This window comes from Pollutimonas nitritireducens (genome assembly GCF_002849615.1).
GTDB lineage: Bacteria > Pseudomonadota > Gammaproteobacteria > Burkholderiales > Burkholderiaceae_B > Pollutimonas > Pollutimonas nitritireducens.
The window spans coordinates 229,668-345,010 of record NZ_PDNV01000001.1; the positions used below are offsets into that span (position 1 = coordinate 229,668).

Here is a 115,343-nt window from a genome sequence, read left to right on the forward strand (position 1 = left end):
ACCGGTCCCAAACGCAGCTTCAACTGATAGGCATCGCGGGCGTGCCTGGAAGGACACACTGGCATGAGCAATAGCAACGTGCCCGCGACGCTGCGATTCTTGCTGGCCGCGCGTCGCTGTGAACTGCACGCCCTGGAATCCCTGGCCGGCACATGTGAGCTCGTCGTTCTGGCGGGCCAACTGGTGCATGCCCTGCAAAAAGAACGGGGATGGTCCAACCTTTATCTGTGCAGCGACAACGATGATGGTTTGCAGAAGCTGGCAGAACTCGCTAGCGAAACCACCCATGCCGAACAGGTGATGCGTAACTATCTGGATGCCCTGGTTTCGGGGCCCAGCCCGGTCTGCGACAAAGCCCATTTTTTCAACCGCGCGGCCTCGGCATTCCAGAGACTGGACGCTCTTCCCGGTTTGCGACGACGCATACGGGGCCGTCACACGCCGGCACAGGATGCAGAGTCGACCTTCACCGACCTGATCGCCAGCTTGCTGGCCATGGTGTTTGAGGCGGCCGACTCCGCGCTCGATCCGGATGTCACACGCATTCTCGTTGCGCTGCTCAACTTCATCCAGGGCAAAGAGCTCAGCGGCCAGGAGCGTGCCTATGGGGTGGTGGGCTTCAGGGCGGGCTACTTCACCGACGGACAGAAGGCCCGGATGGCGTCGCTGGTGGCACGCCAGCAGCGCAGTTTCGATGTGTTCGCGCAGTTTTCTCCCCAAACAGCGTTGCAGACATGGCGACAGCTGGATCGCCCAGCGCAAGATGTACAGCGCATGCGGGCCATGCTCGAGAACACATCGGAACCGCAACGGGTGGGGGTCGACCTGGCTGGAATTTGGCTGGACCTGTGTACACAGCGCATCGATGGCATGCGCGAAGTAGAAAATACGCTGGCCCAGGCCCTGGCACAGCTTTGCCAGCAACGCACGGCCGAAACGCGTAAAGAGTTGGACGACCGGCGCCTGTTGCTACGTCGTTTCACGGATCGTGCAAACGGCAAAGAGCCGAGCATGGTGTACCGCGTGCAAGGGCGTATTGCCGACATCCCGCCCCCGGATGGCATTGGCGACGACATGGACCGCTCCATCGTGGACATGCTTTGCGAACAGACCATGCGCATGCAAGAAGACGCCAAGGCACTGGCCAGCGTCAGGCGCTCGCTCGATGAGCGCACGCGCATGGAAAAGGCCAAGTGGATGCTGATCAACCGGTATCGACTGAGCGAGCAGGAGGCCCATGAGCACATGCTGCGCGCAGCCATGGACAGCGGAGTGTCGCTGGGTGAGATCGCGGATCGACTGCTGGAGCAATCCCGGGAAAACTAAGCAGGGCCCGATGACAGCTCAAGAACGCCGCTGCCGTCTTTCAAGGCTATCCCGGTCAATTGCAGCCGGCGTGCTTCAGCGCATAACCACCATAAGCGGCGCGCGGCTTCATCGTACGCAAGCCCTTGCGGCCTGACGTTGGATATGCAATTTCGCTGGGCATCGGTGCATCCGCGGTGTGGCTCCCAGGTCACATACATGCCAAGACTGTCAGGCGAACTCAGGCCGGGACGCTCGCCGATGAGCATGACGCTTATGCGGGCACCCAGGATCTGGCCAATTTCGTCACCTAACGCCACCCTGGCCTGCGTCGCGATCACCACAGGACCAAGCACCCAATCCGCCGGCGCGCGCCCCACGATTTCAGAAATCAACGGACGGACATGCCGTGAAATAGCAGTCGAAGACAAGCCGTCCGCCACGATAAGCAGAAGGTCACAGGCGGCATGGCAAGTACGCTGTCTGCCTGTATAGTCGCGCAGAACGTCCGCACTCTCCGGTGTCAATTGCCGACCCAGGTCCGGTCGGGCGAGATACGTGGCCCGGTCAGGTGCCGCGCTGCGGACATTCAAGGCCTTCAAGCCGTCCCGCTCCAGTGCTGTGCGCATTGCGTCCGCATCGAGCGCGGCGTGTACTGCGACGCGTGCCTGCGCATGGGCGTAGTCGAAGCGCAGCACCTCCGCCGTGGGGATGCTGTTTCCGGCACGTCCCAGGGCAAGGCGCGCCCTTGTGTACCGTCGCAGGTCCATCCAGGGATCTTCGTCAACCGGTGTCTTGGACATGATGTACCTTGTCAGAATCGAAAACCAAGCCGGCGCAATGCGCCCAGCGCCGGATGCGAAGGTGCAAGCGGCAAGGCGGATCCCGCCGCATCGATCAACTGCATGCGCTGCAGCCATTCCTCGAATTCCGGCGCACGTTTCAGGCCCAGCACAGAACGCAGATAAAGGCCGTCGTGAAAAGACGTGCTCTGGTAATTGAGCATAATGTCGTCAGCGCCGGGCACACCCATGATGAAGGTCACGCCAGCCACGCCCAGCAAGGTCAGCAATGTGTCCATGTCATCCTGATCCGCCTCGGCGTGGTTGGTATAGCAAATGTCGCAGCCCAGCGGAAGACCCATCAATTTGCCGCAGAAATGATCTTCCAGCGCGGCCCGGGTTATTTGCTTGCCATCGTAAAGGTATTCCGGCCCTATGAAGCCGACAACGGTATTAGACAATAACGGATTGAACGCTCTTGCCACCGCATATGCCCGAGCTTCACAGGTTTGCTGATCCACGCCGTGATGGGCACCCGCAGAGAGAGCACTGCCCTGTCCCGTTTCGAAATACATGACGTTCTCACCCACCGAGCCACGACGCAGGGACAACGCGGCATCGCGGGCCTCGCCCAATATGCCCAGGTTGATGCCGAAGCCCGCATTGGCGGCCTCGGTGCCGGCAACGGACTGAAACACGATATCCACAGGAGCCCCCTGCTCGATCATGCGCAGCGTATTGGTGACATGGGTCAACACACAAGATTGGGTCGGAATGCCAAGCCGCGAAATCACTTCGTCCAGCATATGCACCAGCCTGCTGAGGGCCGGAATATTGTCGGTAGCGGGGTTGATGCCTATTACCGCATCGCCGGCGCCATAAAGCAGACCATCTACGATGGAGGCAGCAATTCCTTGCATATCGTCGGTCGGATGGTTCGGCTGCAGGCGCACGGCAACGCGGCCCGCAAGTCCCAATGTGTTGCGGAAGCGCGTAATAACCCGACACTTGCGTGCCGCCAGGATCAAGTCCTGGTTACGCATCAGCTTGCTGACCGCAGCCGCCATTTCAGGGGTTATCCCAGGCCTCAGCTGTTCCAGCGCCGTTTCGCTGGCGAAGCCGGACAGCAACCAGTCCCGAAAGCTGCCGACTGTAAGGTGAGCGACCACCGCAAAGGCCATGGGATCATGGCTGTCGACGATCAGACGGGTCACTTCGTCGCACTCATACGGGATCAGTGCCTCATCAAGAAAGCGCGCAAGTGGCACATCGGCCAGGCACATGCGCGCCGCCATGCGTTCAACGGCGTCACTCGCGGCAATGCCGGCCAGCTCGTCGCCCGAACGGGCAGGACTTGCCTTGGCCATGAGTTCCCGCAAGTCCGCAAAGGCCCATGTATGGCTATTAACGGTGTGCTGGTATGGCATGTGCCCTGAACCTCGTCGTTAACCGTAGTTGCGTCGTTACGGCGTGAGTTGCATCGTAAGCGCAACGGCCATACCTGGTACATCATGCTCGGCCATGATTGGGCGTATGGCGGTATCGACGACATCGCGAAAGCAGGCCGTATCGTCGCCAGCCCAGCTTGCGGTGCAGAGAGCCATGCCGATCAATGCGGCCTGGAGAAGTTTTGGCAAGATAGTCAAATTGACTTATCCTTTTTCAATATTGCGCCGGAACGCCGGATCGCCGGAACGCCGGATCGCCGGAACGCCGGATCGCCGGAACGCCGGATCGCCGGAACGCCGGATCGCCGGAACGCAGGTCGCCGATGTGGGCCACCATCACCGACCCACAGGCCTGCCCCAAGCAGCGAGAACACCTCTTCGTTAACTGGAGATCACCATGGAAATTCACGAATTGCATCGCGGCCGCTTGATTGACCACATTCAGCTTATCGTACGCGATTTGGCGGCGAGCGAGAAATTTTACAGCGCTGTCCTTGATGTCCTGGACATTCCGATCGGCGGATCGGGGGATGGCTATTTCTGGGCAGACGAACTGGTCGTTTCAACCGCGAATAGTGAGGCAGCGGCTGGCGAGCTGACCGGGCGCAACCACCTGGCGTTCCAGGCGCAAGACCGCGCAATGGTCGATGCATTTCACAAAATCGCTCTCAAAAACGGGGGCAAGGATAATGGGGCGCCGGGGCTGCGTGAATACCATCCTGATTATTACGCGGCGTTTGTACTGGACCCCGACGGTAACAACATCGAAGCGGTATATCACGGTCCGGCCAATCGCAGCGCCCCCTCCGTAAAGGTGACCTTCTGAAGCCCCAACTTTCTAAAGTGCCATTCGGTTGATGGCCATAAAAAGTAAAGCGCCTGGCCCATAGCGCTAAAACGTAAAACTATCCTACTGTGAGCACAGCTTGGCACTTGCGTGCACAGCTCTGTAATCCAGCGGCCCTTACAGGGAGCATTCCACCGGAATGGCCTTCCTGCCGGAGGCCCGTAGCTGTTGCCATTCCGTAGGTTTTTTACATTTGGTAAGTCGGATATGGGAGTGTCGATGATATGGTCCCTAACACAAAACGCGGCCACGACGGGCGCGCAACATTAATAATTCAGACCGTTACACAGCCGTTGATCGAACTCCTCACTCTTCGGGGAGCCGATCGCCGCCAGCGCCAGGACATCCTCACTACCGCGAGCTTCAAGCGCGGGAGACCAATTCTGCGTGCTTGTGCGGGCTGTGCCGGCTCAGGACCCATGAACCTTAAGCAACCTAAAGACATTTTCTCCGCAGCGCAAGCCTTCACCATTCGTGACGCCCGCCAACTTGTTGTCACACTGATTTTGTTGGCGGCCGCCCTTCTCCCGCCGACTCTCCTGGCCGGGGAGCTTTATCTGCAAGAGTGGCAACCCTTGACTCAACGGGTCACATTGCAGGTCGAACCACTGGAACCTGGCGGCTATTCCGCCCCAACTCCGCGCTTCCAGCCACTTGAACCGGATAGTCTGCTGGAAATCGACAATGAAGCAAAGATTCAGGCGCAAACCGAATATCTGGCCGCCAAGTATCGTCGAAGCGAATCGACGATACGCGAATATGTGGAACTGGCCTGGAAAGAAGCAAGCAAGCGCGACGGAATGTCGCCAGAGCTCCTTATCGCCATGATGCAGAAAGAGAGCTCTCTACGTCCGAAAGTTCAAAGCCGATATGGCGCCCAAGGCCTGATGCAGGTGGTTCGCCGTTGGCATCCCGAAAAGCTGCACCCGTCCGAATCGCTATTCGATCCAGAGGTGAACATCCGCGTCGGAGCCGATGTGCTGGAAGAGTACCTGGAAAAGGCCGGCGGCAGTCTCAATAAAGCATTAGGAAAATACTCGGGCAATGCACGAGGCTACGCCACAAGGGTATTGGATGAATCCTATAAGCTCGCTCGCGTCGCTGCCGAAGCGGCGGGCCAGGTGCTGGCATCGAAAGGCTAGCTCTAGCCGTGCGTAAACATCCTGGTGCTGCGCACGCTTTCGGCCAAATCCCACGGCATGGCGTCGCCGAGATCCGCGCAGGCTGTCAGTGCCGCCAGTGCAGGCGCGATATCCAGCTGTCGTGACGTCAACCAGGCGTCATCATAATACGTCTGCATATAGCGCTCTCCGCTATCGCACAGGATCGTGACGATCGAACCGCTCTGCCCGGCCTCGTGCATTTGCCGAGCCAGGTGCAGCGAAGCGATAAAGTTGGTGCCGGTGGAGCCGCCGCTACGCCGTCCCAGGCTGCCATGTAAGTAACGAAGGGCCGCCAGCGAGGCAACATCAGGCACTTTCACCATGCAGTCGATGACGCTGGGTATGAATGATTTTTCAACGCGGGGCCGTCCGATGCCTTCGATGCGAGAGCCGTGCTCGTGGGACAAGGTACTGTCGCCCGTAGTATAGGCGTCGAAGAATACTGAATTCTCGGGATCGGCCACGCAAACCCGGGTTTCAAATCCGCGGTAGCGAATATAGCGTCCTATGGTGGCTGTCGTGCCGCCCGTGCCACAGCTGCAGACCACCCATGTGGGTATGGGGTGTGCCTCTTGTCGCATCTGATTGAAAATCGACTCGGCAATGTTGTTGTTGCTGCGCCAATCCGTCGCCCGCTCGGCGAAGGTGAACTGATCCATATAATGGCCCCCCAACTCGCGTGCAAGTCGTTCGGATTCGCCGTAGATTTCGTGCGATTTGTCGACCAAATGGCAGTGTCCGCCGTAGAACTCAATGGCAGCGATTTTCTCGACCGAGGTGCTCCTGGGTATGACGGCCACGAAAGGCAAGCCGATAAGACGAGCAAAGTAAGCTTCTGACACCGCCGTCGAACCGGATGACGCTTCAATCACTGTACTTTGCTCGTTCAGCCATCCATTGCACAGCGCATAGAGAAATAATGATCGAGCCAGCCTGTGTTTCAGGCTGCCCGTGGGATGACTGGACTCATCCTTCAGATACAGCTCTACCCCTGGATACGCCGGTAGCGCCACGGGAATGAGGTGGGTGTCTGCCGATCGATTGAAATCGGCCTCGATCCTGGCTACGGCCTGTTGCACCCACTTCTGCTGTGTCATTTTCATTAATCCAAAATTACGTCTGCTGGACGCCACCGGACGAATCAGCGGCGAACGATATAGTAGCGCCAGACACAGCCGCGCTTGCGGTTTACCCGCCTATCCCATCCACTGACTGACCGGAACGGCCGTATCCTGGAGTTCCTGGGCGATCACGTCAACAAGCGCCGGGCCGTCATGAGCCAGCGCCGCCTTGATGGCGGAGTCCACATCGGCCGGGTCGGAAACCGTCCATGCCTTGACGCCAAATGCTTCAGCCACTTTGGCATGGTTGGTACGAGTGAAATCGACGGAGAAATAGCGCTGCTCGTAGCCTTCCTGCTGGCTCGCCTTGATCCATCCGAAAACGCTGTTCGAGAACACTATCATCTTCAAGGGAATGTTGCGGCGTACCAGTGTCTCGAGTTCCCCGCAAGTGAAGCCAAAACTTCCATCGCCCATTACCGAGACAACCACCGAATCGGGTCGTCCAAATGAGGCACCTATGCCAGCAGCCAACGAAAAGCCCAGTGCACCGTGGGCGCGATTGGTAATGAAGTGGCGGCCGGGGTGATTCGAATTGAAGTACGCGGAAAGATAAGGACAAGGTGTTCCAGGGTCAGCCACCACCACCGCATGGTCGGGCAGCAGGCGGTTCAAGGCATCGAGCACCCGCTCCGGCTTGATCGGGGTAGACAGTTCGGATGCGAGGGTCCATAAAGCTTTTTGCTTGGCGCTGCGGGCTGCCTGTGTAATTGCCCGTCCATCCGAAACGGCTGAAGGACGTTGCCCGATACGGTCCGTCACGGCCTGGTTCAGGAGCATGAGGGCCAGCAAGGCATCGCCAACCAGTGCAACGTCGGTTCGATAATTGGTTCCGATCACCATGGGGTCCGCATCGATATGCAGGATGGGAATACTGCGCGCCGGGAACCGCCAGTGTTCCGTCGTCGTCGAGCCTGCACGGCATCCGATGAACAGCACCAGATCCGCCCCCGCGACGACTTCGCGCGTGGCATCCGTACCGCCATTGGCGCCAATCACCCCCGCGTTCAATGGATGCGTATCGGCAAGGCTGCCCTTGCCGCTGATGGTCGTGCAGACCGGCGCATTCAAGATGGTGGCCAACGCATCCAGCGCCTCGCATGCCCCTGACAACACCACACCGCCGCCGCAAATAATGACTGGCGAGCGGGACGCGACCAGTTTTTCGGCCGCTGTCTCGACATCAGCGGCATTCGGGGCGCTGCGCATCGCGGGAAAGGTATCGTGGCCTTCCTGCGCCCATACCGACGCCGGGTCGATCGTTTGCTTCTGGACATCGTAAGGCAGGCATATATGGGCCGCGCCTGGCTTGCCCGTGGTCATTGCACGGAATGCGCCACGAACGGCATCGGGAATTTCCTCGACGCGATTCACGGTGGTATTCCATTTGGTCAGCGGACGATACAAGGATTGCTGATCCAGTTCCGTCAACGGGAACTTGCCCCGCGAGGTCACTGATACGTCCGTCGTAATTCCTAGAACCGCAATCGACGATTCATTGGCCTCGACAAGCCCGGGCAGCAGATATGTCGCGCCACCGCCGCTCGGGCCCTCGCATACACCGACTTTATTGGTAACGCGTGCGTACGCGTCTGCCATATAGCCCGCACTGCGCTCGTCACGGGCAAGTATGTGGTCTATGTCATGATCCAGGCGCGCCAATGCGTCGTAAAAGGGCAAACTGGTGTCGCCGCATAAACCGAAGATATGTTTCACACCATTCAATTGCAGCATGCGGACCAAAGAGTCCGCGCCGTTCATCTTGCTCATTAACTCTCCTTGAGTGCCATCGGCATCAGTATGCGACCCCAGACAATATACATTTAAGTATACCTAAATATATACTAAAATTGCGTGGATTTTTCGATATACCGACGGATAAACATGGTCGTCCCCAAACCTATCAAAACCAATGTGAAACCCAGTTCACAGCCTGGCGCCAAACCAAGCCAGCGTGGCCGGGCTGCGGGCGTATTTGCCGCCCTGCGCAACATGGCAATCTCGTATGAAATGAAGCCGGGCGAGCGCCTGAACGAACTGGAGCTTGCCACGCGTTTCGGCGTCAGCCGTACACCCATACGCGAGGCGCTGACCCGCCTGGCCAGTGAAGGCCTGTTGGTCGAGTCCACCAGGGGCTACGTACGCAAACCACTGGACGTCCAGGAAATGGCTGACCTGTATGAAGCGCGAATGGCAATAGAACGGGAATGCCTGCGGCTGGCATTCGAACGCGCGACCGAACGGCAACTTCAGGACATTTCCGAATTCCTGGCTGACAGCATGGCGACGCCAGCTACGGCTTCCAGCGAAACACTGGTTGAACTCGATGAAGGCTTTCATCTGCGTATTGCAGACATGGCGCGCAATGCGGAGCTCAAGCGTATTCTTGTCAGCCTGAACGAAAGACTGCGCTTCATCCGCTGGATCGACATGGAAAACGTAGGGCGGGAGTCCACCCAGCAAGAGCATTCCGACATCGTCGAGGCGCTGGTAAAACGGGATCCCGCCCGCGCGCAAGCCATACTCGCGCAACATATAAGCAGCCGCCGCGAGCGTATCGTTGCGTCGATCACACAAGGGCTTGCCCGGATCTATCTGTAATCGCCCCGGGCAGTGAGGGGAATTGACCTCAATCGTGTTCGACCTTATCGTCATGTAGTCCAGGCTCCCGTCTTCCAACGACCCGCGCCCGGACTGTCCAGGCCTAAACCCAGGAGAACAATGATGAGCTACGTAGAAGGATTTGTTGTCGCCGTACCCGCCGCAAACAAAGAGGCCTACCGCAAGCACGCTGAGCAAGCGTCCCAATTGTTCAAGGAGCTCGGCGCCACCCGTTTCGTTGAATGTTGGGGAGACGATGTGCCAGAGGGCAAGATAACGGATTTCCGCGGGGCCGTGAACGCCAAGGACGATGAAGTCGTGGTATTTAGCTGGCTCGAATATCCTTCCAAAGAGATACGCGACGCCGCCAACCAGAAGATGATGTCCGACCCCCGCATGAAAGCCATGGCAGAAGAAATGCCCTTCGACGGCAAGCGAATGATATTTGGCGGCTTCGTGCCCATCGTCGACGTGTGAGCGTATCGGCCTTCGTTTCGGCGTTCATAGCGGCGGCGCCCCGCTTACCTTATCTCGCTCGAATAGCCGAAATCGCGCAAGGCACATTCCAACGACACCTTGCCATTGCGCACATCCTGTTCCACCAGTCCGCGGGGCCGACTTTGGGGCGCGCCAAAGCCACCTCCACCGGACGTCTCAATACGTACGCTTGCGTTTTTTTCAAGTGGCATATTGGCTGTTTTGGAAAACAGTTCCTGTTCCTGTCGCGTGCCAAAGTTCTGGATGAGCCTGGCCTGGCGGCCAACACCGCCCGATTTGACCCCCAACGCGCGGCCAATGACATGATTGTCCGAACGGGCTGAAAATGTGATGCCGTCGGCCCTTGCCCGAATCTGCTTGGCAATCCCCAAGCCGCCGCGCCGGAGCCCGGCCCCGCCTGAGTCGGGAATGAGTGCGTACTCGTCCACCAACAAGGGGTATTCGTTTTCCAGAGCTTCAATGGGTAGATTCGACGTATTCGTCATGTGCACGTGTACCGCGTCCATGCCGTCCTTGTCGAACCGCGCGCCGCTTCCGCCGCCCAATGTTTCAAGGTAAACGAAATCTCCCTCGCGCGTCCCCCAGTTGCCGGAGAAGACGATGGCAGGACAACAGTCGTTGCTGGCCGCCATGATCTTTTCCGGAGGCAACAAGCCCTGGAACGCGCCGAATATCGCTCCGGCCACTTTCTGCGCCGTGATACTGCGCGCGCCGACAGCCGCGGGCGGCCGGGGATTCGTGATGGTGCCCACGGGTGCATGGATGCTGATGGGTGCAAACAGCCCGGCATTAGGGGCTATATCGGGATCAAGAATGGCCTTGACTGCATAGTAAACAGAGGCCTTCATCGCACTCATTGGTAAATTCATGGCGCCGCGCGCCTGTCCGCTGGATCCCGTGAAATCGAAATGCAGGCTGCCGCCTTCGACAGTAAGGGCCACGCAGATGACAACGGGATCGCCGCCGCCCAGGCCGTCGTCGTCCATGTAGGATGTGTAGCGATAAGTCCCGGGCTTCAGTTCCTCGATCCGATTCATCACCCGGCGCTGCGTGTAGTTGATGAAGTCGTCAATCGACTGCTTGACCGCTTGCATGCCCATTTGCCCGATCAGCGCTCTCAGGGCTTCCGCGCCGCGCGTGTTCGTTCCTATTTGCACGTTCAGGTCCAGCCGCCGCTCTTCAGGATCGCGGGTGTTGTTGCAGATGATGCGCAGAAGGTCTTCATTCAATATGTGTCCCGCGACGATGCGGCACGCAGGAATTCGGATGCCTTCCTCGAAAATGGACTTTGATCCGCCTGCGATCGAACCGGGCACTGTTCCACCAACGTCGGAATGGTGGGCGATATTGGCTGTGAAAAAACTCAGCTCGCCGTCCCAGAAGACCGGGGTAACGATATTGATGTCTGGCAAATGACTGCCATTGGACAAATAAGGATCATTGCAGATGAATACGTCGCCGTCCCTGATGTCTGCAACGGGGAAGTCGTTCAACACCGACTCTATCGCCCCGTTCAGCGAACCCAGATGCAAGGGGATTTGCGTGCCCTGCGCCACAAGTCTGCCTAGCACGTCGAACAAAGCAACGGAACAATCCTTGCGCTCCTTGATATTGGTCGAGAACGACGAACGGATCAGCGTGTTGTTCATGTCTTCCGTAATCGTCAGGAGGCGGTTGCAGAATACTTCCATGCCGATCGGATCGGCGATCTTCAGCTCGGTACTCTTACTCATCGTCGTTTGCCCCTAGTCGTATGATCAAATTTCCATAAGCATCAATTTGGGCTTTGTGACCAATGCCTATCAGTGTCGTCGAACTCATCTCCTCGAGGATTGCCGGGCCAACGACAGTGACATTAGAAGGGACCAAGGCCCGATCGTAGACCCTGGCTTCCACCCAGCCGTGGTTCCGGTTGATATACACCTGCCGGCTGTGGAGATACGCGTCGGCCAGGGTGGTATCCACCTCGCGCTTGGATAAAGACACCTTGACCACCCGGCCAACTGCCTGCAGGCGCAGGTTGATGATATGTACCTTGCGTGTCGGGAGTTTATAACCGTATTCCCGAAGGTGGATGCTCTGGAATTCCTTCAGAAAATACTCATAGGCTGGATGAGTGCCTTCAGGAAAGGGAATCTGGATCTCGAAATTCTGGCCTTCGTACCGCGCATCAATGGAAAGGCGAAGAACCCGTTGCTCGACATCGATATTTTCAGAATCCAGCCAGTCATTCGCCTGGGTCTCGAGACCGGAAAACGACGCCATGACCCTATCCCACAATTCTGCTGAAGCGACGCTGATGTCGCTCTTCACAAAGTCGAAGGAAATATCCGCCAGCAATACACCCCGGGCGCACATGGTGCCGGGCTCCTGCGGCACAATGACGACCGGAATACCGCATTCCTCGGCTACCTCTACGGCATGCAGAGGGCCCGCACCACCGTAGGCGAACAAGGCAAACTTATCGAGGTTGTAGCCTTTCTCAGTCGACACGGACCGGATGGCGCGACTCATATTGGCCGTCGCAATGCGCAAGATCCCTTCGGCCGCCTCTTCTATCGACAGCGACAGGGGCTCGGCCACGTGTGTGCGGATGACTTCCTTCGCTTCTGCCGCGTACACCGGCATTTTGCCGCGCAAAAGGGTACGAGGGTTCAGGCGCTGCAGCGTAACCTCGGCGTCCGTGATGGTGGGCTCCCGCCCTCCGCGTCCATACGCCACCGGGCCCGGTACCGCACCTGCACTGTGGGGCCCTACTTTAAGCGCCCCCGCATCATCGCGCCACGCGATGCTCCCTCCGCCCGCGCCTATGACATGAATGTCCACCATCGGAATCTTCACCGGATAGCCAGCGACATTCCGGTGCGAAGTAAAGACCGCGCGACCCTGCTGAATCAACGAAACATCGGTGCTCGTACCCCCCACGTCGAAAGTCACCAGATCGGGGTGGCCAATCGCGGCGCCGATTATTGCCGCGCCCACGACGCCCGCGGCGGGCCCGGACAAGCAAGTACGCACGGGATAGTTTCGTACCGAGTCCATCGACATCAAGCCGCCATTCGAATGCACCGTTCTGGGTTCATTCGCAATACCAAGCTCGGTGGCACGCGTGAGAAAACGGTCGAGATAGCGGGACATCTTCGGACCTATCGTGGCGTTGAGCACTGTGGTGGACAAGCGCTCGTACTCGCGGAACTCCGGCAAAATGTCGCTGGACAGGCTAATGTACACCTCGGGCATGATCTCGAGTACGAGCTCCCTGGCCCGTCGCTCGTGGTCCGGGTTCTTGTAGGAATGAAGAAAACAAATAGTCACTGCGCCGACGTTTCTTTCCGCAAAGAACAGGGCGGCCTCCCGGACCTGATCTTCGTCCAGAGGGTGAAGCACCTTTCCATTCGAATCCACGCGTTCCAAGACCTCCCTGCGCAATTCACGTGGAACCAGCACGTCAGGCTTCTGGATGTTGTAGTCATACAAATGAGGACGAACCTGTCTTCCTATTTCCAGAATATCCCGGAAGCCGCGGGTGGTGATAAGGCCGACCGTGGCCCCCTTGCGTTCGATAATAAGATTCGTCGCCACCGTCGTGCCATGGCCAATATGTGAGACCTGGGATGGCGACACGCCCTGCTCTTCCAGCATCTCGGCCATGCCCGAAATAATGGCTTCGGATGGGTCATGAGGCGTGGACGGCGTCTTATAGAAAGATACCTCGCCGTCTTCGCTGATCATCGAGAGATCGGTGAAGGTCCCACCTACGTCAATACCTATGCGATACATGTGAGTTCCTGGCAATATGCTCCGCCGACCCGGCACCATAGTGCAGGACCGAAGGAACATAATCGTGTGGGTATGAGTTAATTAAGCTTGATGTTTGCTTGCTTGGTGACGCCGCACCATTTGGCAACCTCGCTGGTTACCATGGCTTTGAACGCTTCACCGACGATATCCGAAGGCTCAGCCCCCTGGTCGAGCAAATACTGCTTCAATGGACTGTGGTGGATCGTCGCCGCCAACGCCTTATTGAGCCGTTCAGTGATATTCGCAGGCAAGTTGGCCGGTCCAAAGACACCGAACCAGACCATGGCCTCGAAACCGGGGTAGCCCTGCTCCGCAACGGTCGGGACATCTGGCAGCAACGATGAGCGCGTCCTGGACGTCACGGCCAGAGCCTTTAACTTCTTGTCCTTGATATAGGGATACGAAGTCATCACCACATCCATCATTGCATCAACCTGTCCACCAACCAGATCAATCATGGCCGGTCCCGAGCCCCTGTAAGGAGCGTGGATCATCGTAATGCCTGCGGTTGACAGGAATAGTTCAGCGGCAAGGTGATTCGACGTCCCCACTCCGTTCGATGCGAAGGAGTACTTTTCCGGATGCTTTTTAACCAGATCGACGAATTCCTTCAGGGTGTCGGCCGGCACGGACTGATTCACGTCAAGCACGTTGGGAATCGTTGCCACGACCGCCAATGGCGTGAAATCTCTCACCGGGTCGTAGGCCAGCGATGGGTAGACACAGGACGCCGACGCGTTCGTACTGACGGTGCCCATCAGAATGGTATAACCGTCCGCAGGTTGCCGGGCGACATACGCGGACCCAACCGTCCCCCCCGCGCCGGCCTTGTTCTCGACGATCACATTGGCATTCAGCTCTTTGGCGACGCCTTCAGCCAGCTTACGGGCGACGAGGTCCGTCGACCCGCCCGCGGCAAATGGGACCACCATTCTTATGACCTGATCGTTTGGCCATGCTGCCAAGGCTGACGCGGCAATAACGGACGAGGCTGCACTGAATGCGACGGCCATAAAAGTCTTAGCTGGGATTTTCGTCATGGGGTTTGGTCTCAGGTGTGGGGGTTTCACGCTGCATGATGAAAATGATACGGATAAATGATGCGGTGGTCATAGATCAGATCTATTGTTAAATAAACCGCAACAATACTAGAATCGACCTTCAGAAGTGTGTGCGTGGAGCCCATGGCCGACGGGAGCGACCGCCGGTGCAGACAAGCCGAATTGAATCGCTTACAGGAAAATATGACACGTGGCGAAACCAGACCTCAATCTATTGGTTCAATTCGATGCATTGATGCAAACCAAAAGCGTGTCCAAGGCTGCCGACAGGCTCGGGCTTACCCAGCCTTCAATGAGCGCCGCGCTGGCACGTCTGCGGACCTTGTTCCATGATCCGCTGCTAAGTCGGGAGGGATCCGTATGGATACCCACGCAGAAAGCCATCGAGTTGCATCTCGACATGAAACCTTTGCTGGACAAATGGTCGGCCCATACAGCGGTTGAAGAGGAGTTCCATCCGCTTTACTCGCATCGAACGCTGGTCTTGTATGCGACGGATTACGTGCAGTTCAAGCTGGTACCCGAACTGGTAGCCGGGCTAACGAAAGACGCCCCTCATTTTCATCTGAAGGTCGTACCGGCCAAGCCCTTGCACGGCCTCACTATGCTGGACACCAATCATGCAGAGCTGATTGCCGGATACTTTCCGGCCGCCACTCCAGAATTACGGACGCGCTTTCTGTTCAACGAGCCCGCCAAGTGCATCGTCCGAATTGGACATCCCTGCCTTCAACAGAAGTGGACGCTTGACGAGTATCTGAAGCATGGTCACATCGACCTGTCTGCCCATACCGGATTTTTCAGCCGGGAAATCGCATCGCTACTCACCGACCAGCCCCGAAAACGCACGGTCGTTGCTACGCTTTCCAGCTATATGGTCTGCCCTCATGTGGTCGAACAGTCCAACTTGATCGCCACCGTGCCGAGCAGCGTGGCGGCGGAAGCGAAACGGACTCGGAAAATCCAGATTCTGGACGTACCATTCAATATTCCGACGCTGTCCATTTCCCTATATTGGCATGAACGTCATCAAACCGATCCGGCCCATGCGTGGCTGCGACAATACATTTCAAACCTGGATCTGACGTAAGCGGTTAGATGCAAAGCCGACCTTGGCGAAACGCAAGGAAAGACTCCTGGTGAATACCCTTATTTTCGCTGCATGGTGATATCGGTACTTACCCGGGTCCGGCGCGGAAGCCCACTAGGGAGTCGCCCTATATACCGTTACCCCATAACCTTTAGGAATACGACAGTTCAATAAAGGACTTTGACGTTACTTCATGACGTATCTAGGATTGCTTTCATTACAGCCACATTAATCCGGGAGACCACATGAAACTAAAAACGGCGTCTATCGTAACGTTCACCGTGCTGACCTTGAGCGCGGCCTTTTCCTCCTCCGTATACGCACAAGGCGCCGAAAGACCCACGCTGCGCATCAGCTCGGGCGCCTCAGATAACGCCACGCTCGATCCGCACCGCGCCACGTCCACGGCCGACAAAGGCGTCGCCAGCCAAATGTTCGATGCGCTTGTTCGGTTCCCGCCGGGCAGCGCGGATCCCACCAAGCTCGAGGCCGACCTCGCCGAAAGTTGGGAAACGTCGAAGGACAGCACCATCTGGACGTTCAAGCTGCGCCAGGGCGTCAAGTTTCATGGCGGCTATGGTGAGGTGAAGGCTGAAGATGTGGTCTATTCCCTCGAGCGTGCGGCAGATCCCAAGCGATCGAGCTTCGCCGCTACGTTTGGCGGCGTCGAGAAGGTGGAAGCCGTTGACGACTACACAGTCCGGGTAACGCTGAAGTATCCGGACTCGGGTTTCCTGGGACGAGTCTCTGATTACCACGGCGGGAATATCGTCAGCAAAGCGGCTGCCGAAAAGCTGGGCAACAAATTCGGCGCGTCGCCCATCGGAACGGGCCCATTTGCCTTTGGCGAGCATGTGACGCAGCAACATGTGCGACTGGTCGCCAATGACGACTATCATCGCGGCAAGCCGATGATCAGCGGTATCACTTACCGCATGATTCCTTCGGACAGTGCACGGGACATGGCGTTCTCGTCGAATGAAATCGACATTATCCAGGGCAAGCGCGAACAGCGGTGGGTGGAGCGGGCACGCAAGCGTGACGTGAATGTTGACATTTTCGAACCGGCGGAATTCCGCATCCTGCACCTCAACCGCAACATCAAGCCACTGGACAACGTGAAGGTACGCCAGGCGATCGCCGCGGCCGTCAACGTCGATGAAATAATCCGTTATGCGGGCAAGGACGTGGCGTCCAAGGGCTGCTCCGTCGTGCCCGAGGGCTATCTGGGCCATGACTGCAGCGCAGGTCCCTATAAATACGCTCCCGAGAATGCCAAAGCCTTATTGGCCGAGGCAGGTTTCCCCAATGGCATAGCGATCAAGTCCATTGTGTCGAATATCTCGGCACAGTTACCCATCATGGAAATTGTGCAGTCGCAATTGGCCAAGTCCGGCATCAAGCTGGAGCTCGAAGTGGTGGACCATGCAACGTATCAGGCGCGCAGCCGGCAGGATCAGAGCGCGATCGTGTTCTATGGCGCGGCCCGCTTCCCGAACGCCGATGCCTACTTATCGGAGTTCTTCGACTCAGCCGCGGCGATCGGCTCTCCCACTGCCATGTCGAACTTCTCGCACTGCTCTGTGGCCGATGAGAGCATACGGGCCGCGCGGATCGAACCGGAGGATGCCAAGCAACTGGCCTTGTGGAAAGATGCGCAAGCCAAGATACATGCGGACGTATGTGGCATCCCGCTGTTCGGTCTGAAACAGGTGTGGGCACACGGCAGCAATGTGGACTACGGATACAAGCTGGAGGGCTCGTTGAACCTGTCGCCGCCGATCACGGAAAAAACCACCGTGAAGGCTCAATAAGCCACGATGGCCGGTTCACTGTCCATGAAGCAATTCATTAGACACCTCTTGAGCCACCACGCGGGCCTCGTGCATGAACGCCTCGATGAGGTGCGCGTTGCGCGAGGTCCGCATGCGGCACAACTGGAACTTGAAGAAAGTTTCTGGATCGAAGCGGCGCAATGCAATACGACCCTGCGTGCCCTCGGCAAAAAGCGGATGAATCAACGACACGCCCATGCCGGCGGCCACGAATTCGCACACCGTCGGCGCGGTCACCGTATCGAGCACGTAATTCAATTTCGCGCCGACCGCATCGAATGCCTTTTGCACCAACTCGTCGGTTTGGCTGCCTGCAGCAAAGGACACGAAGGGAATCCCGTCCAGGTCGGAAGCGCGGATTACCCGCTTCTTGGTCAGCGCATGATTCATCGGCATCGCGCAGAACAGCGGCGAAGAAATCAGTGGCTCCCGATCGATGTAAGGATTCTCCACGCGACTCCCAACCAGCGCGACATCGATTTGTCGCGTAACAAGCCAGTCGGCCAGGAATTGCGAACCTCTCGTCTGAATAGACACATGCACCATGGGATGCGATTTGATGAAGTTCATAGTGACACGACGCACGAACGAGCCCGACAAGGCGGGCATGACGCCCACCGTCAATTGCCGCTGCTCGTCGCGGCGTATGGAATCGACAGCCTGTTCGAGCTGGCGCAAGCCGGTGAATACCCGATCGATCTCTTCATACAGGCGCATGCCATGACTCGTAGGCGCAAGCTTGCCCCGCACCCGGTCGAAAAGGCTCAGTCCTGTGTCTTCCTCCAGCTTGCTCAGCAGCTTGCTGACAGCAGGCTGGGACACAAACAGAGCATCGGCTGCGCGACTGACAGTGCCCAGCTCGACCACCGCTTTAAATGCCTCGACCTGCCGCAGATTGAGCGAATTCTTCATACTTCTCCATCGAATCAACATGCCAAGATCTGAATCTTATGACGTAATTGTCATCGGCGCTGGCATGGTGGGCGCCGCCGTCGCCTACGGCTTGGCGAGCGCCCATACCCGGGTGCTGGTCCTGGACGGTGGCGATACCGACTTTCGCGCCGCCAAGGCAAATTTCGGCCTTGTGTGGGTACAAGGAAAAGGTTGGGGGAATCCGGCATATCAACGGCTGTCGCACGAAGCCGCCCAACTGTGGCCGGCGTTCGCCGATCAGCTGATGGACGAGACCGGCATATGCCTGGACTACGAAAGCAAAGGCGGACTGAATTTCTGTGTGGGCGAATCTCAACTGGAGGCGCGCAGAATACGTTTATCGCAATGGCACGGGGAAACGCCCGAACGCGTTCCCTGTACGCAGATGCTGGATCGTACATCGTTGCGAAAGCTATTGCCCGGAGTGCGCCTCGGCAAGGAAGTCAGCGGGGCAAGCTTCGGCACGACCGATGGACATGTCAATCCGCTGCGCCTGTTGGCTGCGCTGCAGAAAGGCCTGGTCCATCGCGGAGGAACCCTGCTGGGCAACCATGCTGTAAAGGGCGTATCGGCGCTTAGTCAGGGTGGTTTTTCTGTGCAAGCGAATCTTCAACGGTTCGACGCGGCACAAATCGTTATTGCGGCCGGCCTGGGCTCGTCCGCCTTGGGGCCGATGATCGGACTGGATGTGCCATTGCGCCCACAACGAGGGCAACTGATGGTGACGGAACGCCTTGCGCCGCTATTGCCACTGCCAGCCAGCGGAATCCGCCAGACACGGGAAGGCACGGTAATGATAGGCCTGACCCAGGAAGACGTTGGCTTCGACCTGAGCACCACGTCGGCGGCAGCCGCCCAGATGAGCCGGCAGGCCTTGCAAATATTGCCCGACCTGGCCCGAGCGCGATTGATACGCCAATGGTCCTGCCTGCGCATCATGACACCAGATGGCTGTCCGGTGTACGCGGAGTCAGCCGCCTATCCTGGCGCGTGGATCGCGCTTTGTCACTCCGGCGTCACGTTGGCGTCATTCCATGCGGGACCATTGGCCGACTCCTTGCGCAACGCCAAGCTGGATTCCCGTCTGAATTTTTTTCATCATGAGCGATTCGATGTTTCATCAACTGAGTGATCCCGGCGCGCAAGCGCTTACCCTGACCATCGATGGCCAGCCCGTCACGGCTAGTCCGGGCGAAACCGTTGCCTCGGTCTTGCTGCGACAAGATTCGCCGGTTGCGCGCAGCACGCCCGTGCATGGCAACCCGCGCGCTCCTTATTGCATGATGGGCGTCTGTTTTGACTGCCTCGCTACGGTGGATGGCGTTGCATCGACACAGACCTGCCTGGTTGCCGTGCGTGACGGCATGACGGTCGAACGCCAGCATGGCAAGCGGAGCATCGCAACATGACGCGCAAATACGATTTGACCATCATCGGGGCAGGCCCCGCCGGCATGAGCGCCGCCATTCGCGCTACCGGACTGGGCCTTAAAGTGCTGGTGGTGGATGAGCAACCAGCACCGGGCGGGCAAATATGGCGCGCCGTCGAAGCGGTTGCAGACACCAGAACTGGCGCACTTCTAGGCGAAGAATACCGCGCCGGACAGGCCGTGGCGCACGCGTTCAAACATTGCGGCGCCGAGTACCAGTCCAACACCCAGGTGTGGCAACTCGAGCCAGGCTGGCATATTTACATGAGCCAGACCCAAAAGGCCGAGATCGTACAGGCGGACAACGTGTTGTTGGCGACGGGGGCGCAAGAACGTCCCGCCCCGTTTCCGGGCTGGACCTTGCCGGGTGTGATGACCGTCGGCGCGGCGCAGATCACCCTGAAGATATCGCATCAAATCCCTACCGATCCGGTGTGGATTGCAGGCAGCGGGCCGTTGGTTTTGCTGTACATGACGCAGCTACTTCAAGCCGGGGGAAAGATCGCAGGTTGGCTGGACACGGCGCCGATAGGCAGCTGGCGGCGCGGCATGCCGCATTTTCTTGCGGCCATGGGAAACTGGCGCGACATGCGTAAGGGGTATCAATGGATCAAGAGACTGGAAGCCGCCAGGGTGCCAATTTTTCGTGGCGTGCGCCAGTTCCGTGCGCAGGGCGAAGGGCGGCTGACGCATGTCGTGTATGAGAGCAGCGACGGCGTCACCCATCGCATACCCGCCCGTTTGTTACTGGTGCATGAGGGCATCGTGCCGTCCATACACATGACCCGTTCGCTGGAATGCACCCATACATGGTTGCCTGCCCAGGCATGTCTTGCGCCGAACGTGGATACCTGGGGCCAAACCAGCCAGGCTGGCGTGTTCGCAGCTGGCGACGCGACGGGCATTGGCGGCGCGCGTGCGGCACAAGTGCGGGGCGAGATCGCGGCGATCGGCGTGGCGTTGCGCCTGAACAAGATAACCGCACAGGAAGCCGACCACGTCGCCCTGCCATTGCGCAGAAAACTCGACAAGGAACTTGCCATCCGACCCATGCTGGACGCCATGTATCCACCCGATCAACGCGTATTCCAGCCCTCGGACGATACTATCGTCTGCCGATGCGAAGAACTGACTGCGGGCGATATCCGGGCGGCGGCCAAAGTCGGCAGACCCGGTCCCAATCAGATCAAATCCATCACACGGGCCGGGATGGGGCCTTGCCAGGGCCGCCAATGCGGCTACACCATCGCGCATATCCTGGCGGCAGAGCATAAGTGCCATGTCAGCGAGGTGGGTTTCTATCGCATTCGGCCGCCCCTGAAACCTTTGACCCTTGGCGAACTGGCTTCGCTGGATATCGGAGACGACCTGCCATGACGGGCAACACTTACGACGTCGCCGTCATCGGGGGCGGTCTGCACGGCTTATCAGCAGCCCTGCATCTGGCGCGTGCCGGCAAGCGCGTGGTCGTGATAGAACGGGCCTGGGTGGGCCGCCACGCGTCGGGCGCGACGGCCGCTGGCGTACGAACGCTGAACCGCGACCGCGGGGAACTCGACTTATCGCTCGAGTCCATGGAGATGTGGCATGGACTCCAGTCGCTGGTAGGCGACAACTGCGGCTTCAACCCCAGCGGCCAGATCTGCGTTGCAGAAAGCCAGGCCACGCTGGACAGCCTTGCGTCGCGCGTGACCTCCTTGCGTCAGGAGGGTTACACCCACGAAGAGCTGATCGGTCCCGACGAACTGCGTCGCTGGCTGCCCGCGCTAAGCCACCATTGCCTGGGCGCAACCCTTGCCCGGCGCGATGGCGCGGCCGATCCGCACCGGATGCTGCGCGCATTCCGTCAAAGCGCGGAAGCGGCAGGCGTCGTCATCAAGGAGCAATGCGGCGTCACCGCAATCGAGCGCCGTGGCAACGATTGGGCGATAAAGGCCACTCAACACGAATGGGTGGTGCCTGTGGTCGTGAATGCCGCCGGAGCCTGGTCCGCCAGGGTGGCGGCCATGGTGGGCGACGATATCCCACTGGCTACGAAGTCTTCCATGATGATGGTCAGCGAGCGGCTTTCACCTTTCATCAAGCCGGTGGTATCCATCATGGGTCGATCACTGTCATTCAAGCAATCGGACCAGGGCACGCTGGTCATTGGCGGTGGGCTGCAAGGCATACCGGATCTGGATAAGGAATCATCGACCGCAAGAATGCGCGTCCTGGCCAAGGGCGCGCGCGCAGCAACCGATCTGTTCCCCGGGGTACGCACGATCCGGATTATCCGCGTCTGGGCCGGACTCGAGGCCAAAACGGACGATATGCTGCCCGTTGTCGGTGCATCCCCCAATGCACCCGGGGTCTTCCACGCGTTCGGATTCTCCGGTCACGGATTCCAGCTCGTTCCAGTCGTCGGCGCGGCATTGGCTGATCTGATCGTGCGCGGTACCACCGCGCGCCGGATTGAGCACCTGAGCGCCCAGCGCCTCATGGCGCCCGATACGGCGAAAAAGACTTTGACGGAGCCATCCTCATGATGCGTTTTGCCATTAAACGGCTCCTGCTTGCCGTTCCAACCCTGCTGGCCATGCTGACCGTGGTCTTCATCCTGGTGCGGCTGGTGCCCGGCGATCCGGCAGCCGTCATGCTGGGCGACCAGGCCAGCGCCGAAGCACTTGATGCACTGCGCATACAACTGGGCTTGGACCAGCCTGTGTTGCAGCAGTACCTGTCGTTCCTGGGCGATATCCTGACCGGCGATTTCGGCGTGTCCATGTCCACGGGCAGGAGTGTATTGCACGAAGTCGCGCAGGTGCTTCCCTGGACCCTGCAATTAACTGCCGCCGCGATCCTGATCGGTTCGGTATTCGGCCTGCCTTTGGGCGTGTGGGCAGCACTGCGGCGCAACGCCTGGCCCGATTACCTGGGTCGGCTGCTGTCGTTGACCGGACTGTCATTCCCCGCTTTTGTGTCGGCCATCCTGATGCTGCTCGTTTTCGCCATTCAGCTGAACTGGTTTCCAGTCATCAGCTCGACACGCGCAGACGATTGGGCCTCGCAAATGCGCAACCTGGCGCTGCCGGCCTTCAACCTGGGCTTGATCATGATGGCCTATGTCATGCGGGTAACGCGCTCGTCCATGCTAAGCGTGATGGGCGAAGACTATATTCGCACTGCACGCGCCAAAGGTATCCGGCCCATGCGGCTTATCTTGCGCCATGGCCTGCGCAACGCATTGATTCCCATCGTGACCGTCGTAGGTCTGTACTTCGGCACACTGATCGGAAACTCAGTACTGACTGAGATCGTCTTCAACCGGCCAGGCCTGGGCAAGCTGATTCTCGGCGCACTCAATGTGCGCGACTACACCTTGCTGCAAGGACTGATGATCGTGTTCGCCTCCTGCGTCATTGTCGTGAATCTATTAACCGACCTGGTCTACGGGCTGGTCGACCCAAGGGTGAAATACCAATGAGTGCTATCGTTTCCGTTGCACCGCGCCCCAATGCGCTATGGCTGGCACTGCGCAAGAACCGCCTGTCCTGGGTCGGGCTGGGACTTCTGATGTTGATCGTCTTCACCGCCCTGTTCGCCCCCTGGATCGCGCCGCACGATCCCTTGCAACAGAACATCGCCTATCGGCTCGAACCGCCATCCGCTGAATTCTGGCTCGGTACCGACAGCTATGGACGAGATGTACTATCGCGCCTGATTTACGGGACTCGGGTGTCGCTATTGGTGGGCTTCGTAGCCATCCTCATCGCGATGGCGATAGGTTCATCGCTGGGTGTGCTGGCCGGCTATATCGGCGGATTATTCGACCGCCTGGTGATGGGGCTGGTTGACGTACTGCTGTCCTTCCCCACCCTGGTGCTGGGACTGATGATCGCGGCCATGCTGGGTGCCAGCCTCCAGAACCTGATCATTGCCATCGCCATCACTGAAATCGCTCCCTTCGTCCGGGTAGCACGGGCCCCCACGATCGCCTTGAAGCAGCGCGATTTCATCGAGGCCGGGCGGGCGCTGGGCTACGGTCCGCTACGCTTGATGGGTGTTCACATCGTGCCCAACATGATCTCCGATGTGGTGGTACTGGGTTCTTTATGGATGGCCTCCGCCATCCGGACCGAGGCATCGCTGAGCTTCATCGGCCTGGGCGTGCCACCCCCAACGGCCACATGGGGCAGCATGATCAGAGAAGGCTTTGAAAACATACTGGACGCCTGGTGGCTCACCGTCTTCCCCAGCCTTGCCATCCTCCTGACAGTACTCGCCTTGAATCTGCTCGGCGATGCGCTTCGGGATGCCATTGATCCCAAGCTTCGCTCGGAGTAAGCATGCAAACCACTACACCTACGCTCGAGCTTCGGAACCTGAGCACCGAATTCCGCATTGGCGGTGAGTGGCACGCCGCCATACGCAACGTGTCGTTGTCTGTCGACAAGAATGAGACCCTGGCAATCGTCGGGGAATCGGGTAGCGGCAAGAGCGTGACGGCCCTGTCGATCCTGCGTCTCATGCCTCAGACCGGCGCACGGCATGGAGGTGGCGAAGTGCTGCTGGAAGGAAATGACCTTTACAAGCTATCCGAAAAACAAATGTCCCGGTTGCGCGGCGATGCCATCGCAATGATTTTCCAGGAGCCGATGACATCACTGAATCCGACCATGACCGTGGGCGACCAGATCGCAGAAGCGGTGCGCCAGCATCGCAAGCTGGGCTGGAGCGAGGCTCGAAAGATAGCCTTGGAGGTACTCGAAGAGGTCAAGATCCCCGCTGCCGCGACACGTTTCAACGATTACCCGCATCAGTTCTCGGGCGGCATGCGACAACGCGTGATGATCGCCATGGCGCTGGCCTGCAAGCCCAAGGTTCTCCTGGCCGACGAACCGACGACCGCGCTGGACGTGACGATACAAGCACAGATCCTCACCCTGCTTGACGATTTAAAGAAGGCCTATGGCATGTCGGTCATCTTCATTACCCATAATCTGGGCGTCGTGGCCCAGATCGCTGACCGCGTGGCCGTCATGTATGGTGGTGAAGTGGTCGAACTGGCCGAGGTGAATGCGCTCTTTGCGCGTCCCGCGCACCCGTATACGGAGGCGCTGCTGCGCGTCATGCCCCGCGTTGACGCCAATGCGGCGACACTGGAGCCCATACCAGGCAGCGTACCGGCCATTACGGCCATCCCGGCGGGCTGCACCTTTGCGGCACGATGCGCGTTGCGCGAGCCGATCTGTGAAGCCCAACATCCCCCCTTGACCGAACTTCCGGGCAGCAAGCAACAAGTCCGCTGCTTTGTGCGGGCACGCCAAGCCGAAGGACACGCATGAATACCCTGCTGCAAGTACGCAACCTGGTCAAACGTTTCGAAAGTGGCGGCGGCTTGCTTGGCGCACCCAAGCAAATCGTAAGAGCCATCAATGACGTCTCATTCGACGTCGGCCGCGGCCAGTCGATCGGATTGGTGGGTGAGTCCGGCTGCGGCAAATCCACCGTGGCCCGGACCCTATTGCGCCTGATCGAACCTGATTCAGGATCGATCCACTTCAACGGTATCGACGTGCGAGGAGCCGATGCTGCAGAGCTTCGAAAGCTGCGCCAGCGTATCCAAATCGTGTTCCAAGACCCCTTTGCCTCGTTGAACCCGCGACGCACCGTCCGCCAGACGCTCGCCGAGCCGCTGCGGGTACACCGCATCGGCAAGCAATCCGACATCGAGTCGAAAATCACGAAAACGCTGGACGAAGTCGGCCTGCCACAATCCGCCATGGATCGCTATCCCCACGAATTCTCCGGAGGACAGCGACAGCGCATCGGCATCGCCCGCGCACTGGTGCTTGACCCAGAGCTAATCGTTGCCGACGAGCCGGTCTCCGCGTTGGATGTGTCGGTACAGGCTCAAATCCTGCAGTTGCTTGAACGCCTTAAAACCGAAAGGCAGTTGTCGTTCGTGTTCGTCTCGCATGACTTGGGCGTCGTTCGCCATTTCTGTGATGAGGTTTGTGTCATGTATCTGGGTCGCATCATCGAAAGCGGCCCTACCGCGCAGGTATTGGACTCACCGTTCCATCCGTACAGCCGCGTGCTTCGGGACTCGTCGCCGGTGCCGGATCCCGCTGCACGCATCAAGCTGTCCCGGATCGTAGGAGAAGTTCCAGCCCCCACGAACTTGCCCACCGGTTGCACCTACCACCCCCGCTGCGCACGGATGCAGCCGGAATGCAAGGTTACGGCGCCCGCCTTGCTGGGTATGCAGGCAGATAGGCAGGCGGCATGTTTCTTTCCGATGGAGTCTACAACGGACTAGTCGGCTCAAATTTGGTTGCCATCGTTTCGGGAATCCTTGGCCAATCTCTAGGGAGCGAGCCGATTGGCTGCTGCCTGTACCCCGTCCAATATGCTGTCGGCCAGGCCTTCAGGGAATCCCTCCGGCAGCTTGCCACGGACTATCCGCACGACATCCGGTGTGCGGGAGACCAAGTCATCAACAACAAACTGAGCCCCTCGGCCATCGGCGGTCACAACACCGTAGCGCTCGCCCACGGCCAGCCAGTGCCGGCGCCGGATGTCGCGCATGACCCAGTGTGGGTTCTTGATGCGGACTGCCATGGCCATCTTCGCTCGGAAGGGTGACAGCTTCCCTTGGCCTTCCCCGAGAATTGGATAGGCTGATAGCACATCGTACAGCGGCGTGAGCTCGTAGCTGCCACGCGGACGAAGGAATAGGCTGAAGTTCTTCGCGTGGCCATCCGGCGCGCACAACATCCAGAACAGGACCTGTGACTGGAAGAACGTCCGCCGGTCTTGCTCAGATTGCCGGGATGTCTTCAGCAGGCCCATGATGCGCTCTACCCCCGGGCCGCCGTCGGCCTCGTACTTCAGGTGTGGCTGCGTGCCGGTGGCCTGGCACATGTCTTCCTGCGGCAGTCGGATAAGCCAAGGCGTCCCATCTTCGTTGTTCCACCACATCCGGTCAAACCGCTCCACCGCGAGCACCTTCATGTCCTCGAACTGCAGGGGCTCGGTGCGTGCAACCGGCAAGCCGTAGGCGGCCAGAATCTCCGAGCACAGCCACTCGTTCTCGACCGACTCGCTTAAGCCGAATTTCATGTTGCCAACCAGGCCCATCGGCAGCTTGAAGATGTGGGAGGTTGGAGTCGCGCCCCGTGGCCGGCTCCATTGGCCATTGAACCGCAACAGCGCTGTCTTTTCCTGCGCGCCGGCGATAGAGATACGAAACTCATTATCGTCGAGTTCAGGGCCGCCCATTTGTACCGGCGACACTACACCACGTAGTAGCTGCGCTACCTCGGCGTCGCTCATAAGCGTTGCCTGTACCGACGTAACGCCAGTGGGCACTGCACCGTCGGGCAGTACTTGCAATGCGCCCACGCAATCCCTGCCAACCTCGGCCAGCAAGGTGAAGGCATCGGTAGAGCCGGCCCGAAACCGGCGCGCAACACGCTCGCGAATAGCCTTACTGTCTGGCAACAGATTTTCGAAGTAAGCACGAACAGCATCACCGCGATAGGGCCCGTTGCCTGGTGTGAAAGGAAGGGACAGCGACAATGGCCGCCCCTCTTCGGACGCGACCCAGTCGTTGTTGTATTGAAGGACTTCGCCGATATGGGGTTGAACGCTCCATGTACCAACAAAGGCGCCATTCATCCAAAGACCCAGGACCCGTGTGCGAGAACGTCGACCCATGGGCTCACCATAACGGGCCGGAGGAATTCTGGCTCGGCGGGTCGCCCGCTTGGCGCAAAATGAGCTCTACGCCGAAAATGTTGAGCACCTGCAGCAGGCGGTCAGCACTGATTTTGTCTGCGTTGCGCTCCATCGCGGAGAGAGTCTGCTGAGTAACACCCAGCCGCAGCGCGGTGGCGGCCTGGGTCAAACCGGCCTGCTTTCGAAAGCCTTGAAGCAATGCCGGCAGTTGCTCTGCAGTGCGGACGGGGAAGTTAGTCATACAAATCTCAGGCTGTAATTGCAGTTTACAAATGGTACTCTGTAATTCGGATATACACAGCTTGATTTGTAAAACCAAATACAGGCTGAAATCAGTAAAGCGGGGATTCATTCTCGCAGGTGTCGTAAGCGCCCACTCCTGTCGACGCCATGAAGGCGCACCGCCTGATTTCAATCACCGTCGCAAACAGCCTCCCAGAACATTTCAGCCGATTGGCTCAATATTGAGCGATCGCGATAAAGCCGAACCTGCAAGGGAATCTGCCACCGCTCCGGGCCCGCAAGTACCAGGCGCCCGGCGTGCAGGTCGGCGGCGACTAAAGATTGCGGCAACCATGCGATGCCGCGGCCGCCACCTTAGGGTCTCCAAATACATGTCAAAAAACGGCCCCGCCTACCGAATCCACCATGCGAAAGCGTCAGACGAACAAGCAGACTCCGACATCAGGATGCAGTTCTGCGAGAAAGTTCGCATTTCCAAAGACATGAGGTTCACGAAAAGCGACATATTCATCTCGCCCCCTCTGGTTATCAAACACCATCTCGAGGATGGTCAGCATCTTTCCGGGACAGCCCCGAATGCCGGTGGACAGCAGCAGTGACAAGGGTGTCCATTCCGAGGTGGCGAGGGTCGTGGGAATTGCAATTTGCCTGATGCGAGGAAGCGCGCTTGAGCCAGCAAGCATTTCGGTGCCGCCGGCCGACATCCGCATTTGCAGTCGCAACACATTGTCCCGGTCGAACGCCTGCTCAGATATACAAAGCTGAATCGCTTTACACATGTCCATAACTGAGCCGCCGCCAACAGTACGTTGGATAACGGCGAATGCTCCCCCACCTTGTCGGTTAGCCCCACAAAGCGTTCGCCCAGTCCTTTAACCACGGTGTCGATAACGCTGCTGCCAGTGTTCAGCGTGCGCGAACATACTACGAAAGCACGACGGTAGCCGACCCGCCGTCAGTGACGACAATCCGTATTCCGAGTCCTTGTTCCGTACCCTGAAGTACCGGCCCTCAGTACCCACGCAAGCACTTCGTCAGTCTGGCGAAGGCGCGGGCGTGGGTCGAATGATTCAGAGGGCGTTTTTCTGCCGAAAATTTTTTCGGCAGATTTTGGCCATCGGCTGTCTACGCCTCATAGCTCCCATCCGCATTCAAAAGGCGGAATTGAGCTGGGGACTCTTCCAGCGCATTGGTTGCCCGCAGGCACCGGATGAGCATGTCCAGATTCGAATAGTCGAACCGGCTTGCCCATCGCGCCATCTTCGCGAGACTCCGCACGAATCCCCTCGGGTCATTCCCGCGAGTGAGCGCGCGGGCGCAGTCGACATACTGAGGATGATAGAGCGTCGGAATGATGATGCGGCTCAAGCCCGTGCGCGTGAGCTCCGCGTTCATAACCAGTCGCGATAGGCGGCCGTTACCGTCATCGAACGGGTGTACCTCAGACACAAGAAACGCGTAGTACACGGCTCGGGCCAAGCCTTCGGGGACGGAAAGCGCAAGACGCGAGCCCTCATCAAGGGTACCTCGTACGTAGGCAGGTTCTACAAACTTAGTCGACCCCGCATAGTTCACTTCGAGCTTTGGTTTTCCCGGATTTGCTTCAGGTCGCAGCTTCAGCATCTCTGCATGCCAGTGCTCAAGACCCTCCAGAAACTCCGGTCCGGCAACGGGAGGGCTGTCTCTAAAGGGCGAGGTGAGGGCTAGACGGAATACACCGAGGATATCGTGCGAATCCTTGGGACGATTGGGCACGATGACGTTGCTCATTACAATGTCACGTGCTTGCTCGATGTCGAACTTCGTGCCTTCCACGTAATTGGAGAAGTACGACTCTATGAACCCAAAATGCTGCCGTGCAACTCCGGCCACGGTCGACTCGATGCGTGGTAGCGGCTCTACTCGAAGGTGGGCGGCAAGCGCCTCAAATCGAACGACCCGCTCTTGGTCCACGGGAGAGCCCCGCGCAACCGCTAGGCCTTCTCTGGTACGCAGCTCCCCTTTCGTGTGGGTTCCCAGCAGAGCCCCGATGATGCTGCGAAGCTCCTCTAGCGCCTTTTCAGCGCCGAGCGCAGGGGCCAACGCCGCAGCCTGGTCGCGAATGTCATTCAAGGCCTTCTCTCCCGAGGCGTTGAGCACCAAAACCAAGAGGCCTTCGACGTCCTCCCTCGGGGCTCGGAGGTTTCCTTTACGGCCGATGTTCTCGAGAAGCATTCTCGTGCGGCCGGCGTAGTGAATACCTGAGGTCCCCATCGCCAAGTCTCCGGGGAGGGGGCCAGGCCCCCGCACCACCCTAATAGATAACCCCGGAAGCACCACCTTCTTGTTGAAAACGGTGGGATGCGAGAGCGTTAGCTCGCCGCTGGGCAGGACGCCGCCTTTCATGGCGCTGAAGTGCGACACCACGCCCCCGGGAACCGCAACCCCGGCAACCCGCTGCCAGTTCCGCCGCACGACCGCCGCTAGCTCCTCGTCGGACGCAGGGGGCGCGTAAACACCTTTATACACGCGGATGAGTCCTCCCGCCGCAGCTTGCCGCTGCAAGTTTCGAGCGGCCGCAGCTGACAACGAGGACGCGAAGAACAGTTCTTCAGTCGGGGCGGAGAGGCGGTTGGATTTCATGAGAAGGTCGTCGTTTCACTAAGAAGGTTGTATTGCATGTCGCTGTAACGCTAAGAAATTGGCATTCTCGTCGTATAGTCACTTAGATTTAGTCCTTCCCGAGTCGCGCTAGGCCACCTGGATTTACTCAAATTCACTAAGAAACTAGCGCTGCGAGTACCGAATTGTCGCTCGCTCACTAAGAAAGTGCAATTTTTGTCGTTTATCCGCTAAGTAAGCCGGTGAATGTCTCTTCCTCCGGCAGTCAAAGCGGCGTACCCCTGCGGGTAGGCGCATCTACCCATCTGCGATCCGGAGGACCATCTCCCTAATGGCTGAAACCGACCCAAAGCGGATCTCGGTCATGTTGGAAAGCGGACATTCCTACGTGCTGCGGTGATCAGCGCTCCGCTCATGGGTTCGCGGCTTAGAACCCCTCCGGGCGCTAGGACCTCACCGCCTCGGCAAAGCCTTACGCCCAGATAACAATGTCCTTCGGCCGGTAGTCGGCAGCTCTCTGAAGCATGGGATCGTCCCAACTGACCGCACGCAGCCCCTGTCGGATGCGATCGGGCACAAGTCCTGCGTCGCTGATGGGGATGAAGACGTTCGGAAGCGCATACTCGTCGCCAAAATCAAGCGCATGTGCTCTCTCTCGGAGCGGCTGGTCACCAGCCGCCCTGTAGAGATAGGTCAGGTGCCGCACCACTACGACCGCGTCGACGTGCGCGAACTGGATCGCCGCTCCCGTTGAATCCTTCAGGTACGAGTTCGCAGTGAGGAGTCCGCACTGTTCGTGCTTCAACACTGTGATCGGCTCGTAAATGAAGTCGTCCCACACGATAACGAGCACGGACGTATCTGTCTGAACTGCCTTGAACTGGGCGAACTTCTTATCCGCATCAAGTAAGAAATCCTTGACCGGGTTGTCTCGCGGCAGTGTGAGCCCCCCATCGCCTTTCAGCTTCGCCACTTGGGCCATCGGTAGTGCGCGGCCGGCGACTTGGAACGAGTTGGTTCGCCGGGCGCGAATGTGCTCCAGCAGTGATGGAGTCTTCACCTCAAAGAGGAAGCCCCTGTCAGGCGTGACGATTCGAAGCTCCGGGCGCTTTCCGGCCGCCGATACCGCCGGCTCGTGCTGGAACGTAGTGCCTGCGGGCCAGTCCAGCGTCAGCAGTTTCCGCAGCACCAGCAGTTCCGCCAGCTTTTGCAGGATCTGGTCGTAATGAGGCTCGTGCTTCTCCTTGCCGCATATGGCAGCGATGTCCTTGATGAACTGGAAGCCAAGGCCTGGCAGCTTCTTCTCGCAGTCGGCACATGCGTCGACGATGCTGCGACCCAAAGGGTGAGGAGGCAGCATGGAGAAGTGATAAGAGAACCAATGCCATGCCATCGCTCCCCCAATGCTCAGCGTCGCTTCCTTGAGCAGGCTGACCCAGGTTTCTTGATCCAATTTCTCAGGCAACGGAGACCTCCCAACCTCATGGTTCATGTGGGCGACCAAGGTACTCTCGCCCCATGGTAATCGCGGCCTGAAGGCAGGCGCTTTGACTCGAACAGCGAATATTTACGGCGGGCTGACCGGTCCGAGGAGCAACATCGACCGTCAGCTCTAGGCCGATTGTAGTCAATGCTTGATGGGCTGAACTCGACCCATTTCGGTCGTTCGTTTTTTTTTCCAAGGTTCCTCCGCACCAGAGACAAGCCAAGTCACGGACACTGTGGTCTATTCGAAAAGAGGTAACCATCAAGGCAATGTATAGTTATGTTACGTAATGTATGTTGCATACGTGACTTGCTACCCCAGTTTGCCGACATTCCAAGCATGCATCTTATGAGAACCGATAACCAGCCCCAAGACTGAGGGATCTGGCAACAGCCAGCGAGCCGCAACGGCAGCTTTTAGACTACTTGAACGGGGCCTATAAGAGTGGCACGGGGTTGGAGCCTGGTCAGGAGCGATCCAATCAGCTTGTGATAGATGCGTTCATGGACCTTCTACCGGAAGATGCAATATCGCAACTTGAAGCCTTCCTGAAGGACAAGAGCTACGTATTCGACAACATCAAAGAGCAGAATAGGCAGCGGCACTTCTTCAACCAGCCGGCCGTACTGCTGGCTTACTTCCTAGCGGAGAGGATGCCTGCTCAAACCGAGGAAATCTGGCCAATCGACTCTGACGACTTAGCAAAAGTGTTCAGCGATCTAGGCAAGAGATACGGTGGCTGAGTAGGTCGGTGGTTCGATAACTCCAAGGAACCCAGTGATGGTCGAGCGGGATATCGGCTGGCAACAAACTCGCGCTGGCCGATTCCGTATCTCGACGCCGTCCCATTCAACAAGATCCCAAAGTCCCACAAAAAAGGCCACCTCACGGCAGCCTCCTCTGTTACATTTAAAAAACTTGGGAAAAATCTAAACTTCCACGGGATCCTACACCTGTAGAGACACCCATAAGGTGAGAATTCTCACTCTTTAAAAACAATGACTTACAGTATTCTGAGAACCATGAATGGGCGCCGTTGCGCTCATAAGCTGAGAATCCTCTCCCAGCCTGACCTATGATCCTTGCCTGGAAAGCACCTTTCCAAGGGACTCCCATTAGCCGATCAAATTTTCTGTATTCCGACGCCCCTTGGGGTGAAGGCCTTATTCTAAAAGGCGTCGCTCAGATTCTGAAGGTGAATGTCATCAAAATTCACTGTCTCATCCTGTCACCCATGAAGCTTCTTACCAGAATATGAAATTCCAGGATCAAAAAGAGCCCTGATGAAGGGCTCGTCCGGGATCTTCAGGATGGGTGATCACCTCCGGCTCGCCTTGGCCTGCGCCACCACCAGCCGTCCCAGGTCAGACACCCGTAGCAGCCCGCCCCGACGCAAACCGTTTGGAAGGGTTAAAGCACCGATCACTTCCACCGCGTCACCCAAATTTCGCGCAAGAGCTGAAGCTTTGGTGTTCAGGGCTTTTGCCAAATCTGCTAGGGGTACATACGTTTGCCTGAACGCCAACAGTTGCTCTGGAAGGATGACGTCACGCTGCTGCCCTGGTAGCTTGACCTCCACGGTTTGCATCAGCCCCGCATTGATCCAGTGCCTCAGGTTTTCTTGTTTCCAGCCTGTCATCTTAGACAGGTCCTTCAGGGACATACCTGACTCCAGCACAGGCAACCCAAAATATTGAGCCACCTCTGAGCGCAGAAACCCCATCTTTCCGATGGTTGACCCTTTAATGACAGCACGAAGCTCGCCACGCTGAGCAGCCTGCATGACAGACTGGATCGCCGAGTTGCTACCCCAGCGCCGGCTCATGAAGTCTGACCAAAACACAAGCTCCTCATCTGACGTATCCACGGACTTGACCTTGCGCACCAACACAGCATGGAGATGGTCGATCGAGCTCGCCTTAATCTCCCCCGCCTTGAAGATATCCCTGCGCCATTGGATTGAGAAAACAACCGGCTGATGTCTGGTTCATAAACAATGACGCTGGCGAGTATGAGGTTCAAGAACAATGCCTTGTTAGCACAGCGGGTACAGCGCTTGTCCTACTGTATTTGGAGCCATCGATGTTTGAGGTTGGCCCTGACTGGGATTCAGGCCGAAAATATAACGAGCATGGCTCATACATTCCACACAAGAAACCTGCATTCCGGTAGTGGATGCGCTTCATACAGATATGCATAATTACATCGTTTATCACAAAGCTGAAAAGATGGGCTACCCAGCCATCGATATTGACAAGCTTGCTATCTATACAAAAAAACCGACTGTGAACATCAAGGGGAGCCGTATCTGGCTCATTGCTGGGGAAGGTAGTCCGCGCAAATACTATTTGCGTGCGACTTTTGTGATCGGCTCTGTCGAACCTTCAGACAAGCCTTTATTCAAGAGCCGAGTTATCGGCACAGATGGCCAACTCCTCGACCCCATGCCGCCACTCAATGGCGAATCCTGGCTCAAGTCCTTTGTGAAAGAGCAGGGCAACTTCGCTTTCGGCTTTAGTCGCATTAATAACATCGTTGTCGTGGAAGCGTTGAAGAGCATTCTTCTTGCCAACACGCTCCGTTAAGTGTGCCCGTCGGCCGAGTGCCGCTTCATAGCGCTAGGCCTATCGTCAGATTAGGTCTGGTTTAATCCAATTCACGCATCTTTTTTAAGCCTTTTGATCTCATCGCCCAGGCTAGCAATCTGATCCTCTGCTGCTGTTAACGCCTCTTCAAGCTCCTGTACACGTTGACGCCACCGCTCATGGGCATGCACCAGTGCTAGTGCCCAAACCTCCTCTCCCAAAACCCCAAATCGCTCGGACAGAGCCTTTGGCATGGGTGCGGAAAATGTCTTGACGTCTGTGCGAGGAAGTCGCTTGCGCTCCTCCATTGCCGCCGTAATGGTCGTGTAGCTACCCCCGCCCAGGACTGTACGTATCGCCGCTTGACTCGCGTAAGCGCCGGAGGCTTCGATCTGATCTGCGGCGGCCCAGATCGCTTCCTTTGTAATGGTTGGGCGTTTTTTCATCTTGCTTCAATCAACCAGTCGAGAAAGGGGCAAGCCCCTTTCTGATCATTAGAACTTCAAGCGTCCGACGATCAGCTAGACTCCAAAAGGTCCATATCGATACGCTTGCCTTCCTTCAGGAGATCGAAAAGGAAGCTCGTATAGGCCTGCATCGTCTGTGGGTCCTTGAGCAAGAGCTCCGCGATCCCGCTATGGGATGTCATTGCGCGCACGACGGCGTTCATAACCGCACCTGGCAGATTCCCCTTCAGCGCTTGATCCTTGGCATTGTTCTCCACCTGAGCCATGACCAGGGCGTTTTCAGACAGAATAGACAAAGTCTGATCCGCAAACGCAGCCCGGTCCTTGAGAGGTGTAGCCTCGCCAAACAGAGCGTTCAGCTTTTCGACGATTTCCGCAATGTAGACGGGCATGCCAACCGGGCCCTTACCACCACCCGCCCCCATCGGATTGAGCACTTCTGGCTCCTCGCCTTCTGCTTGGTTGTCCTCTCTGGCTTTGATGTCAAAGCCAGTCAACAAGAGCCCTTGCAGGTCAACCGCCTCAGGCGCCACACCGTCCAGGCGCTTGGACAACAGCTTGGCGAACGCAGCGAAGCCCTCAAGATCAGGATCGCCTAGCTCGATGAGCTGCGCAACGTAGTGGTACGTACGCACGAATTTGGCGAGATCCGTTTTAAACCCCAGGAGCTGCTGTAAGGCCTGCGCAGCCTCCTTGCGTTCAAAGTCTGCCTGCTTCATGCCCGCTTCATTACCCAACTTCTGAGCCTTGTCGAAAGCAAGATCCGCCGCCTCTATCGCTTCGCGCGTAACCTTCATCGCATCGTTGAAAGCATCTGTGGGCGCCTGCGTAGCAGCGTAAAGCGCCTTATGAGAGGATGAATCCGTTTCGATGAGTGCTTGAATGCTCTTGAACCGTGCAACCTGGAAGGCTTCGACATCAGACTCATCATAGAAGCCTGCTTCGTCCAGGCGTCCCTTAATGGTGTAAATAACGTTGGGATCCTGTATTTCATGGATTTGAGCGCCGGCATCATACTTGGCAAACGCGGCTCGAATCACCTCTGGATCGTTAGCAAAGTCGATGATGAAGGTGACGTCTTTCCCGGGCGCAGTACGGTTCAAACGCGAATAGGTTTGAACGATCTCCACCTCATTGGCGATCTTCTTGTCGTTATACATCGATACGAGCTTGGGCTGATCAAACCCAGTCTGGAATTTGTCGGCCACGATCATGACGCGAAACTCCGGTCGATCAAAGGCAATGCGCAGGTCCGGGCTCTTAGCATCAGGATTCATAGAGATTTCAGTGAATTCATCGCCCTCATCAATGATGAACTCCTCACCCGCCTGGGCATCATCCGCATGCATGATTTGGCTGCCTGTAATCTTTCCTGAGAAGGCTACTAGCGCCCGGATGCCTTTGTGTTCGGGATGCTTTTGAAGGTACGCATCAAATCCCTTCTTGTAACGCACGGCAGCGGCACGGGAGCTGGTCACCACCATGGCCTTGGCTTTACCATCGAGCAGATGCATGACATTGGCCGAGAAGTGCTGAATGATGAATTCCACCTTTTGGGTGACGTTTGTCGGATGCAAGGCCATCCAGCGAGCCAGTGCTCGTTTGGCCGACTTGCTGTCCAGCCGCCTCATTGACTTCCGACCCAAAACGACGGATCAAGTGTTCATACACGTTACTCATCACCCGGTCAGGCACTGTCGATGGGTGAAGATCGATGGCTGCAAAGTTCTGGCAGATGCGATACAGAACGCCGGCGCGGTCCATCCGGGCCAGCGTATTGGTGAAGTCGAACTGTTCGAAAATCACCCGGGCATTGCCTGAGAACTTGGCAATGTAGTCCTCCAGATTCTGACGGGTGCGCGTCGCCCCCAACGTAGCCAGACTGTATTCGGACGAGTTGTAAAACGAGAAACCTGTGATCTGTGGCAGAACGATATCCAAGTCGATGGGGCGATCCTGCATCGCCTTCATCGTGCTCAGCACCTTTTCACGGGTCGACTCCAACACGCATTCCAGACGCCGCAAAAGGGTAAATGGCAAGATGATTTTGCCGAAATCGACATGCTGGAAGTCGCCCCAAAGGTCATCCGCGTTTTTCCAAATGAAGTCTGCAAGTGTTGTGTTGTTGGTAGCCATATGAGAATTTTGAAATTTGTTACATTGAATATAACCGACGCTTTATGATACTACAACTCACTACAAAATAAAAGGAAGCTATACGCATAGCTAGCATAGACTGGCTACTTGTATTTCGAGCCTACTTCCGCCTCCATTTAAATATTTCCTTTTCGTCATTTTTTGGGAACAGGAAAGCCTGGAACTTTTCCAGTTTTAAACTGTCTTTATATACAGTAATACATTGCTTTACGCGAGTGAATGGAGTAAATTCCACTGGCGCAGCAGTTTGATTTTGTAACATTTCATAGGGAGGCAAAAATGAGCGTGACTGCATTACAGGCAGCAAAGCATGCTTGCGAAGCCTCTGGCTGGAAGCTTACGAATCTCCAGTTGCAGAAAATTTTGTACATCGCGCAGATGGTTTATGCAGGAAAAAACGAAGGCAAAAGACTAATTTCCGGAGGCGATTTTGAAGCCTGGGATTATGGCCCTGTCCTCCCTAGCCTATACCACCGCGTGTCAGCCTTTGGCAGCAGCCCGATAAAGAACGTCTTTCATGGTGTCGAAGAAATTGACGACACAGAGGTCGCGGATTTTATCGCCAAGGCGGCCAAGGAGTTGTCGTCTGTCCAACCTTTTAGATTGGTAGAGTACGTGCATGATAAGCACAGTGCTTGGCACAAGCACTATCATCCTGGCGTCAGAGGAATAACCATTCCTCATGAGTCAGTCATAGAAGAAAACAAATCTCGCGCGAAGGCTCAAAAAGCAAAAACAGCGAACGCAAAGGCATGACGGATCAAGAAGAGTATGTTCCTGACTTCCCGGAAGTCCCAGAAGACTGGCTTGAAGATGATGCTCAAGTAGGCAGAAATAATGCTCAGGCGCTTGAGCAACTGGGCGAAGACTTACAATACGAAAAAGATAGGCGGCGAGAGGAAAGATTCCTGTTTGTCGCAATCATCACCGTGTTAGTTGATGGTTATCTTTTCACAACCATATCAAATTGGTCGGGACCAATCGTGATTGGAGTAATACAGCTTTTTGGGTTGGCCGTGTACGCAAGGCATTGTGGAGTTCAAGAGGTAGATCAGTTCATTGACCGATTCTTGAGTTTTTCCCCACTTCACAATCGGAAGTCAAAGGAAGACAGCGCCTAAATAGGCGTGGTTTGGCATTTTCAGGAAAAGCGACTCATCGGGGTCGCTTTTTTTGTTGGGGTACTCCACGAAGGGAGTATCACATGAGCTATACATAAAAACGACAAAAACCTACCCTCTTATGCTTTCAATTTCGAGTCTACTTCCGCACCCATTAAATCAATCTATTAGAAGCAAGAGGACCATAGCCTTCTCAGGTTATGGCCGTCAGATTCTCACCTTATGGGTGTTTCTACAACACCATCAAACATCAATATTGCTGGCCTGCAGCGCATGCTCCTCAATAAACGCCCTGCGCGGTTCCACGTTATCACCCATAAGCGTCGTAAACACTTCATCGGCCGCAATGGCGTCCTCTACCTGCACCCGCAACAAGCGGCGCACTTTGGGGTCCATGGTAGTTTCCCATAGCTGGCTGGGGTTCATTTCGCCGAGGCCCTTGTAGCGCTGCTTGCTGATGCTGCGATCGGCTTCGCCGCGCAACCACTGCATGGCTTCACGGAAGTCGGAAACATATTTTTCACGACGCTTCTCGCCTTCACCACGTGCCACCAGCGCGCCGGTGCCCATCAGGCCAAGGAAGGTCTTGGCGGCTTTGGAAAGAATGGCATAGTCGGCGCCGCGCACAAAGGTACGATCGAAGATGCTGACGCGCACGTTGCCGTGATGCATGCGGTTGACGACGAGGCGCCAGGAGTCGCCCTCATCGTTCTCGTCCACAATGACGTTCACGCCGTTTGGAATCGAAGGATCTTCAATCGCATCCTGCAGACGCTGGGCGGAAGCGGCGGCCTGTTCAGCGCTGTCCAGGTTGATCTCCACGCCTTCAGCCATGGCCGACAGCGACGCCATGTCGATGTGCTTGGTGAGGCGACTGATGACGCCATCGGCCATGATGTACTGACGGGCCAGTTCAGCCAGCGCGTCGCCGCTGATCGGGTTGGCGCCATCCTTGGGGATCAGCACCGCGTCTTTCAGCGCCACCTGCAGCATGAACTGGGCTTCTTCCGCGTCGTCTTTCAGGTAACGCTCTTCACGGCCGACCTTGACCTTGTACAAGGGGGGTTGGGCAATATAGATGTGGCCCCGGTCTACTAATTCGGGCATCTGGCGATACAACAGCGTCAATAACAGCGTGCGAATGTGGGCGCCATCGACGTCGGCATCGGTCATGATGATGATGCGGTGATAGCGCAGCTTGTCGATGTTGAAATCGGGACCAATGCTGGTGCCCAGCGCGGTAATCAACGTGGTGATCTGCTCGCTGGTGATCAGGCGATCGAAGCGCGCCTTTTCGACGTTAAGGACTTTGCCGCGCAAGGGCAGAATAGCCTGGAATTTGCGGTCGCGGCCTTGCTTGGCCGAACCGCCTGCGGAGTCACCCTCGACAATGTAAATTTCGCACAAGGCGGGGTCTTTTTCCTGGCAGTCTGCCAGCTTGCCGGGCAATCCGGCGCCTTCCAGCACACTTTTTCGGCGTGTCATCTCGCGGGCCTTGCGGGCCGCATCGCGCGCGCGCGCCGCGTCGATGATCTTGTTGCACAAGGCCTTGGCGTCGGTGGGATTCTCGAGCAGCCACGTTTCCAGCGTACGGGCTACGGCCTCTTCCACGGCGGGGCGGACTTCGCTGGACACCAGCTTGTCCTTGGTCTGGCTGCTGAACTTGGGATCGGGAACTTTCACCGACAATACGCAGGCCAAGCCTTCGCGCATGTCGTCGCCAGTGGTATCGACTTTGGCCTTCTTGGCCATGTCGTTATCGGTAATGTACTTGTTCAGGACGCGTGTCATGGCAGCGCGCAAGCCTGTCAGGTGCGAGCCACCGTCGCGCTGGGGAATGTTGTTGGTAAAGCACAGCACGGTTTCGGTGTAACTGTCGTTCCATTGCATCGCCACATCCACCCCGACGGTGGTCTCGCCAACGGTAGATTCAGTGCTTACCGAGAACACATTGGCATGCAACACCGTTTTCGTGCGGTTGATGTATTCGACGAAACCTTTTACGCCGCCCAGGAAGGCAAAATTTTCTTCTTTGCCGTTGCGCTCGTCGATGAGGCGGATTTTCACGCCATTGTTCAGGAATGACAGTTCGCGCAGGCGCTTGGCCAGGATTTCGTAATGGTATTCGATGTTCTCGAAGATCTGGGTGTCGGCCAGGAACTGTACCCGCGTGCCCTTTTGGTCGGTCTTGCCGGTAAGCTTCAACGGCTCGACCCGCGCGCCGCGGTTGAACTCCATTTCGTGCATTTCGCCATTGCGCGCAATGCTCAGCTTTAACCACTCGGACAAGGCATTCACACACGACACGCCCACGCCATGCAGACCGCCCGAAACCTTGTACGAGTTGTGGTCAAACTTGCCGCCGGCATGCAGTTCGGTCATGACGATTTCAGCGGCGCTACGGTGGAATTCGTCGTCCTTATGAATGTCGGTCGGGATACCGCGTCCATTATCGGCGACCGATATACTGTTGTCAGCGTGTATGGTGACGACGATATCATCGCAATGGCCGGCCAGCGCTTCATCGATGGCGTTATCGACCACTTCGAACACCATGTGGTGGAGTCCTGTTCCGTCGGAGGTATCGCCAATGTACATGCCGGGTCGCTTGCGAACTGCTTCAAGCCCCTTGAGCATCTTGATCGAGTCGGCGCCGTATCCGTCAACGGCAACATTCGTGGGTAGATCTGACATAGTTTGTGAAAACCTTTATGTAAGCCTTGCGGCTGTTGAAGTGTGCCGGGCTGGCTCGCCCGGGCACACTTCCTGCGACGTAAATTCAGGGAATCTAAATGCGCATTGGCATGACGACATACTTGAACTGCTCGTCGTCAGGACATGTAATCAACGCCGATGCATTGACGTCGGGCTGGACCGACCACTGAATGGTTTCGGTTTTGACATTAGCCAGAACGTCGAGCAGGTAGCTGACATTGAAACCAACATCCAGTGGCTCGTGGCTGTAGTCGATATCGAGTTCTTCCTGAGCTTCTTCCTGTTCCGCGTTGGTGGAAGAAACCTTGAGCTGGTTATTGGACAGCTGCAGGCGGACGCCTTTCAGCTTGTCGGTCGTCAGAATGGCGGCGCGCTGGAGGCTGCCCTGCAATAGTTCGCGGCTGATGGAAAAATGGCGCGTGTAGTTGCTGGGAATCACCCGCGTGAAGTCGGGGAATTTTCCTTCGACCAGCTTCGATACCAATTCGACATCGCCGAAGCGGAAACGAATCTGGCCAGTTGCAACGTCGATGGACACCGGTTCGTCGGTATCGGTGAGCAGACGCTGCATTTCAAGCACCGTCTTGCGCGGCACGATGACGTCGTGCTTGGAAGCGATGCCTTCGACGACCGCGCCGCTATGTGCCAGGCGGTGACCGTCGGTCGCTACGGCACGCACAAAGCCGGGCTCGAACACGAACAACAAACCATTAAGGTAATACCGGATGTCCTGCTGGGCCATGGCGAAATGCACCATGTTGAATAAATGCTTCAGCGTTTTCTGCGGCAATGTAAAAGAAATATCCCACTGTTCCGGCTGAGCCAGCGTGGGGAATTCAGCGGCGCCCATGGTTTGCAAGGCAAACCGGCTTTTACCGCTTTGCACCGACAACTTCGCACTGGCCAGCCCAAGCTTCACATCACCCGTATCAGGCAGCGCCCGAAGTATGTCAAGCAGCTTGCGTGCGGCAACCGTCGTGGACTCGTTTTCATCACCGATACCGAACTCGGCATGCGTGGTAATTTGAACCTCGAGATCAGTGGCAATGAATGCGACGCTCTTGCCTTCCTTTCGCAACAGGATATTTGCCAGGATGGGCAAAGTATTCCTGCGCTCGACAATTCCAGCCACCGTCGATAACGGTTTGAGCAATGCATCACGAGTCGCTTGTACGAGTTGCATGGTTATCCTTTTAAGGTTTGTTCTAGTACGTGAAGAGCATGATTGAGCTCGGTCTGCTTGGACCTTGCGTCGGCAATTTTCCGCACCGCATGGAGCACGGTGGTGTGATCGCGCCCGCCGAATAAATCGCCGATTTCCGGCAGGCTCTTTTGAGTTAATTCTTTAGCCAGATACATGGCCACCTGGCGCGGCATTGCAATATTGGCAGGGCGACGCTTGGAATACATGTCGGCCACTTTTATCTTGTAGAAATCGGCGACCGTCTTCTGGATATTCTCGACTGTGATTTGTCCGTTGGACACCGACAGCAAATCTTTGAGGGCGTCTTTACAGACATCGACCGTAAGGACTTCGCGCCCATGAAAGCGAGCATAGGCCGATACCTTGCGCAACGCACCTTCGAGTTCGCGCACATTGCTGCGCAAGTGCTTTGCGATAAAGAACGCGACTTCTTCTGGCATGGTCACGCCTTCGGTCTGGGCTTTGCGCAGCAGGATGGCCACACGCATTTCCAGTTCCGGAGGTTCGATGGCTACGGTAAGGCCCGAATCGAAGCGGGAGATGAGCCGGCTGTCAATATTGGCAAGTTCCTTGGGATACGTATCGGAGGTGATGATGATCTGCTTGCGCTGCGCGACCATGGCCTCGAACGCATAGAAGAATTCTTCCTGGGTGCGGTTCTTGCCTGCAAAGAATTGTATGTCGTCGATCAGCAACAGATCGAGCGAATGGTAATAGCGCTTGAATTCATCGAACGCCTTGCGTTGATAGGCCTTGACCACGTCCGACACATATTGGTCGGCGTGCACGTATCGGATCCGGGCTCCTTTGCCGCTCGCCAGCAAGGCATTTCCAATGGCATGGATAAGGTGCGTCTTGCCCAGCCCGACCCCGCCATACAGGAACAGGGGGTTGTACGAAACGCCGGGGTTCTCGGCCACCTGGAGCGCAGCGGCCCTGGCCAACTGATTGGCTTTTCCCGTGACGAAGTTGTCGAAAGTCAGGTCGGTGTTCAAGCGCGAGCGATCGTGCGCAAGTTCCACTGCGGCGGCACTGGCGCCAGAGTTGACTCTTGTGGCGGCCGGCGCGGCTGGCGCGGCCTGACCGCTTGCGTCGTCTGGCCCTGGTTCTGGCCCTGCGCCCAGGCGTGCAGCGGGGCCGCTGCGAGCGGGCGCGGGCGATGCCCCCGCGCCCGCGAGTTCAAAGACAACCTGTACCGGGCGTTCGTACCATTCGGTGGCAAGCGTTTCGATTTGGTGCGCAAAGTTCTTTCGCACCCAGTCCAGCTTGAATCGGTTGGGCGCAGAGACTCGAAGCACCGCTTGAGCTTCGTCGAAAGCAAGGGGAACCAATGGGCGTATCCAGGCACTAATCTGCTGTGAAGGTAGGTCCTGCTCCAGACGCTGGACGCAGGTCTGCCAGAAATCTTTCATGTCCACCACTTCTGTAAACCTCGATTCTACCCTGTTGAGACCCTAGTTATCCACAAGGTGCGACAAGATTCCTGGCTAGTACTTGTGCTAACCATTTGACTAAACTATCAAAATTTGATGAAATGGTGAGCTTTACACGAATTTTTAACACCTGCAACCGATGTCACAGACTAACCTTGTGGCAGTTTCAGGTAGCTCTTTTATTTTGGATCCCCAATGAAACGCACCTTCCAACCTTCCGTCACCCGTCGCAAGCGTACCCACGGATTTCGCGTCCGCATGAAAACGCGTGGCGGCCGTGCCGTTATCAATGCGCGTCGTGCCAAAGGCCGCAAGCGCCTGGCCGTATAGCCAATAAAAGCCCTTGCGCCAGCCGATAGCTACGGCAGGCGCCTGCTTTTATGCGCGCCACATTTCCTGCTGCGGCACGCCTGCATCGCCCCTCGGAATACGCGTCTGCCCTTAGAGGCAAACGACTTGCCAGAGGGGCGTTGTTCGTTGTAACTACGCCGCGCGATCTACCTGAAGGTTCAGAGCCGATCTGCGCCAGGCTGGGGCTCGTCATTGCCAAGCGCTATGCGGCGAAGTCTGTCACCCGAAACGCCATCAAACGGGTCATACGGGAAGCGTTCCGGCAGAAAAGGCATGAGCTTCCGGCGCGCGACCTGGTGTTTCGCCTGCATTCCAAAGTCGGGCCGTTTACGCTGACCGAACTCAAGGCATTGGTCCGTAGCGAAATCGACGCCCTGTTGAACCGCGCCATGAGATGATCAAGGCACTGCTTATCGCACCCATCCGGTTCTACCGGTATTTCCTCAGCCCCTGGGTTGGCCGAAGCTGTCGCTTTACGCCCACCTGTTCCAACTACACAATCGAGGCGATCGAGACACATGGTCCCCTTAAAGGGCTTTGGCTGGGAACTCGGCGTATTGTGCGCTGCCATCCATGGTGCCATGGCGGCTATGACCCGGTACCAGAACCGAAAAAAGATTCCGGCGGCAGTGGCAAGTTGCCTTAAACTGCCCTCCTGCCGAAACTTTTCCGAACTATCTTCTGCTCATCTGCGATTCAGCTGAGCTACGTTAAACTGTTGGGCTTTGCTCAGCTTTGACTTGAAACAGGCGCTATGGATATCCGACGCACCATCCTCTGGATGATATTTTCCTTCTCGCTCTTGCTGTTGTGGAACAACTGGCAAGTCCATAACGGCAAGCCTTCATTGTTCGGCGGCACTCCACCAGCCACTCAAACGACTGGACAGGCGCCGACACCTGCCGCGCCTGCGGACACCAGCGTTCCCACGGCACCTGCCGGAACGCCCGGCGCCCCGGTCGCAGCGACCGATACAGCGGTCCCAGGCGGCCCTGGCAAGCCGGCCAGCACGTCCGAGCAGGTCAACGTGAAAACCGACGTATTCGATCTCACCTTCGATACGATGGGCGCGCAGCTGGTCAAGGCCGAGCTGCTGAAGTACACGGGCTTCGAAGGTTCCAGCGACCCCATGGTGCTCCTGGACAACTCCGCTTCCTTGGTCTACCTGGCCCAGTCTGGCGTTATCGGCGCCCCCGCTGGCGCCAGCTATCCCACGCACCTGACACCGTTCAAGCTGGTCTCGAAAGATACTGTCGGTGACGCGCTGAATGTGGTTTTCGAATCTGAATCCGATGGTGTCAGGGTCGTCAAGACCTACACCTTGCATGAAGGCCGCTACGATATTCACGTCAAGCACGACATCTACAACCTGGATACCAAACCCGTCACCCCCGCCTTGTATTTGCAACTGGTACGAGACGGCAATGATCCCCCGGATACCTCGTCGTTCTACAGCACCTTTACCGGTCCAGCGCTCTACTCGGCTGAGGAAAAATTCCAGAAAGTCTCATTCTCTGACATCGATAAAGGCAAAAGCGGCTACACCAAGGAAGCCAACAACGGCTGGATAGGCATGGTGCAGCACTACTTCGCCACCGCCTGGGTGCCTACGGAGACCGCGGTTCGCCATAACGAAGCACTGCGGCTGAGCGAAAACCTGTATGCCATTCGCAGCATTGAATCAGTAGGCACGATCGAGCCAGGCCAACACAAGGTCGTCGAATCCGATCTTTGGGTGGGTCCGCAAGATCAAAAAGCCATGAGCGAGCTGGCCCCCGGCCTTGAGCTTGTGGTCGACTATGGCTGGCTCACCATCATTGCTAAGCCGCTGTTCAAGATCATGACTTGGCTGCATGCCATACTCGGCAACTGGGGCTGGACCATCGTCGCGCTTACTCTGCTGATCAAGCTGGTGTTCTATCCTTTGTCGGCGGCAAGCTATCGCTCCATGGCCAAAATGAAACAGGTAACTCCACGCATGCAGGCTTTGCGCGAGAAATTTGGCGACGACAAGGCCAAGTTGAACGCGGCCATGATGGAGATGTACCGGACAGAGAAAATCAATCCGCTCGGGGGATGCTTGCCCATGGTGGTGCAGATTCCCGTGTTCATTTCACTATACTGGGTGCTGCTGGGTAGCGTCGAAATGCGCGGAGCACCCTGGATACTCTGGATACACGACTTGGCCGCCCGCGACCCATGGTTCATTCTGCCGGCATTCATGATGGCCACCATGTTCTTGCAGATCAAGCTCAATCCTACGCCGCCCGATCCGACCCAGGCCAAGATCATGATGATCATGCCTTTGGTGTTCGGTGGCATGATGTTCTTGTTCCCTGCCGGTCTGGTGCTCTACTGGTGCGTGAATAACGCGGTCTCCATCGCTCAACAACGCTACATCATGCACAAGCTCGACAAGGAAACGGCAGCAGGGGCGCGCTAGGCGCGTTCGTTGACGTGAAATGAAAGGGCGCCTTGCGGGCGCCCCTTTCGTTCTGCGGCAACCGCAGGTTCAGCTTATTAATGCAAGCTCCTTCTTTATCAATTCGACGATGAAGCGTTGGCGCTTCAGTGGCATGCGGTCCATAACGCTGGACACACTGATTGCAAAGGTGGGGTGGCCCGACCGCTGCGGTATCGGGACTCCGACGCCCAATACTCCCGGAACTGCCGCATTTCCCACGGCAGACCATCCGCGCTCCAGCGTCGATCGGATCAAGGTTTCCATTTGCTCGCAGGTCATGCCCCCAAACGTAGGCAGACGGCTTCTATTGAGGTCGAGTATCTGGCGGATATCTTCTTTGGGCAAATTGGCCAGCAAGGCGAGTCCCGCCGCGCCAACGCCCATAGGCTGCTTGTGCCCTATCGTCACGGACAGCACCTGCACAGGATAGGAACCGAGTTCCCTGTGCACACATAATGAGTCGCCATTTTCACGGCGTACCAGAAACGACGAATCGCCAGTCTGGGCGCTGATACGGGCAAGCACGGGCTTCAAGCGGTCAATACTGTGTGCGATGGTGGGTCCGCCTGCAAACCGGCAATGGTTGAAGACGAAGGTACGCATATCAGCTGTCGGCTTCACGTAATCATGGGCGATCAGCACGTCAAGAAAGCGATAAACCGTGGTGCGCTGAATTCCAGTAATGGCGGCAATATCGGTGATTCTCAATCCATCATCCCCGGCAGTTCGCAGCACCTCCATGATTTGAAGTCCGCGCCTGAACGTTTTCGGCCCTGTCTCTTTCATAATCCGATCCGAATCGTTTGTCCAAATTATGGACAAAATTGTTTGTTCCTTTCCGTCCCTGCGTATAGGATACCTCAGCAGTCATCACTGATGTTCAAATTATAGACAAACGGAGACAACCATGACCTTCGCATTGAAGAAGCTGTTCCTCAATATAGGCATTTTCAGCGCCGCAATGCCTGCCATGATGTTGGGTGCGTCGTCGGCAATCGCCCAGACAGATTATCCGGCACGTCCCATCACTATGGTGGTTGGCTACGCGGCAGGCGGCGCGACCGACATACTTGCGCGCCTTATTGCCAAATCAATATCGGAAGAGCTCAAGCAAACCGTGATCGTTGAAAACCGGGCCGGAGCCAATAGCAATATCGGCGCGGAATACGTCTCCCGAGCGAAGAACGATGGCTACACCCTCTATGTGGGTACTATCGCCAACACCATCAACAAGGCCCTGTACAAAGACCTCCGTTACGACTTCATGAAGGACTTCGAACCCGTCGGCATGATGGCGACAATTTCAAATGTCCTGGTCGTCAATCCGAAGCGGCCCTTCAAGACCGTAGACGAATACATCGATTACGCCAGGAAGAATCCTGGCGACCTCACCTGCGCGTCGTCCGGAATAGGATCGTCTATCCATATGTCTTGTGAACTGTTCAAGATCCAGACCGGTACCAACATACTCCACGTTCCCTATCGTGGTAGTGGTCCGGCCGTTGCCGACTTGTTAGGCGGCCAGGTCGATTCCATGTTCGACAACTTGCCCTCTTCATTGGCACATATCAAGGCAGGCACCTTGCGACCCATTGCCACCACTACAGCGAATCGCGTCGATGCCCTGCCGGACACCCCCACCTTCGCGGAGAAAGGCGTCAAGGACTTCCTCGTCCAGTCATGGTTCGGTATCAATGCACCGGCGGGCACGCCGGCTTCCATCATACAAACGCTCAACCAGGCATTGAACGATGCACTGAAAAAACCGGAAGTCATAAAAGCGTACCAAACTAACGGTTTTACGGCCCCTCCGCCACCCAATTCACCGGAGAGCTTCAGGCAATACGCGCAATCCGAAGTCGATAAATGGGCACTTGTCGTCGAGAAGGCGAATATCAAGGCCAACTGATCGAACACCAAGAACCCCCTACCTGTATAAGGCGCCCCGCCACCATGTTTCCCATAGACTTTTTTTATCGAGCAGCCCAATTACACGCGAATCGCATCGCCATTGAAAGTCCGCAGGACCGCATCACCTATGGCGAACTGGCGACTAGGGTAAGGGCTCTTGCCGTAGCGTTGCAGTTCCGTGATCCTTCGCCGGGATCACGAGTGGGCCTCTGTGCGGCCAACTCGGCGAACTATATCGTTGGCATGCTCGCCATCCTGGCGGCGGGAAAGATCTGGGTACCGCTGAACTATCGCAGTACCTCGTCTGAAATCAAGCGTATCCTGGACACCACCGAACCCAGCGTCATCATCGTTGACGAGACCGGCGACGAATTGATCAGCAGTCATGCGAGCGCCAAGCTGTCGTTCTCCGAGTTTGCTGGCCTGGTCGAAACGTACCGGGCCGCCTCGCCCACGCGCCACGAACTGTCACGTGACGATACCCAGGCAATCAAATTTACCGGCGGCACGACGGGTATTCCAAAAGGTGTGATGCAACCTTATCGCGCCTGGGTAGCCGGTATCATCAATCAGATCGTGGGCTGGAAGATCACCCACGACGACAAGTTCGTCATCTGTGCGCCCATCAGCCATGGAACGGGCACCTATGTCATGCCGCTGCTGGCTCAGGGAGGCTGTTTGCTGCTATGCGCCTCCAATTCGGCCAGCGACATTGTCCATGCGTTCAAGAGCCAGGGCGGAACCATGACGTTCATGCCCCCGACCTTGATCTACAAGCTCATCGCAGCCCCAGAGGTAAACCCGGCCGACTTTCATTCACTACGTCTGATGATTTATGGCGGCGCCCCCATGCCCACCGAGAAAATCAGCCATGCGCAAACCTTCTTCGGCCCAGTTGTTGCGACCACTTACGGCCAGACGGAGGCCCCTCAAATTGCCACCTTGCTCGCTCCAGATGAACTCGCCGATCCCGCATACCGTGCATCGGTTGGCCGCGTGACATGGCTGACAGAAATTGCCATCCTGTCCCCCGGTGGCGATGAGTTGCCGCCGGGGCAACTGGGTGAGGTCGCTATCAAGGGCGATCTGGTGATGACAGGCTATTGGAATCTACCGGACAAAACCAATGAGACCATCAAGCGCGGCTGGCTGCATACCGGCGATGTGGGCTACCTGGACGATAAAGGTTACCTGTTCCTGAAAGAACGTCTGCGCGATGTGATCATAACGGGCGGCTTCAATGTCTACCCCGTCGACGTCGAAAACGCGCTGTCGCTGCACGATGCAGTACATGAAGCCGCCGTGTTCGGAATGCCCGACGATAAATGGGGCGAAACGGTCAATGCGGCCATTGAACTCAAACCGGGCACTGCCGCGACTCCCGACGAGATCAAGGCGTTTGTACGGGAAAAATTGGGACCGGTTCTGACTCCGAAAAACATCTACTTTTACACCAGCCTGCCACGCTCATCCGTTGGGAAGGTCCTGAAGACAGCCATTAAAGAACACATACTAAACCCGCAATCCCGCACCCTGAGTGCCATTCAATGATCATGCACGGAGACTCGATGAAACACACCCCGACCACCGAATTATGCGCGCACAGCCTGACCGGCATGAGCTACCGCGACAAAGACCTCGTCAACGATCTGATTGGTGAGCGCACTTTCACCGACGTCATGTTTACTCAAATCATGGGGCGCACACCGCGCGCGGTCGACTTGCGGATCACGGATGCCGTCCTGATCACCTTGATGGAACATGGCCTGACGCCCAGCGCGATCGCAACCCGGCTGATCTACATGAGCGCGCCTGAAAATCTTCAGGGGGCTGTGTCCGCTGGAATTCTGGCCGTGGGCAGCCAGTTTGTCGGAACGATGGAAAACTGTTCGCAATTGCTGAAAAAAGTCCTGGAATCAACCAACCCGGAGCAGACGGCAAGGGACATTGCGCAGCAACACAAGTCAAATAAACAACATCTTCCCGGGTTCGGACATCACCTGCACAAGCCAGACGACCCACGCTCGCTCAAGCTTGTTCACTTGGCGCAGAAAGAATCCGAATTGTCCCAAGAGCATGTCAACGCCCTGCTTATGCTCGGCAAGGCTGTCGACGAGGTGTTCGGTAAACACATTACGATCAACGCCACGGGTGCTGTCGCCGCCCTGTTGGGCGAAATAGGAGTATCTACCGAACTTATGCGTGGGTTTGCCGTCATTTCGCGCGCGGCCGGACTGGTGTCCCATATCGCCGAAGAACAGCGGATACCTTCCGGGCGCTACATTTGGGAAACGATTGACGAGTCGATTCCCTACGTCAAGAAGAGCACAACCTGACTGGTTTACAAGCATTCAAAAACGAAAGGGAGAGAAATGCCACACTTTGTTCTGGTCACCGGCGGTTCGAGCGGAATTGGTAAAGCCATCATTGAACGGCTGTCTGCCGAAGGCTTTCATACCCTCAATCTGGATAGGCAGGCGCCACGCCAACTTTCCCTGAATGAGCAGCATTTTCCTATCGATCTGCTCGATACGGGCGCTCTTGAGCATGCCCTTGACCGCCTGTCTCAAGAATACGAGATCTTGCGTGTAGTGAACAATGCTGGCATGGTCAAGCCCGCGTTATTGGAAAGCACCTCGATCAGCGACGTACGCGAAGTGGCCAAACTCAATATCGAAGCTCCTATCCTCATCATGCAACAATTTTTGCCGGCCATGAAGGCCAGAAAATTCGGCCGTGTCGTCAACATCAGCAGCCGCGCGGCCTTGGGCAAGGAAAAGCGGACCGCCTATGCAGCATCCAAGGCGGGGCTCCTGGGCATGACCCGGACCTGGGCATTGGAATTTGCCGGCAGCGGCATCACGGTCAATGCCATCGGTCCTGGTCCGATTGCCACCGAGCTTTTTACTGCTGTGAACCCTCCTGACGCGCCTCAAACCCAACGGATTCTGGACGCCATTCCAGTCAAGCGCTTGGGCGAACCTGCCGAAGTCGCCCACGCCGCCTGCTTTTTCCTGGACGACCGCGCTGGATTCGTCACAGGCCAGGTGCTTTATGTTTGCGGCGGCATGACGGTCGGCCTTGGAAATGCAGCATGAAAACGGAATGGAGATTGTGATGAAACTTGCCAACAAAGTCGTATTCATGGCGGGCGCAGGAAGCAGCGCACCTGGCTGGAGCATAGGCAAGGCCACATGCGTCACGCTGGCCCGACAGGGCGCAAGCATCGTGGCTGTGGACAAGCATCTTCAAGCGGCGGAAGAATCGGCTGAAGAAATTCGAAAAACCGGTGGTATAGCGCTGGCGCTCCAAGCCGATGTGGCCGACCAGCATTCCATAGAGCAAGCCGTCGCACGTGCAATCAGCGAGTTTGGAGGCATCGACGTTTATATTGCCAATGCGGGAATAGGAAAGATCGGCGGTATTGTCGAAACAGAAACCGCAGATATGGATCTCATTTATCAGGTAAATGTTCAAAGTCTGCTCATTGCTTCAAAATTGATCATTCCAAGCATGCTGCAACGCGGAGGTGGTGCCATCGTCACCATCTCCTCCGTTGCGGGAATCCGTTATCTCGGTTACCCACACCTGGCCTACAGCGTCACCAAGGCGGCGCTCATTCAATTCACGCGCATGATTGCCCAAGAATATGCCGGTCGCGGCATACGAGCCAATACCGTTGTCCCTGGTCTAATCGACACGCCCCGCGTTCAGAAGAATGTCTCCGCGGCGTTTTCCAGCGACAACAACCCCGATGAGGTTCGCAGCAAGCGGAATCAGCAAGTTCCCATGCAGCGCATGGGAACTGCCTGGGAAGTGGCGAATGCTATCGCCTTCCTGGCTTCTGACGATGCGTCCTATATAACAGGAACCGAACTGGTGGTCGATGGTGGGCTTACTGGCAAGTTTTGACATAGACGGTATCAGCGCCATTCCGTCCATATTTTCATGATCACACCGGACACGTCGATAGTATTTAACTATTTATTTAAATCAATCAATCAATTTTACCTTTCGTCGGCCATCTCCTACACTGGGTTTCATCCGACATTCGTCAAAGGGGCACGTCTGCATCCGTGTTCTCATTGAAGTCTGTATTCGTTACACCCATGCATCGCAAAAGGAAAAAATGGCAAAGCTCACCACCGCCGCCGGCGCCCCGGTCGTCGACAATCAAAACATACAGACTGCAGGTCCTCGCGGCCCCGCCCTTCTGCAGGATGTCTGGCTCTTGGAAAAACTGGCTCACTTCGATCGCGAAGTCATCCCGGAACGCCGGATGCACGCGAAAGGCGCCGGCGCCTACGGAACTTTTACCGTCACCCGCGACATCAGCCAGTTCACACGCGCGAAGATCTTTTCACAGATCGGCAAGCAGACCGACGTCTTCATGCGCTTTTCCACCGTCGCGGGAGAACGTGGCGCCGCCGACGCAGAGCGCGACATCCGGGGCGTTGCCATGAAATTTTATACCGAGGAAGGAAACTGGGACCTGGTTGGCAACAATACACCGGTGTTCTTTTTCCGCGATCCATTGAAGTTCCCTGACTTGAACCACGCAGTCAAGCGCGATCCGCGCACCGGCATGCGCAGCGCGCAAAACAACTGGGAATTCTGGACAGGCCTGCCAGAAGCGCTGCACCAGGTAACCATCGTCATGAGCGACCGCGGCATTCCCACGGGCTTTCGCAACATGCACCTGTTCGGCAGCCACACCTTCAGCTTCATCAACGCCAATAACGAGCGTTATTGGGTCAAGTTCACCTTCAAAACCCAGCAGGGCATCAAGAACCTTACCGATGCCGATGCTACGCAGGTCGTGGGACGCGATCGCGAAAGCTCGCAGCGCGACCTGTTCGAAGCCATCGAGAAAAACGACTTCCCGCGCTGGACGATGTACGTGCAGATCATGCCGGAAAAAGAGGCATCCACGTATCACTTGAATCCCTTTGACCTGACCAAGGTGTGGCCGCACGGCGACTATCCGCTAATCGAGGTTGGCACCCTGGAACTAAACCGCAATCCTGAAAACTTCTTCGCGGAAGTGGAGCAGGCGGCATTCACACCAGCCAATGTCGTGCCGGGCATCAGCTTTTCACCGGACAAGATGCTGCAAGCCCGACTGTTCTCGTATGGCGATGCGCAACGCTACCGTTTGGGTGTCAACCATCACCAGATTCCGGTGAATGCGCCCAAGTGCCCTTTCCACAGTTTTCACCGCGACGGAGCAATGCGTGTGGATGGCAACCACGGTCGCATCACCGGGAATGAACCCAACACACAGGGCGAATGGCAAGAACAGCCCGATTACCGCGAGCCGCCGCTGTCGATCGAAGGTGCCGCTGATCACTGGAATCATCGCGAAGATACCGACTACTTCTCGCAACCGGGTGCCTTGTTCCGCTTGATGAACGATGAGCAGAAACAAGTCTTGTTCGAAAACACCGCTCGCGCGATTTTGGGCGCTTCCAGAGACGTCCAGGAACGCCATATAAGCCACTGCACTCAAGCTGACCCAGCCTATGGCGCCGGCGTGGCCGCTGCCATCCTGGCTTTGGCATAAGCTAACGTGCCCGACGATTCGCCAGTGCTCTGGACCAGGATTCGTGACTGCAATGCGAGCAGGAAAATTCCTGCTGCGCCTTCAACACATGGGTATGGCCGCAGTGATTGCAGGCGTAAAGACCATCGTCGGGTACCCGGGTGAAATCCTGGCGATGTTCGGGGGGCATTACCGACAACCCGGCCTGCACGAGATCGTCTTCGTAAAAGAAAAGACTCACATCGCCATCGATTTCGAGTATGCCCATTTTGACCTGGCCCAGGTGCTCTACGCCCTGTTGGCGCAGTTCCATGAAGAACTCATCTTCCGATATGTTGAGCCGGGACAAATTCTCGATCTCGTAGCGACCTTCGCGTATCAATGTAATCGGTACACCGTCCATCCATGCAGCAATTCGCGAACTGCGGCCCATGACATAGGTAGTCGTCCGATACAGCAGCAGCAGGGCTGCAAAGACGGTCGCTACCGGTGCTATTGGAACGTCCTCATAAAACGTGACATCCCCGGCCGCGGAGCCGAGCGTCAGAATGATCACCAGCTCGAATACCGATAATTGCCGGATACCCCGGCGCCCCGCAACCTTAAGGAAAAGGAATACCAGCACATAGGCGATGGCTACCCGCAGCGTGACCTCGGCCAGGAAAGCGAGAGGGAATTTGTGAAAAAATATTCGTTGCCAATCGAATGCTTCCATCGATGCTATTCCATCAAATTATCATTGTGCGAGTAGAGTCAACCACCGGCCTGTACCGATGCATTCGTGACAAACCGGCTTTGCACCGCCTATAGATATGACTTGCCGTCCAGGTACGCCTTGCGCCAACGCGTGATCACGGAACGCTCGAACAGACCACCGATTGCGAACGGATCCGCATTCACGAAATCTTCGGCTTGCGCTCGCGTTTCCAGGTCCACGATATAGACGCTACCGGTGCCTCCGGTGCCGTCGTCTTCCAACTTGGCACCGCAAGCCAGCAACAATTCCTTGTTGTCTTCCAGATAATCCAGATGTTTATCGCGCAAGGCCTGTCGCAAGGCTTGAGTATGTGGCTTGTCATAGGTTTCTATCAGGTATGGCATGTTGGTTCCTCTTGGATTTTTATGTTTAAACTGTCCAGCATCTGCGCCAATAATAGTACGCTTTTCGTCAACCTTGCCACATGCTGCCATGACCCTACGATCTCACGAACCCATCATCGCCATTGCAACCGCTCCCGGGCGTGGCGGGATAGGTGTTGTACGTATATCGGCCAGCAATATGGAACCTTTGCTGGCTCGATTATTCAATGTCCAGCTCACGCCGCGCCACGCCCACTACCTGCCCTTCAACGACAAGGATGGCAACGTCATGGACGCCGGTATTGCCCTGCTTTTCAAAGGCCCCCATTCGTACACCGGGGAAGACGTACTTGAACTGCAAGGCCACGGCGGACCTGCCGTACTGCGACGGGTACTGGACCATTGCCTTGAAGTCGGAGAAGAATATGGTCTGCGCCACGCAGAGCCAGGCGAGTTCACACAACGTGCTTTCCTCAACGAACGTATGGATCTGGCGCAGGCGGAAGCCGTAGCTGACCTGATCGATGCGTCATCGGCTGCCGCAGCGCGCAGCGCGATGGCGTCGCTCAGCGGTGCCTTTTCCAACCGCATCAACGCGCTGGGTGATCGAATCGTGCGCCTGCGCATACTGGTCGAAGCAACGCTGGATTTTCCCGAGGAGGAAATCGACTTCCTTGAAAAGTACCAGGCCCATGCCACGCTTGAAGAAATTCGGTCCGACCTGCATGCACTCACGGTCCAGGCACGACAAGGCATGATCCTGCGCGAGGGGATGCATGTCGTGTTGGCGGGCCAGCCCAATGTTGGCAAATCCAGCTTGCTTAATGCACTGGCCGGCGACGACATCGCCATCGTTACGCCCGTCGCCGGTACAACGCGCGATAAAGTCATTCAACAAATTCATATCCAGGGCGTACCGCTGCACATTGTCGATACAGCTGGCCTGCGCGAGACCGACGACACTGTCGAAAGTATAGGCATAGCACGAACCTGGGCCGAACTCGAAAAGGCGAATGTCATCATTCACTTGCAAGATGCGCGCGCCCAGAACGACGAGCTCGATACGGCAATAACGAACCGCCTTCCTGCCCATACACCGGTACTCAAGGTATTCAATAAAATCGATTTGCTGGACGCTGGAGCCCAAGCAGCATTCCTGACTTTGACTGATACCGATACCCCGTTCAGGAAAAACCACAACGCGCCGGAAGCGCAGCTCGCGTCCGCCGCCACCGACGTGGCATTGGGCATTTCCGCCAGGACCGGTGCCGGTCTGGATATGCTGCGCCAGAAGTTGCTGGACATTGCGGGCTGGAATCCCAGCAGCGAATCCCCCTGGCTCGCACGAGAACGCCACCTGAAGGCATTGGATAGCGCCGGCGGCCATATGGTACTCGCCGCCGAACACGCAAGCCAGAACGACCGTGTACTGGATCTTTTTGCGGAAGAACTCCGACTGGCTCACGAGGACCTCTGCGCGATCACCGGTCAATTCACAAGCGATGAACTGCTGGGTGAAATTTTTTCCAGCTTTTGCATTGGGAAGTGAATTGGCGAAAAAGCTCAAAAGGCATCAAACCAAATAAAAGTAAGGTACTGATTTATAATAAAAACTGTTTGATTCGATGCGAAGTGGTTTGAAGTGTTTTGTCCTAACTTGCTCCGAATGTGCTCCGAGATTAGAGTTTCGGAGCACACGGAGCACAAAAGGAGCAAAACGTGAAAATTTCCATCCAGAAGCGAGAGCCCAACAAAAACGGTCACCGAGCATTGCGGCTGGTCTACTACCATGGATCTAAGACAGGCGAGGATGGGGTTCGAGAGCAGAAACGCTCGTACAAACCACTCAATCTCTTCCTCTATGACAAGCCCAGAAATCCAGCAGAGCGGGAAAACAACAAGACAGTTCTACTGAAAGTCGAAGCTATTCGTGCCAAGCGCCTACTGGAGCGCGAATCTTCGCGACATAGCTTGGATGACCGCAGCAAACTGTCGGCAAGCTTTTTCGATTACTTCGATCAGCTGACCGATGAAAAGGCCATGGGCAGTCGGTCTAACTATTCAATCTGGATTTCCACGCGTCACCACTTGCGTCGTTACCATGGACAGGAAGAACTAACCTTCGAGGAAATTGACAAAGACTTCTTAGACGGGTTTCGCCAAAATCTGCAAAACATCGCAACGACCAAGTCTGGACAGAAATCCCCGAACTGTTCGGGGTAGATGTGCGCACCGTCAGCGAGCACCTGAAGAACATCTTTGCTAGCCAAGAACTTGACGCGGAAGCAGTAATCCGGAAATTCCGGATAACTGCCAGTGACGACAAGAACTACCAGACCCAGTTCTACAACCTCGACGCCATCATTTCTGTCGGCTACCGGGTCAACTCCATACGCGCAACGCAATTCCGCCAGTGGGCAACCGGCGTCCTGCGTGAGTTCGCTATCAAGGGCTATGTGCTCGATCGTCAGCGCATGGAAAACGGCAACTTCCTAGGCGAGGACTACTTCGAGCGGCTGCTGGCGGAAATCCGCGAGATCCGCCTCAGTGAGCGACGCTTCTACCAGAAGATCACCGACATCTACGCCACCAGCGTGGATTACAACAAGGACGCACCAACGACCAAGGCATTCTTTGCCAAAGTACAGAACAAACTGCATTACGCCATCCACGGCCATACCGCTGCAGAATTGATCCGCAAGCGGGCTGATAGCAGCAAGCCGCATATGGGGCTGCCGTCCTGGGCGAACGTGCCCGAAGGAAAAATACTGAAAACCGATGTGGCCGTAGCCAAGAACTACTTGACCAAGGACGAGTTGGATTCATTGGGGCGTATCTCACCCCAGCATCATCGCTGCCGCCGCAAATAATCTGAACTGCGTGCTACCCGTATTCATTACCAGGAGCAAAAAGCATGCGCTACCTTGGTAACTCCAGGACCAACTCCCCCGCAGTCGCCATCCGATAACCCATCGCCTGGTAGCCACGTTGCCGCCGTTCCCACATGCGCAGCAGCGAAGGATGTCCGGCGTCGATGAAGTCGATGATGCGCACGCGCTGCTTGCCCGCCTGCTCCCGGTGCAGACGGCCGGCATACTGTTGCAGCGTACCTTTCCATGAAATCAGCATTGCCAGCACCAGCGTGTCGAGCGGCGGGTGGTCGAAGCCTTCTCCCACCAATCTGCCACTGCCCAGCAACACGCGCGGTACATCGGCATCCAATGCATTCAAGGCAGCGATCACGCTGGCGCGTTGTTTCTTCGACTGGCGGCCATGCAGCAGGACCAAGGGCTTGACACGCCCCACCAGAGCGGCGTGCAAGCCGTCAAGATGATCGGTCCGTTCGGACAAGGCCAGCAGCTTGCCTCCCTGTGCAAAAACCTTCGCGATTTCGTCGGCAGGTAGCGTGGCACACACTCCAGCATCTGTAGCGCACCAGCCGGTTTGGCAGCGGTATGGCGGATCGGACCACACTGCATGAACAGAATGGGTTGACGGCCATCGCGCCGGATCGGTCAATAGCAACAGTTGCCGCTGCTGGCAGTCACTGCATTTGATGCGCCGCTTTTCGCAGACACCTGGACGCCACTCGTTCGCACAAGCCGGCGAGTAGCCGCTTTTACCGGTCTTGCTTTCCCAGCGAACTGGATAGACGTCGGTGCGACCCCGGAACAACTGGCCAAAGAGCGTGGCTTTCTCGTCTGTGGTCAACGATAAGGTTGCCGAGGGCTTGAGGATCGGCGCAGGCGCTTTCCAGGCGATGCCGTGCGCTTCAAGCAGGGCGACCAAGCGGGCGTTCTCGGCACGAAGGTGGGCGAGTTCGTCGTCGCGGCCTGTCATCGCCTACGCTTTATCCTGACCACAAGCCGGCTTCGGCCAAGCGACGTAACAGTGCCGCCCGCTTGGCGTGAGGGACAAGGAAGCGCCGCAACTGGCGATCGAAGGCGTCTGGGCTGATAACCAACGCATACCCTTCGGCAAGTACCTTCAGCTGACTGACCGTTTTTTCGTAGCCGGATGCACTTCCGCGAGATGCTTGTTCACTTGCCGCTTTCCAGTATTTGTCCGGCGAGTCCATGATCCGGCGTAATTCGCCCTCGCGTTTCTGGCGCCGTTCCTCCTCGCGTTTTGCATGAGCCTGAGCTTCGCGAGCCCGCCTGGTTGCGGCAGCCGATTGCGCCAGTCCTCGCAATTCCGCCCCTTGGCGTCGGGCAGCACCCGAAGATGTCGGGCGTTGTGCCTTGAGCCATGCCGCGTAGTGCGACTTCACCTGGCGTTCTGCCTCCTGGCCCCGGCCCAATGCAATTGTCTTGAGTACATCCTGCATATCCGCTTTCTGCCAGGTATCCAGCCAAGTGGATATTTGCAGCGTTTCATCGTGCGGCGACGTGGCCACAGCACTGCTCATGCTGGCGGCTTCAAGCAGATCGGGGTCGATTTCCAGAAATTCGACCAAGGCCTGCTGCGCTGGCGAGAGGTCGGCCGACCCACAAGGCACTTCCGGCTCCAGCACGTCATCGTGCAAGGCATCGCCGGCAGCCAACCAGCCCAGGTACAGAGGCCGCAAATCGCCACGCATCAACTCATCGCGCAAGGGAGTCAACCTGCGCATCCAACCACTGCCGTCGTCTTCGGCAAAGCGGTCATAATCTTCGCTTTCCTCCAGCATCCAACTGATGATCCAGTGCGAATCGCTGGATTCAACCGACAGTACAGCCGAACGGGCGAAAGAATCCAGTTCGGCCTTGCGGAAAACGGCCTGTCGATGGCCGCGAATTCGTAGTACTGGTATTCACTCATGATACTGATGTCCGATTGGTCTTTCTGGATTTGGCAGGCAACTCAGCCCAACTCGTACCAGGTCCCACGCCCACCACCCTGCTGGACCAAATGCCCCTGTTCCACCAGCGTACGGAAGTGCTGTTTGAGCGTGTTGCGATTGCCGCCAGTCAGGCGAATGGCTTTGGCCATGGTGATCCTGCCGTGCTCGCGCGTGAATTCGACGATCTGCAATGCCAGGTCCGGCAGCTTGGCCAGCACCAGCTTCTCGCGCTCGACCTTGCGTTCCAGGCGACGTACCTGCTGGCACAGTGCGCGCAGGAAGAACACCAGCCAAGGCTGCCAGTTCGGCGTGTCAGTGCGAATACTGCCTTGCGTCTGGCGCAGCGCCAGGTAGTAGGCTTCCTTGTTCTGCTCGATCACACTTTCCAGCGAGCTATAGGGGACGTAGGCATAGCCAGCCTGCAACAGCAGCAGCGTGGTCAGCACCCGGCTCAGGCGACCATTGCCGTCCTGGAACGGGTGAATCTCCAGAAACACCACGACCCAGATGCCGATCAACAGCAATGGATGCAGGCGTCCGCTGCTGCGTTCCTCGTTGAACCAGGCCACCAATTCGGCCATCAGGCGTGGCGAATCGAAAGGCGTTGCGGTCTCGAACACCACACCCAGCGGCTTGCCATCTTCATCGAATGCCGCGACGCTGTTGGTGGTGGCTTTGTAGTTGCCGCGATGCCAAGCATCCTTGTCGCTGTGGGTCAGCAGGTCGCGATGCAGTTGCCGGATGTGGTTCTCGGTCAGTGCGATGTCCTGCCAGGACGAGAAAACCAGTTCCATAACCTCGGCGTAGCCGGCCACTTCCTGTTCGTCTCGGGTCTCGAACGACTTGATCTGCAGGTCGGAGAGCAGGCGTTCGACTTCACGGTCCGACAGTCTGCTGCCCTCGATCCGTGTCGAGGAACCGATGCTCTCGATGGTGGCAACCCGTCGCAATGCCGACAGCCGGTCAGGCGCCAGCGTGCCCAGGGCGCGCCAAGCACCCTTGAATTCGTCAATGCCGGCGATCAAGCCGAGAATTTCCGGGGTAATTTGGAGGGAGTCAGTGCGAATCATGCAACCAATAGTACACCCATTTACACCCAAAAAATGCTCTTTCCGTCATTAAACAACCCATTTACACCCCTTTCGGTAGGGCAAGCGGCAAGAGATGATCCACTACGCGTGTTGGATAGCCATCAAGGGATACACCCGTGTTTTGGGTCCAAGAATAGCTCCAAGCAAGCCAATGACCTCCTACAAAGCCATTCAGTATCAAGAAGATACAACTCAATCAATTATTCTGTATTGGGAAGTGGCGGCCTATTCGGCTACGACTCCGTCCGCTTTACACCCGCGATAAGAAGCCCGTTCCGCCATTCGTCTTGCAAAAGAATGCAGCCTGCACCGTTTTCGCGGGCCGCGCCAATTCCTGAACACGGCCTACGCCAGCAATACGCTATTCAGAGCTGTGGGGCGGCATTCCTGACGAGGCTCTGGCCTGTCGCCAGGCTCTAAGCCACATTCAACGCCAACACACTGGAAGCTTTGTGCACCTGTGGATAACCACTATGGGTGCGATGTGTGTACAGCATGTGGACTGAGCAGGGATAAGCGTGCCGTCCTGCTTCGCGTCAAATGTTATGCCCGATTCCTCCACTGAGAAAACAGAACTTGTCCTACTCAAAAAACAATGGCAAGCCGCTGTTCTCGAAAGGTATTATGAAGTTGTTCCACTTATCCACAGACATCCATTAGTAGTAGTCTCTATATATAAGAGAATAATAAACAACTACAAGCAAACCCCGAAAATCGATACGTTACCCCCTTTTCGAACTCAAACCGCAGGCATGTTGCCTCCAATTCGAAACTTTTACGACGCCAATTCCTCTCCTATGCATCTCGTACAAAAGCTTCCCGACAATCCGCTGGATATTATTGGAGATATTCACGGCGAATATTCCGCGCTCCTGACTTTGCTGGAGCGCCTGGGCTATGACAGGAACGGGCAGCATCGCAAGGATAGGAAGCTGGCTTTCGTAGGTGATCTATGTGACCGCGGTCCCGATAGCCACAGCGTGATCCAGTTGGTTCAACACTTGGTGCAGCAAGGAAACGCGCAAACAGTTCTGGGAAATCATGAACTGAACTTGCTGACTGGCGACGTCAAGGACGGTTCAGGATGGTTTTTTGACGAGCGCTATGACCGCGACCTGAAAAACTACGCTCCATTTCGTCGCACTTCACCGGCGCAACGACCAGCCATCATCGAGTTTCTGCAGGGCATGCCTATTGCGTTGCAACGGGACGACATACGGATTGTGCATGCGGCGTGGACTACCCCCGCGATCGACGCCATCGGCGCCGTATCCATCGGCAATGTGGTCAGGCAGTTCCGTGTATGGGACAACCTCGCCCAATCCACGGCTGATGCCTCCGGCCTGTATCAACGCTACCTCGACGAAAAGCGAGAATGGGCAGTACAGCTCGAAGACGAGACCTCCCCTCCTCCTTTCCTGCATTCAATAGCCGAATATGAGGCCACACAGCAGATGGTCAACCCTCTTAAGGTCCTGACCTCCGGTGTCGAGCAAAAGGCCGTCACGCCCTTTTTCGCTGGCAACCGGTGGCGTTTTTCTGATCGTGTGAGCTGGTGGGACGACTACGAGGACGAAATACCAGTCGTAATCGGCCATTACTGGCGGATGCACCGCATGCGCAGCGGCCAGGCATCCCCCCGATACAGTCAATTATTCAGAAACGTGGAATCGATGGCCTGGCATGGAAAACGACGCAACGTTTTCTGCGTCGATTTTTCCGTCGGCGCCCGGTGGCGCGACCGGAAGGCAAACAGACCCCTGACCACATCACGCTTCAAACTTGCCGCCTTGCAATGGCCCGAGAATCAGGTTTTTTTCGATACTGGCGAGGTTTTTCCAACTATTTAAACTTCTGCAAAATCATGTACACACCAAAAGCATTCGAACTCACCGACCAGGCTTCGCAGTACCAAGTGATTCGCGAGTATCCCTTTGGCACGCTCGTGTCCGGGGGTAAGGACGAGCTTGTTGCCACACACCTGCCATTTCTGGTCACTACAGACGCCCGGCAGAACGTGGTGCTGCAAGCGCATATTGCAAGGAGCAACGCTGAGTTTTCCCAGCTAGGGGAAGGCACTCGGGTACTTGCCATTTTTCAGGGGCCTCATTCCTATGTTTCCCCGTCGTGGTATCCGTCCAAGGCCAGCAGCAATGGCAAGGCAGTGCCAACATGGAATTACGTGGCGGTTCATGTGCACGGAACGCTGATGATCCAGAGCGATCCTGCATGGCTTCTTGAACACCTGACACTGCAAACCGAACGTTATGAAAGGACGCAGCCGAATCCATGGTCCATCGACGACGCACCGGTGGATTACATCGATGCGATGTTGCGGAGCATCGTTGGTATTGAGATAACCATCACTGATATCGAAGCAAAGGAAAAACTGAGTCAGAACCGGCCCCTGGCTGATCAACAAGGGGTGATCGACTCGCTAACAAAAGGCGAAAGCTCCGGACTCCAAAAAGCACTGAGCAGCGAAATTGCCCGGCGTATGAAGGCAAACATAGCTGCTCGATAGATAATTACAATTAGTTACTAACATTTAAAGGGCTTTTGCTCGGAATCGTCCTGTGGATAACTCCTATATACGATAAGTGTGCACAGCCTGTGGATGAGTCGGGGATAACATGAATTTAATACGCTTCGGAAAAAGTTGTACCGAATCGGTCCCCGAGACAAACAGACCTTATGCTCTGCTTCATAGTGGGCTAAGTCTTTGGTACCGTGCCATTTTTTAGGGTTATGCCACTTATCCACAGACACCCATTAGTATTAATCTTTATAAATAACAAAGTTAATTAACAACTAAGACCGACGACAAGTTCATCCTCAAATAGGACGGTTCAAGTCCGTTGATTGCCATGTATACTTCGTTCACTTGATCTATACTCAACGAGCTTCAGGAGTCGGGGCCTGAAGCTTTTCAGAACAGACAAGACCCCTGGTTGGCAAAGCTGGCAAAATCACCGGTTTCAAACAAGCGCCAGTTTTTCCAGCGCATCGTCCAGCGTTTTGTCCTGTTTGGCGAAACAGAAACGAATCAGCTGGTGGTTTGATTCAATAGCGTCCGGTCGGCCGTAGAAAGCAGCCATTGGTATGACGCCTACACCATGTTGTGTTGTCAATTTGCGTGCGAACTCCGCTTCCGGTAGGTCTGAAATCTGGCTATAGTCGGCAAGCAAGAAGAAAGTGCCTTGGCTGGGCATGGGTTTGAAACGGGTCTTTGCCAGTCCAAGACTGAGTCGATCGCGTTTTTGCTGATAAAAATTCGATAGCTCCATGTAGGGCGCTGGATCCTTCATATAATGTGCCAAAGCGACCTGCATGGGAGAAGACACGGTAAACACCATGAACTGGTGTACCTTACGTATTTCAGCTGACAGCTCCTTTGGCGCACAACAATATCCGACTTTCCAGCCCGTCGTGTGGTAAGTCTTTCCGAATGAAGAAACAACAATGGAGTTGGCGGCGAGCGCCTCTCTTCTCGCCAGGCTTTGATGCCGTTTTTGGTCGAACACAATGTGTTCGTAAACCTCGTCGGATAATACGATGATGCCTGTGTCGTTCACAATACGCTCAAGCGCATCAAGATCGGACTCTTCCAGATTGATTCCAGTGGGGTTATGCGGGAAATTGATGATCAGCATCCGCGTTTTTGTTGTCACTGCAGCACGCACTTTTTGCCAATCTATTTGGTACAAGGGATTTGTTTTAGTGGGTGGCAGCATCGCCACGATCACAGGTCTGCCCCCGGCCAACTCAATAGCCGGCACGTAAAGGTCGTAGAAGGGTTCAATAACCACCACTTCATCACCTGCCTGCACAAAAGCCAGAATGCTGGCCATTAGCGCCTCGCTTGCACCACTGGTAATCGTTACTTCAGTGTCCGCTTCATAAAAGTGGCCGTACAAGGTTTCCATCTTGGCTGAAATCTCATCTCGCAAAGCAGGAATGCCAGCCATGGGCGGATATTGATTGTGGCCGTCGTTCATCGCTTTAACAACCTGTTCAAGCAACTTGGCAGAGGGATTGAAGTCTGGAAATCCCTGTCCCAGGTTAATCGCCTTATGTTCTATGGAAAGCTGACTCATTACGGTGAAAATGTTAGTGCCTATCCTGGGAAGCTTGGATTCGAATTTCATGTATGTACGATTTATTAAGGTTGAATGGCAGCTCAATCGGTCCTGCTCGATGTGCTATAGGATTCATGTGTGTGAATGTCATGTTTACGTATTGTAGAGGTACAGCCGCGGCGCCGCACGCTCTACAGGCTCTATCAACATGTTATTGAGAAGGTTATCCACAGACTTATCCTTTAAAACGAGTCCATTAATCGCGTGTTTCACGTGAAACATCGTGGCAGGCTTGCTTTTTCGTAAGGCAGCGAGTGAACCGATTCTTATGTCTACTATTTTGTCAAAATAGCCCACGGCTATTTGGCATCTTACTGGTTCGATCTTTCGACGATATGGAATTCAAACGGAATGTGCAGTTAGTGTCCTACCCCGTCAATGTGATTACCGGGTCCGAGGCTTCTGTATGTGGGGAATTTTTTTATATCTTGGCCTGCCGGTCGGAATTGCGGACGCTACTACTAGCCATGGAGTTTGCTTGCCGGTATGCTTCTATTTAATGGAATACCAGTTGGTGTGGGCCATAATCTTTTAGCTAAATCATTCCAGGCCAAATCGCTATACCGGTCGAGAGACGACCTGTTATAGCGGTAAACCTTTCCGACTCGCGAACTCTGCACGGTGCAATCGAACGACGAACTAATATTTCACGCCCGTTCCGTTAGCCATTCAATTGGTTTTAATTCGGACGGCGCAGGACAGTCCTATGTTTGCCCTTAAAGATCAGCGTTGCGACAACGGCAAATTCTCAGCATGTTTCACGTGAAACAACGCACGGGAATTAGGGGAGCCGATGGTTGCTGTCGATTTTTATTAATGTCCGCGTATGTGCGTCTACAAATAGCGACGAAAGTACCGTGCGTTTCAAAATATCGCTCATGTAAACAGAATAAAACATGGTTGGCTTGTGATGGTTAGTCTGTAGACCTGCAAATCTTGTTTCACGTGAAACAGTCGACGAGTATTCTCGGGAATGCTTTAACTGTAATAGTTGTGAAAACGCATGTTTCACGTGAAACAACTCTGTTCGCGGCGTTATAATGTCAAATTAGTGTATGTACTCGCTTGAGTAAAAAATGATTTATCCAGAAGAATTCGACGTAATTGTGGTCGGCGGCGGCCATGCTGGAACCGAAGCCGCTTTAGCCGCAGCCCGCATGGGTGCCTCCACCTTATTATTGACTCACAACATGGAAACGTTAGGACAGATGTCTTGTAATCCGTCCATCGGGGGGATTGGTAAGGGTCATCTGGTGAAAGAAATCGATGCCTTGGGTGGGATAATGGCCTATGCCACCGACCATGCTGGTATTCAATTTCGCATCCTTAATCAATCCAAGGGGCCGGCAGTAAGGGCAACCCGGGCTCAAGCCGATCGTTCGCTATACCGTCAGGCAATCCGTACGACTTTGCAAAATCAAACCAACTTGATGATCTTCCAGCAAGCTGTAGATGATCTCATGTTGGAGGGAAATAGGGTTGTAGGCGCCGTAACGCAGATTGGATTGAAGTTCCGGGCTCGCACGGTAGTGCTGACTGCCGGCACGTTTCTTAATGGATTGATTCACGTGGGGCTAGATCATTATTCGGCGGGTAGAGCCGGTGATCCACCATCTGTTTCTCTGGGTCAACGACTGAAAGAAATGAAACTGCCGCAGGGCCGCTTGAAAACCGGAACACCACCCAGGATTGACGCGCGAAGCATTGATTTTTCAAGACTGGAAACGCAGGCTGGCGATAGCAATCCCGTGCCAGTGTTTTCCTACATGGGCAGCGCGGACATGCATCCACGCCAGATGCCCTGCTGGATTACGCATACAAACGAGCGGACCCACGATATCGTGCGTTCCGGGTTGAGTCGGTCACCGATGTACAGCGATGAAGCAACCATCGAGGGTATCGGTCCCCGCTATTGTCCATCAATTGAAGACAAGATTCATCGATTTGCTGACAAAGCCAGCCATCAGATATTTTTAGAGCCAGAAGGACTTACGACTCGGGAAATCTACCCGAACGGCGTATCAACGAGTCTTCCCTTTGATATACAGCTCGCCATGGTGCGTACACTGCCAGGCCTGGAGAATGCAGTAATCATGCGCCCGGGATACGCGATCGAGTACGACTACTTCGATCCACGTGAACTCAAGACAACGCTAGAGACGCGCGCTATCAACGGCCTGTTCTTCGCCGGCCAGATCAACGGGACGACCGGCTATGAAGAAGCCGCAGCTCAGGGGCTGTTGGCGGGGGTGAACGCTGCAAGGCAAGCAAAAGGAAATGAGGGTTGGTGTCCAAAGCGTAACGAGGCCTATTTGGGCGTGCTTGTGGACGACCTGATCACGAGTGGCGTAACGGAACCTTATCGCATGTTCACCTCGCGTGCCGAGTACCGTTTGAGCCTGCGTGAAGACAACGCAGATCTGCGTCTTACCGAGCAGGGCCGAAAACTGGGGCTGATCGACGACCTGCGCTGGGATTCCTATTGCCGAAAACGGGATTCGGTGAATGCGGAGGTTGAACGACTACGAAGCAATTGGGTAAATCCAAAGACACTTGCGCTGCATATCGCCGAGGATCTGCTGGGCAAACAAGTGGAACGGGAATATTCCTTGTATGACTTATTGAAGCGGCCCCAGGTGTCCTACAAAGCGCTCATGGACCTGGCAGCCCAGGACGGAGAGTTACTGGCAGGGCCGGGTTTGACTGACAAAGTTGCGGCCGAACAGGTTGAAATCCAGGTGAAGTATTCGGGTTATGTTGCGAAGCAGCAGGAAGAAGTGGACAAGCAGTCTGCTCAGGAAGGGCAACCTATTCCGATCGACATCGACTATGATGCAGTAACGAGTCTATCCATCGAAGTGCGCCATCGATTGAAAGCCAGTCGTCCTGAAACGGTGGGACAAGCCGGGCGAATATCAGGCGTTACGCCTGCCGCCATATCCTTGCTTTTAATCCATTTGAAGCGCCTGCAGCATCGGAAGAAAGCGGCGTAATGGCGGAACACGATTTCATGCAGCGATTGGGTGCTGCCGCAAAATCCCTGAACATCGATATTGACCAGGAAAAGTCAACGGCGTTGCTGGAATACATTTTCCAGCTTCTACGCTGGAATCGCACCTACAACCTGACTGCCTTGCGTGATCCAGAGCAAATGCTGGTTCAGCATCTTTTTGATAGTCTGGCTGTCGTTGGACCGCTCACGTTTTTACTGGATAAAAACACAGTATCGACGAGGCCGTTGGTGGTCGATGTGGGCTCCGGTGCCGGTTTGCCCGGCGTGGTTTTGGCGATTATGAGGCCTCTCTGGACGATCCATTGCGTTGACGCCGTGGAAAAGAAAACGGCATTTGTGCGGCAGGTCGCTAGCGTATTGAAACTGCCGAATCTGCATGCGATCCATGCCCGTGTTGAAACCTTGCCTTCGTTTGATGCTGATGTCGTTATCTCCAGGGCGTTCGCGTCTTTGCGCGACTTTGCGACGCTGGCCGGCCCGCACGTGGCACCAGGTGGACAATTGCTTGCCATGAAAGGTCGCGAGCCGTCGGATGAGATCGATACACTGGAGCAGCTGACCGACTGGAGGTCGCACCATATCGAAACGTTAAATGTCCCTGAATTGAATGCCCAGCGTTGCCTGGTCTGGTTGAATCGCAAGGAACTCCATGAATAACAATATAACTACAGCCATTGCCAACGTGTTCTGCATCGCAAACCAAAAGGGCGGAGTGGGGAAAACCACCACGGCCATCAACCTCGCTGCGGCGCTTGCCCTGTTGCGCAAGCGCGTGCTGTTGATCGATCTGGATCCTCAGGGCAACGCCACCATGGGCAGCGGCATTGATAAGAATAAGGTGGAACAGAACCTTTATCAGGTACTGATAGGCGACTCCACGATAGCCCAGGCCCGTGTCAGGTCTGAAGCAGGCGGCTATGACGTGCTGCCAGCCAATCGCGAGCTCTCAGGCGCGGAGATTGACCTTATTCAGATGGACCAGCGCGAACAGCAACTCAAGCAGGCCATCGAGCACGTGCTGGATGATTATGATTTCATCCTGATCGATTGTCCGCCGACGCTGTCCCTGCTCACGCTCAACGGGCTGGCTTCCGCTAACGGCGTCATCATTCCCATGCAGTGCGAATACTTTGCGCTGGAAGGGCTTTCCGACCTCGTGAACACAATCAAGCGAGTGCATCGCAACATCAATCCGCAATTACAGTTGGTGGGCCTGCTGCGCGTGATGTTCGATGCTCGAGTGACGCTGCAGCAGCAAGTCTCGGCGCAGATCGAAGGGCATTTTGGCGATAAGGTATTCAAGGCGATTGTGCCACGCAACGTACGCCTTGCCGAAGCGCCTAGTCATGGCCTGCCCGGTATCGTGTATGACAAGAACTCACGTGGCGCAAAGGCCTACATCGAATTCGGCAATGAATTAATCAAGCGCATGAAGAAAGAAGCCTTGCGCCAGCAGGCACGTCCGCGCAGCTAACCAAATCTGAAAGAGGAATACACAATGGCAACAAGAAAACCCAAAGGATTGGGCCGGGGTCTGGAAGCCTTGCTGGGCGAAGACGTACCGGTTATGGAGAATTTTGGCAAATCCGAATCCCAGGAAGAACGAGCTCCTTCCGTACTGAAAGTAAAAGTCTTGCGTGCCGGCAAATACCAGCCCCGCACCCGCATGGACGAAGGCGCCCTGAATGAACTGGCCGAATCCATACGCAACCAAGGCATCATGCAGCCGATCCTGGTGCGTCCCCTGGATGGCAGGGACGCCGGCAAGTACGAAATCATTGCCGGAGAACGACGTTTCCGTGCAGCCCAATTGGCCGGTTTGACCGAGGTTCCGGTTCTGGTACGAGAAGTCCCCGATGAAAGTGCCGCGGTCATGGCCCTCATCGAAAATATTCAGCGCGAGGACTTGAATCCCTTGGAGGAGGCACAGGGTGTGCGCCGCCTGCTGGATGAGTTCGGGCTGACCCATGAACAGGCGGCGGCGGCAATAGGGCGGTCGCGCTCGGCCACGAGCAACCTGATGCGTCTCCTTAATCTGACCGGACCGGTCCAGACCATGCTGCTGGCCGGCGACATCGATATGGGCCACGCCCGCGCGCTGCTGGCCACCGACGCAGCCACCCAGATCCTCCTGGCGAACGAGGTGATTGCCAAAGGTCTTTCCGTTCGTGAAACTGAAAAACTGGTGGGCCGCAGCATCCGCGAGGCCGATGAGCAGGGCGCAAAGCCAGTACGCAAATCGGTCGCCCATTCTGGCGACGTGAAGCGGATGGAAGAAGCATTGTCTGATCACTTGGGTACGCGCGTCACGCTCAAAATCGGTGCCAAGAATCGCGGCCAGCTGATGATCGACTTCCATGGCTGGGAGCACCTGAATTCGTTGCTAGAACGTCAGGGTCTGTCGCGGTTTGTCGAAGCCTGAGTGCCCGGGATCCCTATATTTGTATCTTTGGTGACAGCCACGTGGTTTTATAGCTGATTTTCAGCGTAAGCATTTGACACGGCCTAAAAAAGTCTGCATAATTCGCAATTCGCTTTTGGTGGGATGCCCGAGTGGTTAAAGGGGGCAGACTGTAAATCTGTTGACCTTGCGTCTACGTTGGTTCGAATCCAACTCCCACCACCAGAAGCTCCTATTTACTGCAGCCGCTTGCCATGTTGGAGGCGATTGTGGAACGATCAGGTGGATAGAATCCCCTCGCGGGTGTAGCTCAATGGTAGAGCAGAAGCCTTCCAAGCTTATGACGAGGGTTCGATTCCCTTCACCCGCTCCAGCAGGTTTTTGATTTCTGCCAGAAATGGCAGATAGCAACGAAGTAGTTGCCCATGTGGCTCAGTGGTAGAGCACTCCCTTGGTAAGGGAGAGGTCACGCGTTCGATCCGCGTCATGGGCACCAAAAATTTTATTTATTTATAGCTTTATTCCATCGTCAGGAGTCCGCCATGGCAAAAGGTAAGTTCGAACGTACCAAACCACACGTAAACGTCGGCACGATTGGTCACGTTGACCACGGCAAGACGACGCTTACGGCGGCAATCACCACGGTGCTGGCCAAGGCCTTCGGCGGTGAAGCCAAGGGCTACGCGCAAATTGACGCGGCTCCTGAAGAAAAAGCACGCGGCATCACCATCAACACCTCGCACGTGGAGTACGAAACGCAAGCGCGCCACTACGCGCACGTTGACTGCCCGGGCCACGCCGACTACATCAAGAACATGATCACGGGCGCGGCGCAGATGGACGGGGCGATCCTGGTGGTATCGGCCGCTGACGGCCCAATGCCCCAGACGCGCGAGCACATCCTGCTCTCGCGCCAGGTTGGCGTGCCGTACATCATCGTGTTCCTGAACAAGGCCGACATGGTCGACGACGAAGAGTTGCTCGAACTGGTCGAAATGGAAGTGCGCGAACTGTTGTCCAAGTACGACTTTCCTGGCGACGACACGCCCATCATCAAGGGTTCGGCCAAGCTGGCGCTGGAAGGCGACGAAGGCCCGTTGGGCAAGCAAGCCATCATGCAATTGGCCGAGGCGTTGGACACGTACATCCCGACGCCAGAGCGCGCCGTGGACGGTGCATTCCTGATGCCGGTGGAAGACGTGTTCTCGATCTCGGGTCGCGGCACCGTGGTGACCGGTCGTATCGAGCGCGGCATCGTCAAGGTCGGTGAAGAAATCGAAATCGTCGGTATCAAAGACACCGTCAAGACCACGTGCACGGGCGTTGAAATGTTCCGCAAGCTGCTGGACCAGGGTCAGGCGGGCGATAACGTGGGTGTGTTGCTGCGCGGTACCAAGCGCGAAGACGTCGAGCGCGGCCAGGTTCTGGCCAAGCCCGGCTCGATCAAGCCACACACGGACTTCTCGGCCGAAGTGTATATTCTGTCCAAAGACGAAGGCGGCCGTCACACGCCGTTCTTCCAGGGCTACCGTCCACAGTTTTACTTCCGTACGACGGATGTGACCGGTACAATCGAATTGCCAGCGGACAAGGAAATGGTTCTGCCGGGTGACAACGTGTCGATGAAAGTCAGCCTGATGTCGCCCATCGCCATGGAAGAAGGCTTGCGCTTCGCCATCCGCGAAGGCGGCCGCACCGTTGGTGCCGGCGTTGTTGCCACCATCATCAAGTAAGCAGTAAAGTATCGAATGGCGAGCCGGCAATGTGCGGGTTCGCATCAGTTCAGAAGGTGGTGAGCCCAAGCTGGTCACCACCTTTCGGGGTCTAGGGGCATAGCTCAATTGGCAGAGCGTCGGTCTCCAAAACCGAAGGTTGTAGGTTCGATTCCTACTGCCCCTGCCACAGTCAGTTCATCGCAGCCGCGTTCAGCGGCGCCACTCGCCGGAATATGTCGAATAGCAACACAGTAACCGTTACCAGTACCACCGATCGCGTCAAGCTGGGTCTGGCGGTGCTTGTTATCGTAGCCGGCATTGTCGGCTACTCGATGCTCGATGGTCAACCTGTCATAGCGCGCGTAGGCGTATTTCTGGGCAGCCTGGTCGTCGCCGCAATTATTGCCTGGTTCAGCGAACCCGGCCGTCGCACCATCAGTTTTGGTCGCGATTCATACAACGAAGTCAAGCGTGTAGTCTGGCCGACGCGTAAAGAAGCCACTCAAATGACGGGCATCGTATTCGTGTTCGTCATCGTGATGGGTATCTTGTTGTGGATCGTCGACAAAGGTCTTGAGTGGGTCATCTATGGCCTGCTGCTCGGCTGGAAATAAAGGGCACACATGAGCAAACGTTGGTATGTCGTTCACGTTTATTCCGGAATGGAAAAAAGCGTGCACAAGGCACTGGTCGAGCGTATTGAACGCGCCGGACTGGAAACATCCTTTGGGCGCATCCTCGTTCCGTCCGAAGAAGTCCTTGAAGTCAAGGGCGGCAAGAAGTCCATTACAGAACGGCGTATTTTTCCAGGCTACGTGCTGGTCGAGATGGATCTCACCGACGAAACCTGGCATTTGGTAAAGAACACAAATCGGGTCACTGGTTTTCTTGGCGGTTCCGGTAACCGTCCCGCGCCCATTTCCGACCGCGAGGTCGAAAAAATTCTTTCCCAAATGGAAGAAGGTGTCGAGAAGCCCAAGCCTAAAGTCCTCTTTGAAGTTGGCGAGTTGGTCCGCGTCAAGGAAGGTCCGTTCGCTGACTTCAACGGCAATGTCGAAGACGTCAACTACGAGAAAAGCAAAGTGCGCGTATCGGTCACTATCTTTGGCCGCGCGACACCTGTTGAACTGGATTTCGGTCAGGTTGAAAAGACCTGATTTTTTAAACCCCGGGGAGCCGGTCTTGCCATACGCAGACCGGTGTTTGAACCCGCAAGGAGCTAAGCATGGCGAAGAAAATCGTCGGCTTTATCAAGCTGCAAGTACCAGCTGGTAAGGCTAACCCCTCACCCCCGATCGGCCCTGCGCTGGGTCAGCGCGGCCTGAACATCATGGAATTCTGCAAGGCGTTCAACGCCAAGACTCAGGGCCTCGAGCCCGGTCTGCCAATTCCCGTGGTGATCACCGCCTACGCAGACAAGAGCTTCACGTTCATCATGAAGACGCCGCCTGCGACAGTCCTGATCAAAAAGGCTGCCAGCGTGCAAAAGGGTTCGGCTCGTCCCAACCTGGACAAGGTAGGCGTTCTTACGCGTGCCCAGGCCGAAGAAATTGCAAAAGCCAAATCGCCCGATCTGACGGCCGCCGACCTCGATGCTGCCGTACGCACGATCGCTGGTAGCGCCCGCAGCATGGGCATCACGGTTGAAGGGGTATAAACATGGCCAAGTTGAGCAAACGTACAGCGGCAATTGCTGCCAAGATCGACCCCAACAAATTTTATCCGGTTGCTGAAGCCATCGCGCTGATCAAAGAAACGGCCACGGCCAAGTTCAATGAGTCCATCGATGTCGCCGTGCAGCTGGGCATAGATCCCAAGAAATCCGACCAATTGGTGCGTGGTTCGGTCGTATTGCCGGCAGGTACCGGCAAGTCCGTCCGTGTCGCCGTCTTCGCCCAAGGCGAGAAAGCCGAGGCGGCCCGCGCTGCGGGTGCCGATATCGTTGGTCTGGACGACCTTGCTGAAAGCATCAAGGCAGGCCAAATGGACTTTGACGTGGTCATTGCGTCGCCCGACACAATGCGTGTTGTCGGCGCCTTGGGCCAGATCCTCGGTCCTCGCGGCCTGATGCCTAACCCCAAGGTCGGCACCGTGACTCCAGACGTCGTTACCGCCGTCAAGAACGCCAAGGCAGGCCAGGTCCAGTACCGTACCGACAAGGCCGGCATCATTCATGCCACGATAGGCCGCGCTTCCTTCGAAGTGGACCAATTGCAATCCAACCTGCTTGCTCTGGTTGATGCCCTGAACAAGGCGCGTCCTACCGCAGCAAAAGGTGTTTACATGCGCAAGCTCGCTGTCTCGTCCACGATGGGCGGCGGTGCACGCGTAGAAATAGCTTCCCTGTCGGCTTGATTTCGAGTCGCAGGAAATAGAACTTTGGGCCGTGTCTGGGTTCGCCAGACATTGCTGTCAAAGACCGCTGGAGTACCTTGGCATGGCGTTTTGTACGTTAGCTCGGGGCCTTAATTTCAGACTGCTTGCAGAATGAGTCCAGCGCAGACGGCGCCCATGGAAGAATTCTTTTAAGAACTCGACCAGGTGCGCCGCATTCGGTTGACGCAAGGGACCCTCCCGCGCGTCTTTAGATGGAGTGTTCAAACCGTGAGTCTCAATCGTCAAGAGAAAGCGGTAGTCATCGAAGAAGTCACTGCAGAAGTTGCAAAGGCTCAATCGGTCATTATCGCTGAGTACCGTGGTCTGGACGTTGCCTCTGCCACCGTATTGCGCAAGACTGCGCGTGAGTCGGGTGTGTATCTGCGTGTTCTCAAAAACACGCTAGTCCGTCGTGCTGTTGTCGGAACTCCTTTCGAGGAACTTTCGGCCCAGTTGACCGGTCCGCTAATCTACGCGATTAGCAAGGATCCGGTTTCGGCGGCAAAAGTACTAGCCAATTTCGCTAAAACCAACGACAAGCTGGTTATCACAGGCGGGGCATTGCCCAATAACGTCTTGAGCCAGGATGGTGTGAAGGCCTTGGCCACCATGCCGTCGCGCGACGAGTTGATTTCGAAACTGATGGGTACGATGCAAGCCCCTGTCACGCAATTTGTGCGTACGCTCAACGAAGTTCCTACCAAGTTCGTTCGCGGCCTCGCGGCTGTGCGCGATCAGAAGGAAACTGCGTAAGCAGGCCCTTCGGATTTCGTCGAACAGAGCGACAACCAACCCTGGTTTTTATATATATATTTGGAGTTCTCAAAAATGGCATTAAGCAAAGCTGACATCCTTGACGCTATCGGTAGCATGACCGTACTCGACTTGTCCGAGCTGATCAAGGAAATGGAAGAAAAATTTGGCGTGTCGGCTGCTGCCGCCGCTGTGGCTGCTGCACCTGCTGCTGGCGGCGCTGCTGCTGTCGCGGAAGAGCAAACCGAGTTCACGCTCGTATTGAACGAATTCGGCGCCAACAAAGTTAGCGTCATTAAAGCCGTGCGTGAAATCACTGGTCTGGGCTTGAAAGAAGCCAAAGACTTGGTCGACGGCGCACCAAAGCCAGTCAAGGAAGGCATGGCCAAAGCTGATGCTGAAGCTGCCAAGAAGAAGCTTGAAGAAGCTGGCGCCAAGGCTGAACTGAAGTAAAGCTGTTTTTGCTTGCCCGGGAAGCGCCAAGGCCTTCCCGGGCTTTTGCGTTTCCAGAAAACCCTTGATTCCGGTCGGGTTATTGGCCCGAATCGGGTTTTCTGGAGTCGTAAACCAGGGCCGTGGTTGACGGCCCATGTAACCCTCGAGTCGGAGTGCTCATGCCTTATTCGTTCACCGAAAAAAAGCGCATACGCAAGAGCTTCGCCAAGCGTGAAGACGTCCAGGACGTCCCTTACCTTTTGGCGACTCAACTGCAATCATTTAAAACATTTCTGCAGGCGGATACTACACCTTCCAAACGCAAAGATGAGGGCCTGCAAGCGGCCTTTAGTTCAATCTTCCCAATCGTTAGCCACAATCAAATGGCGCGGCTTGAGTTCGTGAGCTATGTGCTTGGCGAACCTGTGTTTGATGTCAAGGAATGCCAGCTGCGCGGGCTGACCTATGCTTCGCCGTTGCGTGCCAAGGTACGCCTGGTTCTGCTGGACCGCGAAGTCAGCAAGCCCACTGTCAAAGAAGTCAAAGAGCAGGAAGTGTACATGGGCGAAATTCCGCTCATGACCAATACTGGTTCTTTCGTGATCAATGGCACGGAACGTGTCATTGTTTCCCAGTTGCACCGTTCGCCTGGTGTCTTTTTCGAGCATGATCGCGGTAAAACGCACAGCTCGGGCAAGCTGCTGTTCTCGGCGCGTGTGATTCCCTACCGCGGCTCGTGGCTGGATTTCGAGTTCGACCCCAAGGACGTCCTGTTCTTCCGTGTCGACCGCCGCCGCAAGATGCCTGTCACCATTTTGCTCAAGGCCATCGGGATGACACCCGAAGCCATTCTGGCGTACTTCTCGGATTTCGACAATTTCGAAATCCACAAGGAAGGCGGCACCTTGGAATTCGTGTCGGAACGCTGGAAGGGCGAAGTCGCCCACTTTGATATCACCGATCGTGATGGCAAGGTTATTGTCGAGAAAGACAAGCGCATCAACGCCAAGCATTTGCGCGACCTGGCTGCCGCCAACGTCGAGCGCGTATCCGTGCCTGAAGACTTCCTGCTTGGCCGTGTGCTGGCCAAGGGTGTGGTCAACCCGGAAACAGGCGAAGTCATCGCCAACGCCAACGACGAGATTTCCGAATCGATGCTTGCCGAGCTACGCGTGGCAAACATCCATGAAATCCAGACGCTGTACATCAACGATCTGGATCGCGGCGGCTATATTTCGCAAACGTTGCGCACCGACGAAACGGCTGACCAAATGGCCGCGCGCGTTGCCATCTATCGCATGATGCGCCCAGGCGAGCCTCCAACCGAGGATGCCGTCGAAGCCTTGTTCCAGCGTTTGTTCTACAGCGAAGACGCCTACGATCTCTCCCGTGTCGGCCGCATGAAGGTCAACAGCCGCCTGGGCCGTGGTGAAGACATCACCGGACCCATGACGCTGACCAACGAAGACATCCTCCAGACCATCATGGTGCTGGTCGAGCTGCGTAACGGTCGCGGCCAGATCGATGACATCGATCACCTGGGCAATCGTCGCGTGCGTTGCGTGGGCGAGCTGGCCGAGAACCAGTTCCGTGCGGGTCTGGTACGTGTCGAGCGTGCAGTGAAAGAACGTCTTGGCCAGGCCGAGACGGAAAATCTGATGCCACACGATCTGATCAATTCCAAGCCGATTTCGGCCGCCATCAAGGAATTCTTCGGTTCCAGCCAGTTGTCGCAGTTTATGGACCAGACCAATCCATTGTCCGAAATCACGCACAAACGTCGTGTTTCGGCACTGGGACCTGGCGGTCTGACACGCGAACGGGCAGGCTTCGAAGTGCGCGACGTGCATCCGACCCACTACGGTCGCGTATGCCCGATCGAAACGCCTGAAGGTCCGAACATCGGCCTGATCAACTCCATGGCGCTGTACGCTCGCTTGAACGAGTATGGCTTCCTGGAAACGCCTTACCGCAAGATCATCGACGGCAAGGTCAGTGAACAGATCGATTACTTGTCAGCCATCGAAGAAAGTCACTACGTGATCGCGCAGGCCAACGCGGAGCTCGACGAAGAAGGGCGTTTTGCCGATGACCTCGTGGCATGCCGCGAAGCGGGTGAGACCATGCTTACCGCTCCGACCAATGTGCACTACATGGACGTTGCTCCATCGCAGATCGTCTCCGTGGCGGCGTCGCTGATTCCATTCCTGGAGCACGATGACGCCAACCGGGCACTGATGGGCGCCAACATGCAGCGCCAGGCTGTTCCATGCTTGCGCCCGGAGAAGCCTCTGGTCGGTACAGGCATCGAGCGCACGGTAGCGGTCGACTCGGGTACAACGGTACAGGCTATCCGTGGCGGTATCGTCGATCACGTCGATGCAGAGCGTGTGGTGATCCGCGTGAACGATGAAGAAGATATCGCCGGGCAGGTCGGCGTCGATATCTACAACCTCATCAAATACACGCGGTCCAACCAGAATACCAACATCAACCAGCGTCCTATCGTCAAGCGTGGCGATCACGTGGCGCGTGGCGACGTGCTGGCTGATGGCGCCTCGACCGATCTTGGCGAACTGGCGCTGGGCCAGAACATGCTGATCGCTTTCATGCCCTGGAACGGCTACAACTTCGAAGATTCCATTCTCATCTCCGAAAAAGTCGTGGCCGACGACCGCTACACATCGATCCACATCGAAGAACTGACAGTGGTTGCGCGCGACACCAAGCTGGGCGCTGAAGAAATCACCCGCGACATCAGCAATCTGGCCGAAACGCAACTGAATCGTCTGGATGATTCGGGCATCGTCCATATCGGTGCCGAAGTGCGCGCCGACGACGTGCTGGTCGGCAAAGTCACGCCCAAGGGCGAGACCCAGCTGACTCCCGAAGAAAAGCTGCTGCGCGCGATTTTTGGCGAGAAGGCCTCCGACGTTAAAGATACGTCGCTGCGCGTGCCTTCGGGCATGGTCGGTACTGTTATCGACGTGCAGGTCTTCACGCGTGAAGGGATCGAACGCGATAAACGCGCTCAGTCCATCATCGACGATGAATTGCGCCGTTATCGCCAAGACCTCAACGATCAGCTACGTATTGTTGAAAACGACACCTTCGATCGTATCGGCAAGTTCCTGATAGACAAAGTCGTCAACGGCGGCCCGCGCAAGCTGGCCAAGGGTACAGCTATAACCAGCGAATACCTTGCCGAGGTCGATCGCTGGCAGTGGTTCGACGTGCGCCTGGCCGATGAGGCCCATGCAATCGTCCTGGAACAGGCCAAGGAATCGGTCGAACAGAAGCGTCACGAGTTTGACCTTGCGTTTGAAGAAAAGCGCAAGAAGCTGACTCAGGGCGACGAGCTGCCTCCTGGCGTGCTCAAGATGATCAAGGTTTACCTTGCCGTCAAGCGCCGCCTGCAACCTGGCGACAAGATGGCCGGCCGTCACGGTAACAAGGGTGTCGTTTCGCGTATCACGCCTATCGAAGACATGCCGCACATGGCCGACGGGACACCCGCCGACATCGTGCTGAATCCCCTGGGCGTTCCTTCGCGGATGAACGTGGGCCAGGTTCTTGAAGTGCATTTGGGCTGGGCCGCCAAGGGCGTGGGCTTCCGCATTGCAGACATGCTCGAAGACGAAAAGAATATCCAGATCAAGGATATTCGCACCTATCTCGAGAAGGTCTACAACAGCACAGGCGCCAAGGCCCGTATCAGTGAGCTGACCGATGATGAAGTCATCGAGATGGCCCACAACCTGAAAAATGGCGTGCCACTGGCGACGCCGGTCTTCGACGGTGCCACCGAAGAAGAAATCACCAAGATGCTGGAACTGGCTTACCCCGACGACATCGCCGAAAGCCTCAAGCTTACGGAAACACGTTCGCAGGCATGGCTGGTGGACGGTCGCACGGGCGAGCAATTCGAACGTCCGGTTACGATCGGCTACATGCACTATCTGAAGCTGCATCACCTGGTTGACGACAAGATGCATGCGCGTTCTACTGGTCCATACTCGCTGGTTACCCAGCAGCCATTGGGTGGTAAAGCCCAGTTCGGTGGTCAACGTTTCGGTGAGATGGAAGTGTGGGCGCTCGAGGCTTACGGTGCTGCATACACCCTGCAGGAAATGCTTACCGTCAAGTCTGACGATATTGCAGGCCGGACCAAGGTGTACGAAAACATCGTGAAGGGCGACCACGTCATTGACGCCGGTATGCCAGAGTCGTTCAACGTTCTGGTCAAAGAAATTAGATCCCTGTCCCTGGACATGGATTTGGAGCGTAAATAATGAAAGCGCTACTCGATCTATTCAAACAAGTCTCGCAGGACGAGCAATTCGACGCCATCAAGATCGGCATCGCATCGCCCGAGAAAGTGCGGTCGTGGTCCTTCGGGGAAGTTCGCAAGCCCGAAACGATCAACTACCGTACGTTCAAGCCCGAGCGCGATGGCCTGTTCTGCGCCAAGATATTCGGTCCTATCAAAGACTACGAATGCCTTTGCGGCAAGTACAAGCGCCTCAAGCACCGCGGTGTCATCTGCGAAAAATGTGGTGTGGAAGTCACGGTAGCCAAGGTGCGCCGCGAGCGCATGGGCCATATCGAGCTTGCCAGCCCCGTGGCGCATATCTGGTTCCTCAAGAGCCTGCCTTCGCGCCTCGGCATGGTCCTGGATATGACTCTGCGCGACATCGAACGCGTACTGTACTTTGAAGCATGGTGCGTCATCGAACCTGGCATGACCCCGCTCAAGCGTGGTCAGATCATGTCCGACGACGACTTCCTGGCCAAGACCGAAGAATACGGCGACGACTTCCATGCCCTGATGGGCGCGGAAGCGGTGCGCGAATTGTTGCGCACCATCGATATCGATCGCGATGTCGAAATCCTGCGCGCCGAACTCAAGGCCACATCGTCCGACGCCAAGATCAAGAAGATCTCCAAACGTCTGAAAGTGCTGGAAGGCTTCCAGAAATCGGGCATCAAGCCCGAGTGGATGGTCATGGAAGTGCTGCCTGTGCTGCCGCCAGACCTGCGTCCTCTGGTGCCGCTGGATGGCGGTCGTTTCGCGACCTCCGACCTGAACGACCTTTACCGCCGGGTCATCAACCGCAACAACCGCCTCAAACGCCTGCTTGAACTGAAGGCGCCGGACATCATCCTGCGTAACGAAAAGCGCATGCTGCAGGAATCGGTCGACTCCTTGCTGGATAACGGTCGCCGCGGCAAGGCCATGACGGGCGCCAACAAGCGCCAGCTTAAATCGCTGGCCGACATGATCAAAGGCAAGAGCGGTCGTTTCCGCCAGAACTTGCTGGGCAAGCGCGTCGATTACTCCGGTCGTTCGGTCATTGTGGTGGGTCCGCAGCTCAAGCTGCACCAGTGCGGTCTGCCCAAGCTGATGGCGCTCGAACTGTTCAAGCCTTTCATCTTCAATCGTCTTGAAATGATGGGTCTGGCCACGACAATTAAGGCCGCCAAGAAGCTGGTCGAAACGCAAGAGCCCGTGGTCTGGGATATTCTCGAAGAGGTCATCCGCGAACATCCCGTCATGCTCAACCGTGCGCCTACACTGCACCGCCTGGGTATACAGGCGTTCGAACCGGTGCTGATCGAAGGCAAGGCCATCCAGCTGCATCCGCTGGTCTGCGCCGCGTTCAACGCCGACTTCGACGGCGACCAGATGGCCGTGCACGTACCGCTGTCGCTGGAAGCCCAGCTCGAAGCCCGTACACTGATGCTGGCATCGAACAACATTCTGTTCCCGGCCAATGGCGAACCGTCCATCGTGCCATCGCAGGATATCGTGCTGGGGCTTTACTACACGACGCGCGAACGTACCAACGGTAAGGGCGAAGGCTTGTTCTTCACCGACGTCGCTGAAGTCCAGCGCGCCTACGATAACCGTGAAGTCGAGCTGCAAAGCCGGGTCACCGTTCGCCTGAACGAGTACGAGAAGGACGAGCAGGGCGCATGGCAACCTGTATTGCGCCGTTTCGAAACGACAGTGGGCCGCGCCTTGCTGTCCGAGATCCTGCCGCACGGCCTGCCATTCTCGGTGCTGAACCGTCCGCTCAAGAAGAAAGAGATTTCCCGTCTTATCAATCAATCGTTCCGTCGCTGCGGTTTGCGCGCAACGGTGATTTTTGCCGATAAGTTGATGCAGTCGGGTTTCCGCCTGGCCACGCGCGGCGGCATCTCCATTGCCATGAGCGATATGCTGATACCTTCGGTCAAGGAAGAAATCCTTGCCCAGGCCAGCAAAGAGGTCAAGGAAATCGACAAACAGTATTCGTCGGGTCTGGTCACTTCGCAAGAGCGTTACAACAACGTGGTCGATATCTGGGGCAAGGCCGGCGACAAGGTCGGCAAGGCCATGATGGAGCAGTTATCCACCGAACCCGTAACCAATCGGCACGGCGAAGAAGTGCGTCAGGAGTCATTCAATTCCATCTACATGATGGCCGACTCCGGTGCGCGGGGTTCTGCTGCACAGATACGCCAGCTGGCTGGTATGCGTGGCCTGATGGCCAAGCCTGACGGTTCGATTATCGAAACGCCGATCACCGCCAACTTCCGTGAAGGGCTTAACGTACTCCAGTACTTTATTTCCACTCACGGTGCTCGCAAAGGTTTGGCCGATACCGCCCTTAAAACAGCGAACTCCGGCTATCTGACGCGGCGTCTGGTTGACGTGACCCAGGATCTGGTGATCCGGACATACGATTGCGGTACTACGCGCGGCTATATGATGAAGGCCCTCGTCGAAGGTGGTGAAGTCATAGAACCGTTGCGCGACCGTATTCTGGGTCGTGTGGTCGCCGCCGATATCGTCAATCCTGAGAACCAGGAAACCGCGCTGGCTGCCGGCACGCTGCTCGACGAAGACCTCGTCGAATATATCGACAGCATTGGTGTCGACGAAGTCAAGGTGCGTACGCCCCTTACTTGCGAAACCCGCCATGGGCTATGCGCGCATTGCTATGGGCGTGATCTGGGCCGCGGCAGCATGATCAACCAAGGTGAGGCTATCGGTGTTATTGCCGCCCAGTCCATCGGGGAGCCGGGCACGCAGCTTACGATGCGTACCTTCCACATTGGTGGTGCGGCATCGCGGAATGCCATGGCCAGCTCTGTGGAGACTAAGTCCGCCGGTACCATAGGCTTTGCCATCGGCCTGCGCTACGTCACCAATACCAAGGGGGACCGCATTGCCATTTCCCGTTCGGGCGAGATTGTCATTTTTGACGATAGCCGCCGCGAACGCGAACGTCACAAGATCCCTTATGGCGCGACCATCACCGTCGGTGACGGCGATGTCGTCAAGGCCGGTCAACGCCTTGCCAACTGGGATCCTTTGACCCGTCCTATCGTGTCGGAATATGCGGGGCAGGTGCGGTTCGAGAATATCGATGAAGGCGTCACGGTCGCCAGGCAGCTGGACGAAGTCACGGGTTTGTCGACACTCGTGGTCATTACGCCCAAGACGCGTGGCGGCAAGATCATGATGCGTCCGCAGATCAAGCTCCTGAATGATGCTGGCGAAGAAGTGAAAATTGCTGGCACCGATCATTCGGTGAATATCACTTTCCCGGTCGGCGCACTGATCACCGTGCGCGATGGCATGCAGGTTTCCATTGGTGAAGTGCTGGCGCGTATTCCGCAAGAATCGCAAAAGACGCGTGATATTACCGGTGGTCTGCCACGCGTGGCCGAGCTGTTCGAAGCGCGTTCCCCGAAAGATGCCGGCATGCTTGCCGACGTTACGGGTACGGTTTCCTTCGGCAAAGACACCAAGGGCAAGCAGCGCCTGGTCATCACCGACCTGGATGGCGTCAGCCATGAGTTCCTGATTCCCAAGGAAAAACAGGTGCTTGTGCATGACGGCCAAGTCGTGAACAAGGGCGAAATGATCGTCGACGGTCCGGCCGATCCGCACGATATACTGCGTTTGCAAGGTATTGAACGGCTCGCCAGCTACGTGGTGAACGAAGTCCAGGACGTGTACCGGTTGCAAGGCGTGAAGATCAACGACAAGCACATCGAAGTGATTGTTCGTCAGATGCTGCGTCGCGTGAACATTACCAACGCCGGTGACACCAGTTTCATTACGGGTGAGCAGGTGGAGCGTTCCGAACTGCTGAATGAAAACGATCGCATGGAAGCCGAAGGCAAGATTCCAGCCACGTACGACAACGTGTTGCTGGGTATCACCAAGGCATCCCTGTCGACCGATTCGTTCATCTCGGCGGCCTCGTTCCAGGAAACCACGCGGGTCCTGACCGAAGCGGCAATCATGGGCAAGCGCGACGATTTGCGTGGCCTGAAAGAAAACGTGATTGTCGGTCGCCTGATCCCTGCAGGTACCGGTATGGCGTATCACATGGCGCGCAAAGACAAAGAGGCCCACGAGGCGGCCGAACGTCAAGCGGCTCGTGCGATGGCCAATCCGTTTGAAGACACGCCTCCTGCCGAAGCTGTGGAAACACATGGCGACACTGCTTCTGACCAAGGAACAGGGCCCGCCGAAGAGTAGGTCCGCAGTCTGCAGCAAGTGAAAAAGCCGGGTGGCAACGCCCGGCTTTTTCTTTAGGTGCGCCCAGCATGGGCGCACTCCCGCGGGTGCAAGTTCCGCGAATCCCTACCGGGCGTGCTTATGTTGCTTCAGGGTCCCGAATTTTTCGTCATACACGTCGCGGGCCCAGTCGATGAATCCGCGCACCCTGGGCGAGAGCTGACGATGGAATGGGTAGAGCGCACAGATCAGCCGTTACGCCGCTCTCAACGGCGGCTAACAGCTTTCCGGGGCAACGTGCCATCCCGCGCGGGCGCTGGCTGCCACTCATACCGTCAAGGAAATCGTCATGAGTACCAGAAAGCTTTCTTTCGCAACATCGACCGTCCAGACGGCCATTGTTACCGGCGCCTCCCGAGGCATAGGCCGTGCCATCGCCCAGCGACTGGCCGCCGACGGCTTCAGGGTCGCGGTCAATTACGCGAGCAACGCGGCCAAGGCCCGGGAAGTCGTTTCGGCTATCCAGGCTGCCGGCGGGCAAGCAATTGCCGTGCAAGCGGATGTGTCCCAAGCCGAAGACGTGCGACGACTTTTTGCCACGGTGCTGGACTCATTCGGAGCCATAGGCGTCGTCGTGCACAGCGCGGGCGTGATGCCGCTGGCTCCAATCGCGCCTGACAGCATCGACATCTTCGATCGTGTGATCCAGACAAACCTTCGCGGTGCCTTCCTGGTGTTGGGCCACGCCGCTCAGCACCTGCAAGCCGGCGGGCGCATTGTCGCGCTGTCGACCAGCGTGATCGCCAAGTCCTTCCCGCAGTACGGCCCTTACATTGCAGCCAAGGCTGGCGTTGAAGGTTTAGTGCGTGTGCTGGCCAATGAGCTGTATGGCCGGCAGATCACGGTCAATGCGGTAGCGCCAGGCCCGGTCGCCACCGAACTGTTCCTCGAAGGCAAGACTGACGAGCAGATTGGCCAGCTCAGCAAAGCCGTGCCTCTGGAACGCTTGGGGCAACCCGAAGATATCGCGCGGGTGGTGTCGTTCCTGGTCGGTGCCGATGGCGGCTGGGTCAATTCTCAGATCGTACGTGCGAACGGCGGGTTCGCCTGAGCGTACGTCCGCGCGGAACTCATTTTGTACGCAGTGCTGCGTTTCGCCTTCGGCGTGGTCATGTTTTCCCACACTCAATTAAAAGCATATGTCCGCGTATTGTTGACCTTTGCGACTTTGCTATGCTACGATGGCGAGCTTGCCAAAGGGATTATTTGCCAAAATACCCTGGCAAGGGTAACAAAGGCCGGCTAGCAATAGTCGGCTAGCAATAGCAAGAATTGCCGCAAGACCCGCTCTTTTACGTTTTTCGTGTCAGGCGGTTTTTGCGCAAACCGCCTGAGGCTCCTATTAGTGTTCGGCATCACGCCTAACCTATCGCAGCAGGCGTCTCATTCAAATTATGCAAATTGGCTACGCAAGTAGCCAATGCATAACAAGTCACAGGATGCGTAAAGGTCATGCCAACCATTAGCCAACTCGTGCGCAAGCCGCGCGAAGTCTCCCGCGAGAACAGCAAGAGCCCAGCGCTCGAAAACTGCCCTCAGCGTCGTGGTGTTTGCACTCGCGTGTACACCACAACCCCTAAAAAACCTAACTCGGCTTTGCGTAAAGTCGCCAAGGTACGTCTTACCAACGGTTTCGAAGTCATTTCGTACATCGGCGGTGAAGGCCACAACCTGCAGGAACACTCGGTCGTTCTCGTGCGCGGTGGTCGTGTCAAAGACTTGCCTGGTGTTCGTTATCACATCGTTCGCGGTTCGCTTGACTTGCAAGGTGTCAAAGACCGCAAGCAATCGCGTTCCAAGTACGGTGCAAAACGCCCGAAAAAAGCCTAAGTTTTTCCATAGTCCAGCTCGTCTGGTCGTATCAGTGCAGCCATGGGCACGAGCCCATAGCATGTAAGTGACCCTTTCCAATAAAGTGGTCGTGGCCGTGTAAAGCACGGTTCAACTGAACTGTCACAAGGAAGTTAAAATGCCTCGTCGTCGCGAAGTCCCCAAACGTGAGATTCTCCCCGATCCAAAATTCGGCAGCGTAGAGCTCGCCAAATTCATGAACGTTGTTATGTTGGCTGGTAAAAAAGCAGTAGCCGAGCGTATCGTCTACGGTGCTTTTGAACAGATTCAGGCTAAAACTGGCAAAGAGCCCATCGAGGTTTTCAATCTCGCCATCAACAACATCAAGCCCCTCGTTGAAGTGAAGAGCCGCCGAGTAGGTGGTGCAAACTATCAAGTTCCGGTTGAAGTGCGCCCTGTGCGCCGCCTGGCACTTGCCATGCGCTGGTTGCGTGAAGCAGCCAAGAAGCGTGGCGAAAAGTCGATGGATTTGCGCCTGGCCGGCGAATTGCTTGACGCCTCCGAGGGTCGCGGTGGAGCAATGAAGAAGCGTGAAGACACGCACAAGATGGCAGAGGCCAACAAGGCATTCAGCCATTTCCGTTGGTAATCTAAGGACATTTTAATTATGGCCCGCAAAACCCCCATTTCGCGCTATCGCAATATCGGTATTTCCGCGCACATCGACGCAGGGAAGACGACGACCACTGAGCGCATTCTGTTCTATACCGGCGTTAGCCATAAAATCGGTGAAGTCCATGATGGCGCAGCCACCATGGACTGGATGGAGCAAGAGCAAGAGCGCGGCATTACCATTACTTCGGCTGCCACGACGGCATTCTGGAGCGGTATGGCTGGCGACTACCCCGAGCACCGCATCAACATCATCGACACCCCCGGACACGTCGACTTCACTATCGAAGTCGAACGCTCCATGCGCGTGCTCGATGGCGCCTGCATGGTGTATTGCGCCGTGGGTGGCGTTCAACCCCAGTCCGAAACAGTATGGCGCCAAGCCAACAAGTACGGCGTGCCGCGTTTGGCGTTCATCAACAAGATGGATCGTACCGGTGCCAACTTTTTCAAGGTCTACGACCAGCTTAAACTGCGTCTGAAAGCCAGCCCTGTGCCTATCGTTATTCCTATCGGCGCCGAAGACACCTTCACGGGTGTGGTCGACCTCGTCAAGATGAAAGGCATCATCTGGGATGACGCCAGCCAAGGCATGAAGTTCGAGTACGTGGACATTCCTGCCGACCTGGTCGATTCGGCCAATGAATGGCACGAAAAGTTGGTCGAGTCGGCCGCTGAATCGTCCGAAGAGCTCATGAACAAATACCTGGAAACAGGTTCGCTGACTGAAGCCGAAATCAACCTCGGGATTCGCACGCGCACGATCGCTGGCGAGATCCAGCCTATGTTGTGCGGCACGGCATTCAAGAACAAAGGCGTTCAGCGCATGCTCGACGCTGTCATCGACTACCTTCCCGCACCGACGGATATTCCGCCCGTTGAAGGTACCGATGATGAAGGCAATGTTGTTCATCTACCCGCCGACGACAGTGCCAAGTTCTCGGCATTGGCGTTCAAGCTGATGAGCGATCCGTTCGTGGGTCAGCTGACCTTCGTGCGCGTGTATTCGGGCGTCCTCAGATCCGGCGAAACGGTCTATAACCCCATCAAGGGCAAGAAAGAGCGCATCGGCCGTATCTTGCAGATGCACGCAAACAACCGCGCCGAAATCAAGGAAGTTCTGGCGGGCGACATCGCCGCTGTCGTGGGCCTGAAAGACGTCACCACGGGCGAAACCCTTTGCGATCTTGACGAACACATCTTGCTTGAACGCATGGAGTTCCCGGAACCCGTTATTTCGCAAGCAGTCGAACCCAAGACCAAAGCCGACCAGGAAAAAATGGGCATTGCGTTGTCGCGTCTTGCTCAGGAAGATCCTTCTTTCCGGGTACGCAGCGACGAAGAGTCCGGCCAGACCATTATTTCGGGTATGGGCGAGCTTCACCTGGAAGTGCTGGTTGACCGCATGCGTCGTGAATTCGGTGTGGAAGCCAACGTGGGCAAACCCCAAGTGGCCTACCGCGAAACCATACGGAAGACGTGCGAAGAAATCGAAGGCAAGTTCGTCAAGCAGTCGGGTGGTCGCGGCCAGTACGGCCACGTTGTCCTCAAGCTCGAGCCCCTGCCTCCAGGTGGTGGTTACGAGTTCGTCGATGCCATCAAGGGAGGTGTGGTTCCTCGCGAATACATCCCCGCGGTCGACAAGGGTATCCAGGAAACCTTGCCAGCCGGCGTGGTTGCGGGCTACCCGGTTGTGGACGTCAAGGTTACGCTGTTCTTCGGTTCGTACCACGACGTTGACTCGAACGAAAATGCCTTCCGCATGGCCGCCTCGATGGCGTTCAAAGATGGCATGCGCAAGGCCAGCCCAGTGCTGCTCGAGCCCATGATGGCTGTCGAAGTCGAAACACCTGAAGACTACGCGGGTAACGTGATGGGCGATCTGTCCTCGCGTCGCGGTATGGTTCAAGGCATGGACGACATGGTCGGCGGCGGCAAGGTCATCAAGGCAGAAGTGCCCCTGGCCGAGATGTTCGGTTACTCGACCACGTTGCGTTCGCAAACGCAGGGTCGGGCAACTTACACCATGGAGTTCAAGCACTACGCCGAAGCTCCGAAGAACGTTGCTGACGAAGTGATTACCGCTCGCGGTAAGTAATATACAGGTCCTGCCCATCTTGTATGGTGGGCAGGGAAGATTTTTGTTTCCTTGAAAACATTGATGGATTAAATCATGGCAAAAGGTAAGTTCGAACGTACCAAACCACACGTAAACGTCGGCACGATTGGTCACGTTGACCACGGCAAGACGACGCTTACGGCGGCAATCACCACGGTGCTGGCCAAGGCCTTCGGCGGTGAAGCCAAGGGCTACGCGCAAATTGACGCGGCTCCTGAAGAAAAAGCACGCGGCATCACCATCAACACCTCGCACGTCGAGTACGAAACGCAAGCGCGCCACTACGCGCACGTTGACTGCCCGGGCCACGCCGACTACATCAAGAACATGATCACGGGCGCGGCGCAGATGGACGGGGCGATCCTGGTGGTATCGGCCGCTGACGGCCCAATGCCCCAGACGCGCGAGCACATCCTGCTCTCGCGCCAGGTTGGCGTGCCGTACATCATCGTGTTCCTGAACAAGGCCGACATGGTCGACGACGAAGAGTTGCTCGAACTGGTCGAAATGGAAGTGCGCGAATTGTTGTCCAAGTACGACTTTCCTGGCGACGACACGCCCATCATCAAGGGTTCGGCCAAGCTGGCGCTGGAAGGCGACGAAGGCCCGTTGGGCAAGCAAGCCATCATGCAATTGGCCGACGCGTTGGACACGTACATCCCGACGCCAGAGCGCGCCGTGGACGGTGCATTCCTGATGCCGGTGGAAGACGTGTTCTCGATCTCGGGTCGCGGCACCGTGGTGACCGGTCGTATCGAGCGCGGTATCGTCAAGGTCGGTGAAGAAATCGAAATCGTCGGTATCAAAGACACCGTCAAGACCACTTGCACGGGCGTTGAAATGTTCCGCAAGCTGCTGGACCAGGGTCAGGCGGGCGATAACGTGGGTGTGTTGCTGCGCGGTACCAAGCGCGAAGACGTCGAGCGCGGCCAGGTTCTGGCCAAGCCCGGCTCGATCAAGCCGCACACGGACTTCTCGGCCGAAGTGTATATTCTGTCCAAAGACGAAGGCGGCCGTCACACGCCGTTCTTCCAGGGCTACCGTCCACAGTTTTATTTCCGTACGACGGACGTGACCGGTACAATCGAATTGCCAGCGGACAAGGAAATGGTTCTGCCGGGTGATAACGTGTCGATGAAAGTCAGCCTGATGTCGCCTATCGCCATGGAAGAAGGCTTGCGCTTCGCCATCCGCGAAGGCGGCCGTACCGTTGGTGCGGGCGTTGTTGCCACCATCATCAAGTAATATTGCTAGCGTGGGCAGGAGCGGTATTGCTCCTGCCTTATTCGTTCTTTAGGAATTCCCATGAAAAACCAGAAAATCCGCATCCGTTTAAAAGCGTTTGACTACAAGCTTATCGACCAATCGGCCGCCGAAATCGTTGAGACAGCCAAGCGCACGGGCGCGGTAGTGCGTGGCCCAGTGCCTCTGCCTACACGTATTCGTCGCTATGACGTATTGCGTTCGCCTCACGTCAACAAGACGTCGCGCGACCAATTCGAAATGCGTACGCATCAGCGTCTTATGGACATCGTGGATCCAACCGATAAAACTGTTGACGCCTTGATGCGCCTGGACCTGCCCGCAGGTGTAGACGTCGAAATCGCTTTGCAGTAATCTGTACGCTGCGCCTATGGCGCTGTATGTAAAAAACGCCATGCTTGCTGCATGGTGTTTTTTTTTGGGGCTTACTCATGAAGCAACTGCTCTTCTTCCTTGGCTGCGCGTTGATGCTCTTGGCGGGCTTAGTACCGCGGCATGCCGCGGCGGCAAGTTGCAATGAGGGCCAGTTGATCAAAATGGCCGACCAGACCTGGGAGAGTGCAAACTTCACCACCCACGTCATCCGCAAGCTGCTATCGGATGGATACCAATGCCAGACCGAGATTGTGCCCGGTACGCCCGCGGCCACCGAGAGTGCGCTGGTGCAGAACGACCTTCAGATCATCGCTGAACAGTGGTCCGGACGGTCTCCGATTATCCAGGACGCGATCGAAGCCGGCACTGTGAGGGTGGTGGGCGATACCCTTGCGGGTGGGGCGGTCCAGGGCTGGTATGTCCCCGACTACCTGGTGCATGGCGACGCCGAGCGCGGCATTGATCCACTGGCACCGGATCTGAAAACCTGGGAAGACTTGCCCGAATACAAATCCTTGTTCACGGATCCCGAGATTCCGGAAAAAGGACGTTTTCTTAACTGCCCCACTGGATGGGTATGTGAGAAAACAAATAGCCGCCTGCTTAGCTTGCACGGTCTCGAGGACCACTACACGAATTTTCGAGCGGGTACGGGTGCTGCACTTGATGCTGCGATCAGTTCGGCTTACGACCAGGGCCGGCCAGTTCTGTTTTATTACTGGCAGCCCGCCGGGTTGATGGCGAAGTACAAATTTCACAAAATACAGTTGGGACCTTTCAACAAAACCTGCTGGGACGGCATCGTTAGCGGGGAGGGCGATCTGTGCCCGTCGGATTTCCTGATGGCAAGACTGGCCGTGGCCGTATCGGAACCTTTCGCCCAGAATAATCCCGACCTGGTCACACTGTTTGAACGCCTGCAATTCCAGCCGGACCTGCTGAATGGCATGATATTGCTCATGACCGAGGAGAGACTGTCTGGCGACGAGGCGGCTGATCGATTCCTTAGACAGCATCCGGAGGTATGGCGCAGGTGGGTACCCGATCCGGTTGCGCAACGCATGACCGCCGCCTTGGAGATGAATACCACTTCCTCCGACGGCTACGTCATGTTCCCGGAATGGTCCGCCGCGGACTACGTGAATCGGCACCTCATGGCGGTGGTGAAGTCGTATGGAGAAAGCTTTAGACACCTAAGCGATTTCATGCTGACGGCAGTGTTGTTGCCCGTGGAGCGAGGTTTGCAGATGTTGCCGCCCTGGGTCTTTCTGGCATTGGTCGCCGCCATGTCCTGGCATGCCACGCGCAAGCCCGTCGCCACGGTCCTATATGTGGCATGTCTGTACCTGATTGGAGCGGTGGGGCTTTGGGATAAGCTGATCCAGACTTTCTCGCTGGTTCTGGTCTCCACGATCATCTCCATCCTGCTTGGCGTGCCGATCGGCATACTTGCCGCGCGCAGCCGCCTGCTGCGCCGCGCGCTTACGCCTGTGCTGGATGTCATGCAGACACTTCCCAGTTTCGTCTACCTCATACCTGTGCTGATGTTGTTTGGGCTAGGGAAGGTTCCGGCACTTTTTGCCACCATCGTCTATGCTGCGCCGCCGCTCATACGCCTGACCATACTGGGCTTGCGACAAGTGGATCCGACCGTCATGGAAGCTGCGCAGGCCTTTGGTGTGACGCGCTGGCAGATGCTGACCAGGGTAACCTTGCCGTTGGCACGGCCCAGCATCATGGCGGGGATCAACCAGGCCACCATGATGGCGTTGGCAATGGTCGTGGTGGCTTCCATGATCGGCGCCCGAGGGCTTGGTGAAGACGTGCTGGCTGGCATCCAGACGCTGGATGTGGGACGCGGGCTGCAGGCTGGCGTGGCCATCGTCATTCTGGCCATCGTCATCGACAGAATCACCCAAGCGTACGGCCAGCCGCGACGCCGCAGGCGACGTTTGCAAGGCAAGGAGAAGGCCTGATGCCGGACATCAAAATACAGATACGCGATGTCTACAAAGTATTCGGCGAGAAGCCGGACGTTGCGATGGAACTGCTTCGCCAGGGCGCCGATAAGGCAACTGTCCAGGCGCGGACCCATTGCAATGTGGGGCTGGCCGGGGTCAGCATCGATATACCGACCGGCCAGATATCCTGCATCATGGGCTTATCCGGCTCAGGAAAATCAACGCTGGTACGCCATCTGAATCGGCTTATCGATCCGACCGCCGGCGAAATACTGGTGGACGGCCTCGATATTCTGAAGTTCAGCATGCCCGAACTGCGCCGGATGCGGCGCTACAGTATCAGCATGGTGTTCCAGGGGTTCGGATTGTTGCCGCATATCAACGTCATCGATAACGTGGCGTTCGGCCTGTCCGTGCGCGGCGAAAAAAAAATCGCGGCCAGGGAAACGGCGTTGAAGTGGCTGGACCGGGTAGGCCTGTCGGAATATGCCGCCAGCTATCCTGACGAATTGTCGGGAGGCATGCGTCAGCGGGTGGGGCTGGCGCGGGCGCTGGCCATCGATGCCGAGGTGCTACTCATGGATGAGGCTTTCTCCGCGCTGGATCCCCTGATCCGCTATGAAATGCAGGACCAGCTGTTGGCATTACAACAGCGCCTCAGGAAAACCGTCGTGTTCGTTACCCACGATATCGATGAAGCAATACGGCTGGGGCAGCACATTGTCATCCTGCGCGATGGCAAGGTAGAGCAGGTGGGCACGGCGGACGAGATCAAGAATCATCCTATAAACGAATACGTGGAACGATTCGTGGTCCGGCGTGTGTAGCGGCCAACACATTCGCGGCCTTTTAGGCGCTGCTACTTATTCGTCACTTGCTTACAGTACAGCCAGCATGTTAAAGTACTAAGCTTGACCAAAAAAGTTGGTCAGTTTTTGATAAGCGTGGTATCCACCTGAATCTGGATGGGGTCCATGCTTATAAAAAGAAATCGTGTATGTGTAGGTTTCACATACGGTAATTAGCCCCGACCAATCGCAGTCGGGAATGGAGAAAACGATGTCGAACTCGACACCTACGCCTGCCGCCTATCGGCTGGGGCTGGTTGGGCGCAAAGTCGGCATGACCCGTATTTTCACCGAGGAAGGCGAGTCCATCCCGGTAACAGTACTGGACGTGTCGAACAACCGCGTTACCCAAGTCAAGTCACCAGAAATCGATGGCTACGCGGCAGTGCAAGTTGCCTATGGCACACGTCGCGCTTCACGCGTGACCAAGCCGCAGGCAGGGCATTACGCCAAAGCCGGCGCCGAAGCCGGTAGTATCCTTAAAGAATTCCGTCTAGATCCCACCAAGGCCGCTGAATTTACAGCTGGTTCGGTCGTGGCCGTCGAAAGCGTGTTCGAAGCAGGACAAAAAGTAGACGTGACTGGCACCACGATCGGTAAGGGCTTTGCCGGCACCATCAAGCGCCACCACTTCACCGGGCAACGTAATTCGCACGGTAACTCGCGTTCGCACCGCGTACCAGGTTCCATCGGCCAGGCTCAAGATCCCGGTCGCGTGTTCCCAGGTAAGAAAATGTCGGGTCACCTTGGTGATGCTACCCGTACCGTTCAAAATCTAGACATCGTACGCGTCGACGCGGAACGTGGCTTGCTGTTGGTTAAGGGCGCAGTCCCAGGCCACAAGAACAGCGACGTCATCGTGCGTCCCGCCATCAAGATGTCGGCGAAGAAAGGAGCCTAATCATGGAACTCAAGCTCCTGAATGACCAAGGTCAATCCGCAAGTACGTTCGCTGCTCCTGACACGATTTTCGGTCGCGACTTCAATGAAGCCCTGGTGCACCAAGTCGTCGTGGCCTTCCAGGCCAACGCACGCAGTGGCAACCGGGCCCAGAAGGGCCGCGATACCGTCAAGCACAGCACCAAGAAGCCATGGCGCCAAAAAGGCACAGGCCGTGCCCGTTCCGGTATGACATCCTCGCCTATCTGGCGTGGAGGTGGTCGTGCGTTCCCTAATTCGCCTGAAGAAAACTTCACGCAGAAAGTCAACAAAAAAATGTATCGCGCCGGCATTCGTGCGATTCTTTCCCAGTTGGCTCGCGAAGATCGCATTTCCATCGTCGATACTTTCGTTCTCGATGCGCCCAAAACGAAGTTGGCCGCAGACAAGCTCAAGAGCATGGGCCTCGAATCGGTGCTGATCATTACCGACGTGCTCGACGAAAATCTGTACCTCGCAACACGCAATCTGCCGCATGTTGCCGTGGTTGAACCGCGTTATGCCGATCCGCTGTCGCTGATCCACTACAAGCAAGTGCTGATCACCAAGACGGCTATCGCTCAACTCGAGGAGATGTTGGGATGAACGCCGAACGCTTACTGCAAATAATCCTGGCTCCCATCGTGACTGAAAAAGCCACGTTTGTTGCCGAAAAAAATCAGCAAATCGCTTTCCGTGTCGCTGCCGACGCAAGCAAGCCCGAAATCAAGGCTGCCATTGAACTCTTGTTCAAGGTGGAAGTTGAGTCGGTGCAGGTCTTGAACCGCAAGGGCAAAGAAAAGCGCTTTGGCCGTTTCATGGGTCGCCGCCGTAACGAGCGCAAAGCATATGTTTCGCTCAAGCCCGGTCAGGAACTCGACTTTACGGAGGTGAATTAAATGGCACTCGTAAAAGTCAAGCCGACTTCGCCCGGTCGCCGTGGCATGATCAAGGTGGTTACACCTGGTCTGCATAAAGGCGCTCCCTTCGAAGCTCTGCTCGAAAAACAAACTCGCGGCTCCGGTCGCAACAACAATGGCCACATTACTGTGCGCCATCGTGGCGGTGGCCACAAGCAGCATTACCGTCTCGTCGACTTCCGTCGCAACAAAGACGGCATTCCTGCCAAGGTCGAACGTCTGGAATACGACCCTAACCGCACTGCACACATTGCTTTGTTGTGCTATGCCGACGGCGAGCGCCGCTACATCATCGCTCCTCGTGGCCTGGAAGTAGGCGCAACGCTGTTGTCGGGTCTGGATGCTCCCATCCGCTCGGGCAATACGCTGCCTATCCGCAACATCCCAGTGGGTTCAACCATACACTGCATCGAAATGCTTCCGGGCAAGGGTGCACAAATGGCTCGCTCCGCAGGTGCCTCGGCTGTCCTGATGGCTCGCGAAGGTACTTATGCCCAGGTGCGCTTGCGCTCTGGCGAAGTCCGTCGTGTCCATATCGACTGCCGTGCAACCATCGGTGAAGTCGGAAACGAAGAACACAGCTTGCGTCAAATCGGTAAAGCCGGTGCGATGCGCTGGCGTGGTGTACGTCCTACGGTTCGTGGTGTTGCCATGAACCCGGTCGATCACCCGCACGGTGGTGGCGAAGGCCGCACTGGTGAAGGTCGCGAACCGGTTTCCCCATGGGGCACTCCGGCCAAGGGCTTCAGAACCCGTCGTAACAAGCGCACAGACAATATGATTGTCTCGCGCCGCAAGCGCAAGTAAGGGGCGAACACTATGTCACGTTCGATCAAGAAAGGCCCATTCGTCGACGCGCATTTGATCAAAAAGATCGATGCGGCCGTCGAGGGCAAAGACAAAAAGCCGATCAAAACCTGGTCGCGCCGTTCCACCATCCTGCCCGAGTTTATTGGGCTGACGATTGCTGTGCATAATGGCCGCCAGCACGTTCCCGTGTACGTCAACGAGAACATGGTCGGCCACAAGCTCGGCGAGTTCGCACTGACCCGTACGTTCAAGGGCCATGCTGCGGACAAAAAGTCCAAGAGGTAAGTGATGGAAACTACAGCTATTATCCGTGGAGTCCATATCTCGGCCCAGAAGACACGTCTTGTTGCGGATCTGATCCGTGGCAAGTCAGTTGCCCAGGCGCTGAATATCCTGACATTCACACCCAAGAAAGCCGCGGGTCTGCTCAAGAAAGCTCTTGAGTCCGCGATCGCCAACGCCGAACACAACGACGGCGCCGATATCGATGAACTTAAAGTCACTACGATCTATATTGACAAGGCTCAATCGATGAAGCGTTTTTCCGCCCGTGCAAAAGGCCGCGGTAACCGCATCGAGAAGCAGACTTGCCACATTGTGGTCAAAGTCGGCGCCTAAGGAGCAACAATGGGACAGAAAATACACCCGATTGGGTTCCGCCTCGCGGTTAACCGTAACTGGACTTCGCGTTGGTACGCCGACGACAAGGACTTTGGCGGCATGCTTGCCGAAGACATCCGTGTACGCGAATATCTGAAGAAAAAACTGAAGAGTGCTTCTGTTGGCCGCGTGATTATCGAGCGTCCAGCCAAGAATGCCCGCATTACCATTTACTCGGCTCGTCCGGGCGTGGTAATTGGCAAACGCGGCGAAGACATCGAGAACCTCAAGTCCGATCTGCAGCGCTTGATGGGCGTGCCCGTGCACGTCAATATCGAAGAAATTCGCAAGCCCGAAACCGATGCTCAGCTTGTTGCCGACTCGATTGCCCAGCAGCTCGAAAAACGCATCATGTTCCGCCGCGCCATGAAACGCGCCATGCAGAATGCAATGCGTCTTGGTGCCCAAGGCATCAAGATCATGAGCGCAGGTCGTTTGAATGGTATCGAAATTGCCCGTACCGAATGGTATCGCGAAGGTCGTGTGCCACTGCACACATTGCGCGCCAATATCGACTACGGCACTGCCGAAGCCCAAACAACCTATGGCATCATCGGTATCAAAGTCTGGGTCTACAAGGGTGACATGTTGCCTAACGGCGAAATGCCTCCCGAGACCGCAGCGCCCCGTGATGAAGAGCGTCGTCCGCGTCGTGCGCCCCGTGGCGACCGTCCAGACAGCCGTCGTCCCGCTGGTGCTGCGCGTGGTCGCGGCCCTCGCAAGCCAGACGCCGCGCCGGCGCCTGAAGGAGAATAAAACATGCTGCAACCAGCACGCAGAAAATACCGCAAAGAGCAAAAAGGCCGCAATACGGGCCTGGCTACTCGCGGTGCAGAAGTTTCGTTTGGCGATTTCGGTCTGAAGTCCATCGACCGTGGCCGTCTGACCGCACGCCAAATTGAAGCTGCTCGACGTGCGATCAACCGCCACATCAAACGTGGTGGCCGTATCTGGATCCGTATCTTCCCCGACAAGCCGATTTCGCAGAAACCTGCCGAAGTCCGCATGGGTAACGGTAAGGGTAATCCGGAATACTGGGTCGCAGAAATTCAACCCGGCAAGGTGCTTTATGAAATGGAAGGTGTAAGCGAAGAGCTTGCACGTGAAGCTTTCCGCCTGGCCGCCGCTAAGTTGCCCTTGCGCACGACATTCGTGTCGCGCCACATTGGTGCTTAAGGAGACCTCATGAAAGCCAGCGAACTCCGTTCCAAAGACGCCACCGAGCTCGGTAAAGAGCTCGAGAGCCTGCTCAGAGCACAATTCAACCTGCGTATGCAGCGTGCTACTCAGCAGCTTTCCAACACCAGTCAAATTGGCAAGGTCCGTCGCGATATCGCGCGTGTCCGTACCATCATGACTGAGAACGCAGGAAAGTAAGATGAGCGAAACTCAAAATACCCAGCCAGCCAAACGCCAGCGTACCCTCGTTGGCAAGGTGGTGAGCAACAAAATGGAAAAGACTGTCGTGGTTAGCGTTGAGCGCCGCGTCAAGCACCCCATTTTTGGCAAGATCATTGTGCGCACGAACAAGTACAAAGCGCATGACGAAACGAACCAGTACAACGAAGGTGACATGGTCGAAATCGCAGAAGGTCGTCCGATCTCCCGCGACAAGTCATGGGTTGTCGTACGTTTGCTCGAAGCCTCGCGCGCTATTTAAGTAATGCCCGGAGCAGCGTACGCGCTGCGCCGCCATCACTCTGATACGCCGTAAAAAGAAGCCCCCGATTCGCAAGAGTCGGGGGCTTCTTCCTGGGTCTGGCATCAGCGTCACAGCGCCGCGATCATCGGAGTTCGCGTCGCAGTATCTTGCCCACATTGGTGCGCGGAAAATCGTCCCGGAATTCCACTGACTTGGGTGCCTTGTAGCCGGTAAGCATGCTGCGGCAGTGCTTGATCAGCGCCTCTTCGGTAAGCGTGTCGTTCTTGCGGATGACGAACAGCTTGACGACCTCGCCGGAATGTTCGTCGGGTACGCCAATGGCCGCTGCTTCACGCACGTCGGGGTGCTGCATGGCCACCGCCTCGACTTCATTCGGATAGACATTGAATCCCGACACTAGAATCATGTCTTTCTTGCGGTCCAGAATGAAGATATAGCCCTCGTTATTGACATAGCCAATATCACCGGTGCGCAGGAACCCGTCCGGATCAAACGCTTTCGCAGTCTCATCGGGTCGGTTCCAGTATCCGGGGGTCACCTGTGGCCCGCGCACGCATATTTCTCCACTTTCTCCCAGGGCTAGTTCCTTTCCTTCGTCGTTGCGTATGGATATCTCGGTGGATGGCACCGGCAAACCAATGGAGCCGTCGAACGTGACCTTGTCCAGTGGGTTGATGGTGACAGCAGGAGAGGTTTCGGTGAGGCCGTAGGCCTGGGCCAATGGCTTGCCGGTAGCCCTCAACCAGCGTTGCGCAACGACTTCCTGAACCGCCATCCCGCCGCCGAGAGTGATCCGCAAGGATGAGAAATCCAGTTTGGAAAACTCAGGGTTGTTGAGCAGCGCATTGAACAGTGTATTTACGCCGGTAATTGCCGTGAACTTGACCTTGCCCATGTTCTTGATGAGATCGGGAATGTCGCGGGCATTGATCACAAGCAGGTTCTGCGCACCCAACTTCATGAAGGTCAGGCAGTTGGCCGTGAGCGCAAAGATATGATACATGGGCAGGGCTGTGACGATGCATTCCTTGCCTTCGGTCGTGTATGGCTTGACCCAGGCATGGGCTTGGCACAGGTTCGATACCAAGTTTCCATGCGTGAGCATTGCGCCTTTCGCCACACCGGTAGTACCACCCGTGTACTGCAGGCATGCAAGGTCGCCGTGGGTAAGCGTCACAGGCGTATACCGGGCATTTTTTCCGGCCTTTAGCGCCTGCTTCAGACTGATTGTGCCGGGCAGCTTCCAGGCTGGAACAAGTTTCTTTACGTGTCGCACAACGAGATTGGTAATTGCACCTTTTACCGTCCCCAGCATTTCGCCTATCGACGTAACCACGATATGTCTGATGGCCGTATTGGGCAGCGCTTTTTCCAGGGTGGCGGCAAAGTTTTCAGCGATGATAATGGTCGTAGCGCCCGAGTCCGCTAGCTGGTGCGTCAATTCGGCGGGCGTATACAAGGGATTGGTATTGACGACCACAGCGCCCGCGCGTAGTGCACCGAACAGGCAGATTGGATACTGCAGCACGTTGGGCAGCATCAAGGCCACACGGTCGCCTTTCTGCACGCCGATCGCATGCAGCCATGCAGCGAAGTGGCGCGAATGGGCGTCCAGCTCGCCGTAGCTCATCCTCGTACCCATGCTGATGTAGGCGGTGGCCCCGGAAAATCGTGCACAGCTTTCCTCGAACATGGCTACAAGCGAACTATAAGCGTTCGCCTGCTCGGTGATGTCGCCAGGTATGCCGGGCGGGTAATGATCAAGCCAGATGCGTTCCATGGTGTGTCCCCATTCTGTTATATCTATCCGGGCAGGGCCGTGCTCTTGCGACCTGGCCTCCGGCATTCATGCAGCAAGTGCGCGCACCGTCTCGCTCTGCTTCTCTTAGCATAACCGACGGCCCCCTGGCTGACGTCGACATCCAATTTCACTCACGCGCAGGACTGTTAGTTGCTGTTGGCGCAGACTTGGCGCGCCGGCATGGTGCAAATGCCGTCCGGATGGCTCCATACCATCACAACTTCCGAAGCAAGGAGCGCAAGCATTGTGTTGAATGATCCCCTGGTGCTTATTTTGATGTATTTCGTTGTGCCCCTTTGGCTGGCCGCTGGATTTGCCGACTGGTTATGCCATCGCGCAAGCCATATTGAAACGACATCGGGGCCCAAAGAGTCGGTATTTCATCTACTGCAGTTCGGTGAGGTGAGCCTTGGCCTGTTGGCCGCGATTTTTCTCGAGATCAACGCCGGCATAATCGCATTCATAATGCTTATGTTTGTCGTACACGAGGCCACCGCATTGTGGATGCCAGGCATCGTTAGCGAGACAACGTCCGCTGTTGTCTCGCGCCTTTGCCGGGTATCGGATTAGAAGCGATGCGATACTTGTACCCCGATCAGGTTGGCATTCGAATCGTAGTTGCCGCGAACGGTTCCTTTGGTTGGGTCCGTATCGTTATTAATTGACGTGTTCTTGAGAAACAAATGGGTGTATCCCACGTCCACGGTCGTCCGGTCGTTGACGTTGTATTGCGCACCCACGGAGACCCAATAGCGGTTGTTGTCCGGCAGCGATGTGGGACGGTAGGTGTCGGAGTCGACAGGAGACTGGTCCCAAGCGAGGCCGCTCTTGAGCGTCCACTGCTGGTTCAGCCTGTAGTTGGCGCCCAGGGCCACACGCCACGTGTCGCGGAATCGTAGGTCCAGACTGTCTTGCCCAAGCGGGCCGTTATCAATGTCCAGGGACTTGATACTGCTCCAACCCGTCCATGAAACGTCTGCAAGAAGCTGCCATTTGCTGTTCAGGTCATGCACTACGCTGAATATGGCGGTGTCCGGTAATTCCACGGAGGTGGCGGCATTCACGCTGCGGGCAGGTATTGGCGCCGGCACGCTTTGATTGGTCAACTTGGTAGAACCATCCGGGTCGATCTTGACCTTGGACCGATAAGACAGGCCGATACGGGTTTCCGGTGTGACTTGGTACTGAGCACCCAGGTTCCAGCCCCAGCCGTCCCCCTTGAGCTTGACCGTAGCGTCAAGATCGCCCATGTATCCAACGGGACCCATTGCAGGTACGGCCCGGCTGAACTCGGCATCCAGGTACATCCAATTGACACCGGCGCCCAGCGAAAGACGGTCGTTGACCTTGTAAGCGATCGAGGGATTCACGTTAACGGTCTTGATTTCGAACTTTTTGGAGTGATACCGCCCTGTCCAGTTGCCGTCCTCGTATTCGGTCATCAAGCCGAATGGCGCACCGACGCCCAGGCCAAGGTACCAACTTGGCGTAAGTTCCCACGACATGTAGGCATTGGGCACGACGGCCCAGGAGCCGGCATCGCCGCCATTCGGGCCCGTTGCGCCGGGTACCCTGCTGCCCTCGTTGTCGAACTTGAACGATGGGCGGATTGCCGTTAGCCCGCCTGAAACATTGACGCCCTGCAGGCGCGTCATCCCAGCGGGATTGTAGTAAATGGTGCTGGCGTTTTCCGCTATTGCGCCCGAACCCGCATAGGCGTTACCTAGTCCGCTGGCGTTTTGCTCCATGATCTGGAACCCTGCCGCATGAGCATTTGCCGCGGCAAGTCCGGCTACGACTGCGGAAATAATGCGTATCGACGAAACTACCTTTTTCATTTGTCACCTCCAGTTGAGTCGTTTTTATATGTATGTTGCGTGATCGGCTGCCGGGCTCCGACTCTTTTGTTGTAATGCAGCGGTCCCCCAGTAAACGGGGCGAACCCTGTGCCAAAAATTACCCCGGCGTCAGCAAGATCGGAATCGTCTACGATGCCGCAGTTTACCTGTTCCTGTGTCTTATCGATCAGCGGAGTAATGAGTCGTTGTTCAAGCCCGGCGGGAATAGGTCCGCTTTGCTGTTTCACGGGTTTGTTGTCTTTCCATTGATAAAAGCCCCGGCCCGTTTTACGGCCCAGCTCCTGGCGGGCCAGGTGAGTTTCCAGGCAGACAGGTGTGCTGGCCTGGCCTGTCAGATGTTGACCGGCGTCCCGCGCGATATCCAGGCCCACGGTATCGATGAGTTCTATCGGGCCCATCGGCATGCCGAAAGCCACCATTGCGGCGTCGATGGTTTCGGGCCGAATACCTTCATCAACGCAGCGCATGGCCTCGAGCATGTAGGGTGCAAGTACGGCATTGACCAGAAAACCGGGTGTACTTCGAACCGGCAGCGGCAGCTTGTCGATCTGGCCGACGAAGGCATGCGTGGCGATTAAGACGTCGGGGTCCGTTTCCGGCGTTTCAACCACCTCGACCAGTGGCATCTTGGCCACAGGATTGAAAAAGTGAATGCCGACCAGCCGTTGCGGCGACTGCAGGCCATTGCGTAGTTCTTCAATGGAAATACTGGAGGTATTCGTGGCCAGGATGGCGCCGGGTTTCATTAGCGGCTCGATCTGTGCGTAAAGACCGCGCTTGATTTCGGCATTTTCAGTAATGGCTTCGATCACCACATCGGCGCGCCGCAGCCCTTTGCCATTCAGGTCGGGTATGAGGCGGTCGGCGGCGGCGCGCGCTTCACGAGGAATTTTCTTTTTTTGTTTAAACAAGGCGTTGGCGCGACCCTGCGCAACGGCGATCCGGCTGCGATCCTGATCCTGGAGGGTTACCGTCAGGCCCTTCAAGGCGCACCAGGCGGCGATATCTCCGCCCATGACGCCGGCACCGATGATATGCACGTGTTCAACAGGCGGGGCGTCGCGTCCTTTCTTACCTAAGCCCTTGAGCCTTTCCTGGAGGCCGAATACTCTCACTAGATTCCGGGCCGTGTCTGAACGTATCAGGCGATCGACCAGCTCGGGCGCCTGCAGGGCATTGCCGTCTTGCTTGGCCCATATTTCCAGTATGGCGCGGGGCGCGAGATAGTGGTGGTGTGGATCACGGGTATTCAGTTTCTTGGCTGTCTGCCTCGCAACCAGCGAACGCAGCGGCCGCATGTTAAGCCACGCACCCAGGCCGCGCGCTTTATGCGGGGGCTTGCCGCTGACCACCAGCCTGGCAGCGGCCTGTGTCATAAGGCGTGGCGCCACGATCCCATCGGACAGGCCTGTCTTGGCCGCCTTGCGTGCATCCTGAGGCTTTCCGCTCAGCATCATGTCGAGCGCGAGCGGCGCACCTATGGTTTGCGGGAGCCGGCGCATGCCGCCCCAGCCCGGAAAGATGCCGAGCATGACTTCGGGCAGGGACAAGGAAGTGCCGGGATGGTCCACGACCAGGCGGTATCGGCAGGCCAGGGCCAGCTCCAGCCCTCCCCCGAGGCAATGGCCCTGTATCAGCGCAAGCGTTGGATACGGTACTGCAGCCAGGCGGTTGAACAAGTGCCAGCCGCGCGAAACCAGTTCGGTGGCCTTTTGAGCCGTGTCCAGCCCGGCAAATTCATTGATATCGGCCCCGGCAATGAAGCCGGCGTCTTTGGTCGAGTGAATGATCAGGCCGGCCGGCAGCTTGCGGTCGAAATGGTCCAAGACTTGGCTCAATTCTTCCATGACCTCCGCTGACAAGCGGTTTACCGGGCTGTCGGCACAGTCGATGGCCAGCCACGCCAGTTTATTGGCGTCGACCTTGCAACTGAAATGACGAAGGCCTAGTGTGTCGAAATCGCTAGTCATGTTTCCGCCTTTGTGTCGCAGGTTTCTATCAGCATGGCGCCACCCTGGCCGCCTCCTATGCAGATCGTGGCAATGCCGCGTTTCAGATTCCTTGCGCGCAGCGCATTCAGCAGATGCAGCACGATGCGCGCGCCCGACGCGCCGACCGGATGGCCCAGGGCAATGGCCCCGCCATCCACATTCAGGCGGCCAAGGTCAAGCAAACCGAGCGCATTGCGACCCAGGTTCTCCTGGCACCAGCTTTCATCGTTCCAAGCGGCGACGCACCCGAGCACCTGGGCCGCAAAGGCCTCGTTCATTTCCCACAGGTCCAGGTCATTGAGCCCAAGCTGATGACGTTCGAGTATGGGCGTTGATGCATGCACTGGACCCAGTCCCATGGTGGCAGGGTCCAGGCTGGCCCATTGCGCATCGCTGATGCATCCCAGCGGCTCGAGCTGATAGCGATCGACGGCGTCTTGCGAAGCGAGCAGCAGCAAGGCTGCTCCGTCGGTTACCTGCGAGCTGTTGCCGGCCGTTATGTTGCCCCAGGGTTTGTCGAACACCGGCTTGAGATTGGCCAGCTTGGCGGGCGTCGAATCTTCGCGTATGCCATCGTCCTCGGCATACAGCTGACCCTTTTGGTCCACCAGCGGGACGATTTCGTGAAATGCCCCGGCGCGTTGCGCGGCCAGCGCACGCATGTGGCTCTCGGCGGCATAAGCATCCATCTGCTGCCGACTCAGTCCGAAGCGATGTGCGATGTTCTCTGCCGTCTGGCCCATCGACAGGCCCACGACCGGGTCGGTAAGGCCCTTGAGCAGGCCGATGACGGGTGCCAGGTACCCGGGGCGCAGGGTTGTCAGCGTGGCCAGTTTTGCGCTCAGGCTGCGGCTTTTCCCCCAGGCCGCAAGCCATTGGACCATCTCGTCCGTGAACAATATAGGGGCCCGCGACAGCGCGTCGACGCCACCGGCCAAAACGAGTTTCGAACGGCCGGTCTGGATGGCCATCACGCCTGAATCCAGCGCCTGCATGCCCGATGCGCAGTTGCGCATCACGGTCCAGGCCGGCACCTTGTAGCCGCAACCCATCCTCAGGGAAATCACCCGCCCGATATTGGTTTCATCCGGCGAAGGTGCGGCACAACCGATAATCACTTCGTCCAGATCGGTCGGATTGAATGGCTGCCTCAGCAGTAATTCGCGTCCGGTTTGAACGGCCAGATCGGACGCGGCAAACGGGCCAGGCGCATTGCGGGCCTTAAGGAAAGGGCTGCGGGCCCCATCTACAATATATACCGGTGCAAAAGCCATTGCGCGATGTTCCTTATGCAACGTTGCGTTCGGGCGCGGGCGCTTGCTGGCTGGCGCTACGCAGGTCAAAGGGGAAATCGTCCACGGCAATGACACGGTCTCGCAATGCGTTGCGCAGGCGGACCGATTCATATTCGTCGTCCGTAATGCCGCCGGCGGCATGTACCGCTTGCGCGATATCCCGCACATTCGCCGCGGGATTGTTGTCGAGCTGGCCCGTCTTTTCGAACTGCCGGATCTTGCGGTCTATGGACTCGGTGCCCACGCTGGCCATGAACGCGGCTTCGATGACGCCGATGGGTTCGTTGGTGTCCTGGGGGACGTAACAGTCGTGGGTAAGGCGATCGCGGGCGGCGCCCGGCTTGGTCAGCAGGCGCGCCACTGCCTGGCCGAGTTCGTCGGAAGGCGGCGCCACGGGGTGCCCGAACGGAAATACCAGCATGCGCAAACCCCAGGCAACGGCGCGATTGGGGAAGTTCTTCAGTACGCCTTCAATAGCTTCCTGCAGCTTGTACATGGCATCCTGGATAGCCCAATGTGCCAGGGAAGCATCGTCGGCCTGGCGGCCGTCGTCGTCAAAGCGCTTGAGCGTTGCCGAGATGAGATACATCTGCGACAGGATGTCGCCCATTCGGGCCGAGAGACGTTCGCGCCTTTTCAGCGATCCACCCAGCACCAGCATGGAAGTATCGGCGAAAACCGCGAATGCGCTGGAATAGCGGTTCAGCAGTCGGTAATAGACTTGCATTTCAGGTGCGACATCAGCGTCGATCCAGCTGAAACGGCCTGCTGTCAGAGCAAGGCCCAGTGAGCGAAACACATTGCCCATGGTGTAGCGGACGTGGCCGCACAACGCCTGGTCGAAGTCATGCAAGGCCTTTTCGGGGTCGGCATGATTCGCCGCGTGCAATTCGGCCAGCACGTAGGGATGGCAACGTATGGCACCCTGGCCGAATATGATCAGGCTTCGGGTCAAAATATTGGCGCCCTCAACGGTGATCCCCACTGGAATCTGTTGGTAGGCGCGTCCCAGGAAATTTTGCGGCCCCAGGCAAATGCCTTTTCCACCGATAATATCCATGCCGTCATTGACAACACTGCGGCCGCGTTCGGTCAGATGATATTTGACAATAGCTGAGACGACGGACGGTTTTTCCCCGAGATCAACGGCCACCGCCGTCATGCTGCGTGCTGCGTCAATGAGGTAGGTGTTGCCGCCTATACGGGCCAGCGCTTCTTCGACGCCTTCGAATTTGCCGATGGGAGTACGAAATTGAGTGCGCACCAGGCAATATGCACCCACGGCCCGTGATGTCATCTTTGCCATACCGGTGAATGAAGATGGCAGCGAGATCGATCGGCCGGCGGCAAGACTTTCCATCAGCATGCGCCATCCCTGGCCGGCCATTTGCGGGCCCCCTATGATGAAGTCGAGTGGCATGAAGACGTTCGTGCCCCGGGTGGGACCGTTCATGAACATCGCGTCCAGCGGGAAATGGCGACGGCCTGTCTCGACGCCCGGATGGGTGGCGGGGACCAGTGCGCAGGTAATGCCGATATCTTTCTTGGTTCCGAGCAGACCTTCGGGGTCATACAGCCGGAATGCCAGCCCCAGGAGCGTGCACACCGGTGCCAGTGTGATGTAGCGCTTGTCCCAGGTTACGCGCATGCCCAGCACTTCACGCCCCTGCCATTGCCCCATGCAAACGATGCCGCTGTCCGGTATGGCTGCCGCGTCCGATCCTGCCCACGGACTGGTCAGCGCGAAAGCCGGAATTTCCTCTCCGATTGCCAGCCGCGGCAAGTAGTGGCTTTTCTGTTCGTCGGTGCCGTAGTGCAAGAGCAACTCGGCGGGCCCCAGCGAGTTGGGAACCATTACCGATACAGAAAGCGCGGAGTTGCGGGTGGACAGTTTGGTGATCACTTGCGAATGGGCAAGCGCCGAAAAGCCGCGGCCGCCATACTCCTTCGGGATGATCAGGCTCAAGAAACGGTTTTCCTTGATGTATTGCCAGAGTTCTTGCGGCATGTCGTGCAATTCACGCGTTACGTGCCAGTCATCGATCATTGCGCAAGCAACTTCCACCTCGTTGTCCAGGAAGTCGCGCTCTTCCTGCGTCAGTGTCGGTTTCGGTATGGCGTGCAGCTTGGACCAATCAGGCTTGCCGCGGAACAGTTCGGCTTCCCACCATACCGTGCCTGCCTCGATGGCATCGCGTTCTGTGTCGGACATTTGCGGCATGATGCGCCGGTATAGCGCAAGCATGCGGCGTGATATCAAGGCGTGGCGTAGCGGCCTTACGCCCAATACGATGACGATGCCAGCGGCAATGACGGTCATTGTCAATAGAAAAGTACTCATGCGACATTCCTTTGTTCAGGGCTCTTGAGCGTGCCAGGCAAAGGAGCGCGCAGGCCGCCTAGCAAGAAGCTCAATAGACGGGCAAGCAACATTTCCGCATCGCTTGCATCGCCGGATTCGGGTTTGGGCCAGTTCATGGCCAGGCGCAAGGTTTCGGTGCCTGAGATGGCATACGAGGTGGCCCCGAGCATGAAATGAAAGCGCCAGACGATTTCGTCTTCAGGCACGTCCGGCAATGACTTGAGCAAGGCCTGCTTGAAGCGCTCGATAACGCCGGTGTGTTCGTCGATGAACATGGTACGGATGAATCCGCCGGGGTCCGACATGCTTCGCTCGAGCAGCGGCACGAAAGCTTTCTGGCCGTGGCTCGCGCGGGTTGCATGGCGAACCAGGGGGCCGAAAAACGACTCCACGATTTGAGATGGTTTGAGCGGCTGGCCCTGTGCTGCGTCTTCGAGCGCATTAAGGAGGTCAAGGCGTTCCTGGTTCAATGCCGCCAGCCGACGCTGGAAAACGGCATGCACAAGTCCATCTTTGGAGCCGAAGTGGTAATTGACCGCCGACAAGTTGACACCAGCGGCCGCAGTAATCTGCCGCATGGATGTATTGTCGTGCCCCTGGTCCGCAAACAACTGTTCAGCGGCATCAAGAATGACGGTACGAGTGGGGTTCGCGCGGTGTAAAGACATAGGCTCTAATTCAAACGTTTGTTTGAATGTACGCGCTATCACTGCAAAATGAAAGCAGTGTTTACACTAGGCCCCTGTCCAAGGGGCAGCCTGGGGCGTACGCGTCCTAGAAGTAATATGAAACGCCAATATACAGCGCTGGTATGAATTTGTATTTCTCGACCTTGTCGTTGAACTCGCCGAACTGTTCATTGATGGCGCGGTCGGTCGCGGACGCATTGATCTGACGGGCCAAGTCGTAGGTCGGACCGGAGACGTCATACGAGGTCTTGGGTTTGCCAGCGTAATACACGCCCAGATCCGCCACAAAACCCCAAGTGTTGGCTTTTTGTTGTGAGACATTGAGGCCATAGCCAATACCGATATAAGGAGTCAGCGCGCGGTACTTGGCTCTGGCTGTGTAGGTGTCGCCCGCGCCCAGCTTCAATGTGTTTCCGTTCAGGCGGATGCCATTGGCATCACCCGTCAGCTCGGTGTTGCGCCATGTCAGGCCACCGGTCAGGCGAAAGCCATTGTCTGCCGGAAACCAATCCAGAAAAATGCTGGCATTGTCATTCTTCAGTTTGCCTGAATAGTCGACCGAACCGGCGGTAAAGTCACGATTGAGCGAACCGATGGTCGTAACTTCACCGCGCAAGGTGAATGCCGGATTCAGTCCATAGGCATAGCCGACGCCGGCACCCAGGAAGCCAGCTTTGGCATAAACGCTATGCTTGGCATCCTGGCCGGACGAGGATTGTGAAAAGGCAGGTGCGCAAAGCAGGCCGGACAAGGCGGCCGCACAAAATGATTTCGAGATAAGGGTCATGATAGGACAGCTGTAGAAGAGGGGAGAGGGACAGCGGGAAACCAAAGTGTAGAACGGTCGATACGAAATCAATCGGTCTAAAAGGCAATGGCATTGTGTCCTGCTCCGCGCTTAGACGCAGCTTCCGGTCTACGCCTTGAGCGGCGTAAACCGGACTTCTACAGAGCCCGTATAGCTAGATGTGGGTGACGAACTTGGTGACCAGGTAACCGTCGAAGGTTTCCAGGCCGCCTTCGCTGCCGATGCCGCTGTCCTTGACACCGCCAAACGGCGTTTCGGGCAGTGCGCTGCCGAAATGGTTGATGTTGACCATGCCGGCCTCGATATTGTTTGATGCCTTGGTGGCCGTCTGCAGTGAGTTCGTGAAGACATAGGACGCCAGGCCAAAGGGCAGGGAATTGGCGCGCCGGATGACGTCGTCGGTATCGGAAAACCGTGAGATTGGTGCGATGGGGCCGAAAGGCTCTTCGGTCATCAACATGGAGTCCTCAGGCAGGTCCGTCACCACAGTGGGCGAGAAGAAATGGCCCTTGCCGGCGATAGGTTCGCCGCCCAGCACGATCTTTCCGCCGCGTTCACGGGCATTGTCCAGGAATTTCGTCATGGTCGGTACGCGTCGTGCATGCGCCAGTGGCCCCATTTGGGTTTCAGGATCCAGGCCATCGCCAACCTTCACGGTTTTCAATGTATTGACGAAGGTTTCCAGGAACTGGTCATAGACGTTGTCATGCACATAAAAGCGCGTAGGCGAGATGCATACCTGGCCAGCGTTGCGTACCTTAAAGCGAGCCAGCTGTTTGGCGGCACGGTCGATGTCGGCATCTTCGAACACAATAACGGGTGAATGGCCACCCAGTTCCATGGTGACGCGTTTCATGTGTGCGCCAGCCAGCGAGGCAATATGTTTGCCCACAGGCACCGACCCGGTGAAGGACACCTTGCGTACGATGGGTGAACGGATCAGGTAGTCGGATACTTCGGAGGGCACGCCCCACACGATGTTGAGCACTCCAGGAGGCAAGCCGGCATCGTGGAACAGGCGGGCAATTGCCATGACGGCACTAGGTGAGTCTTCAGGGCCTTTCAGGATGATGGTGCATCCTGCGCCAATGGCGGCGCAGACCTTGCGTATGGCCTGGTTATAGGGGAAGTTCCAGGGCGTGAACGCCGCGCAAACGCCAATAGGCTCGCGCAGTACCATCTGGCGGATCTCGGGGCTACGCGGAGTGATGATGCGGCCATAAATACGGCGACATTCTTCGGCGTGCCAGTCGGCATGGTCGGAGCATGTCATGATTTCGCCAACGGACTCTGCCAAAGGCTTGCCCTGGTCCAGCGTCATGTTGCGACCGATTTCCTGGGCACGGTCGCGCGAAAGCTGGCCGACCTTACGCAGAATTTCAGAGCGCTGCATGGGCGAGCTATGGCGCCAGGTTTGGAAGGCGCGCGCGGCCGCTGCCAGAGCGCGGTCCAGATCAGCCTTGTTGGCATGCGGCAGGTGACCCAGGACATCGAGGGTCGAAGGGTTGGTGACTTCTTCAGTCTTGCGGCCTTCGCCGCTTACAAATTCACCGTCTATATATAGGGCTAGTGTCTCGTACATAGTTGCGTTCTTCTCTCTGTCTGAGGGGAAATGACTCGCCATCCAATGGATCTAAGGAGCCTCGGGCTTTAGCATCCTCGATTCTAACTTCCTTAGTTGCTTGCATACAACGACGATGCACGTTCTTGCCAGTTAAATCATAATCTGGTTGGGGTCGCTCCCCTTCGCTCATTTCCCAAAAAGTGCGGACGTTCCGAATGCGACTTCAGACGCGTCATTCAATACTTCGTGCTCGCCAACTCCGATCGAACGATTGTCAATAAGAAACCAGCATGTTAAAGAACAAGCCTTTAGTCCGGTCGGCGGCGCCACCTCCAACATCAAAGCGATACTGCACAGTAAAGTCCATATACGATTTCGAGGCGTTGTAGTGATCATCACGGAACCAGTAGCGTACGGTTACCCCTGGTCCCACAGCGGCTCCCCATGAAGCACCCGAACCTTGAAGATCAAGTCGGCCCAGACTGTCGCTTTGAATGCGGGTTTTATCCCAATACTTGTCTGCGGCCATGACAACGTGCGGGAAGAGGACAAGATTATTCACGATCCGGTCGAGGCGAAAGCTGCGACCGACGCGAGCCTCTGCCGTGACAAAGGCCCGGTCTCTGTATAGCCGCCCCGGCTCTTCGAACGTGTTTTCCAGTGTGCGTCCATGAATATGGGCCGACGAGTTCTGCCAGTAATATCCTGCCTGAACATAGCTGTCGACAGTAAACCAGCTTGGCACGTCGGTGCGCAGTTCCGTGCCTTCATAATGCGCATAGGTAGCGTACGCGAGCCAAGGTCCGCTGTCCGCCGCTGTCTTATAAGAAGCCGTCACTTTCGTGGGGTTCAAGGCGTGGCAGTCTTTTGCACCGATTCCGCTTTCACGTGTGGCTCTGCCTGAATTGAATTGACGTTCAAGGCCGAACGTCAGCTGCAGTTCAGTCGACGGTGTAAATCTTAAACCGAGGGCGCCTACTGTGCTGGGGAGGCCAGAAACGCTTTTGAACCTCTGACTAGTATCCACGGGTCCGATGCAAGGGTCCGTCTGGGCAGCAAGACCGCTAGCTGAGCTATATAGCGTGTTGCTTGCACGGCCATATACTTCAAATACGCGCGTTGGCGTATTGAGGAAGGCCGAAGGTCGCCAGTAGCCCTCCGCGACACTAAAGATAGCGTCGCCGGGCTGAATCAGCGGTGTGCCGCCGGTGCCAGATGATAATGCGCGGCCCGCACGATATCCGATCGCAACATAGCCGCCCCATTCACGTCCCAGGCCTGCGATATTCTGACGGGTCGCGTAACGTCTATCGGAAGACAACTCGAACATGCCGGCATCCGCGTTGTCGATTGCCTCCTTCAGCGTTAACGCTGCACCGCGTTTGTCGCCAGCCGAGGCTTGAGCATAGCCCTCATCCAATATAGCCGAGGGGGGAGCACGTCCCGTTGCTCTTGCAGTTCGGAAGTCTTTGAGAGCGAGCGTGGGTTGACCGAATCGTTGACGCAAATACCCTCTTTGCATCAACAGTTCGACATCGCCTGGATGCGACGCCAGCAAATCATCGATCAAAGCCAGGGCTCGTGCAGCTTGAGCATCGTCGCCTGCGGCCAGAGTAGTAATTAACAGGCGCTTCCAGCGCACATCATTGGGCGCTAGGGCGATGGCCTGCTGAGCCTTGGCAAGCGCCATGGGGTAATCCTGTTGAGCGTATGCAGTGTAAGCCTCCTGGGCTGAGGCAGTCGCCTGTCGATCGCGCACTGCGGCCGCGTCTGCCGACACGGAGGATCCGAGTTTGCTTGAATGCGCGCCGTCACGAGGCGACGGGTAATTCCCGGACTCGGAGCCAGCCACCGCGCTAAGCGCGGGGTCGCTCAAGCCTGCCGCGATCGCCTGGCGGGCCTCATTCCGTGCCTGGTCGTTCCGGCCCTCCTTCTGCAGGGCGTAAATCAGCAACAAGCGCAGGCTTGCCAGATCCGGCCTAAGCTTGATAGCCGATCTTGTCGCCTCCTGTGCTGCCGCGAAATTGCCGCTATTGAATGCCTTATAGCCTCGGTCTGCATGTTTCCATGCTTGGCCGCTCAGCGGGCGCTGAGCTTTCTCTGCCGCGATCGACTTGTGAGCTGCAGCACGTGCCGTCGTCGTCTGCGGGAGGTTAAAGAGAATAGCTGTGAGCGCAAAGATGAAGGCGATATGGCGCATTCTAAAGGGCTCCCGTAGAAAGACTGGATTCGGTGTGACTCGGCCGGAGTAAGCCTTCCTGGTCCATTTGAAAGGAGAGCGCTTCATCCACAATGGAAGGCTCAATCATTTTCTCGCGAACAAGAACCTGACCCAGCACCATTCCCGTTTGCTGCTGTATCTTCAGTGCACGCTCCAAGTCAGCTTCATTTATTGCTTGCCAGGACAACAATAGGTCCCCTAACCGCTCCCGCTTGCGCACTAATTGCTCGTCCGACGGGAAGTCGTGCATAGTTTTATCCCAGACCAATGGCTTTCCGGTGAAAAGGTGAACGATGAACTGGCGCCAAGCGCGACCGGCTGCCATCGCGTTAATTGCATTGCCAAGCACCATACGTGGAATAGACAGCAGACCATGCTCCCATCCGTACATGCTGCTCACGAAATAAAAGCGCTGCACGGCACGAAGCAATAGTGCAGCAGAATTGGCTGCCATCAACGGGATCAACCAGCTGTCGGGAGCAAAAAGCGAGGGATAATAAACGGTCCACAGACCGAGATGGTCCGCTGCGACAAAGAGAAGAAAATTGAGCAGAAGAAAATACGCGGCGATTGCGATGAAGGACGTGACCAGACCCTTGCGATCGCGAAGCAGCAGATATCTGTTTGCCAGGCTTCCTTCCCAGCCCACCTGTGTCCACCCCTGCAAACTGATTCCCAATGTCCATCTCGCCTTTTGCCGGTATGCCGCACGGAACTTATCGGGGAAATATTCGCGCACGCTCATCGGTAGAGTCATTGAGTGAACTTTGAGTCCGCCCAAACCGAAGAATGCATGGCGCTGAGCTATATATTGCACTGGGAATTTGCCGAATATCTGCTTCATATTCCGGCGGGCCAGACGCGTGCCGATGTCGTAGTCTTCGGTAAGCGTTGCTGTGTTGAAAGGCTGGTTGTTGGTCTCGGCTGCCAAGTCGGCAAGGGCGCGTTTGGAAAAGCATGTTCCTACGCCCGCAGACGGTACCATTCCAGTGAGACTTTCGCGGACGACCAGATCCTTGGTATGCCACTCGGCAAATTCGTCCATATATGTTCCGGCGACAAATTCATGCCATCCCCTTTCGAGGGAAGTGACCGGTAGCTGGACAAAGTCAATTCGCGGCAAAAGATAATTAAAGTATTTAAGTTCGAGGGGATGCACCACATCTTCGCTATCGTGCAAGACCATGCCCGCAAACTTGATACCTCGTTTCTTTTCCTCGAGAAAAGCTGCTTGAACGATCCAGTTGAGACAATCTGCCTTATTAGTCGGCCCGGCATGGGGAACTTCGACCCGGATAAGATGGCGATAGCGCCGCCGCATACGCTCCACTTCTGCAATGGTCCGTGCATCATTGCAGTAAGTCCCGGCAAACAACATGTAGTTTTTGTACTCTAGCGTCGCGACCATGTTTTCCAGCATGGGAGCGATTACATCGAACTCGAGCCAGGCGGGAATCATAATGGCGAGATGCTGTTCGTCTTTCTCGCGAAGCTGCAGTTCGGTAAGGCGAGGATGATGCGGTCTGATCGTGAAGTAGCGGCGAAGGCGCCTTAGCCAGAACCACGTGTCGATGAACAGATCATCCGCCGTGGACACAAATATGAAAACGCCGACTATCGCAGCGAGGAACTCCAGCGAGCGATAGTAGTCGGCAAAGAAGTACGGCCAAGACAAATTAGACATCGCATGCGTTCTATTTTTTCTCGCGTCGCCGGCCCGCTTTATAAGCCAGTGCCAGGAGGACAACAAAAAACAGGACAATAGCTGATATCAACGGCACGCCCCATGATAAATAATGACGCCATTCGTAAAACGCACTATTCGCTGCATCCGCGATTCGACTTGAATCCGGGTGAGCGCTATCTATCCATGCGACCGGTCCTTGTGGTCCGATTAGTGTCACGTCGCCCCGATCCAGCACATAGGCGGGCGACGGCGTGTCAAGGGATTCGCCATGGCTTTGCCATATCAAACCACGGTGGCCACCGGATTCAGCAACTTCAATCGCTGTAATGCCGTCCAATCCAGTGATGTCGAGCCATGTCACGCCGCGCTTTGCAACGGCGATTTTGCCCGACTGCGTCACCCCGACCTTGGATTCGACGCCTTCCACCGGGACATTCATGGCAATAAAAGCGGTCTGTGGTTGTACCGGTTTCCCTTCGGGAACGGACACCAGTTTGGTGTGTGTCGCCGATAGTCCTGTGGCCACTGCCAGCCGCGCTATTTGCATGATGCGAGCGTTGCCTTGGCCTGCCCAGGTATCCGGTACGATCAGGTCCGGGGAAGAAGCAAGAGAAGGCAATAGACCAATGAAGGTTCCATCTGGCTCTGCTTTCCCTATTTCCAGATAGCTGGTGGGCAATACACTGACCGGATAGCCCCGGACCGACTGAGCGCACCCGCTGGCCACAGGAAGACGCTGGACTT

General features: G+C 56.5%; 107 protein-coding genes and 4 tRNA genes (2 of these 111 cut by a window edge). 71 read left to right on the forward strand and 40 right to left on the reverse strand.

Features of this window, described 5'->3' with window-relative positions; all coding sequences use genetic code 11:
* Positions 1 to 27, forward strand: the end of a protein-coding gene (locus tag CR155_RS01090; RefSeq protein ID WP_102068163.1) for a formate/nitrite transporter family protein. The gene continues 786 nt to the left of window position 1, outside the view; 27 of the gene's 813 nt are visible here — the last part of the coding sequence; its start codon lies off the left edge, out of view; its stop codon occupies positions 25 to 27.
* 36 nt (positions 28 to 63) lie between these two features.
* Positions 64 to 1,326: a nitrate- and nitrite sensing domain-containing protein gene (locus CR155_RS01095; RefSeq protein WP_102068164.1), complete on the forward strand. Its 1,263-nt coding sequence runs from the start codon at positions 64 to 66 to the stop codon at positions 1,324 to 1,326.
* On the opposite strand, the gene eutC is transcribed toward CR155_RS01095, so the two are convergent.
* The 3 genes from eutC to CR155_RS01110 are packed head-to-tail and all read right to left on the reverse strand — an operon-like array spanning position 1,323 to position 3,733.
* Complete coding sequence (eutC, locus tag CR155_RS01100) at positions 1,323 to 2,108, reverse strand: ethanolamine ammonia-lyase subunit EutC (RefSeq protein WP_102068165.1); 786 nt, start codon at positions 2,106 to 2,108, stop codon at positions 1,323 to 1,325. The genes CR155_RS01095 and eutC overlap by 4 nt on opposite strands.
* 11 nt (positions 2,109 to 2,119) lie before the next feature.
* The gene (locus CR155_RS01105) at positions 2,120 to 3,514 is read right to left on the reverse strand and encodes an ethanolamine ammonia-lyase subunit EutB (RefSeq protein ID WP_102068166.1); all 1,395 of its coding nucleotides are present in this window, start codon (positions 3,512 to 3,514) and stop codon (positions 2,120 to 2,122) included.
* Positions 3,515 to 3,550: 36 nt separating this feature from the next.
* Complete coding sequence (locus CR155_RS01110; protein ID WP_102068167.1) at positions 3,551 to 3,733, reverse strand: hypothetical protein; 183 nt, start codon at positions 3,731 to 3,733, stop codon at positions 3,551 to 3,553.
* A 199-nt stretch (positions 3,734 to 3,932) separates the two neighbouring features.
* Between CR155_RS01110 and CR155_RS01115 the strand changes: the two genes are divergently transcribed.
* Positions 3,933 to 4,361, forward strand: a complete 429-nt coding sequence (locus CR155_RS01115) for a VOC family protein (RefSeq protein WP_102068168.1) — start codon at positions 3,933 to 3,935, stop codon at positions 4,359 to 4,361.
* A 440-nt stretch (positions 4,362 to 4,801) separates the two neighbouring features.
* Positions 4,802 to 5,524: a transglycosylase SLT domain-containing protein gene (locus CR155_RS01120; protein ID WP_102068169.1), complete on the forward strand. Its 723-nt coding sequence runs from the start codon at positions 4,802 to 4,804 to the stop codon at positions 5,522 to 5,524.
* Between the two features lie 2 nt (positions 5,525 to 5,526).
* Here CR155_RS01120 and CR155_RS01125 read toward each other — a convergent pair whose 3' ends face one another.
* Positions 5,527 to 6,642, reverse strand: coding sequence for a PLP-dependent cysteine synthase family protein (locus CR155_RS01125; protein WP_233213819.1), 1,116 nt, complete (start codon positions 6,640 to 6,642; stop codon positions 5,527 to 5,529).
* A 99-nt stretch (positions 6,643 to 6,741) separates the two neighbouring features.
* Positions 6,742 to 8,436, reverse strand: a complete 1,695-nt coding sequence (locus CR155_RS01130) for a thiamine pyrophosphate-binding protein (protein ID WP_102068171.1) — start codon at positions 8,434 to 8,436, stop codon at positions 6,742 to 6,744.
* A 222-nt stretch (positions 8,437 to 8,658) separates the two neighbouring features.
* Here CR155_RS01130 and CR155_RS01135 point away from each other — a divergent pair, with 222 nt between their 5' ends.
* Positions 8,659 to 9,267, forward strand: a complete 609-nt coding sequence (locus CR155_RS01135) for a GntR family transcriptional regulator (protein WP_233213843.1) — start codon at positions 8,659 to 8,661, stop codon at positions 9,265 to 9,267.
* A 123-nt stretch (positions 9,268 to 9,390) separates the two neighbouring features.
* Entirely contained in the window at positions 9,391 to 9,744 is a 354-nt protein-coding gene (locus CR155_RS01140) for a DUF1428 domain-containing protein (RefSeq protein WP_102068173.1), read from the forward strand.
* A 44-nt stretch (positions 9,745 to 9,788) separates the two neighbouring features.
* Here the strand turns inward: CR155_RS01140 and CR155_RS01145 are convergent, their stop codons facing one another.
* The 3 genes from CR155_RS01145 to CR155_RS01155 all read right to left on the reverse strand — a co-directional run bounded on the left by CR155_RS01145 (position 9,789) and on the right by CR155_RS01155 (position 14,606).
* A complete protein-coding gene (locus CR155_RS01145) occupies positions 9,789 to 11,498 on the reverse strand; it encodes a hydantoinase B/oxoprolinase family protein (protein ID WP_102068174.1) in 1,710 nt (569 codons plus the stop codon).
* A complete protein-coding gene (locus tag CR155_RS01150) occupies positions 11,491 to 13,545 on the reverse strand; it encodes a hydantoinase/oxoprolinase family protein (protein WP_102068175.1) in 2,055 nt (684 codons plus the stop codon). Before CR155_RS01150 ends, CR155_RS01145 begins: the two co-directional genes overlap by 8 nt.
* 77 nt (positions 13,546 to 13,622) lie before the next feature.
* On the reverse strand, positions 13,623 to 14,606 hold the full coding sequence (locus CR155_RS01155) for a Bug family tripartite tricarboxylate transporter substrate binding protein (RefSeq protein WP_102068176.1): 984 nt from the start codon (positions 14,604 to 14,606) through the stop codon (positions 13,623 to 13,625).
* 211 nt (positions 14,607 to 14,817) lie between these two features.
* Between CR155_RS01155 and CR155_RS01160 the strand changes: the two genes are divergently transcribed.
* Together CR155_RS01160 and CR155_RS01165 are read left to right on the forward strand one after the other, a co-directional pair.
* Positions 14,818 to 15,717: a LysR family transcriptional regulator gene (locus tag CR155_RS01160; protein WP_102068177.1), complete on the forward strand. Its 900-nt coding sequence runs from the start codon at positions 14,818 to 14,820 to the stop codon at positions 15,715 to 15,717.
* A gap of 245 nt (positions 15,718 to 15,962) precedes the next feature.
* On the forward strand, positions 15,963 to 17,531 hold the full coding sequence (locus CR155_RS01165; protein ID WP_102068178.1) for an ABC transporter substrate-binding protein: 1,569 nt from the start codon (positions 15,963 to 15,965) through the stop codon (positions 17,529 to 17,531).
* Positions 17,532 to 17,546: 15 nt separating this feature from the next.
* Here CR155_RS01165 and CR155_RS01170 read toward each other — a convergent pair whose 3' ends face one another.
* Positions 17,547 to 18,464 carry a LysR substrate-binding domain-containing protein gene (locus CR155_RS01170; RefSeq protein ID WP_102068179.1) on the reverse strand — a complete coding sequence of 306 codons (918 nt, stop codon included), beginning with the start codon at positions 18,462 to 18,464 and terminating at the stop codon, positions 17,547 to 17,549.
* A gap of 19 nt (positions 18,465 to 18,483) precedes the next feature.
* Here CR155_RS01170 and CR155_RS01175 point away from each other — a divergent pair, with 19 nt between their 5' ends.
* The 8 genes from CR155_RS01175 to CR155_RS01210 are packed head-to-tail and all read left to right on the forward strand — an operon-like array spanning position 18,484 to position 26,218.
* Positions 18,484 to 19,617 carry an NAD(P)/FAD-dependent oxidoreductase gene (locus CR155_RS01175; RefSeq protein ID WP_102068180.1) on the forward strand — a complete coding sequence of 378 codons (1,134 nt, stop codon included), beginning with the start codon at positions 18,484 to 18,486 and terminating at the stop codon, positions 19,615 to 19,617.
* Complete coding sequence (locus CR155_RS01180; RefSeq protein ID WP_102068181.1) at positions 19,598 to 19,894, forward strand: (2Fe-2S)-binding protein; 297 nt, start codon at positions 19,598 to 19,600, stop codon at positions 19,892 to 19,894. The genes CR155_RS01175 and CR155_RS01180 overlap by 20 nt, the downstream gene beginning before the upstream one ends.
* On the forward strand, positions 19,891 to 21,291 hold the full coding sequence (locus CR155_RS01185; RefSeq protein WP_102068182.1) for an NAD(P)/FAD-dependent oxidoreductase: 1,401 nt from the start codon (positions 19,891 to 19,893) through the stop codon (positions 21,289 to 21,291). The genes CR155_RS01180 and CR155_RS01185 overlap by 4 nt, the downstream gene beginning before the upstream one ends.
* Positions 21,288 to 22,442 (forward strand): NAD(P)/FAD-dependent oxidoreductase, encoded by a 1,155-nt coding sequence (locus CR155_RS01190; RefSeq protein ID WP_102068183.1) that lies wholly within the window; start codon positions 21,288 to 21,290, stop codon positions 22,440 to 22,442. The genes CR155_RS01185 and CR155_RS01190 overlap by 4 nt, the downstream gene beginning before the upstream one ends.
* Complete coding sequence (locus tag CR155_RS01195; protein ID WP_102068184.1) at positions 22,439 to 23,380, forward strand: ABC transporter permease; 942 nt, start codon at positions 22,439 to 22,441, stop codon at positions 23,378 to 23,380. Before CR155_RS01190 ends, CR155_RS01195 begins: the two co-directional genes overlap by 4 nt.
* Positions 23,377 to 24,240, forward strand: a complete 864-nt coding sequence (locus CR155_RS01200) for an ABC transporter permease (protein WP_102068185.1) — start codon at positions 23,377 to 23,379, stop codon at positions 24,238 to 24,240. Before CR155_RS01195 ends, CR155_RS01200 begins: the two co-directional genes overlap by 4 nt.
* Before the next feature lie 2 nt (positions 24,241 to 24,242).
* Positions 24,243 to 25,241 (forward strand): ABC transporter ATP-binding protein, encoded by a 999-nt coding sequence (locus tag CR155_RS01205; protein ID WP_102068186.1) that lies wholly within the window; start codon positions 24,243 to 24,245, stop codon positions 25,239 to 25,241.
* Entirely contained in the window at positions 25,238 to 26,218 is a 981-nt protein-coding gene (locus CR155_RS01210) for an ABC transporter ATP-binding protein (protein WP_102068187.1), read from the forward strand. The genes CR155_RS01205 and CR155_RS01210 overlap by 4 nt, the downstream gene beginning before the upstream one ends.
* Positions 26,219 to 26,265: 47 nt before the next feature.
* On the opposite strand, the gene CR155_RS01215 is transcribed toward CR155_RS01210, so the two are convergent.
* From CR155_RS01215 to CR155_RS01240, 6 genes are all read right to left on the reverse strand, one after another.
* On the reverse strand, positions 26,266 to 27,618 hold the full coding sequence (locus CR155_RS01215; protein ID WP_102068188.1) for a type II toxin-antitoxin system HipA family toxin: 1,353 nt from the start codon (positions 27,616 to 27,618) through the stop codon (positions 26,266 to 26,268).
* A 4-nt stretch (positions 27,619 to 27,622) separates the two neighbouring features.
* The gene (locus CR155_RS01220; protein WP_439650403.1) at positions 27,623 to 27,991 is read right to left on the reverse strand and encodes a helix-turn-helix domain-containing protein; all 369 of its coding nucleotides are present in this window, start codon (positions 27,989 to 27,991) and stop codon (positions 27,623 to 27,625) included.
* A gap of 59 nt (positions 27,992 to 28,050) precedes the next feature.
* Positions 28,051 to 28,221, reverse strand: coding sequence for a hypothetical protein (locus tag CR155_RS21295; protein ID WP_102068189.1), 171 nt, complete (start codon positions 28,219 to 28,221; stop codon positions 28,051 to 28,053).
* A 77-nt stretch (positions 28,222 to 28,298) separates the two neighbouring features.
* Positions 28,299 to 28,661 carry a hypothetical protein gene (locus CR155_RS21490; RefSeq protein ID WP_233213820.1) on the reverse strand — a complete coding sequence of 121 codons (363 nt, stop codon included), beginning with the start codon at positions 28,659 to 28,661 and terminating at the stop codon, positions 28,299 to 28,301.
* Between the two features lie 346 nt (positions 28,662 to 29,007).
* Complete coding sequence (locus tag CR155_RS01235; protein ID WP_199171641.1) at positions 29,008 to 29,994, reverse strand: Fic family protein; 987 nt, start codon at positions 29,992 to 29,994, stop codon at positions 29,008 to 29,010.
* A 961-nt stretch (positions 29,995 to 30,955) separates the two neighbouring features.
* A complete protein-coding gene (locus tag CR155_RS01240) occupies positions 30,956 to 31,948 on the reverse strand; it encodes a hypothetical protein (RefSeq protein ID WP_143705165.1) in 993 nt (330 codons plus the stop codon).
* A 524-nt stretch (positions 31,949 to 32,472) separates the two neighbouring features.
* Between CR155_RS01240 and CR155_RS01245 the strand changes: the two genes are divergently transcribed.
* Positions 32,473 to 32,712, forward strand: a complete 240-nt coding sequence (locus CR155_RS01245) for a hypothetical protein (RefSeq protein ID WP_102068192.1) — start codon at positions 32,473 to 32,475, stop codon at positions 32,710 to 32,712.
* Between the two features lie 575 nt (positions 32,713 to 33,287).
* Here CR155_RS01245 and CR155_RS01250 read toward each other — a convergent pair.
* Complete coding sequence (locus CR155_RS01250; RefSeq protein ID WP_143705166.1) at positions 33,288 to 33,836, reverse strand: hypothetical protein; 549 nt, start codon at positions 33,834 to 33,836, stop codon at positions 33,288 to 33,290.
* A gap of 325 nt (positions 33,837 to 34,161) precedes the next feature.
* On the opposite strand from CR155_RS01250, the gene CR155_RS01255 reads away from it, so the two are divergent.
* Positions 34,162 to 34,554 carry a hypothetical protein gene (locus CR155_RS01255; protein ID WP_143705167.1) on the forward strand — a complete coding sequence of 131 codons (393 nt, stop codon included), beginning with the start codon at positions 34,162 to 34,164 and terminating at the stop codon, positions 34,552 to 34,554.
* Positions 34,555 to 34,625: 71 nt separating this feature from the next.
* On the opposite strand, the gene CR155_RS01260 is transcribed toward CR155_RS01255, so the two are convergent.
* The 3 genes from CR155_RS01260 to CR155_RS01270 all read right to left on the reverse strand — a co-directional run bounded on the left by CR155_RS01260 (position 34,626) and on the right by CR155_RS01270 (position 37,157).
* Positions 34,626 to 35,000 carry a DNA-binding protein gene (locus CR155_RS01260; protein ID WP_102068195.1) on the reverse strand — a complete coding sequence of 125 codons (375 nt, stop codon included), beginning with the start codon at positions 34,998 to 35,000 and terminating at the stop codon, positions 34,626 to 34,628.
* 71 nt (positions 35,001 to 35,071) lie between these two features.
* The gene (locus CR155_RS01265; protein ID WP_158238224.1) at positions 35,072 to 36,604 is read right to left on the reverse strand and encodes a type I restriction enzyme subunit R domain-containing protein; all 1,533 of its coding nucleotides are present in this window, start codon (positions 36,602 to 36,604) and stop codon (positions 35,072 to 35,074) included.
* Positions 36,516 to 37,157, reverse strand: coding sequence for a type I restriction-modification system subunit M N-terminal domain-containing protein (locus tag CR155_RS01270; RefSeq protein ID WP_199171642.1), 642 nt, complete (start codon positions 37,155 to 37,157; stop codon positions 36,516 to 36,518). Before CR155_RS01270 ends, CR155_RS01265 begins: the two co-directional genes overlap by 89 nt.
* Positions 37,158 to 37,457: 300 nt before the next feature.
* On the opposite strand from CR155_RS01270, the gene CR155_RS01275 reads away from it, so the two are divergent.
* Together CR155_RS01275 and CR155_RS01280 are read left to right on the forward strand one after the other, a co-directional pair.
* On the forward strand, positions 37,458 to 37,934 hold the full coding sequence (locus CR155_RS01275) for a Panacea domain-containing protein (RefSeq protein ID WP_102068197.1): 477 nt from the start codon (positions 37,458 to 37,460) through the stop codon (positions 37,932 to 37,934).
* Positions 37,931 to 38,299, forward strand: coding sequence for a hypothetical protein (locus CR155_RS01280; RefSeq protein WP_102068198.1), 369 nt, complete (start codon positions 37,931 to 37,933; stop codon positions 38,297 to 38,299). The genes CR155_RS01275 and CR155_RS01280 overlap by 4 nt, the downstream gene beginning before the upstream one ends.
* A 243-nt stretch (positions 38,300 to 38,542) precedes the next feature.
* Here CR155_RS01280 and gyrB read toward each other — a convergent pair whose 3' ends face one another.
* The 3 genes from gyrB to dnaA form a co-directional block, all read right to left on the reverse strand.
* On the reverse strand, positions 38,543 to 40,993 hold the full coding sequence (gene gyrB / locus CR155_RS01285; RefSeq protein WP_102068199.1) for a DNA topoisomerase (ATP-hydrolyzing) subunit B: 2,451 nt from the start codon (positions 40,991 to 40,993) through the stop codon (positions 38,543 to 38,545).
* Positions 40,994 to 41,087: 94 nt separating this feature from the next.
* Positions 41,088 to 42,197, reverse strand: coding sequence for a DNA polymerase III subunit beta (dnaN, locus tag CR155_RS01290; protein ID WP_102068200.1), 1,110 nt, complete (start codon positions 42,195 to 42,197; stop codon positions 41,088 to 41,090).
* A 2-nt stretch (positions 42,198 to 42,199) separates the two neighbouring features.
* Positions 42,200 to 43,630 (reverse strand): chromosomal replication initiator protein DnaA, encoded by a 1,431-nt coding sequence (dnaA, locus tag CR155_RS01295; protein WP_102068201.1) that lies wholly within the window; start codon positions 43,628 to 43,630, stop codon positions 42,200 to 42,202.
* A 216-nt stretch (positions 43,631 to 43,846) separates the two neighbouring features.
* On the opposite strand from dnaA, the gene rpmH reads away from it, so the two are divergent.
* The 4 genes from rpmH (at position 43,847) to yidC (ending at position 46,445) form a co-directional block, all read left to right on the forward strand.
* A complete protein-coding gene (gene rpmH, locus CR155_RS01300; RefSeq protein WP_023951589.1) occupies positions 43,847 to 43,981 on the forward strand; it encodes a 50S ribosomal protein L34 in 135 nt (44 codons plus the stop codon).
* A 50-nt stretch (positions 43,982 to 44,031) separates the two neighbouring features.
* Complete coding sequence (gene rnpA, locus CR155_RS01305) at positions 44,032 to 44,400, forward strand: ribonuclease P protein component (RefSeq protein ID WP_102068202.1); 369 nt, start codon at positions 44,032 to 44,034, stop codon at positions 44,398 to 44,400.
* Positions 44,397 to 44,648 (forward strand): membrane protein insertion efficiency factor YidD, encoded by a 252-nt coding sequence (gene yidD, locus CR155_RS01310; protein ID WP_102068203.1) that lies wholly within the window; start codon positions 44,397 to 44,399, stop codon positions 44,646 to 44,648. Before rnpA ends, yidD begins: the two co-directional genes overlap by 4 nt.
* Before the next feature lie 108 nt (positions 44,649 to 44,756).
* On the forward strand, positions 44,757 to 46,445 hold the full coding sequence (gene yidC, locus CR155_RS01315) for a membrane protein insertase YidC (protein WP_102068204.1): 1,689 nt from the start codon (positions 44,757 to 44,759) through the stop codon (positions 46,443 to 46,445).
* 69 nt (positions 46,446 to 46,514) lie between these two features.
* On the opposite strand, the gene CR155_RS01320 is transcribed toward yidC, so the two are convergent.
* Positions 46,515 to 47,252: an IclR family transcriptional regulator gene (locus CR155_RS01320; RefSeq protein WP_102068205.1), complete on the reverse strand. Its 738-nt coding sequence runs from the start codon at positions 47,250 to 47,252 to the stop codon at positions 46,515 to 46,517.
* Between the two features lie 121 nt (positions 47,253 to 47,373).
* Here CR155_RS01320 and CR155_RS01325 point away from each other — a divergent pair, with 121 nt between their 5' ends.
* The 6 genes from CR155_RS01325 to CR155_RS01350 all read left to right on the forward strand — a co-directional run bounded on the left by CR155_RS01325 (position 47,374) and on the right by CR155_RS01350 (position 53,940).
* Complete coding sequence (locus CR155_RS01325) at positions 47,374 to 48,375, forward strand: Bug family tripartite tricarboxylate transporter substrate binding protein (protein ID WP_102068206.1); 1,002 nt, start codon at positions 47,374 to 47,376, stop codon at positions 48,373 to 48,375.
* Positions 48,376 to 48,419: 44 nt separating this feature from the next.
* A complete protein-coding gene (locus tag CR155_RS01330; RefSeq protein ID WP_102068207.1) occupies positions 48,420 to 49,928 on the forward strand; it encodes a class I adenylate-forming enzyme family protein in 1,509 nt (502 codons plus the stop codon).
* Between the two features lie 17 nt (positions 49,929 to 49,945).
* Positions 49,946 to 50,713, forward strand: a complete 768-nt coding sequence (locus tag CR155_RS01335; protein ID WP_102068208.1) for a citryl-CoA lyase — start codon at positions 49,946 to 49,948, stop codon at positions 50,711 to 50,713.
* Positions 50,714 to 50,749: 36 nt separating this feature from the next.
* Positions 50,750 to 51,475 (forward strand): SDR family oxidoreductase, encoded by a 726-nt coding sequence (locus tag CR155_RS01340; protein ID WP_102068209.1) that lies wholly within the window; start codon positions 50,750 to 50,752, stop codon positions 51,473 to 51,475.
* Between the two features lie 19 nt (positions 51,476 to 51,494).
* The gene (locus CR155_RS01345) at positions 51,495 to 52,289 is read left to right on the forward strand and encodes an SDR family NAD(P)-dependent oxidoreductase (RefSeq protein WP_102068405.1); all 795 of its coding nucleotides are present in this window, start codon (positions 51,495 to 51,497) and stop codon (positions 52,287 to 52,289) included.
* 217 nt (positions 52,290 to 52,506) lie between these two features.
* Positions 52,507 to 53,940, forward strand: coding sequence for a catalase (locus CR155_RS01350; protein ID WP_102068210.1), 1,434 nt, complete (start codon positions 52,507 to 52,509; stop codon positions 53,938 to 53,940).
* A gap of 1 nt (position 53,941) precedes the next feature.
* Here CR155_RS01350 and CR155_RS01355 read toward each other — a convergent pair whose 3' ends face one another.
* Positions 53,942 to 54,634 carry a DUF421 domain-containing protein gene (locus tag CR155_RS01355; protein WP_102068211.1) on the reverse strand — a complete coding sequence of 231 codons (693 nt, stop codon included), beginning with the start codon at positions 54,632 to 54,634 and terminating at the stop codon, positions 53,942 to 53,944.
* An 89-nt stretch (positions 54,635 to 54,723) separates the two neighbouring features.
* Positions 54,724 to 55,020, reverse strand: coding sequence for a YciI family protein (locus tag CR155_RS01360; protein ID WP_102068406.1), 297 nt, complete (start codon positions 55,018 to 55,020; stop codon positions 54,724 to 54,726).
* A gap of 88 nt (positions 55,021 to 55,108) precedes the next feature.
* On the opposite strand from CR155_RS01360, the gene mnmE reads away from it, so the two are divergent.
* From mnmE to rhuM, 3 genes are all read left to right on the forward strand, one after another.
* Entirely contained in the window at positions 55,109 to 56,548 is a 1,440-nt protein-coding gene (mnmE, locus tag CR155_RS01365) for a tRNA uridine-5-carboxymethylaminomethyl(34) synthesis GTPase MnmE (protein ID WP_102068212.1), read from the forward strand.
* Positions 56,549 to 56,718: 170 nt separating this feature from the next.
* The gene (locus CR155_RS01370) at positions 56,719 to 57,222 is read left to right on the forward strand and encodes a phage integrase SAM-like domain-containing protein (RefSeq protein WP_199171643.1); all 504 of its coding nucleotides are present in this window, start codon (positions 56,719 to 56,721) and stop codon (positions 57,220 to 57,222) included.
* Positions 57,223 to 57,224: 2 nt separating this feature from the next.
* Positions 57,225 to 57,869: a RhuM family protein gene (gene rhuM / locus CR155_RS01375; RefSeq protein ID WP_233213821.1), complete on the forward strand. Its 645-nt coding sequence runs from the start codon at positions 57,225 to 57,227 to the stop codon at positions 57,867 to 57,869.
* 49 nt (positions 57,870 to 57,918) lie between these two features.
* Here the strand turns inward: rhuM and CR155_RS20955 are convergent, their stop codons facing one another.
* The 3 genes from CR155_RS20955 to CR155_RS01390 form a co-directional block, all read right to left on the reverse strand.
* Positions 57,919 to 58,839: a DEAD/DEAH box helicase gene (locus CR155_RS20955; RefSeq protein WP_102068213.1), complete on the reverse strand. Its 921-nt coding sequence runs from the start codon at positions 58,837 to 58,839 to the stop codon at positions 57,919 to 57,921.
* 10 nt (positions 58,840 to 58,849) lie between these two features.
* Complete coding sequence (locus CR155_RS01385) at positions 58,850 to 59,668, reverse strand: hypothetical protein (protein ID WP_102068214.1); 819 nt, start codon at positions 59,666 to 59,668, stop codon at positions 58,850 to 58,852.
* A gap of 173 nt (positions 59,669 to 59,841) precedes the next feature.
* A complete protein-coding gene (locus CR155_RS01390) occupies positions 59,842 to 60,891 on the reverse strand; it encodes a Fic family protein (protein WP_102068215.1) in 1,050 nt (349 codons plus the stop codon).
* Between the two features lie 818 nt (positions 60,892 to 61,709).
* Between CR155_RS01390 and CR155_RS01395 the strand changes: the two genes are divergently transcribed.
* The gene (locus CR155_RS01395; RefSeq protein WP_102068216.1) at positions 61,710 to 62,762 is read left to right on the forward strand and encodes a metallophosphoesterase; all 1,053 of its coding nucleotides are present in this window, start codon (positions 61,710 to 61,712) and stop codon (positions 62,760 to 62,762) included.
* Entirely contained in the window at positions 62,708 to 63,436 is a 729-nt protein-coding gene (locus tag CR155_RS01400) for an FMN-binding negative transcriptional regulator (protein ID WP_102068217.1), read from the forward strand. The genes CR155_RS01395 and CR155_RS01400 overlap by 55 nt, the downstream gene beginning before the upstream one ends.
* 454 nt (positions 63,437 to 63,890) lie before the next feature.
* On the opposite strand, the gene CR155_RS01405 is transcribed toward CR155_RS01400, so the two are convergent.
* A complete protein-coding gene (locus CR155_RS01405; RefSeq protein WP_102068218.1) occupies positions 63,891 to 65,060 on the reverse strand; it encodes a methionine aminotransferase in 1,170 nt (389 codons plus the stop codon).
* Between the two features lie 1,067 nt (positions 65,061 to 66,127).
* Here CR155_RS01405 and mnmG point away from each other — a divergent pair.
* From mnmG to rpsQ, 35 genes are all read left to right on the forward strand, one after another.
* Positions 66,128 to 68,044, forward strand: coding sequence for a tRNA uridine-5-carboxymethylaminomethyl(34) synthesis enzyme MnmG (gene mnmG / locus CR155_RS01410; RefSeq protein ID WP_102068219.1), 1,917 nt, complete (start codon positions 66,128 to 66,130; stop codon positions 68,042 to 68,044).
* Positions 68,044 to 68,721: a 16S rRNA (guanine(527)-N(7))-methyltransferase RsmG gene (rsmG, locus tag CR155_RS01415; RefSeq protein WP_102068220.1), complete on the forward strand. Its 678-nt coding sequence runs from the start codon at positions 68,044 to 68,046 to the stop codon at positions 68,719 to 68,721. Before mnmG ends, rsmG begins: the two co-directional genes overlap by 1 nt.
* On the forward strand, positions 68,714 to 69,538 hold the full coding sequence (locus CR155_RS01420) for a ParA family protein (RefSeq protein ID WP_102068221.1): 825 nt from the start codon (positions 68,714 to 68,716) through the stop codon (positions 69,536 to 69,538). The genes rsmG and CR155_RS01420 overlap by 8 nt, the downstream gene beginning before the upstream one ends.
* A gap of 24 nt (positions 69,539 to 69,562) precedes the next feature.
* A complete protein-coding gene (locus tag CR155_RS01425; RefSeq protein ID WP_102068222.1) occupies positions 69,563 to 70,486 on the forward strand; it encodes a ParB/RepB/Spo0J family partition protein in 924 nt (307 codons plus the stop codon).
* A 117-nt stretch (positions 70,487 to 70,603) separates the two neighbouring features.
* A tRNA-Tyr gene (locus CR155_RS01430) sits at positions 70,604 to 70,690 on the forward strand.
* Positions 70,691 to 70,764: 74 nt separating this feature from the next.
* A tRNA-Gly gene (locus CR155_RS01435) sits at positions 70,765 to 70,838 on the forward strand.
* A 48-nt stretch (positions 70,839 to 70,886) separates the two neighbouring features.
* Positions 70,887 to 70,961 (forward strand) — tRNA-Thr (locus CR155_RS01440).
* 46 nt (positions 70,962 to 71,007) lie between these two features.
* Complete coding sequence (gene tuf / locus CR155_RS01445; RefSeq protein ID WP_102068223.1) at positions 71,008 to 72,198, forward strand: elongation factor Tu; 1,191 nt, start codon at positions 71,008 to 71,010, stop codon at positions 72,196 to 72,198.
* Between the two features lie 93 nt (positions 72,199 to 72,291).
* Positions 72,292 to 72,367, forward strand: a tRNA-Trp gene (locus tag CR155_RS01450).
* A 46-nt stretch (positions 72,368 to 72,413) separates the two neighbouring features.
* A complete protein-coding gene (gene secE / locus CR155_RS01455; RefSeq protein ID WP_102068224.1) occupies positions 72,414 to 72,794 on the forward strand; it encodes a preprotein translocase subunit SecE in 381 nt (126 codons plus the stop codon).
* A gap of 9 nt (positions 72,795 to 72,803) precedes the next feature.
* Positions 72,804 to 73,337, forward strand: coding sequence for a transcription termination/antitermination protein NusG (nusG, locus tag CR155_RS01460; protein WP_102068225.1), 534 nt, complete (start codon positions 72,804 to 72,806; stop codon positions 73,335 to 73,337).
* A gap of 68 nt (positions 73,338 to 73,405) precedes the next feature.
* The gene (gene rplK, locus CR155_RS01465; protein ID WP_102068226.1) at positions 73,406 to 73,837 is read left to right on the forward strand and encodes a 50S ribosomal protein L11; all 432 of its coding nucleotides are present in this window, start codon (positions 73,406 to 73,408) and stop codon (positions 73,835 to 73,837) included.
* 2 nt (positions 73,838 to 73,839) lie between these two features.
* Complete coding sequence (rplA, locus tag CR155_RS01470) at positions 73,840 to 74,535, forward strand: 50S ribosomal protein L1 (protein ID WP_102068227.1); 696 nt, start codon at positions 73,840 to 73,842, stop codon at positions 74,533 to 74,535.
* Positions 74,536 to 74,784: 249 nt separating this feature from the next.
* On the forward strand, positions 74,785 to 75,309 hold the full coding sequence (rplJ, locus tag CR155_RS01475; protein WP_102068228.1) for a 50S ribosomal protein L10: 525 nt from the start codon (positions 74,785 to 74,787) through the stop codon (positions 75,307 to 75,309).
* Positions 75,310 to 75,384: 75 nt separating this feature from the next.
* Complete coding sequence (gene rplL, locus CR155_RS01480; protein WP_102068229.1) at positions 75,385 to 75,762, forward strand: 50S ribosomal protein L7/L12; 378 nt, start codon at positions 75,385 to 75,387, stop codon at positions 75,760 to 75,762.
* Between the two features lie 161 nt (positions 75,763 to 75,923).
* Complete coding sequence (gene rpoB / locus CR155_RS01485) at positions 75,924 to 80,036, forward strand: DNA-directed RNA polymerase subunit beta (RefSeq protein WP_102068230.1); 4,113 nt, start codon at positions 75,924 to 75,926, stop codon at positions 80,034 to 80,036.
* Positions 80,036 to 84,283 (forward strand): DNA-directed RNA polymerase subunit beta', encoded by a 4,248-nt coding sequence (gene rpoC, locus CR155_RS01490; protein ID WP_102068231.1) that lies wholly within the window; start codon positions 80,036 to 80,038, stop codon positions 84,281 to 84,283. Before rpoB ends, rpoC begins: the two co-directional genes overlap by 1 nt.
* 328 nt (positions 84,284 to 84,611) lie before the next feature.
* Positions 84,612 to 85,373 carry an SDR family oxidoreductase gene (locus tag CR155_RS01495; protein WP_102068232.1) on the forward strand — a complete coding sequence of 254 codons (762 nt, stop codon included), beginning with the start codon at positions 84,612 to 84,614 and terminating at the stop codon, positions 85,371 to 85,373.
* A gap of 401 nt (positions 85,374 to 85,774) precedes the next feature.
* Entirely contained in the window at positions 85,775 to 86,152 is a 378-nt protein-coding gene (gene rpsL, locus CR155_RS01500; protein ID WP_073110196.1) for a 30S ribosomal protein S12, read from the forward strand.
* 139 nt (positions 86,153 to 86,291) lie between these two features.
* Positions 86,292 to 86,762: a 30S ribosomal protein S7 gene (gene rpsG / locus CR155_RS01505; protein ID WP_102068233.1), complete on the forward strand. Its 471-nt coding sequence runs from the start codon at positions 86,292 to 86,294 to the stop codon at positions 86,760 to 86,762.
* A gap of 18 nt (positions 86,763 to 86,780) precedes the next feature.
* Entirely contained in the window at positions 86,781 to 88,883 is a 2,103-nt protein-coding gene (fusA, locus tag CR155_RS01510) for an elongation factor G (RefSeq protein ID WP_102068234.1), read from the forward strand.
* Between the two features lie 75 nt (positions 88,884 to 88,958).
* Entirely contained in the window at positions 88,959 to 90,149 is a 1,191-nt protein-coding gene (gene tuf / locus CR155_RS01515) for an elongation factor Tu (protein WP_102068235.1), read from the forward strand.
* Between the two features lie 60 nt (positions 90,150 to 90,209).
* Complete coding sequence (gene rpsJ, locus CR155_RS01520) at positions 90,210 to 90,521, forward strand: 30S ribosomal protein S10 (protein ID WP_013743964.1); 312 nt, start codon at positions 90,210 to 90,212, stop codon at positions 90,519 to 90,521.
* A gap of 77 nt (positions 90,522 to 90,598) precedes the next feature.
* A complete protein-coding gene (locus tag CR155_RS21445) occupies positions 90,599 to 92,518 on the forward strand; it encodes a glycine betaine ABC transporter substrate-binding protein (protein ID WP_102068236.1) in 1,920 nt (639 codons plus the stop codon).
* Complete coding sequence (locus CR155_RS01530; protein ID WP_102068237.1) at positions 92,518 to 93,330, forward strand: ATP-binding cassette domain-containing protein; 813 nt, start codon at positions 92,518 to 92,520, stop codon at positions 93,328 to 93,330. The genes CR155_RS21445 and CR155_RS01530 overlap by 1 nt, the downstream gene beginning before the upstream one ends.
* A 232-nt stretch (positions 93,331 to 93,562) precedes the next feature.
* Positions 93,563 to 94,252, forward strand: a complete 690-nt coding sequence (gene rplC, locus CR155_RS01535; RefSeq protein WP_199171644.1) for a 50S ribosomal protein L3 — start codon at positions 93,563 to 93,565, stop codon at positions 94,250 to 94,252.
* A 2-nt stretch (positions 94,253 to 94,254) separates the two neighbouring features.
* Positions 94,255 to 94,875: a 50S ribosomal protein L4 gene (gene rplD / locus CR155_RS01540; protein WP_102068239.1), complete on the forward strand. Its 621-nt coding sequence runs from the start codon at positions 94,255 to 94,257 to the stop codon at positions 94,873 to 94,875.
* The gene (rplW, locus tag CR155_RS01545; RefSeq protein WP_102068240.1) at positions 94,872 to 95,168 is read left to right on the forward strand and encodes a 50S ribosomal protein L23; all 297 of its coding nucleotides are present in this window, start codon (positions 94,872 to 94,874) and stop codon (positions 95,166 to 95,168) included. Before rplD ends, rplW begins: the two co-directional genes overlap by 4 nt.
* Complete coding sequence (gene rplB / locus CR155_RS01550) at positions 95,169 to 95,996, forward strand: 50S ribosomal protein L2 (RefSeq protein WP_073109966.1); 828 nt, start codon at positions 95,169 to 95,171, stop codon at positions 95,994 to 95,996.
* A gap of 12 nt (positions 95,997 to 96,008) precedes the next feature.
* Positions 96,009 to 96,284, forward strand: coding sequence for a 30S ribosomal protein S19 (gene rpsS, locus CR155_RS01555; RefSeq protein WP_073109968.1), 276 nt, complete (start codon positions 96,009 to 96,011; stop codon positions 96,282 to 96,284).
* Positions 96,285 to 96,287: 3 nt separating this feature from the next.
* Positions 96,288 to 96,617, forward strand: coding sequence for a 50S ribosomal protein L22 (rplV, locus tag CR155_RS01560; RefSeq protein WP_102068241.1), 330 nt, complete (start codon positions 96,288 to 96,290; stop codon positions 96,615 to 96,617).
* Between the two features lie 9 nt (positions 96,618 to 96,626).
* A complete protein-coding gene (rpsC, locus tag CR155_RS01565) occupies positions 96,627 to 97,415 on the forward strand; it encodes a 30S ribosomal protein S3 (RefSeq protein ID WP_102068242.1) in 789 nt (262 codons plus the stop codon).
* A 3-nt stretch (positions 97,416 to 97,418) separates the two neighbouring features.
* Positions 97,419 to 97,835: a 50S ribosomal protein L16 gene (rplP, locus tag CR155_RS01570; protein WP_073109973.1), complete on the forward strand. Its 417-nt coding sequence runs from the start codon at positions 97,419 to 97,421 to the stop codon at positions 97,833 to 97,835.
* Positions 97,836 to 97,844: 9 nt separating this feature from the next.
* A complete protein-coding gene (rpmC, locus tag CR155_RS01575) occupies positions 97,845 to 98,036 on the forward strand; it encodes a 50S ribosomal protein L29 (RefSeq protein ID WP_102068243.1) in 192 nt (63 codons plus the stop codon).
* A gap of 1 nt (position 98,037) precedes the next feature.
* The gene (gene rpsQ / locus CR155_RS01580) at positions 98,038 to 98,319 is read left to right on the forward strand and encodes a 30S ribosomal protein S17 (protein WP_102068244.1); all 282 of its coding nucleotides are present in this window, start codon (positions 98,038 to 98,040) and stop codon (positions 98,317 to 98,319) included.
* A 124-nt stretch (positions 98,320 to 98,443) separates the two neighbouring features.
* Here the strand turns inward: rpsQ and CR155_RS01585 are convergent, their stop codons facing one another.
* The gene (locus CR155_RS01585) at positions 98,444 to 100,102 is read right to left on the reverse strand and encodes an AMP-binding protein (protein ID WP_102068245.1); all 1,659 of its coding nucleotides are present in this window, start codon (positions 100,100 to 100,102) and stop codon (positions 98,444 to 98,446) included.
* A gap of 267 nt (positions 100,103 to 100,369) precedes the next feature.
* On the opposite strand from CR155_RS01585, the gene CR155_RS01590 reads away from it, so the two are divergent.
* Positions 100,370 to 100,693 carry a hypothetical protein gene (locus CR155_RS01590; protein WP_233213823.1) on the forward strand — a complete coding sequence of 108 codons (324 nt, stop codon included), beginning with the start codon at positions 100,370 to 100,372 and terminating at the stop codon, positions 100,691 to 100,693.
* Here CR155_RS01590 and CR155_RS01595 read toward each other — a convergent pair.
* The 10 genes from CR155_RS01595 to CR155_RS01640 form a co-directional block, all read right to left on the reverse strand.
* The gene (locus CR155_RS01595) at positions 100,690 to 101,961 is read right to left on the reverse strand and encodes an OmpP1/FadL family transporter (protein ID WP_102068246.1); all 1,272 of its coding nucleotides are present in this window, start codon (positions 101,959 to 101,961) and stop codon (positions 100,690 to 100,692) included. The two genes, CR155_RS01590 and CR155_RS01595, sit on opposite strands and share 4 nt — an antisense overlap.
* Positions 101,958 to 103,952 carry a 3-hydroxyacyl-CoA dehydrogenase NAD-binding domain-containing protein gene (locus CR155_RS01600; protein ID WP_102068247.1) on the reverse strand — a complete coding sequence of 665 codons (1,995 nt, stop codon included), beginning with the start codon at positions 103,950 to 103,952 and terminating at the stop codon, positions 101,958 to 101,960. Before CR155_RS01600 ends, CR155_RS01595 begins: the two co-directional genes overlap by 4 nt.
* Complete coding sequence (locus tag CR155_RS01605) at positions 103,949 to 105,247, reverse strand: acetyl-CoA C-acetyltransferase (protein WP_102068248.1); 1,299 nt, start codon at positions 105,245 to 105,247, stop codon at positions 103,949 to 103,951. The genes CR155_RS01600 and CR155_RS01605 overlap by 4 nt, the downstream gene beginning before the upstream one ends.
* A gap of 13 nt (positions 105,248 to 105,260) precedes the next feature.
* Positions 105,261 to 107,609, reverse strand: a complete 2,349-nt coding sequence (locus tag CR155_RS01610; RefSeq protein WP_102068249.1) for an acyl-CoA dehydrogenase — start codon at positions 107,607 to 107,609, stop codon at positions 105,261 to 105,263.
* Entirely contained in the window at positions 107,606 to 108,298 is a 693-nt protein-coding gene (locus tag CR155_RS01615; protein WP_102068250.1) for a TetR/AcrR family transcriptional regulator, read from the reverse strand. Before CR155_RS01615 ends, CR155_RS01610 begins: the two co-directional genes overlap by 4 nt.
* Before the next feature lie 106 nt (positions 108,299 to 108,404).
* On the reverse strand, positions 108,405 to 109,106 hold the full coding sequence (locus CR155_RS01620) for a hypothetical protein (protein WP_102068251.1): 702 nt from the start codon (positions 109,104 to 109,106) through the stop codon (positions 108,405 to 108,407).
* A 175-nt stretch (positions 109,107 to 109,281) separates the two neighbouring features.
* Complete coding sequence (locus CR155_RS01625; RefSeq protein WP_102068252.1) at positions 109,282 to 110,709, reverse strand: NAD-dependent succinate-semialdehyde dehydrogenase; 1,428 nt, start codon at positions 110,707 to 110,709, stop codon at positions 109,282 to 109,284.
* A 256-nt stretch (positions 110,710 to 110,965) separates the two neighbouring features.
* The gene (locus tag CR155_RS01630; protein WP_158238225.1) at positions 110,966 to 112,891 is read right to left on the reverse strand and encodes an NfrA family protein; all 1,926 of its coding nucleotides are present in this window, start codon (positions 112,889 to 112,891) and stop codon (positions 110,966 to 110,968) included.
* Between the two features lies 1 nt (position 112,892).
* The gene (locus tag CR155_RS01635) at positions 112,893 to 114,596 is read right to left on the reverse strand and encodes a glycosyl transferase family protein (protein WP_102068254.1); all 1,704 of its coding nucleotides are present in this window, start codon (positions 114,594 to 114,596) and stop codon (positions 112,893 to 112,895) included.
* Between the two features lie 10 nt (positions 114,597 to 114,606).
* Positions 114,607 to 115,343 carry the 3' portion of a hypothetical protein gene (locus CR155_RS01640; RefSeq protein ID WP_102068255.1) on the reverse strand. The gene runs 1,420 nt beyond the window's last position, so only the last 737 of its 2,157 coding nucleotides appear in the window; the start codon falls outside the window, past its right edge; it ends in the stop codon at positions 114,607 to 114,609.

Bases quoted from the DNA above. Each gene is read 5' to 3' on its own strand.
- CR155_RS01395 (WP_102068216.1), top strand. From the start codon at position 61,710: ATGCATCTCGTACAAAAGCTTCCCGACAATCCGCTGGATATTATTGGA.
- rsmG (WP_102068220.1), top strand. From the start codon at position 68,044: ATGGCGGAACACGATTTCATGCAGCGATTGGGTGCTGCCGCAAAATCC.
- CR155_RS01625 (WP_102068252.1), bottom strand. From the start codon at position 110,709: ATGTACGAGACACTAGCCCTATATATAGACGGTGAATTTGTAAGCGGC.
- CR155_RS01610 (WP_102068249.1), bottom strand. From the start codon at position 107,609: ATGAGTACTTTTCTATTGACAATGACCGTCATTGCCGCTGGCATCGTC.
- rpoB (WP_102068230.1), top strand. From the start codon at position 75,924: ATGCCTTATTCGTTCACCGAAAAAAAGCGCATACGCAAGAGCTTCGCC.
- CR155_RS01330 (WP_102068207.1), top strand. From the start codon at position 48,420: ATGTTTCCCATAGACTTTTTTTATCGAGCAGCCCAATTACACGCGAAT.
- CR155_RS01175 (WP_102068180.1), top strand. From the start codon at position 18,484: ATGCCAAGATCTGAATCTTATGACGTAATTGTCATCGGCGCTGGCATG.
- CR155_RS01630 (WP_158238225.1), bottom strand. From the start codon at position 112,891: ATGCGCCATATCGCCTTCATCTTTGCGCTCACAGCTATTCTCTTTAAC.
- eutC (WP_102068165.1), bottom strand. From the start codon at position 2,108: ATGTCCAAGACACCGGTTGACGAAGATCCCTGGATGGACCTGCGACGG.
- rpsQ (WP_102068244.1), top strand. From the start codon at position 98,038: ATGAGCGAAACTCAAAATACCCAGCCAGCCAAACGCCAGCGTACCCTC.
- CR155_RS01620 (WP_102068251.1), bottom strand. From the start codon at position 109,106: ATGACCCTTATCTCGAAATCATTTTGTGCGGCCGCCTTGTCCGGCCTG.
- CR155_RS01325 (WP_102068206.1), top strand. From the start codon at position 47,374: ATGACCTTCGCATTGAAGAAGCTGTTCCTCAATATAGGCATTTTCAGC.
- CR155_RS01220 (WP_439650403.1), bottom strand. From the start codon at position 27,991: ATGAATCCCCGCTTTACTGATTTCAGCCTGTATTTGGTTTTACAAATC.
- CR155_RS01265 (WP_158238224.1), bottom strand. From the start codon at position 36,604: ATGGCCTTGCATCCGACAAACGTCACCCAAAAGGTGGAATTCATCATT.
- CR155_RS01105 (WP_102068166.1), bottom strand. From the start codon at position 3,514: ATGCCATACCAGCACACCGTTAATAGCCATACATGGGCCTTTGCGGAC.
- rplC (WP_199171644.1), top strand. From the start codon at position 93,563: ATGTCGAACTCGACACCTACGCCTGCCGCCTATCGGCTGGGGCTGGTT.
- CR155_RS01345 (WP_102068405.1), top strand. From the start codon at position 51,495: ATGAAACTTGCCAACAAAGTCGTATTCATGGCGGGCGCAGGAAGCAGC.
- CR155_RS01215 (WP_102068188.1), bottom strand. From the start codon at position 27,618: ATGGGTCGACGTTCTCGCACACGGGTCCTGGGTCTTTGGATGAATGGC.
- fusA (WP_102068234.1), top strand. From the start codon at position 86,781: ATGGCCCGCAAAACCCCCATTTCGCGCTATCGCAATATCGGTATTTCC.
- tuf (WP_102068235.1), top strand. From the start codon at position 88,959: ATGGCAAAAGGTAAGTTCGAACGTACCAAACCACACGTAAACGTCGGC.
- rplL (WP_102068229.1), top strand. From the start codon at position 75,385: ATGGCATTAAGCAAAGCTGACATCCTTGACGCTATCGGTAGCATGACC.
- mnmE (WP_102068212.1), top strand. From the start codon at position 55,109: ATGACCCTACGATCTCACGAACCCATCATCGCCATTGCAACCGCTCCC.
- CR155_RS01495 (WP_102068232.1), top strand. From the start codon at position 84,612: ATGAGTACCAGAAAGCTTTCTTTCGCAACATCGACCGTCCAGACGGCC.
- rpoC (WP_102068231.1), top strand. From the start codon at position 80,036: ATGAAAGCGCTACTCGATCTATTCAAACAAGTCTCGCAGGACGAGCAA.
- rpsG (WP_102068233.1), top strand. From the start codon at position 86,292: ATGCCTCGTCGTCGCGAAGTCCCCAAACGTGAGATTCTCCCCGATCCA.
- rpmC (WP_102068243.1), top strand. From the start codon at position 97,845: ATGAAAGCCAGCGAACTCCGTTCCAAAGACGCCACCGAGCTCGGTAAA.
- CR155_RS01400 (WP_102068217.1), top strand. From the start codon at position 62,708: ATGGCCCGAGAATCAGGTTTTTTTCGATACTGGCGAGGTTTTTCCAAC.
- CR155_RS01615 (WP_102068250.1), bottom strand. From the start codon at position 108,298: ATGTCTTTACACCGCGCGAACCCCACTCGTACCGTCATTCTTGATGCC.
- CR155_RS01115 (WP_102068168.1), top strand. From the start codon at position 3,933: ATGGAAATTCACGAATTGCATCGCGGCCGCTTGATTGACCACATTCAG.
- CR155_RS01130 (WP_102068171.1), bottom strand. From the start codon at position 8,436: ATGAGCAAGATGAACGGCGCGGACTCTTTGGTCCGCATGCTGCAATTG.
- rnpA (WP_102068202.1), top strand. From the start codon at position 44,032: ATGCGCGCCACATTTCCTGCTGCGGCACGCCTGCATCGCCCCTCGGAA.
- CR155_RS01150 (WP_102068175.1), bottom strand. From the start codon at position 13,545: ATGTATCGCATAGGTATTGACGTAGGTGGGACCTTCACCGATCTCTCG.
- rpsC (WP_102068242.1), top strand. From the start codon at position 96,627: ATGGGACAGAAAATACACCCGATTGGGTTCCGCCTCGCGGTTAACCGT.
- CR155_RS01195 (WP_102068184.1), top strand. From the start codon at position 22,439: ATGATGCGTTTTGCCATTAAACGGCTCCTGCTTGCCGTTCCAACCCTG.
- mnmG (WP_102068219.1), top strand. From the start codon at position 66,128: ATGATTTATCCAGAAGAATTCGACGTAATTGTGGTCGGCGGCGGCCAT.
- rpsS (WP_073109968.1), top strand. From the start codon at position 96,009: ATGTCACGTTCGATCAAGAAAGGCCCATTCGTCGACGCGCATTTGATC.
- rplA (WP_102068227.1), top strand. From the start codon at position 73,840: ATGGCCAAGTTGAGCAAACGTACAGCGGCAATTGCTGCCAAGATCGAC.
- tuf (WP_102068223.1), top strand. From the start codon at position 71,008: ATGGCAAAAGGTAAGTTCGAACGTACCAAACCACACGTAAACGTCGGC.
- rplD (WP_102068239.1), top strand. From the start codon at position 94,255: ATGGAACTCAAGCTCCTGAATGACCAAGGTCAATCCGCAAGTACGTTC.
- CR155_RS01320 (WP_102068205.1), bottom strand. From the start codon at position 47,252: ATGAAAGAGACAGGGCCGAAAACGTTCAGGCGCGGACTTCAAATCATG.
- CR155_RS01605 (WP_102068248.1), bottom strand. From the start codon at position 105,247: ATGGCTTTTGCACCGGTATATATTGTAGATGGGGCCCGCAGCCCTTTC.
- rplK (WP_102068226.1), top strand. From the start codon at position 73,406: ATGGCGAAGAAAATCGTCGGCTTTATCAAGCTGCAAGTACCAGCTGGT.
- CR155_RS01385 (WP_102068214.1), bottom strand. From the start codon at position 59,668: ATGCTGGAGGAAAGCGAAGATTATGACCGCTTTGCCGAAGACGACGGC.
- rpsJ (WP_013743964.1), top strand. From the start codon at position 90,210: ATGAAAAACCAGAAAATCCGCATCCGTTTAAAAGCGTTTGACTACAAG.
- CR155_RS01140 (WP_102068173.1), top strand. From the start codon at position 9,391: ATGAGCTACGTAGAAGGATTTGTTGTCGCCGTACCCGCCGCAAACAAA.
- CR155_RS01355 (WP_102068211.1), bottom strand. From the start codon at position 54,634: ATGGAAGCATTCGATTGGCAACGAATATTTTTTCACAAATTCCCTCTC.
- CR155_RS01210 (WP_102068187.1), top strand. From the start codon at position 25,238: ATGAATACCCTGCTGCAAGTACGCAACCTGGTCAAACGTTTCGAAAGT.
- CR155_RS01340 (WP_102068209.1), top strand. From the start codon at position 50,750: ATGCCACACTTTGTTCTGGTCACCGGCGGTTCGAGCGGAATTGGTAAA.
- nusG (WP_102068225.1), top strand. From the start codon at position 72,804: ATGAGCAAACGTTGGTATGTCGTTCACGTTTATTCCGGAATGGAAAAA.
- CR155_RS01405 (WP_102068218.1), bottom strand. From the start codon at position 65,060: ATGAAATTCGAATCCAAGCTTCCCAGGATAGGCACTAACATTTTCACC.
- CR155_RS01180 (WP_102068181.1), top strand. From the start codon at position 19,598: ATGTTTCATCAACTGAGTGATCCCGGCGCGCAAGCGCTTACCCTGACC.
- CR155_RS01275 (WP_102068197.1), top strand. From the start codon at position 37,458: ATGAGCGTGACTGCATTACAGGCAGCAAAGCATGCTTGCGAAGCCTCT.
- CR155_RS01390 (WP_102068215.1), bottom strand. From the start codon at position 60,891: ATGATTCGCACTGACTCCCTCCAAATTACCCCGGAAATTCTCGGCTTG.
- rpsL (WP_073110196.1), top strand. From the start codon at position 85,775: ATGCCAACCATTAGCCAACTCGTGCGCAAGCCGCGCGAAGTCTCCCGC.
- CR155_RS01165 (WP_102068178.1), top strand. From the start codon at position 15,963: ATGAAACTAAAAACGGCGTCTATCGTAACGTTCACCGTGCTGACCTTG.
- dnaN (WP_102068200.1), bottom strand. From the start codon at position 42,197: ATGCAACTCGTACAAGCGACTCGTGATGCATTGCTCAAACCGTTATCG.
- CR155_RS01125 (WP_233213819.1), bottom strand. From the start codon at position 6,642: ATGACACAGCAGAAGTGGGTGCAACAGGCCGTAGCCAGGATCGAGGCC.
- rplB (WP_073109966.1), top strand. From the start codon at position 95,169: ATGGCACTCGTAAAAGTCAAGCCGACTTCGCCCGGTCGCCGTGGCATG.
- rpmH (WP_023951589.1), top strand. From the start codon at position 43,847: ATGAAACGCACCTTCCAACCTTCCGTCACCCGTCGCAAGCGTACCCAC.
- CR155_RS01200 (WP_102068185.1), top strand. From the start codon at position 23,377: ATGAGTGCTATCGTTTCCGTTGCACCGCGCCCCAATGCGCTATGGCTG.
- CR155_RS01350 (WP_102068210.1), top strand. From the start codon at position 52,507: ATGGCAAAGCTCACCACCGCCGCCGGCGCCCCGGTCGTCGACAATCAA.
- gyrB (WP_102068199.1), bottom strand. From the start codon at position 40,993: ATGTCAGATCTACCCACGAATGTTGCCGTTGACGGATACGGCGCCGAC.
- CR155_RS01170 (WP_102068179.1), bottom strand. From the start codon at position 18,464: ATGAAGAATTCGCTCAATCTGCGGCAGGTCGAGGCATTTAAAGCGGTG.
- CR155_RS01420 (WP_102068221.1), top strand. From the start codon at position 68,714: ATGAATAACAATATAACTACAGCCATTGCCAACGTGTTCTGCATCGCA.
- CR155_RS21490 (WP_233213820.1), bottom strand. From the start codon at position 28,661: ATGTGTAAAGCGATTCAGCTTTGTATATCTGAGCAGGCGTTCGACCGG.
- CR155_RS01600 (WP_102068247.1), bottom strand. From the start codon at position 103,952: ATGACTAGCGATTTCGACACACTAGGCCTTCGTCATTTCAGTTGCAAG.
- CR155_RS21445 (WP_102068236.1), top strand. From the start codon at position 90,599: ATGAAGCAACTGCTCTTCTTCCTTGGCTGCGCGTTGATGCTCTTGGCG.
- yidC (WP_102068204.1), top strand. From the start codon at position 44,757: ATGGATATCCGACGCACCATCCTCTGGATGATATTTTCCTTCTCGCTC.
- dnaA (WP_102068201.1), bottom strand. From the start codon at position 43,630: ATGAAAGATTTCTGGCAGACCTGCGTCCAGCGTCTGGAGCAGGACCTA.
- CR155_RS01135 (WP_233213843.1), top strand. From the start codon at position 8,659: ATGGCAATCTCGTATGAAATGAAGCCGGGCGAGCGCCTGAACGAACTG.
- yidD (WP_102068203.1), top strand. From the start codon at position 44,397: ATGATCAAGGCACTGCTTATCGCACCCATCCGGTTCTACCGGTATTTC.
- secE (WP_102068224.1), top strand. From the start codon at position 72,414: ATGTCGAATAGCAACACAGTAACCGTTACCAGTACCACCGATCGCGTC.
- CR155_RS01190 (WP_102068183.1), top strand. From the start codon at position 21,288: ATGACGGGCAACACTTACGACGTCGCCGTCATCGGGGGCGGTCTGCAC.
- CR155_RS20955 (WP_102068213.1), bottom strand. From the start codon at position 58,839: ATGACAGGCCGCGACGACGAACTCGCCCACCTTCGTGCCGAGAACGCC.
- CR155_RS01120 (WP_102068169.1), top strand. From the start codon at position 4,802: ATGAACCTTAAGCAACCTAAAGACATTTTCTCCGCAGCGCAAGCCTTC.
- CR155_RS01205 (WP_102068186.1), top strand. From the start codon at position 24,243: ATGCAAACCACTACACCTACGCTCGAGCTTCGGAACCTGAGCACCGAA.
- CR155_RS01145 (WP_102068174.1), bottom strand. From the start codon at position 11,498: ATGAGTAAGAGTACCGAGCTGAAGATCGCCGATCCGATCGGCATGGAA.
- CR155_RS01270 (WP_199171642.1), bottom strand. From the start codon at position 37,157: ATGGCTACCAACAACACAACACTTGCAGACTTCATTTGGAAAAACGCG.
- rplW (WP_102068240.1), top strand. From the start codon at position 94,872: ATGAACGCCGAACGCTTACTGCAAATAATCCTGGCTCCCATCGTGACT.
- CR155_RS01245 (WP_102068192.1), top strand. From the start codon at position 32,473: ATGGACCTTCTACCGGAAGATGCAATATCGCAACTTGAAGCCTTCCTG.
- CR155_RS01530 (WP_102068237.1), top strand. From the start codon at position 92,518: ATGCCGGACATCAAAATACAGATACGCGATGTCTACAAAGTATTCGGC.
- CR155_RS01585 (WP_102068245.1), bottom strand. From the start codon at position 100,102: ATGGAACGCATCTGGCTTGATCATTACCCGCCCGGCATACCTGGCGAC.
- CR155_RS01280 (WP_102068198.1), top strand. From the start codon at position 37,931: ATGACGGATCAAGAAGAGTATGTTCCTGACTTCCCGGAAGTCCCAGAA.
- CR155_RS01155 (WP_102068176.1), bottom strand. From the start codon at position 14,606: ATGACGAAAATCCCAGCTAAGACTTTTATGGCCGTCGCATTCAGTGCA.
- CR155_RS01595 (WP_102068246.1), bottom strand. From the start codon at position 101,961: ATGAAAAAGGTAGTTTCGTCGATACGCATTATTTCCGCAGTCGTAGCC.
- CR155_RS01335 (WP_102068208.1), top strand. From the start codon at position 49,946: ATGAAACACACCCCGACCACCGAATTATGCGCGCACAGCCTGACCGGC.
- CR155_RS01635 (WP_102068254.1), bottom strand. From the start codon at position 114,596: ATGTCTAATTTGTCTTGGCCGTACTTCTTTGCCGACTACTATCGCTCG.
- CR155_RS01095 (WP_102068164.1), top strand. From the start codon at position 64: ATGAGCAATAGCAACGTGCCCGCGACGCTGCGATTCTTGCTGGCCGCG.
- CR155_RS01425 (WP_102068222.1), top strand. From the start codon at position 69,563: ATGGCAACAAGAAAACCCAAAGGATTGGGCCGGGGTCTGGAAGCCTTG.
- CR155_RS01185 (WP_102068182.1), top strand. From the start codon at position 19,891: ATGACGCGCAAATACGATTTGACCATCATCGGGGCAGGCCCCGCCGGC.
- CR155_RS01255 (WP_143705167.1), top strand. From the start codon at position 34,162: ATGCATAATTACATCGTTTATCACAAAGCTGAAAAGATGGGCTACCCA.
- CR155_RS01360 (WP_102068406.1), bottom strand. From the start codon at position 55,020: ATGCCATACCTGATAGAAACCTATGACAAGCCACATACTCAAGCCTTG.
- CR155_RS01260 (WP_102068195.1), bottom strand. From the start codon at position 35,000: ATGAAAAAACGCCCAACCATTACAAAGGAAGCGATCTGGGCCGCCGCA.
- rplP (WP_073109973.1), top strand. From the start codon at position 97,419: ATGCTGCAACCAGCACGCAGAAAATACCGCAAAGAGCAAAAAGGCCGC.
- rplV (WP_102068241.1), top strand. From the start codon at position 96,288: ATGGAAACTACAGCTATTATCCGTGGAGTCCATATCTCGGCCCAGAAG.